The 102,728-nt window shown below is 51.8% G+C and carries 77 protein-coding genes (1 of these 77 cut by a window edge); 46 read left to right on the top strand and 31 right to left on the bottom strand.

All coding sequences use genetic code 11. From position 1 onward, the window contains the following. The first annotated feature begins 318 nt into the window (after positions 1-318). Positions 319-888 carry an immunity 26/phosphotriesterase HocA family protein gene (locus K7P01_RS23025; RefSeq protein WP_267296931.1) on the top strand — a complete coding sequence of 190 codons (570 nt, stop codon included), beginning with the start codon at positions 319-321 and terminating at the stop codon, positions 886-888. A gap of 94 nt (positions 889-982) precedes the next feature. Here K7P01_RS23025 and K7P01_RS23020 read toward each other — a convergent pair whose 3' ends face one another. Beyond that, a complete protein-coding gene (locus K7P01_RS23020; protein WP_267296930.1) occupies positions 983-1,510 on the bottom strand; it encodes a hypothetical protein in 528 nt (175 codons plus the stop codon). A gap of 748 nt (positions 1,511-2,258) precedes the next feature. On the opposite strand from K7P01_RS23020, the gene K7P01_RS23015 reads away from it, so the two are divergent. From K7P01_RS23015 to K7P01_RS23000, 4 genes are all read left to right on the top strand, one after another. Continuing rightward, positions 2,259-3,017, top strand: a complete 759-nt coding sequence (locus tag K7P01_RS23015; protein ID WP_267296929.1) for a hypothetical protein — start codon at positions 2,259-2,261, stop codon at positions 3,015-3,017. Positions 3,018-3,126: 109 nt separating this feature from the next. Beyond that, positions 3,127-3,315: a hypothetical protein gene (locus tag K7P01_RS23010; protein ID WP_267296928.1), complete on the top strand. Its 189-nt coding sequence runs from the start codon at positions 3,127-3,129 to the stop codon at positions 3,313-3,315. A 57-nt stretch (positions 3,316-3,372) separates the two neighbouring features. Next, positions 3,373-4,092, top strand: a complete 720-nt coding sequence (locus tag K7P01_RS23005; protein WP_267296927.1) for an ATP-binding cassette domain-containing protein — start codon at positions 3,373-3,375, stop codon at positions 4,090-4,092. Next, on the top strand, positions 4,089-5,570 hold the full coding sequence (locus K7P01_RS23000) for a glycine betaine ABC transporter substrate-binding protein (RefSeq protein WP_267296926.1): 1,482 nt from the start codon (positions 4,089-4,091) through the stop codon (positions 5,568-5,570). The genes K7P01_RS23005 and K7P01_RS23000 overlap by 4 nt, the downstream gene beginning before the upstream one ends. 16 nt (positions 5,571-5,586) lie before the next feature. Here the strand turns inward: K7P01_RS23000 and K7P01_RS22995 are convergent, their stop codons facing one another. Genes K7P01_RS22995 through egtB form a run of 3 tightly spaced genes read right to left on the bottom strand, consistent with a single transcriptional unit; the run spans position 5,587 to position 8,284 of the window. Continuing rightward, positions 5,587-6,153 carry a hypothetical protein gene (locus K7P01_RS22995; RefSeq protein ID WP_267296925.1) on the bottom strand — a complete coding sequence of 189 codons (567 nt, stop codon included), beginning with the start codon at positions 6,151-6,153 and terminating at the stop codon, positions 5,587-5,589. A gap of 17 nt (positions 6,154-6,170) precedes the next feature. Then, positions 6,171-7,136 (bottom strand): L-histidine N(alpha)-methyltransferase, encoded by a 966-nt coding sequence (locus K7P01_RS22990; protein WP_267296924.1) that lies wholly within the window; start codon positions 7,134-7,136, stop codon positions 6,171-6,173. Then, entirely contained in the window at positions 7,130-8,284 is a 1,155-nt protein-coding gene (egtB, locus tag K7P01_RS22985; protein ID WP_267296923.1) for an ergothioneine biosynthesis protein EgtB, read from the bottom strand. Before egtB ends, K7P01_RS22990 begins: the two co-directional genes overlap by 7 nt. Before the next feature lie 166 nt (positions 8,285-8,450). Between egtB and K7P01_RS22980 the strand changes: the two genes are divergently transcribed. The 7 genes from K7P01_RS22980 to K7P01_RS22950 all read left to right on the top strand — a co-directional run bounded on the left by K7P01_RS22980 (position 8,451) and on the right by K7P01_RS22950 (position 28,023). Then, on the top strand, positions 8,451-9,854 hold the full coding sequence (locus K7P01_RS22980) for an ATP-binding protein (protein WP_267296922.1): 1,404 nt from the start codon (positions 8,451-8,453) through the stop codon (positions 9,852-9,854). Positions 9,855-9,875: 21 nt separating this feature from the next. Then, the gene (locus tag K7P01_RS22975) at positions 9,876-11,537 is read left to right on the top strand and encodes an FAD-dependent oxidoreductase (protein ID WP_267296921.1); all 1,662 of its coding nucleotides are present in this window, start codon (positions 9,876-9,878) and stop codon (positions 11,535-11,537) included. A gap of 1 nt (position 11,538) precedes the next feature. Beyond that, a complete protein-coding gene (locus K7P01_RS22970; RefSeq protein ID WP_267296920.1) occupies positions 11,539-11,814 on the top strand; it encodes a UBP-type zinc finger domain-containing protein in 276 nt (91 codons plus the stop codon). 130 nt (positions 11,815-11,944) lie between these two features. Continuing rightward, positions 11,945-13,537 (top strand): hypothetical protein, encoded by a 1,593-nt coding sequence (locus K7P01_RS22965; RefSeq protein ID WP_267296919.1) that lies wholly within the window; start codon positions 11,945-11,947, stop codon positions 13,535-13,537. A gap of 114 nt (positions 13,538-13,651) precedes the next feature. After that, positions 13,652-14,215 carry a hypothetical protein gene (locus K7P01_RS22960; protein WP_267296918.1) on the top strand — a complete coding sequence of 188 codons (564 nt, stop codon included), beginning with the start codon at positions 13,652-13,654 and terminating at the stop codon, positions 14,213-14,215. Positions 14,216-14,383: 168 nt separating this feature from the next. Further along, positions 14,384-14,698: a hypothetical protein gene (locus K7P01_RS22955; RefSeq protein WP_267296917.1), complete on the top strand. Its 315-nt coding sequence runs from the start codon at positions 14,384-14,386 to the stop codon at positions 14,696-14,698. A 26-nt stretch (positions 14,699-14,724) separates the two neighbouring features. Further along, complete coding sequence (locus K7P01_RS22950) at positions 14,725-28,023, top strand: T9SS type B sorting domain-containing protein (RefSeq protein ID WP_267296916.1); 13,299 nt, start codon at positions 14,725-14,727, stop codon at positions 28,021-28,023. An 80-nt stretch (positions 28,024-28,103) separates the two neighbouring features. Here K7P01_RS22950 and K7P01_RS22945 read toward each other — a convergent pair whose 3' ends face one another. Beyond that, positions 28,104-29,105, bottom strand: a complete 1,002-nt coding sequence (locus tag K7P01_RS22945) for an acyl-CoA reductase (RefSeq protein ID WP_267296915.1) — start codon at positions 29,103-29,105, stop codon at positions 28,104-28,106. A gap of 206 nt (positions 29,106-29,311) precedes the next feature. Here K7P01_RS22945 and K7P01_RS22940 point away from each other — a divergent pair, with 206 nt between their 5' ends. Beyond that, entirely contained in the window at positions 29,312-29,668 is a 357-nt protein-coding gene (locus K7P01_RS22940; protein WP_267296914.1) for a 4Fe-4S binding protein, read from the top strand. Between the two features lie 91 nt (positions 29,669-29,759). Here the strand turns inward: K7P01_RS22940 and K7P01_RS22935 are convergent, their stop codons facing one another. After that, positions 29,760-30,668, bottom strand: coding sequence for a DUF58 domain-containing protein (locus tag K7P01_RS22935; protein WP_267296913.1), 909 nt, complete (start codon positions 30,666-30,668; stop codon positions 29,760-29,762). A gap of 170 nt (positions 30,669-30,838) precedes the next feature. Here K7P01_RS22935 and K7P01_RS22930 point away from each other — a divergent pair, with 170 nt between their 5' ends. The 3 genes from K7P01_RS22930 to cas6 all read left to right on the top strand — a co-directional run bounded on the left by K7P01_RS22930 (position 30,839) and on the right by cas6 (position 33,354). Beyond that, on the top strand, positions 30,839-31,210 hold the full coding sequence (locus tag K7P01_RS22930) for a PUR family DNA/RNA-binding protein (protein ID WP_267296912.1): 372 nt from the start codon (positions 30,839-30,841) through the stop codon (positions 31,208-31,210). A gap of 118 nt (positions 31,211-31,328) precedes the next feature. Continuing rightward, positions 31,329-32,426 (top strand): redox-regulated ATPase YchF, encoded by a 1,098-nt coding sequence (gene ychF, locus K7P01_RS22925; RefSeq protein ID WP_267296911.1) that lies wholly within the window; start codon positions 31,329-31,331, stop codon positions 32,424-32,426. A gap of 127 nt (positions 32,427-32,553) precedes the next feature. After that, a complete protein-coding gene (gene cas6, locus K7P01_RS22920; protein WP_267296910.1) occupies positions 32,554-33,354 on the top strand; it encodes a CRISPR-associated endoribonuclease Cas6 in 801 nt (266 codons plus the stop codon). Here the strand turns inward: cas6 and K7P01_RS22915 are convergent. Beyond that, a complete protein-coding gene (locus K7P01_RS22915; protein ID WP_267296909.1) occupies positions 33,351-34,652 on the bottom strand; it encodes a type IX secretion system plug protein in 1,302 nt (433 codons plus the stop codon). The genes cas6 and K7P01_RS22915 overlap by 4 nt on opposite strands. Before the next feature lie 165 nt (positions 34,653-34,817). On the opposite strand from K7P01_RS22915, the gene K7P01_RS22910 reads away from it, so the two are divergent. Both K7P01_RS22910 and K7P01_RS22905 read left to right on the top strand, forming a co-directional pair. Continuing rightward, positions 34,818-35,375: an RNA polymerase sigma factor gene (locus tag K7P01_RS22910; protein ID WP_267296908.1), complete on the top strand. Its 558-nt coding sequence runs from the start codon at positions 34,818-34,820 to the stop codon at positions 35,373-35,375. Beyond that, entirely contained in the window at positions 35,332-37,539 is a 2,208-nt protein-coding gene (locus K7P01_RS22905; protein WP_267296907.1) for an outer membrane beta-barrel protein, read from the top strand. Before K7P01_RS22910 ends, K7P01_RS22905 begins: the two co-directional genes overlap by 44 nt. Before the next feature lie 404 nt (positions 37,540-37,943). Here K7P01_RS22905 and K7P01_RS22900 read toward each other — a convergent pair whose 3' ends face one another. Next, on the bottom strand, positions 37,944-39,854 hold the full coding sequence (locus tag K7P01_RS22900) for an ABC-F family ATP-binding cassette domain-containing protein (protein WP_267296906.1): 1,911 nt from the start codon (positions 39,852-39,854) through the stop codon (positions 37,944-37,946). A gap of 182 nt (positions 39,855-40,036) precedes the next feature. Between K7P01_RS22900 and K7P01_RS22895 the strand changes: the two genes are divergently transcribed. Continuing rightward, a complete protein-coding gene (locus tag K7P01_RS22895; protein ID WP_267296905.1) occupies positions 40,037-41,245 on the top strand; it encodes a PQQ-dependent sugar dehydrogenase in 1,209 nt (402 codons plus the stop codon). A gap of 25 nt (positions 41,246-41,270) precedes the next feature. Continuing rightward, on the top strand, positions 41,271-42,410 hold the full coding sequence (locus K7P01_RS22890) for a C1 family peptidase (protein WP_267296904.1): 1,140 nt from the start codon (positions 41,271-41,273) through the stop codon (positions 42,408-42,410). Between the two features lie 15 nt (positions 42,411-42,425). On the opposite strand, the gene K7P01_RS22885 is transcribed toward K7P01_RS22890, so the two are convergent. From K7P01_RS22885 to K7P01_RS22870, 4 genes are all read right to left on the bottom strand, one after another. Continuing rightward, positions 42,426-42,851 (bottom strand): META domain-containing protein, encoded by a 426-nt coding sequence (locus tag K7P01_RS22885; RefSeq protein ID WP_267296903.1) that lies wholly within the window; start codon positions 42,849-42,851, stop codon positions 42,426-42,428. Positions 42,852-42,921: 70 nt separating this feature from the next. After that, positions 42,922-43,680 (bottom strand): 3-keto-disaccharide hydrolase, encoded by a 759-nt coding sequence (locus K7P01_RS22880; RefSeq protein ID WP_267296902.1) that lies wholly within the window; start codon positions 43,678-43,680, stop codon positions 42,922-42,924. Between the two features lie 19 nt (positions 43,681-43,699). Then, the gene (locus tag K7P01_RS22875; protein WP_267296901.1) at positions 43,700-44,227 is read right to left on the bottom strand and encodes a hypothetical protein; all 528 of its coding nucleotides are present in this window, start codon (positions 44,225-44,227) and stop codon (positions 43,700-43,702) included. 5 nt (positions 44,228-44,232) lie between these two features. Beyond that, entirely contained in the window at positions 44,233-44,760 is a 528-nt protein-coding gene (locus K7P01_RS22870; protein WP_267296900.1) for a DUF2911 domain-containing protein, read from the bottom strand. 99 nt (positions 44,761-44,859) lie between these two features. On the opposite strand from K7P01_RS22870, the gene K7P01_RS22865 reads away from it, so the two are divergent. Further along, complete coding sequence (locus tag K7P01_RS22865) at positions 44,860-45,342, top strand: deoxycytidylate deaminase (protein WP_254084223.1); 483 nt, start codon at positions 44,860-44,862, stop codon at positions 45,340-45,342. 73 nt (positions 45,343-45,415) lie between these two features. Here the strand turns inward: K7P01_RS22865 and K7P01_RS22860 are convergent, their stop codons facing one another. The 6 genes from K7P01_RS22860 to K7P01_RS22835 all read right to left on the bottom strand — a co-directional run bounded on the left by K7P01_RS22860 (position 45,416) and on the right by K7P01_RS22835 (position 53,091). Then, on the bottom strand, positions 45,416-45,745 hold the full coding sequence (locus K7P01_RS22860) for a hypothetical protein (protein ID WP_267296899.1): 330 nt from the start codon (positions 45,743-45,745) through the stop codon (positions 45,416-45,418). Between the two features lie 508 nt (positions 45,746-46,253). Continuing rightward, positions 46,254-47,267 (bottom strand): UDP-N-acetylmuramate dehydrogenase, encoded by a 1,014-nt coding sequence (gene murB / locus K7P01_RS22855; protein ID WP_317987629.1) that lies wholly within the window; start codon positions 47,265-47,267, stop codon positions 46,254-46,256. A gap of 104 nt (positions 47,268-47,371) precedes the next feature. After that, the gene (locus K7P01_RS22850) at positions 47,372-48,610 is read right to left on the bottom strand and encodes a hypothetical protein (protein WP_267296898.1); all 1,239 of its coding nucleotides are present in this window, start codon (positions 48,608-48,610) and stop codon (positions 47,372-47,374) included. A gap of 8 nt (positions 48,611-48,618) precedes the next feature. Beyond that, positions 48,619-49,524, bottom strand: coding sequence for a PorT family protein (locus K7P01_RS22845; protein ID WP_267296897.1), 906 nt, complete (start codon positions 49,522-49,524; stop codon positions 48,619-48,621). A 33-nt stretch (positions 49,525-49,557) separates the two neighbouring features. Continuing rightward, a complete protein-coding gene (locus K7P01_RS22840; RefSeq protein ID WP_267296896.1) occupies positions 49,558-51,291 on the bottom strand; it encodes a DUF1501 domain-containing protein in 1,734 nt (577 codons plus the stop codon). Positions 51,292-51,303: 12 nt separating this feature from the next. Continuing rightward, a complete protein-coding gene (locus tag K7P01_RS22835) occupies positions 51,304-53,091 on the bottom strand; it encodes a DUF1800 domain-containing protein (RefSeq protein ID WP_267296895.1) in 1,788 nt (595 codons plus the stop codon). A gap of 220 nt (positions 53,092-53,311) precedes the next feature. On the opposite strand from K7P01_RS22835, the gene K7P01_RS22830 reads away from it, so the two are divergent. Continuing rightward, positions 53,312-54,163, top strand: coding sequence for a beta/alpha barrel domain-containing protein (locus K7P01_RS22830; protein WP_267296894.1), 852 nt, complete (start codon positions 53,312-53,314; stop codon positions 54,161-54,163). 65 nt (positions 54,164-54,228) lie between these two features. Next, a complete protein-coding gene (locus tag K7P01_RS22825) occupies positions 54,229-54,852 on the top strand; it encodes a tetratricopeptide repeat protein (RefSeq protein ID WP_267296893.1) in 624 nt (207 codons plus the stop codon). Here the strand turns inward: K7P01_RS22825 and dprA are convergent, their stop codons facing one another. The 5 genes from dprA to K7P01_RS22800 form a co-directional block, all read right to left on the bottom strand. Further along, on the bottom strand, positions 54,853-55,995 hold the full coding sequence (gene dprA, locus K7P01_RS22820) for a DNA-processing protein DprA (RefSeq protein WP_267296892.1): 1,143 nt from the start codon (positions 55,993-55,995) through the stop codon (positions 54,853-54,855). It lies immediately after the preceding gene. Between the two features lie 72 nt (positions 55,996-56,067). Further along, positions 56,068-56,409 carry a MerR family transcriptional regulator gene (locus K7P01_RS22815; RefSeq protein WP_254084132.1) on the bottom strand — a complete coding sequence of 114 codons (342 nt, stop codon included), beginning with the start codon at positions 56,407-56,409 and terminating at the stop codon, positions 56,068-56,070. A 1-nt stretch (position 56,410) separates the two neighbouring features. Continuing rightward, positions 56,411-57,505 carry a CapA family protein gene (locus K7P01_RS22810; protein WP_267296891.1) on the bottom strand — a complete coding sequence of 365 codons (1,095 nt, stop codon included), beginning with the start codon at positions 57,503-57,505 and terminating at the stop codon, positions 56,411-56,413. Between the two features lie 84 nt (positions 57,506-57,589). Then, positions 57,590-58,555 carry a M23 family metallopeptidase gene (locus K7P01_RS22805; protein WP_267296890.1) on the bottom strand — a complete coding sequence of 322 codons (966 nt, stop codon included), beginning with the start codon at positions 58,553-58,555 and terminating at the stop codon, positions 57,590-57,592. Next, a complete protein-coding gene (locus tag K7P01_RS22800; protein ID WP_267296889.1) occupies positions 58,555-59,529 on the bottom strand; it encodes a M23 family metallopeptidase in 975 nt (324 codons plus the stop codon). Before K7P01_RS22800 ends, K7P01_RS22805 begins: the two co-directional genes overlap by 1 nt. A 179-nt stretch (positions 59,530-59,708) precedes the next feature. On the opposite strand from K7P01_RS22800, the gene alaS reads away from it, so the two are divergent. From alaS to K7P01_RS22780, 4 genes are read left to right on the top strand one after another with little or no spacing between them, the layout of a single operon-like run. After that, positions 59,709-62,324, top strand: coding sequence for an alanine--tRNA ligase (gene alaS, locus K7P01_RS22795; RefSeq protein ID WP_267296888.1), 2,616 nt, complete (start codon positions 59,709-59,711; stop codon positions 62,322-62,324). 34 nt (positions 62,325-62,358) lie between these two features. Continuing rightward, positions 62,359-63,819 carry an Asp-tRNA(Asn)/Glu-tRNA(Gln) amidotransferase subunit GatB gene (gene gatB, locus K7P01_RS22790; protein ID WP_267296887.1) on the top strand — a complete coding sequence of 487 codons (1,461 nt, stop codon included), beginning with the start codon at positions 62,359-62,361 and terminating at the stop codon, positions 63,817-63,819. Beyond that, positions 63,816-65,030 carry a peroxiredoxin family protein gene (locus K7P01_RS22785; RefSeq protein ID WP_267296886.1) on the top strand — a complete coding sequence of 405 codons (1,215 nt, stop codon included), beginning with the start codon at positions 63,816-63,818 and terminating at the stop codon, positions 65,028-65,030. The genes gatB and K7P01_RS22785 overlap by 4 nt, the downstream gene beginning before the upstream one ends. A gap of 7 nt (positions 65,031-65,037) precedes the next feature. Beyond that, a complete protein-coding gene (locus K7P01_RS22780; protein WP_267296885.1) occupies positions 65,038-65,808 on the top strand; it encodes a DUF3298 and DUF4163 domain-containing protein in 771 nt (256 codons plus the stop codon). Here K7P01_RS22780 and K7P01_RS22775 read toward each other — a convergent pair. Next, the gene (locus tag K7P01_RS22775; protein ID WP_267296884.1) at positions 65,789-67,117 is read right to left on the bottom strand and encodes an FG-GAP repeat domain-containing protein; all 1,329 of its coding nucleotides are present in this window, start codon (positions 67,115-67,117) and stop codon (positions 65,789-65,791) included. The genes K7P01_RS22780 and K7P01_RS22775 overlap by 20 nt on opposite strands. A 194-nt stretch (positions 67,118-67,311) precedes the next feature. Beyond that, positions 67,312-67,935 (bottom strand): DUF4159 domain-containing protein, encoded by a 624-nt coding sequence (locus K7P01_RS22770; RefSeq protein WP_267296937.1) that lies wholly within the window; start codon positions 67,933-67,935, stop codon positions 67,312-67,314. A 126-nt stretch (positions 67,936-68,061) separates the two neighbouring features. Between K7P01_RS22770 and K7P01_RS22765 the strand changes: the two genes are divergently transcribed. The 15 genes from K7P01_RS22765 (at position 68,062) to K7P01_RS22695 (ending at position 91,664) form a co-directional block, all read left to right on the top strand. Beyond that, positions 68,062-68,940, top strand: coding sequence for a hypothetical protein (locus tag K7P01_RS22765; RefSeq protein WP_267296883.1), 879 nt, complete (start codon positions 68,062-68,064; stop codon positions 68,938-68,940). A 120-nt stretch (positions 68,941-69,060) separates the two neighbouring features. Continuing rightward, positions 69,061-69,855 (top strand): thymidylate synthase, encoded by a 795-nt coding sequence (gene thyA / locus K7P01_RS22760; RefSeq protein ID WP_267296882.1) that lies wholly within the window; start codon positions 69,061-69,063, stop codon positions 69,853-69,855. 105 nt (positions 69,856-69,960) lie between these two features. Next, on the top strand, positions 69,961-70,422 hold the full coding sequence (locus K7P01_RS22755; protein WP_267296881.1) for a hypothetical protein: 462 nt from the start codon (positions 69,961-69,963) through the stop codon (positions 70,420-70,422). Positions 70,423-70,521: 99 nt separating this feature from the next. Continuing rightward, entirely contained in the window at positions 70,522-73,038 is a 2,517-nt protein-coding gene (locus tag K7P01_RS22750) for a PIG-L family deacetylase (RefSeq protein WP_267296880.1), read from the top strand. Positions 73,039-73,172: 134 nt separating this feature from the next. Next, positions 73,173-74,873 (top strand): sodium:solute symporter, encoded by a 1,701-nt coding sequence (locus K7P01_RS22745; protein WP_267296879.1) that lies wholly within the window; start codon positions 73,173-73,175, stop codon positions 74,871-74,873. Between the two features lie 350 nt (positions 74,874-75,223). Continuing rightward, positions 75,224-83,188, top strand: coding sequence for an Ig-like domain-containing protein (locus K7P01_RS22740; protein ID WP_267296878.1), 7,965 nt, complete (start codon positions 75,224-75,226; stop codon positions 83,186-83,188). A 172-nt stretch (positions 83,189-83,360) separates the two neighbouring features. Next, positions 83,361-84,308 (top strand): acetyl-CoA carboxylase carboxyltransferase subunit alpha, encoded by a 948-nt coding sequence (locus K7P01_RS22735; RefSeq protein ID WP_267296877.1) that lies wholly within the window; start codon positions 83,361-83,363, stop codon positions 84,306-84,308. Between the two features lie 6 nt (positions 84,309-84,314). Next, positions 84,315-85,151, top strand: coding sequence for an MBL fold metallo-hydrolase (locus tag K7P01_RS22730; protein ID WP_267296876.1), 837 nt, complete (start codon positions 84,315-84,317; stop codon positions 85,149-85,151). Between the two features lie 12 nt (positions 85,152-85,163). Continuing rightward, the gene (locus K7P01_RS22725; protein ID WP_267296875.1) at positions 85,164-85,931 is read left to right on the top strand and encodes a patatin-like phospholipase family protein; all 768 of its coding nucleotides are present in this window, start codon (positions 85,164-85,166) and stop codon (positions 85,929-85,931) included. After that, a complete protein-coding gene (locus K7P01_RS22720) occupies positions 85,928-87,931 on the top strand; it encodes a urocanate hydratase (protein WP_267296874.1) in 2,004 nt (667 codons plus the stop codon). Before K7P01_RS22725 ends, K7P01_RS22720 begins: the two co-directional genes overlap by 4 nt. A 71-nt stretch (positions 87,932-88,002) precedes the next feature. After that, entirely contained in the window at positions 88,003-88,626 is a 624-nt protein-coding gene (locus K7P01_RS22715; protein ID WP_267296873.1) for a porin family protein, read from the top strand. Positions 88,627-88,631: 5 nt separating this feature from the next. Then, entirely contained in the window at positions 88,632-89,249 is a 618-nt protein-coding gene (locus K7P01_RS22710; RefSeq protein WP_267296872.1) for a porin family protein, read from the top strand. Positions 89,250-89,597: 348 nt separating this feature from the next. Beyond that, a complete protein-coding gene (locus K7P01_RS22705; protein WP_267296871.1) occupies positions 89,598-90,212 on the top strand; it encodes a porin family protein in 615 nt (204 codons plus the stop codon). Between the two features lie 100 nt (positions 90,213-90,312). Then, positions 90,313-90,891: a porin family protein gene (locus tag K7P01_RS22700; protein WP_267296870.1), complete on the top strand. Its 579-nt coding sequence runs from the start codon at positions 90,313-90,315 to the stop codon at positions 90,889-90,891. 176 nt (positions 90,892-91,067) lie between these two features. Next, positions 91,068-91,664 carry a porin family protein gene (locus K7P01_RS22695; RefSeq protein WP_267296869.1) on the top strand — a complete coding sequence of 199 codons (597 nt, stop codon included), beginning with the start codon at positions 91,068-91,070 and terminating at the stop codon, positions 91,662-91,664. Between the two features lie 90 nt (positions 91,665-91,754). Here K7P01_RS22695 and tyrS read toward each other — a convergent pair whose 3' ends face one another. The 4 genes from tyrS to K7P01_RS22675 form a co-directional block, all read right to left on the bottom strand. Further along, positions 91,755-93,044 (bottom strand): tyrosine--tRNA ligase, encoded by a 1,290-nt coding sequence (gene tyrS / locus K7P01_RS22690; protein ID WP_267296868.1) that lies wholly within the window; start codon positions 93,042-93,044, stop codon positions 91,755-91,757. An 89-nt stretch (positions 93,045-93,133) separates the two neighbouring features. Further along, positions 93,134-94,702, bottom strand: coding sequence for a SulP family inorganic anion transporter (locus K7P01_RS22685; protein WP_267296867.1), 1,569 nt, complete (start codon positions 94,700-94,702; stop codon positions 93,134-93,136). A 25-nt stretch (positions 94,703-94,727) separates the two neighbouring features. After that, positions 94,728-95,384, bottom strand: coding sequence for a carbonic anhydrase (locus K7P01_RS22680; protein WP_267296866.1), 657 nt, complete (start codon positions 95,382-95,384; stop codon positions 94,728-94,730). A 175-nt stretch (positions 95,385-95,559) separates the two neighbouring features. Next, complete coding sequence (locus tag K7P01_RS22675) at positions 95,560-95,922, bottom strand: hypothetical protein (protein ID WP_267296865.1); 363 nt, start codon at positions 95,920-95,922, stop codon at positions 95,560-95,562. Between the two features lie 96 nt (positions 95,923-96,018). Here K7P01_RS22675 and K7P01_RS22670 point away from each other — a divergent pair, with 96 nt between their 5' ends. Further along, complete coding sequence (locus K7P01_RS22670; RefSeq protein WP_267296864.1) at positions 96,019-96,495, top strand: nucleoside triphosphate pyrophosphohydrolase family protein; 477 nt, start codon at positions 96,019-96,021, stop codon at positions 96,493-96,495. On the opposite strand, the gene K7P01_RS22665 is transcribed toward K7P01_RS22670, so the two are convergent. Continuing rightward, positions 96,486-96,713 (bottom strand): hypothetical protein, encoded by a 228-nt coding sequence (locus tag K7P01_RS22665; RefSeq protein ID WP_254084103.1) that lies wholly within the window; start codon positions 96,711-96,713, stop codon positions 96,486-96,488. The genes K7P01_RS22670 and K7P01_RS22665 overlap by 10 nt on opposite strands. 12 nt (positions 96,714-96,725) lie before the next feature. After that, positions 96,726-96,968, bottom strand: a complete 243-nt coding sequence (locus K7P01_RS22660; RefSeq protein WP_267296863.1) for a hypothetical protein — start codon at positions 96,966-96,968, stop codon at positions 96,726-96,728. Between the two features lie 349 nt (positions 96,969-97,317). Here K7P01_RS22660 and K7P01_RS22655 point away from each other — a divergent pair, with 349 nt between their 5' ends. The 3 genes from K7P01_RS22655 to K7P01_RS22645 form a co-directional block, all read left to right on the top strand. Continuing rightward, complete coding sequence (locus K7P01_RS22655) at positions 97,318-98,211, top strand: hypothetical protein (RefSeq protein ID WP_267296862.1); 894 nt, start codon at positions 97,318-97,320, stop codon at positions 98,209-98,211. Between the two features lie 72 nt (positions 98,212-98,283). Beyond that, positions 98,284-100,323, top strand: coding sequence for a carboxy terminal-processing peptidase (locus tag K7P01_RS22650; protein WP_267296861.1), 2,040 nt, complete (start codon positions 98,284-98,286; stop codon positions 100,321-100,323). A 119-nt stretch (positions 100,324-100,442) separates the two neighbouring features. Continuing rightward, on the top strand, positions 100,443-102,728 hold the 5' portion of the coding sequence (locus K7P01_RS22645; protein WP_267296860.1) for an ATP-binding cassette domain-containing protein. It continues 804 nt past the right edge of the window; the window shows 2,286 of its 3,090 coding nt (coding positions 1-2,286); it begins with the start codon at positions 100,443-100,445; its stop codon lies beyond the right edge, outside the window.

Genomic DNA, 102,728 nt, shown 5'->3' with positions numbered 1-102,728 from the left:
ATATATATATATAAGATAAATGTTTCATGATTCATTTTTAATTCAAGTGATTGATGATAGTGTAGCAGATTTTATTGATAGGGTTAATGTTAGTGAATTTTTGATTGATAGATACTGTGAATCAAAATTCTAGAGGAGTGTTATGAGTCCTTAAATGTTTTAAAATTCAGTCCGGCATCGTCACCGCTTATCGAAGTAAGTAAGCTCTCAATTGCCATAGAAGAGGCAGTTGGAGCTTGCCAAGCAGTTTACTATGACGGCGGCGGATGAATCCGTCCGGCCCTTCCATAACGCTAAAAATAAAGTCGGGTAAATACAATGAAGCGATTGGTGCAAGGTTCTGTTGTTAGTATACCTCTTTTTGGAAATTTGGGCTATGCTTATGCTAAGTATATTGATTTAAGTAAAATTGATAGTAAAATTTCTGTGCCGGATATCATAAAGGTGTATAATTTCCATTTAAGGGAGGTTGATGTTGATCTGGTGGCTTTAGCTTCATCTAAATATTTACTGTCCCCAATGATAGTTGCAGGTTTGCGACCGACCCTTAGGGAAGGTAAATGGCTTAATATTGGTAATGTTGATGTGGATAATTTTGATTTGGAACTTCCTGATTTTAAAGATGGTAATACGACATACGATGAAATCGCGAAGCAGGAATGGTTTATTGTTAGAGATGCAAGTTTAGTTAAACGTGAGAGGTCTACATATGATAAGGTGAAATATTTGCAGCCCTATGTCGGCCTGGGGACAGGGACTATTGAGATCCGGCTTTCGATGTATGTTATATTGCGGAGAAAAGAGAATGTTGAGGATTATTTTGATCTTAATGATGAACGGTATAAATGGAATTATATGCAAGTAATTGATTCGCCAGCGCTAGTTTAAGATTCATGCTCTCCTGGGGCCACACGCCGTCGGTGCTTCTAAATTGCCATGGGAGAGGCAATTTAGAGGCTTACCAAACAATTTACTTTGGCCGCTAGTCGGCCAGTTTCAGATAGGCTTTTACCGCCGCGTAATTATTCCAGTCGATATCTTTTGCTTTTCTGGCTGCTTCACTGCCCGGGATTAGGACGTATCGGTATTGCAAATTGGGATCGTCGCCACTGCTTGTACTCGCATCGAAGTTGGCTTGCAACGTAATGCCATTTAGAAGTGCCGCATATCGGATGTAGTATAGTTCGTTGTCGTCCTCCAGAAATGGTAAGGGGAAGACTGCCGGTTCGGTGGCTGACGATAGATTTACATAGACCCTAATATCACCTTTCGACAGGATTTCGTTGGTAAGTTCAGGGACTTCAAGGTGGCTGAGATATGAGCCGTCGTCGTAATCAAATTCCACGTTGAGCCAGGGTGAATAGATAACGCCAGCACCATCTTCGCCGGCCGGTCCGGGTTGGCCCGTGTCCCCCTTATCTCCTTTTTTCTCCCGCAGGACCGGTATCGCCATCTTCACCGCAGGACAGATAACGGATTTTTGGAAATTGGTGCCGTTATGTAACGTCATTTCATATTTGAAACAGTGGTTAGTGGGTTGATCGGGTTCCGAGCGCCTGTCCCCGAGAATCCTGAGGCGTTTCCTATCGAACACGCCTACTTTAAGGTCGGCTTGAAAAACATCTGCGGTGTGAAAGTAGCGCGAGTCTGTATAACGTATTGGCCAGATGGTGACGACGGATGAGCCGACCGGAGAAGACCAGTTTGTGGAGTAGGATATAATAGGCAAAGTGAGAGTTTCATACGGAGACGCGACAAGGACGCTTCCGCATATCCGGAACGATTATAGCGATCGGGTTTCAGGCTTGGCAAAGGGAAGAGAGAAAAAATATTGCGACCCTTTTGCTGTTACTAACCACGGGGATTGACGTGTGGCTTTTTGTTCAATTTTTTAATAATGATGAGTTGTTGATTATGCTAATAAGGGCTGGTTTTGTTTGGGTATCCTTTAGTGCGACATACTTGTTGGTCCGTCGAAAAGCGAGAGAGTAGATGTATGATGAAGTAAGTGTTTAAAGGCACCTTTTTCAGCGGTCACATTTTGTGTAAAAGGCAGCGCGCCGGATTCTTTGATGTGTTTATAGCCTTTTCAGATTCATACGATCCGTACGTGATGTTTATAAGTGTATAAGCGATAGTCTACACGTGTAATATTATAGCTTCAAAAGCATATTATTCCGCTATCCGGCATTTTTTAGACTGGTGGAAAAATTCAAAATTGCGTCAATAATTCAACTTTCCAACTTTACCACCTTTCTATGAAAAAAATCAACAAGTTTCTATTGCTGGTGGCTTTTTCTGCAGCGGCATTTTCGTGCTCGAAGGACGATGATGCTACTCCGGAAAAGAGCCTGGAAGACGTAGCCTTTAGTATGTCGGGTTCAAGCAGCGTCGTTACTCCGCCTTCGGCTATGGCGAGCTCGGACGACACGTATGCTATCCAGGCCACTTCCTATGTGAATATGGCCAATGCGATGAGCGGCTACCTGCAGTACTTTAAGCCGCCGCAAGGCTCTGTGAAAAGCTCGACGCCCATTACCGTTGCCAACGGACGCGTCGCTGCAACACAGACTGAGTACCTGGTCTATACCTGGACTGATTCGCAAGGTAGCGGCATGAGCATAGCGTACCAGGTAAGCGAGCAGTCGGACAAATATGTATTTGAGATTTTTATCAAGTACTCTCAGGACGAAGATTGGACGCGGTATGTATACGCTGAAGAGACTAAAGACGGCAGCGAAGGCCTAATGCACATCTACGGCGTCGACGACGTTGTGTTCATTACCTATAGCTGGAAGCATACCGGCGACAATTTTGATTTTGTAATATCGAGCATCGAAGATGAGACTGCGTTTGAAATAAACATTCATGTCAATACAAAAACAAAAGCCGGTTCGGTGGAGTATGTCATGAATGACGAGCTCCTGTACAAAATGGAATGGGATGCAGCCGGTAACGGCACGTGGGCGTACTACGTCGAGGGCGAAGTAGAGGAAAGCGGTAGCTGGGAAGTATAAGCTTTCTCTTGCTGTGAATACAGGCAGCCTGGGCTAATCGCCCGGGCTGTTTTTTTTGGTTGGTAAATCGATCTGAAATGATTATTTTCGGTTAGAAACCAGTTTCACTATGGGAGCAGCACAGATTCGCGAGGAGTTGACTGATCTTATTAATCGCATGGACGAGCGGACGTTGTATATGATCTATGAGGTAGTGATGCATGCTCATGGCGGATTGACGTTGGAGCAGGAGAAAGATTTAGCGGAACGAATAGCCCGTTGTCAAAGTGGTGAGTCAGCACCCTATACGTCGGAATAAGCTCACGACGGAATTAAGCAAAAGATTTGACTATCTTGGCTTCCAAACCTGACACTTTTGACGGAAGCCCCATCGCCCATACAACTTCAGGACGTTTCGTTTGATTATGACACAGCGCCGCTGCTGCGGGGTGTGAGTCATGCCTTTGCTGCATATGCGGTGACGGCTGTGCTAGGGCGCAGTGGGAGCGGCAAGTCTACCATGCTGGAGCTCATCAACGGCATGCTTAGGCCAAAGGCGGGCACGGTGGCAGTGTTTGGAAAGCCGCTGGACTATGCGCAGGTGTATGCGCTGCGGCGCCAGATTGGATATGTGGTGCAGCGCGCAGCGTTGTTTCCGCACATGACGGTGGGGCGTAACATAAGCCTGTCCGGTGTGGTGCAGGGGCAGTCGCAGGAAATGCTGTCGGCGCGGGTTCGTACGCTGCTGGCGATGGCACAGTTGCCGAACGCGTATGCGGACAAGTACCCGCACGAGCTGTCGGGTGGAGAGCAGCAGCGCGTGAGTTTGTGCAGGGCGATGTTTTTGAATCCGCCCATCTTGTTGATGGATGAACCGTTTTCCGCGCTGGACTATGGTACCAAGCAGGCGATCTATGCGCATTTTCAGGCGTGGCAGGCAGCAGAGCCGCGCACGGTGATTTTGGTGACGCACGACTGGGAGGAAGCCAAACAGCTGGCGGATGCTTTTGTGTGGATTGACGACGGACGCATTCGCTCGCATGGCAATAAGGAAGAACTGGATCGTTGGAAGGAAGAATACCTGGCACACCTATGAAGCGTTGTGTGTTCACCGGTCTGTTGTTGTTCGTATGGAGCAGTGTCACGCTGGGCCAGGATGTGCTGCGCGTGGGGGCAAAGCATTTTAACGAAGGGTACATCTTGGGTGAAATGGTAGCGCTGCTCCTGGAGGATGGCGGCTTTACGGTCGAGCGGCGGTTTAATCTGGGCGGCACGGCAGTGACTTTTGAGGCGCTGAAGGGCGGGGCGATTGATGTGTATCCGGAGTACACGGGTACGTTGAGTGCCGAGATTCTGGGCGCACCGGAGTTGACAGGTGTAAAGGCGATCGACTCGGTCTTGCAGCGGCTGGGTTTGCGGATATCGAATTCCTATGGTTTTAATAATACGTATGCTTTGCTGATGCGGCCACGGCAGGCGGATAGCCTGGCTGTGCGAGATATTGCAGACCTGCAGAAGCATGCTAGCCTGCAAATAGGATTAAGCTATGAATTTTTGAAACGCCGCGATGGGTGGGGGCCTTTGGCCTCTGCATACTCCCTGTCGCAGCAGCCGGTGGGATTGGAGCATGGACTGGCGTATCAGGCATTGCGCGAGGGACGGATCGATGTGACGGATGCGTATTCTACGGATGGGGAGATTGGCAAGTATGGTCTTCGATTGCTGACAGATAACAAGCATTTCTTTCCGATGTATGAGGCGGTGTCGTTTTATCGTGCGGGGTTGCCGGCGAAGGCGAAGGAACAACTGCGGAAGCTTACTGGTAAGATTACGGCGGCGGAGATGCAGGCGTTGAATGCGCAGGCGCTGTTTGAAGAGAAGCCCTTTCGTACGATTGCCCACGACTTCTTGCGGGCGAAGCAGCTGATTGGGCCGCAGGCTGACACGCCTGCTTCACGTTGGGCAGATATCACGCGGCATGTGTGGGATCACTTGCTGTTGACGGGCCTGGCGTTGCTGGCGGCGGTTATTGTAGCGCTGCCGTTGGGGGTGGTGCTGTATCGGGTTTCGTATATAGCCAAGGTTGTGTTGTACCTGACGGGGATATTGCAGACCATTCCTTCTATTGCGCTGCTGGCGCTGATGATTCCGTTGTTTGGCATTGGATTGGTGCCGGCGGTGATTGCCTTGTTCCTATATGCCCTGCTGCCGATTCTGCGGAATACGGTGGTTGGATTGATGATAGTAGACCCTGCGTTGAAAAAGGTGGCGGCCGGTATCGGGCTCACGCCGTGGAACCGGCTTTGGTTGGTGGAGCTGCCGTTGGCGATGCCGTCGATTCTAACGGGGATGCGTACGGCGGCGGTCATTAATGTGGGTACGGCTACCTTGGCGGCGTTTATTGGCGCCGGTGGATTAGGAGAGTTTATTGTGACGGGGTTAGCGTTGAATAATACTCAACTGATCTTGCAGGGCGCAGTGCCGGCAGCGGTGTTGGCGGTGGGGATTGAGTTGTTGTTTGAATTACTGGAATGGTGGTTGGTGCCGCGGCATTTGAGGCGGGGGAGGTTGTAGTGGAGTGTCTGGTTTGTCATCCTTGGAGGATGTCGGCTTCAAACAATTTGCGGAGGTCGTTTCGGGATTTGATGCTCTCGAACTTGAAGCCTCCTATGGTTAAGCCATAGCCGAACAAGAACATGCCGATGGGAGCTAATGTCTCAGCATTGGGCGGTATACGCGTGGCAAGAAGGTCGATTATCAATGCAACGGAGTGCGCGCCGAAAGCGAGGAGCCAAAGGCTAATAAAAATGAGGATAGATATAGGAAGCCTCATTTTTACGTGAATCGTTATGCCGTTGGGAGCATTGTCGATGACTCCGGAAATTTTTGGGAGAAAAGAATTGCGGTGCGTGATGACACGCTGAATCTCGAACATATGATCGCCGAAGCGGCCTTTGTAAGGTTTTTCCGGAACGACTCCGAATAGTTCTTGGCGACCAATGGCGCTTGAGAGACGGAAAAGTATTTCGTCGGATGTCAGCGCGGTTTTATAGACGATCTTTTCGAAAGGCAAAAGGAGCATGATCGGGTAGATGTGAGCGCAAAGATATGCAAAAACGATCGTTTCACGAGCGCACATACCGGCATCGTGCAGCATGAACCTCGCCAGGTGCCTTAGGGTTTACGGAAGAGTATATCGCGGAAGTAGTCGCGGCTATCGGCGAAGTGCCGGACGATCTCCAGGTTTGCTTTGCGGGCAAGGGACTCGATCATGGTCAGATCGTATTTGAGCGACACTTCGGTGTGGATGGTTTCCCAGGCGTTGAAGTGGATGATCTGATGTGTTGCTTCGATGTGTACGTCCTGATTGCGGAGACTGACCAGGTAGCTTTTGGCGGCGCCGGTTTCAGGGTCATAGTACGGGGCATGTTCGAATGCGTCTATGTCGAAATTGGCGCCGAGCTCGCGGTTAAGACGTGTGAGCAAGTTCAGATTAAAGGAGCGGGTAATGCCGTGGGGGTCGTCGTAAGCGGCCTGGATTACGCGCGGATCTTTTTTGAGGTCGAAGCCCATGAATAACAGATCACCTGCATGCATGGCTCCGGCCAGGTTGTTGACGAAGGCTTGTGCTTCCAGCAGACTATAGTTGCCAATGTTCGCGCCCAGAAACATAAAGATATGACGGTGCTCATGGTCTTCGGCGACGGTGCGCAGTGCATCTTCGTGGCGGTGGGCGATCGGGCTGCTGGTGAGCGTGGGCAGCGAATGTTCCAGCCGCTCTTGCAGGATGGCCAGTACGTTGGGGGATATATCGGTGGGCCAATACTCAAAGTCTGTGTGCTGGTCGACGAAGTGTTTGAGCAGCAGCTCGGTTTTGAGACCATCACCCGCGCCGAGCTCGACCAGGCGGAACGGTGTGCCGGCGGCGGTGAATTGTTGACGGATGGCTTCCTTTTGTTTCTGGAAGATTTCATACTCGCAGCGCGTGGGGTAGTACTCGGGCATGCGCATGATGGATTGGAAAATGGCATCGCCCTGCTCGTCGTAAAACAGCCAGCTGGGGAGTTGCTTAGGTTTGCGTGTCAGGCCCGCCATGACGGCGGCGGCAACGGGGGCGGTTTTATTTTCGAGTATTACCATGTTTGTTTTTTACAGAGCCTGATGCCAGTAAATTGCCATTGCAGACTTGGGTGGAAAAAATTGCGATAGGTATGGCGGCTGTGGCCGGCCGGTGTTGCCACCGAGGCACCCCGCAGCACCATTTGATTGATCATAAACTTGCCATTGTATTCGCCGATAGCACCCGGCGGCTTCTGGTAGCCAGGGTAGGCCAGGTAGGCACTGTTCGTGTGTTCCCAACGGTGGCCCCAGGCGATCTTGTTGGCGGCGGCTTCCCATTCAAATTCCGTAGGCAAACGCATGCCTTTCCATTCCGCGAAAGCGGCCGCCTCGTAGTAGCTGATGTGGGTAACGGGCTCGTCCATCGGTATTTCCTGTAAGCCCGACAACGCATAACGATGCCAGCGGCCGTCGATGTAGTGCCAATACAGTGGGCTGTTGACGTTGTGCTCTTTCACCCACGCCCAGCCGTCGCTGTGCCACCACTGCGAAGTTTCATAGCCCTTGTCTACCATGAACGCCAGGTAGTCGGCGTTTGTTTCAAGTGTGTTGCTAATGTTATAGGGAAGCAGGAACTGCTCGTGTGCGGCGTGCTCGTTGTCGAACGAGAAGCCGGCGCCGGTATAGCCGATGGCGTAACGGCCTTCGGGCATGTCCGTAAAGCCGGATGTTGCGGCTGCCAGCGCCGGCGTTTCGCGGAAGTTTGGATCGTACGGTGGAAACAGGGGGTTGTGACCGAGAATGTATTTGATGTCGGTATACAGCAGCTCCTGGTGTTGCTGCTCATGGTTGAGGCCGATCTCGATCAGGCCGTGCAGATGGTCAGGCAGGGTTTCCAGAAAGCGTATCATTTGCTTGTCCACGTACTGGCGGTAGTCCAGGATTTCGGCTACCGTGGGCCGCGACATATTGCCGCGGTGCAGACGTAGTACGCGCTCGCCGACACTGTCGTAGTAGCTGTTAAAGAGGAAGGCGTAGCGCGGATGGAAGCGCTTGTAGCCAGGCTGGTGTTTGGCCAGCACAAATTCTTCCCAAAACCAGGTGCTGTGGGCGAGGTGCCACTTGGGCGGACTGACATCCGTGGTAGGTTGTACAACATAGTCTTCGGTTTGAAGTGGCCGACAGATGTCTTCTGTGTGACGCCGGATGGTGGTGAACCTTTGGTGCATGGGTGGTGAAAAAGTAAAAACCGTGAGAAGATCGGAAATGTTCGCGATCTGCCTCGGCAAGGTGTTAAAATAGTGTGCCCGATAATTGTATAAAAGGGAAATTTCAGCATACTTTTATGACCCTCAGGTGATTATAATAAACGATCGGGGAGGCGAAAAAATGGGTATGACAAAAGCAGAAGTTGCTGCGATGCTGAAGGGCCAGGTGCCTGAGCTTGCCGGAGTGCCGCCTGCGCAGTTGGACTGGCTGGCCGAGCAGGGCACGCTGGAAACATATGCCGACGGCGTCAAGAATTTTAGCCGGGGCGAAGAGATTGTCGCACTGACCGTTGTGTTGCAGGGGGGCTTGTCGATTTTTATGCCGCAAGCGGGTGGCGTTAAGCACCTGGGCGTGTTTGAAAAAGGTGAGATCACCGGCCTGTTGCCGTATTCAAGAATGAAAGCGGCAGTGGGCGATGCCTATGCTGCGGGCGACACAGTGCTGCTGCGGCTGCCACGGGAAAAGTTTCCCGAAATGATCGCCAGCCAACCCGAGCTGACGACGGCGCTGGTGCATGTGATGATGGACAGAATCCGTGATTTTACACGGCAACAGCAACAAGACGATAAGATCATGGCGTTGGGTAAGCTCTCCGCGGGCCTGGCGCACGAGCTGAATAATCCTTCGGCGGCGGTGGTGCGCAATGCGCATGAGCTGAAGCGACATTTTTCCATGGGGCCGGAGCGGCTCAAGGCAGTGATTAAAATTTGCGTGTCGGATGAAGTGGTAGACCACGTCAACGGTCTGGTTCTGTTTAAGGCGCGACACGGCAATGCGCACGGGCTGTCGATGATGGCGCGCTCGGAGCGTGAAGATGCCCTCGCGGACTGGCTGGAGCGAAACGGTTTGGACCATTCCGCGGAAGCGGCTGCTACCTTTGCGGATTTTGATTTTATTGAAGAAGATCTCGAATCGCTGCGCAGCTTGTTACGGCCAGCAGACATTCCCCCGGTGATTCAATGGATGAATCAGGTGCTGATCACGGAACGACTAGTGAATGAAATTCAGGAGGCTTCGCGCCGCATCAATACACTGGTATCGTCGATCAAGAGCTATACCCACATGGACCAGGCGCCGGTAAAAGAGCGCGTGGACATTCACGCAGGGATTCAGACAACGCTGACGTTGCTCAACCACAAGATCAAACACAACCAGATACAGCTGAAGCTGGAATTTGAAGAAGGATTGCCGGCAGCCAATATTTTTGTGGGTCCGATGAACCAGGTATGGACAAACCTGATCGACAATGCCATCGACGCCATGGAGGGACGTACGGGGAATATACTCGAGATTCGTACGCAGCGGAGCCGTGAATCCATCCTGGTATATATTATTGATAATGGTCCGGGTATTCCGGCCGACATCCAGGATAAAATATTTGAGCCCTTCTTCACGACCAAACCGGTAGGCAAGGGTACGGGCATGGGCCTGGAGGTGGTGCGACAGATCATCACCCAACATGCGGGCCGGCTGGAAATGAAAAGTGAGCCAGGCCGCACGGAGTTTAGTATATGCTTCCCCATTGGGTAGCGATCAATGATTTAATATAGCATGACAAAGCCAATACTTTTTATTGTTGATGATGACGCACAGGTGTTGCGTACCATCGTGCGTGATGTTCGAAATGTGTATGGCAAAGAGTATCGCATTCTGAGCACGCCCTCGGCGCGCGAAGCGCTGGACTCATTGAACGACTTGCGCAACAAGCGTGAGACGGTGGCAATGTTTTTATCCGACCAGCGTATGCCCGAGATGTTGGGCGTGGAGTTTTTGCGGCAGGCAAAGGATTATTTTCCCGAGGCCAAACGCATTTTGCTGACAGCGTATTCAGACACGGACGCGGCCATTCGTGCGATCAACGAAGTGCAGCTCGATTATTATCTGATGAAGCCCTGGGATCCGCCGGAGGAGCGGTTATACCCGGTACTGAATGATCAACTGGAAGAATGGCAGAGTACGCACGTGCCGCCGTTCAAGGGCATTCGCATTGTCGGATATCAATGGTCTCCGCGTTCGCATGAGATCAAAGACTTCTTTTCGGGTAACTTGATTCCGTATCAATGGCAGGATGTCGAATCGAATCCAGACGCAAAGGAATTGATGTCGCTGAATAATATTGAAACGAAGGACCTGCCCGCGGTATTTTTTGACGACGGCGTGGTATTGCGCAACCCCAGCACACGGGATATCGGCGAGAAGACCGGCATGCGTGCCAAGGGTACCAAGACGATGTACGATGTCACGATCATTGGTGCGGGGCCGGCGGGCTTGGCGGCGGCGGTATACGGAGGATCGGAAGGACTCAGCACCGCGTTGATTGAAAAACGCGCGCCGGGTGGACAGGCCGGTACGAGCTCACGCATCGAAAATTATTTGGGCTTTCCCAACGGGCTGAGTGGAGCAGAGTTGTCACGCCGGGCCCTCTCGCAGGTGACGCGCTTTGGCGTGGAGTTGATCTCGCCGTTGGAGGTGGTGGACATTGCTTTGAAAGATGGTTATAAGATCATCACCCTAAGCGACGGCAGTAAGCTTAATACGCGCAGCATTGTTGTGACCACAGGGGTGGACTATCGTACACTCGAGGCTTCCGACGTAGAGCGGTTTACCGGTGCGGGTGTATATTATGGTTCTGCGACTACCGAAGCCCATGCTTGTAAAGAGCAAGATGTATACGTGGTGGGTGGCGGAAACTCGGCCGGGCAGGCGGCGATGTATTTGTCGACGTTTGCGCGAAAGGTATATATTGTCATTCGCCGGCCGTCGCTGACGGAGTCGATGTCGCATTACCTGATCGAGCAGATCCGGGGGACGCCCAACATCGAGGTGGTGCCCTGTTCGGTCATTACCCGGCTGGGCGGGGGAGAGCGGTTGGAGGAGGTGACATTGCAAGACGTGAAGACGGGCGCGGAACGTACCGAGAAGGCCGTGGCGCTGTTTATCTTTATCGGGGCGCGGCCCGTCACGGACTGGATCCAGGTGGATATCATCAAGGACAACAAGGGGTTTATCGAGACCGGTCGGGATTTGTTTAAATATGACGACTTTAAGAAGTCGTGGAAGCTCGGTCGGGAGCCGTACCTGCTGGAGACGTGTAGCCCGGGCATTTTCGCAGCGGGCGATGTGCGGTCGGGTGCGATGAACCGGGTAGCCTCGGCCGTAGGCGAGGGGGCCATGGCGATTAAATTCATCCACGAATACTTAGCGGAAAACTGATATGGCAAATGAACCGGATTTGTGTGATCATCTGCGCGACTGGACGGACATCAAGACCTCCCAGAAGCATGAATGTGAAGAATGTATGAAGGTGGGTGGGCAATGGCTGCACTTGCGCACCTGCCAGACGTGCGGTGCAACACTTTGCTGCGATTCGTCGCCTGGCCGCCATGCGTCGAAGCATGCTGCCAGTGCCGGGCATCCGGTGGCTATTTCGGCCGAGCCGGGCGAGCGTTGGGCGTGGTGCTACCGGGATGAGATATTCCGGGAGTATTAGTGTCGGGAACACCGAAGTTTGTGTTATTTTTGCTGCACTAACCTGATTGGAGTTTGGTGTGACGGACCTTGCGGTTGCTGCTACGTCGCTCGTTTTAGGTGATTTTGGCCTTTATTGCAGTATTTCGTACTTGAGTAAAATAATTTCTATACTGTTTTTCCTATTTGCGGTAGTCTCGCTACACGCACAGGATAGCCTGCGTCAGGCGAGCCCGGGTGTGGCAGGAAAAGCGCGTGCGTTGCTGCAGCGATCGAAGACAAAGGCCGACTCGGCAACGCACCCAAGACTTGACTCCCTGAAGCCTGGCGTTGCCCTACGTGATTCGCTACCCACCGAACCGGATACGCTGCGATCCATCCAACAGAAGGTTGGCGTTGCATCCGACCGGGTGGCGCATGCCGGGGATACCATAACTCAGAAGATCAGTTCTGTTACGAATAAGCCTGCGGAGGTGCAACAGACCGTGCAGCATAAAGCCGACAGTCTGCAGCAACGGCTAACGCAGCCCGTGACCTCGCTTCAACAAAAGGCGGAGGAGAAGATCCAAAAGGTCGTCGGAAAGGATGTCGGGTTGCCGGGTGATCATACGTTGGGCGTGCCGAACGATGTTTCAATTCCAGGAGTGGAGAACCCTGGGATTCCGGAAGTAGAGATGCCCAATGTTGTGCCCGAAATTGGCAAGGACCTGTCGCCAGACGTAGCGGGGCCGGGCGTAGAGCTGCCAGGTGTTGAGGCGCCAAATGTCGAGGTGCCAGGCCTGGATAAGGTAAAAGGAGAAGTGACTGATGCAGTGCCGGAAATGCCCAGTGAAGTGAAAGAAGTCCAGCAACTGACGGAGAAAACCAAGGAGCTGGATAACACATTGGGTGAGGCCGGTAAATATCAAAAAGATATCGAAGCGGTAAAGGCCGGCGACACAGAATCGCTGTCGAAACAGGCAGAGCAACATGCGCAGGCGATTAAGCCGGTGGGTGCGGCAGGAAAGGAATTGACGAAGGCGACTGCCGAGCAGGCCAAGTATCAGTCATTGATTCAGCGTTACCGCGACGAAAAACTGATTCAAGAAGAGATCAAACGCAAGGCGAAGACGGTGGCTAATGCACAGATCGCAGGCCATGCGGACAAGGTGCAGAAGGCCCAACAGGATTTGATGAACGCGAAGCAAAAGCTGTCGGGTAAGGAACGAGTGAAAGCTTTCTTCGCCAAGCAGTCGACAGAGCTCGAAGGCAAGAAATTTTACCAGCGCCTGGTGCCGGGTGTTACCTGGCAAGTGTATAAACGTGATTATGTGTCGGTGGACCTCGCCCTGCAGACGGGCTATCGGGTGTCGCCACGGCTTACGGCCGGCGTCGGGTTTCTGTACCGGTTTGGTGTTGATAAGGACTTTGACACGTTTGTGCGTGGCTTGAAGACGTATGGCGGACGGGCCTACCTGGATTTTGCTGTCCAGAAGGGGATTTTTGCACATGGTGAGTTCGAGGGATTAAAGGTCGACCCTACGCTGGTCGTACCGGGCACCCCGGAGCCGATCGAAAATCATGCATATGCCAGCTATTTCGGTTTAGGCAAGCGCTTTAACGTAACACGCAATCTGCGCGGCTCCATTCTGGCGCTTTACCGCCTGGAGTACGAGGGCGAGCTACCCGGTGTAAATAAGATCAGTGCCCGTTTTGGCGTGGAGTATGTCTTTCGCCGCGCCCGGAAGAAGCTGCCAGGTTTGTAAGCGTACGACTACGCAGCGATGCACTCCCGGCCGATGGGTCCATGAACGGCGCTTCCTAGGGATACCCCCCTTAACGCTTTAAAAATCGGAATATTTTATTATTTTTGAATTTAAATGAGAGATTTCCAGGTCTGGTTTTATGTCATTCTAGGCATCATCTACGTGGTGACCCGGTTTATGAAAAAGCAGGAGCAACCTCCGACGGACCAGGCTCCCAAGCGTCCGGAGAAGCCGGTGCAGCGCTATGAAGAGCCTGCCAGTAAGCCGGCACCCGGTCCGAAAGCGCTTACATTCGAGGAATTGTTGCGGGAGATTACGGAGAGCAAGACTGTAGAGTCGAAACCTGTTACGGTACCGTCGGTGCCCAAGCCAACATACATTGATTATGACGATAATCTTCCGGAGGAGGAAGAAGACCTGGAGGACGAGGAGTATGACAACCGTAAGCGCGACCAGGTATACAATGTCTACGAGGAGGCTAAGCGCCAGGCGTTCGAACGACCGTCGTTGGAAGAAACGATGAAAGCAGGAGAGACGGTTGGGGTCTATGGCAAGTTCAAGGCATTTCAGGAAGTACCGCAGCGTAATTTGATGGAGGAGTACCTGGGCAATCTGAATGACCCGGAGGGATGGAAGAAAGCGGTCGTTATGAGTGAGATCTTAAATCGGAAATTTTAGTTTCCGGGTACAAATAGTACATGACTAAGGAATATACTTTTTTAGAATAGTTGATTTTTTGACCCTATAGGTGTAACCATGATCTTTAACTTTTAAAGACTTTCTGGTTACTATACTTTTTTAAAGACTATTTATAATAGCATTTTTTGATCATAAATTCATGTTATCATGGTTAAGCTTGTGTTGCTAAGCTTGTTATTTATTGTCAACCTGCCTTCGTCGATGCCTGATTCGACTGGGTGTGACAAGCTTTCTATTAAGACGGAGATAACACCTATCCCGGGGAAACATCAATCAAATGTAAAAATCAAGGTTACTGGTGGGGTAAGTCCGCACCATTGCATTGCCTTTGATAAACAGCATAAACTGGTTTCTGAAGATCTGAATAAACTGGAGTTCGAGCGCCTGGAGCCAGGTTCCTATGATTTTTACGTAAGTGACCATACAGGCTGCACGGAGAAAGTAGTAGTTAAAATAAAGTAAGAATTATTTTTTAAACGAAAGCTTACATGCTTAGAAATCTCTACCTGACAATTCTTCTTTTTCTACTTACGCTGGCTTCGTTCGGGCAGACCTTGCCTTATACCGGCGATGCCGATCCCAGCGACGGCCTTCCGGCGCTGCGGGTAGACGTGACGCTGTCCCATCCGTGTGGCGGGGCGAACAACGGCTATGTTGTTTTCACGGTCATCTCGACGTCCGATGGCGCGCCGGCAAACTTGGTCGCGGTCTTGGGATCCACGCAAAACGAATTTAACAAATTCATCCCGGTAGGGGGAAGCTATACATATTATAACTCAGGCAAAACGCTTGGTCCTTCGAATTTTGGTTTCCTGATTACCAACGGACCGGGTAATGACGTTATCAATACCACCAGCACAGGCAGGCTCGATCTTGTTGCGCTGCCGGCAATCACCATTGCGGACGGCACCAACGATCTGACCAACTCCGACTGTTCGAACCCTGATGGTCAGTTACAGGCGACGATCGGCGGCGGTTCGAAGGTTCTTGCGGGTGGCGGTTCGTTTACCTATACCTGGACAAGCACCAGCACGTTGCCGGGATTCCCGCTGACGGGTACCTTTGACGGTACTGGTACACTGGACCTGGCAAACCTCCTGAGCCGCCCCGGCCTTCCGGGTGGCGACTACACCTTATTAATAGAAGATAATTACTCGGATTGCAGCGCGACCAAGACCTGGACCATTACCGATCCGCAGCCGATTGTTCAGACCATTACCAATGCCGGGCCGTTGGCAGTCTGTACCGGCGAAGACATCGAGATCCAGCTTGGCGGATCGGAAAACGGGGTGACGTACGAAGCCCTTGTCAATGGAACTCCCTCGGGGCACACCGCGCCGGGTACCGGCGGGCCGATCACCATAACGGTGCCGGCGGCATCTTTTACGAATGGACAAACGCTGACCGTCAGGGCCAGCTTTGCGCTTTGTATGCCCCGCATCATGTCGGGCTCCATTGTCATTACGATCAATCCGCTGCCTACCATCACGGGTGTTTCAATCGCTCCGATATGTTTTGGTCAGACTTCCGCTAGCCTGGTGTACACCGGCACGACTGCCTCTCCGAATCAATTCAGCCTGGATTTTGACGCCGCGGCAAATACCGCCGGTTTTACGGACCTCGTCAACCAGGCGCTGACTGCGTCGCCGCTGACCATCGCGGTACCGGCAGGAATGCCAGCCGGCACATACAACGCGATACTCAAGGTGACCAACAGTACGACGACGTGCGAGTCTAATGGACAGGCCGTGAGCATCGTTATCAACGCACTTCCTACCATAACCTTGGGCACGGTTACACCGGTATGTATCAATAGCACCAGTGCAACACTGCCGTATTCTGCTACGACTGGTTCGCCGAACCGCTACAGCATTACGTACAATGCGGCCGCATTGACCGCGGGCTTTGTCAATGTGACGAACGCTACGCTGGCCGCTGCCCCGGGCAACATTACACTGGTCGTTCCTGGCGGTGCCCCAGTGGGTACGTACAACGGTTCGATTACAGTAACAAATCTCACAACGGGTTGCGTGAGCAATCCGGCGGTGCCGTTTACGGTGACTATCATTGCGTTGCCGACGATTACGATCAATCCGGCTGCACTGGCCTGTCAGGGCGATGCCACGGCAGATCTGGTGTATACCAACACTACTGGCGCGCCGGATCAGTACAGCCTGGATTTTGATGCCGCCGCACAAGCTGCCGGTCTGACCGACCTGACCAATGCAACCCTGAATGCGAGCCCGATCCTGATCTCGGTTCCGACCGGTATTGCCGCGGGCACGTACAATGGTGTGCTGCGGGTACGCAACAGCGTGACCGGCTGTGTCAGCGACCCAATCAACTATACGCTTACGGTGCGTCCGCGCCCGACGATTACGTTGAGTACGATTGCCCCTATCTGCTTCAGCACCACGGCGACGTCCGTCTCGCTGCCCTACACGGCGACAACCAATAGCCCGACACTCTATAGTATAGACTTTAACGCCGCGGCGAACACGGCCGGCTTTGTCGATGTAACGGGTGTTACACTTCCGGCCAGCCCGATCACAATACCGGTAGCGGCCAACACGCCGGCCGGTACGTACAGCGGTTCGCTGACGGTGACCAATGGTACGACAACGTGTGAAAGCATCGTATATCCGATCACGATCGTGATCGACGCGCTTCCAACGATTACGGTGGGTACGATCCAGCCGGTATGTATCGGCAGCACGACTGCCAGCATACCGTATAGCGGTACGACCGGTTCGCCGAACCAGTACAGCCTCGACTTCGACGCCGCTGCTAACACAGCGGGTTTTGCTGATGTGACCAACGTCACGCTGACGGCGGGCGCGATTACCGTGACGATTCCCGGTACCGCGGTTGTGGGTAGCTACAACGCTGCGCTGACGGTGCGCAATACTACAACGGGCTGCGTGAGCGCTCCGCCGGTGAACGTGACCATTACGATTATCGGTGTTCCGACAATCACGCTGGGTGCTAATCCGCAGGTGTGTTCCGGTTCGACCTCGGCCAACCTGCCGTACACAAATACGACTGGTGCCCCGGACCAATACAGCATCGACTTCAACGCCGCGGCCCAGACTGCAGGCTTTGCTGATGTGACTAACGTGACGCTGGGCGCTACGCCGATCGTCATCGTTGTGCCTGCGGCCGGTCCGGTTGGAACCTATACAGGCACGCTGACCGTTCGCAACAGTGTTACGGGCTGTACGAGCGCGACTCATACCATTACGGTGAGAATCTTGCCTTTGCCGACCATCACGCTGGGTACGATCGCGCCGATCTGCTTCAGCACCACGGCGACGTCCGTCTCACTGCCTTACACGGCGACAACCAATAGCCCGACACTCTATAGTATAGACTTTAACGCCGCGGCGAACACGGCCGGCTTTGTCGATGTAACGGGTGTTACACTTCCGGCCAGCCCGATCACAATACCGGTAGCGGCCAACACGCCGGCCGGCACATACAGTGGTTCGTTGACGGTGACCAATGGTACGACAACGTGTGAAAGCATCGTATATCCGATCACGATCGTGATCGACGCGCTTCCAACGATTACGGTGGGTACGATCCAGCCGGTGTGTATCGGCAGCACGACTGCCAGCATACCGTATAGCGGTACGACCGGTTCGCCGAACCAGTACAGCCTCGACTTCGACGCCGCGGCTAACACAGCGGGCTTTGCTGATGTGACCAATGTCACGCTGACGGCGGGCGCGATCACCGTGACGATTCCCGGTACCGCGGTTGTGGGCAGCTACAACGCTGCGCTGACAGTGCGCAATACTACAACGGGTTGCGTGAGCGCTCCGCCGGTGAACGTAACCATTACGATCATCAATGTTCCGACGATCACGCTTGGCGTTAATCCGCAGGTGTGTTTCGGCTCAACCTCGGCCAATCTGCCTTATACGAATACAACCGGTGCCCCGGACCAATACAGCATCGACTTCAACGCCGCGGCCCAGACTGCAGGCTTTGCTGATGTGACCAACGCGACGCTGGGCGCTACGCCGATCGTCATTTCCGTGCCTCCGGCCGCCCCGGTCGGAACGTACACTGGCACGCTGACCGTTCGCAACAGTGTCACGGGCTGTACAAGTGCTACGCAAACTATCACGGTAACGATCCTGCCTGCGCCGACCATCACACTGGGTACAATCCAGCCGGTTTGTGCCGGCACGACGAGCGCCAGCCTGCCGTACACCAATACAACGGGTACCCCGGACGAGTATAGCATAGACTTCAACGCCGCGGCGAACACCGCAGGCTTTGCCGACGTGTCAAATGTTGCACTTCCGGTCAGCCCGATCACGATCGCGGTGCCTGCCGGCGCTGCACCCGGTACCTATACGGGCACCATTACAGTGCGCAACGCCGCCGCCGGATGTGTGAGCGCGACGCAGAACATTTCGATCACGATCAACACTGTCCCTACTATTACGCTGACCCCGAACGCCCAGGCCTGCCAGGGCGATGCTGCGGCCAGCCTGCCGTATACCAACACCACCGGTGCTCCGAATCAGTACAGCATCGATTTCGACGCCGCGGCCCAGACTGCCGGCCTGACGGATGTGACCAACGTCAACCTGCCGGCGGGTGCCATGTCTGTTACCCTGCCGACGAACATTGCCGCAGGCACCTACAACGGTGTGCTGACGGTACGTAACAGTACGACGAACTGTACGAGCGCCCCGATCAACGTTACGATCACGGTAAGCCCGCGCCCGACGATCACGTTGGGTACGATCGCTCCGATCTGCTTTAGCACGACGGGTACCACGGTAAACGTGCCGTACAGTGCTACAACCGGTGCCCCGACACAATATAGTATCACTTTCAGCGCGGCGGCTATTACGGCGGGCTTCACCAACATAGTCAACGCTACGTTGCCGGCCAGCCCGATCGGCATTGCCGTGCCGCCGAACACCCCGGCGGGTACATATGCGGCTACCCTGTCGGTACGCAACCTGACAACCACCTGCGCGAGCCAGGTACAGAACATTAATATTGTGATCAATCCATCGGTATCGATCACGCCCGGTACGATCGATCCGGTGTGTTTGGGTGCCACTTCCGCTACGCTGCCCTACAGCGGCGCGACGGGGACTCCCAACCGCTATACCCTGGATTTTGACGCGGCCGCTAATACGGCAGGATTTGCAGACATCACCAATGTTGTATTGCCGGCGGGCTCCATTACGATCGCCATTCCGACCACTGCCACAGCAGGCTCTTATACCGCGACGCTGACCGTGGCGAACAGTACGACAACCTGTCCGAGCGCCCCGATGACCGTAACGGTGACGATCCTGACAGCCCCTTCGATCACCCTGTCGACAACGAACCCGAGTGCCTGCGTTAGCGCCACAGCGGGCTCGACGACATTGCCCTATACGGGCACCAGCGGAAGCCCGGATCGCTACAGCCTGGATTTTAATACCACGGCCAACGCCGCCGGATTTGTCGATATCGTAGATGCCGTGCTGCCCGTCAGCCCGATCACGATCGCGATACCGGCGGGTGTTCCTGCGGGAAGCTATACGGCTACACTCACCGTACGGAATACGACGGTGACTTGCGGCAGTGTGCCGCAGACCATCACGATATCCATCGTGCCACTGCCGACCATTACGCTGGGAACTAATCCCCGCCCGTGTATCGGCGCCACCACGGCGAACCTGCCCTTTACAACGACTACCGGTAACCCGGATCTGTACAGCATTACCTTCAATGCCGCTGCGCAGGCAGCCGGTTTTGTCAATGTTGTAGACGCTACATTGCCCGCTACGCCCGGACCGATCGCGATTCCGATTCCTGGGACTGCGCTTCCGAACGTATTGTACAGTGCGACGCTTACCGTGCGCAGCTCGGTATCGGGCTGTAGGAGCACGAACCGCAACATCAATATTCAGTTGATCGATACGCCTACCATCACGTTGGGGGCGAGCCCGACAGTATGTCGTGGAACAACTACGGTCAATCTACCTTATACGAATCCGACAGGTACTCCGAACCGCTATGATATTGACTTTGATGCTGCGGCGGAGACTGCTGGTTTTGCTGACGTTACGGGCGCGACCCTGGCGTCGGGACGCTTTGTCATTACAGTACCTGGCGGTGCGGCCCTGGGTGTTTACAATGGCACGGTGACAGTGTACCGCACGGGTGCGGAAGCTTGTCCGAGCACGGCGTATCCGTTCACCATTGAGGTGGTGGATAGCCCGACCCTGACGGTGACAACACCCACGACGGTTTGCCTGGGTGCAACGATCGCGCCTTTGTCGTATGTCACGACAGGCTCTCCGGCTACTTTGTATAGCATTACTTTCAGCGCCGCCGCGCAAACAGCAGGATTCACCAACGTGGTGGATGCTACGCTGCCGGCCGGGGGAGCGCCGATTCAAATAACCATACCGACCACGGCGACGGCGACCAATTATACCGCTACCCTTTCTGTGAAAGCGGGGGCAGCGGGTTGTGCCAGCCCGAACCGCAGCTTTACCATCCGTATCAATGCCTTGCCCAATGTGACGCTCGGGACAATCAACCCGGTTTGCCAGGGTAGCTCTTCGGCGATCCTGCCTTACAGCGGCGCGACGGGAACGCCTAATCGCTATAGCATCGACTTCGATGCGGCGGCCCAGGGCCAGGGATTTGTAGATATTACCGACGCGACATTGCCGGCTGCCCAGATTACGATTGTGGTGCCGACGACAGCTGCTGCCGGTACGTATAACGCTACCGTGACAGTGAAGAATGCCACCACGGGCTGCTCCAGTGCGGTGAAGAATATCCAGGTGAGAATACTGGAGAAACCGGCGATCACCATACTCGACGACGCTTCTGTCTGCGTGGGTGGGCCGACCGCGGACCTTCATTATACGGCTACGGGAAGCCCCGATCAATATAGCATTGTATTCAGCGCGGCGGCGAAAGCGGCCGGCTTTACGGATATAACGAACGCCACGCTGACAAACCCGATCGTGATTAACGTGCCGGGTACTGCGGTTGTGGGCAGCTATGCTGCGACGATCGTTGTGCGGAACAGCGTTGCATCCTGCGTCAGCTCACCGCCTGTGCCGTTTAACGTCGACGTGATTACCACCCCGACGGTAACCGTGACGACGGCGCCCGTGATTTGCTTTGGTGACGCAACGGCACGGATTTTCTTTACCGCTACGGGCAGCCCGAACCAATATACACTCGACTTCGATGCGGCGGCACAGGCTGCAGGCTTCACCGACGTGACGAATGGTGGCCTGACCAACCCGATCCTGGTGACGGTTCCTGCAGGTGTGACAATGGGCAGCACGTACAATGCTGTACTGAGTGTGGGCAACAGCGCCGCAGGTTGTACCAGCGCGGGTATACCCGTGACGATCACGGTACAGCCGGCCGTAGACATTGTGTCGATTACCGATCCTGTTACTGTTTGCCAGGGTGCCACGACGGCAACCCTGACTTCAAGCCTGAATGGCAGCCCCGACTTCTACAGTATCGTCTTTGACGCGGCGGCGAAAGCTGAGGGTTTTGTGGACGTGACCAACGCACCGTATAACACCAATATTACGATCAACATCCCGGTAGGTGCAGACGCGGCGACATACAATGCCGTAGTAACCTTCCGCAATAGCACAACAACGTGTTTGGTTGACCATGCTCTCGAAATCGAGATACTACAAACACCGATCATCACACCGGGGCCCGACCCGTCTGCGTGCGTGGGGGCGACATCGGTTAACCTGGCGTATACGACCAACGTACCTGTTCAGAATTACTCGATCAACTTCGACGCTGCTGCCAACACAGCTGGCTTTGCGGACATCGCGAACGTGACAATGCCGGCGTCTGGCCCGATCGTGGTTGCCGTTTCTGCAACCGCAGCGGCAGGCATATACAACGCGACCATCAATGTGACGACTGTGAATGGAGCGGTTAGCTGCACGAGCCCGGATTCGACCTTCACGATTGAGCTGACGACGGCGCCGACCATTACAGTAACGGACGCAAGTCCCGATGTATGTCTGGGGGCAACGACGGCTTCCATCACGTACTCGGGTACCACGGGTACGCCGGATCAATACACGCTTGACTTCGATGCTGCCGCGCAAACTGCTGGCTTTGTCGATGTGGCCTACGTGACACTCCCAGCCAGTCCGATCGCGATAACGATCCCTGGATCGGCTGTTGCCGGCACGTATAATGCTACGCTGAAAGTGCGCCGAAGTACAGGTCTGTGTGAAAGCACCAACTATCCGGTGACTGTAACCATCCTGGCGCTTCCGACGATTACACTGACTACCTCTACCCTGGAGGCCTGCGAAGGTGATGGTTCCGTCGAGATGGCGTACACGGGTACGACCGGCACACCAGCGACCTATAGCATCATCTTCAATGCGGCAGCGAAAGCCGCTGGCTTCGCCGACATTGTTGGTGCTACCATGATGGCTTCGCCTATCGTGATCACTTTCCCTACAACAGTACCGGCTGATTCTTACAATGGTCAACTGACCGTAAGCAATGCTACATGTACAAGTTCACCGGCGACGATCACCATTGAGGTGTTGCCGGAAGCGACCGTCGATGCCGGCGCGGCTGCGGCTATTTGCGCCGATCAGACCGTGACACTGGCGGGTGTGGTAGGCGGCGGTGCAACAGGCGGTACATGGAGCGGGGGCACAGGCACATTTGCCCCGAACAACACGACACTAAATGCTGTCTATACACCGAGCGCTGCCGAAAGAACAGCCGGTACAGTAACGCTGACGTTGACAACAACCGGTCCTTGCGCTGTCAAGACGGATGCGGTAACGATTACCATCAACCCTGCAGCCCTCGTGAGCGCAGGTACTGACCAGCTCATTTGTGCAGGCGATACCGACGTGACGCTGGCCGGTAGCTTCCCGACCAACTCTTCCGCCACCACGGCTACGTGGAGCGGCGGTACGGGCACTTTTGCCCCGGACAATCAGACATTGAATGCAGTATATACGCTGTCCGCGGCGGAAATCACCGCCGGTGGCGTAACGCTGACGTTGACAACGACGGATCCTGACGGTGCAGGCCCGTGTACAGCACTGACTGACCAGGTAGAGATTTCTATCAGCAACGGTGCGACGGTGAATGCCAGTGGCCCGGCCGATGTATGCGCGAATCAGGTGATCGCTGTAACAGCTACGTTCACCGGCACAACCGGTGTGGTGTGGACAACATCCGGCGATGGTACCTTTGATGACGCTACGTTGGCGAATGCTACCTATACTCCGGGGGCAGGCGACATCGCTGCCGCAACGGTAACGCTTACGGCGACCACGGCTGGCCCCTGCGCACCGGTATCGGACAATGTAGTAGTACCCATCAGACCGGCCGCTACTGTCAACGCTGGTCCGGATCAGACGATCTGTTCAGACGTCACAGACGTTAACCTGACGGGAACATTTGGCGGGTCTGCTACGGGTATTCTATGGACAACAGATGGTGATGGTGTATTTGGTAATACGGCGACACCGTTAACCAGTTATAAAATAGGGCTGCAGGATATTGCACGCGATAGCGTTGTGATATACCTGAATGCTGTCGGTACGTGCGTGATGATCGACACGATGGTGGTACGCATCAACGCCGCGCCCATTGTTGACGCGGGATCTCCTCAGACCGTTTGCGCGGGTACAAACACGCAACCGTTGAACGGAACGTTTGGGGGTGGTGCAAGCTCCGCTTCGTGGACGACGCTGACGGGTGATGGTACATTTGACGATGCAACAAAGGCAGACGCGATTTATACGCCCGGCCCGAATGACATAGCGGCTGGCTTTGCCGACTTGATTTACATAACTAACGACCCGGTCGGTCCTTGTGACCGCGCGAGCGAGACCATCCGTATTACGATCCTGAACGGATTGGATGCGACCCTGGCGGTAAGCGCAAATCCGACACCGGTATGTATGAATGGTAGCAGTGATATCTCTGTAGTGAATCCGCAACTTGGCGTGAGCTACCAGCTGATCAATGCCGACAGCAACACGCCGGTTGGCGGTGTGGTGACTGGCACAGGCCCTGGTACCACGATCTTGCTCCCAACCGGAGCGCTGACGGCCACTACGCGGTTTATTGTACGGGCATCGCTGACGGGTTGTGCGACGGTAGACTTCCCCGCTACGCCGCTGGATGTCGTAGTACAAGGTGTGATCAACACGAGCTTTACCGTGACGGCGAGCGGACCGATCTGCGAGACTGGTACTGCCACGATTCGCCTGGGCGGATCGGAGAATGGTGTAACATACCAGCTCCGGAGGAACGCAGACAACAGCCTGGTTGGAACTCCCGTGACTGGAACAGGAGCCCCCATTGACCTGTCTACCGGAACGCTGACACAAACGACCGAATTCAACGTATTGGCGAGCAATGCAACCTGCTCGATCGAGCTTACACAGCGCGCTACTGTTACGGTTGAAAAAAATCCGGATCCGAACCTCAATATCAGCGTGGACAATAACCCGCTGTGCGTAGGAGGAAGTACAGACATTTATATTTTTGCGTCGCAGGCAGGCGTGAGCTATCAGCTTCGTAACGACGCCGATAACAGCAACATCGGTCTTCCCGCAACAGGAAACGGTGGTACGATTACGTTGAACACCGGGCCGCTGACGGTACAAACCACGGTGAACATTCTGGCTACCAGTGGCACGGCATGTCCGGCGGTTGAGCTCTTCACCGTACCGGTGATCGATGTGAAAGGTGTCGTAGACGTTACGCTGCCAATCGCGCCGGCCGACCCTGTTATCTGCGAAGGTGGCAGCACAATGATCGAAATCACGGGTTCGGAGACAAATGTGGAATACCAGTTGCGTCTCGATGCCGACAATAGCCTGGTGGGTACACCGCTGACCGGCAACGGAAGCGTATTGCCACTGCCTACCGGCGCGCTGACGGCAACGACGACCTTTAATGTACTGGCGAAGAATACAGATCCGAGCGCCGAGTGTTCGGTACAGATGAATAACATAGCGACCGTCACGGTTGAGCCGGCGGTAAAAGACCGCATTGTATCCATTGCTGCACCGGCACCTCCGATTTGTGTAGGTGGCAAGGCCAACATACGTGTGGAAAGTTCGCAAGCGGGCATTAGCTATCAGCTTCGTAACGATGCTAATGATGCTCTTGTTGGTTCTGCGGTTACAGGTACAGGTGGCGATATTATACTCGCGACCGATGTCCTGAGCGCGAGTACGACATTCAATGTCTTCGCGAGCGGCACGCAGTGTCCGGGGATCGAGTTGACGACTAAAGTAACGATCAATGTCAGCGGCACGATCAATCTTGCTCTGACAGCCACCGCGGTGCCGGTGCGCATATGCGAAGGCGCGACCTCGACAGTGCAACTGTCCGGTTCGCAATCGGGCGTAAGCTATCAGTTGCAGGTAGGTGGTACGCTGGTGGGTAGTCCGGTGTTGGGTACCGGCAGTCCGTTGGGACTGGTGACTCCAGTACTGACGACCACAACAGTCTACAGTGTGCTTGCCAACAATGGAACTTGTTCTGCGCTGTTGACCGACACGGCGGTAGTGCGCGTGAATGCGCTGCCGATAATGACTACGGTGACACCGAGCGCAACGGCGGTATGTCCAGGCAACAGTGCAACGGTACTGGTTGCTAACTCTGAAGCCGCCGTCACGTATGAGCTGCGCCGCCTGTCCGACAACGCACTGGTAGATTCCAGACCGGGTAACGGGAGCAACATTACACTCAACATCGGTACGATCACGGCGACGACCAATTTTGTGGTCATTGGCATCCGCACAGGTACTTCTTGTAGTCGTCAGTTATCAACGTTCACACTGACATTGCGCAGTGCTTCGGATCCTGCGTGTAACCCGGTTGGTCCGAATTGCTTCGTCTTTACAGTAAGCGTAGACGCTACGTTGACAAAACGTCCTACGTGCGACGACCAGGCGGATGGTGTAATAGTGATCCACTACAGCGGTGATGTTAGTGGACGTTATGGTTTGAGCTTGTCCGGATTGACTACCGGATACCTCCGTCAGGATTCTGAGTTTGCAGGCACTATTACGTATACAGGCTTGTCTCCGGACGACTATAAATTCACCATCGCGGATGTTGCAGGCAATAGCTGCGAACGCTCGATTAGTTTGCCGTTACGACCTACCGTAGACGCGGCCGTATCCAATGTGATCGATGCGGTATGCTTTGGCGAAGAAACGGGTAAGGCTACGTTTACTTTGACAGGTGGTAACTCACCGTACGAATACTCACTGGACGGCGGCGTTACCTGGATAGGTAACTTTGTATCGGGCAATACGATCGACGTGCTGCCGCCGAATGGAACCTACAACATCCTGTTCCGCGACGATGCGTCGGATGTTTGTGTGGCAGAAGTATCCGTAACCATCAACGCTCAACGGCCTCAGCTGCAAGCAACCTATACAGTAGAACCTGCGACCTGCGACGATGGCGGCGCAGTGACCAACATCGCGGCAACGGGCGGTGCAGGCAGTGGTTATAGCTACTCGATGGATGGCGGATCATTCCAACCGGGCAACTCATTTACCGACCTGGTCGGTGGAACGCATACCCTGACCGTGAGCGATGGCACGTGTACACGTGATTTCTCAGTCGATGTAACGTTCCCGGGCTTTGTAGAATTCGATGTCACTGTGAACGATGCCGATTGTTCGAACAACGGGTTGAGTGGTCATTTGGATGTGTCATTCCCGAACTTAGGCGCGTACGAGATTGGTATCACAAAAGATGCCTTCGTGGAGCCCGAGACGTATACTCCTATTACCTCTTCCGGCCCCACCGATCTGCCGTACAAATTTGAGAACCTGATCGTGGGCACGTACTATATCTATGTGAAGACCAGCGATGCGCTTTGCCCGACCCGCCAGGGACCATTCACCATCGGTGGTGCACAGGCAGTTTCGTATGATATACTCACACAGTGTAATGACAATGTTGTTTCGCTGATATTGGACAATCTGAAAGGTGAGCCTGGAACAAGCTTTGACATTCGCATCTTCCGCAAATTCGGCAGTGAAATGGCCTATGCGTCGACGACTGCCAGATCGTTTTCGTTTGATAATCCGATCACTTATCAGTTCATAGCGATACCAGATGAATATGTGATTCGCGTAACGCAAACAAACATGACATGTGGAATCATGGCTGCCGAGGAGAAGGATTATGTAGTACGTGAGCAGCTTGGCGCGCAAGTGGGCAAACGCACAGAATCGTACCCGGATATCTTCAACGGGACCATGGAAGTGGTGAACTTTGTCGGCGGCGAGGTGCCGTATGAAATCCAGATCGAGTTGGATTCCGCGGCGGTGCCAGGGCAATCATACCAGACCAACTGGGAACCAGTAGAGCTCAATAGCAACCAGCGATATCAGAAAGACTACGATCACCTGCCCGCCGGTCGCTACAGCGTAACGATACGGGATGAAGGTGGCTGTGAGTTCGAATTGATCGGCCGCGTGCCGCTGGATACCGATATCTATATTCCGAACATCTTTACACCGAACGAGGATGGTATAAACGATCTGTTCTTTATCCGCAACCTGCCGGCAGACAACGGTGCGAAGCTGGTGATTAGCGATCGTTGGGGTAAACAAGTGTACTCTTCCAACGCTTACCAGAATAACTGGGATGCGAAAGACACATCAGACGGTATTTACTTCTACCGCCTGAAGATTGGCAACGGCGATCCGTTGACCGGTTGGGTGGAAGTGCTTCGTGGTACAAAGCCTTAGTAAATAGTAGATAGTAATTAGTGAAAAAGGAAGGCTGCCCAAAAGGCAGCCTTCTTTGTTTTGATGCTGGTGGTTAACTCCTATAGCGTGGAGAGGAACTGCAGCGTATCGACGCGGTCGGCATAGTCCCATACTTCCGGGAACTGTGCCTGGCCGAACGGCACAGTGGCCCCCGGCGCCCGACCGACAATGCACTGCAGCTTGTCTGAATTTTCTGCCAGGTTTGCGGCGAGTGCTTCCGGGGTTTTATAGTGTTCGTAGTATACAACGGAGATAGGGGAGACCTGCCGGGTGCTCTCGTGTAACATCAGGAATCCGTTATCAAGGAATTTTGTGCTATTGACGAGCATGATCGACTTTTGATAGTCGTAATTGTTGCAATACTTGTGATGGTGAATGATGTCGCGGTGTGCATCCAGCGACGGGTAGAAACGATCGAACGTATAGCCCTCCGGTACCAGCAGCTTGGAGACGTTGCGACAGCCCAGGCCGAAGTAGCTGAAGATGTCGGTGCCGAGCGCGCTAAGCTCGGCTTCGGTTTCATCGCCTTGAAGGATCGCGACGGACGTCCGGTTCTTCCGGATGATGTGTGGGTACTTGCTAAAGTAATAATCAAAGTAGCGTGCGGAATTGTCGCTGCCCGTGGCGATCACAGCCTGAAAGTCTTTTAGCTGCTCGGCGATTTGCACCTGTGCATGGAGCGCAGGCGAGATGACGGCCAGGGTTTCGAGTATAAGCCTCGGCAATGCTGCGTCTTTCGAGCTGAGCTTAACGAGGGCACGGTGGCCGCTGATTAGTACGGCCAGCAAATCGTGAAAACCAACGAGCGGAATGTTGCCGGCCAGGACCAGCGCGACCAGGCGGGAAGTGCCTGGAAACGTGTACGGTGCAATCCATGTACGAAGTTTGCTTTCGTCCAGCATCCGGATGATGCCGTCGAATGCCATGCGTACATTGTCTTGTGTGAACCAGGGATTTTCACGCGATGCACGGTCGGCGATCGACTGAAATTCGTCGTGGGTCAACTCCTGGAGATGGGTGCCCAATGTCGCGAGGGCATGTATTCTTTCTTCGATGTTCATGTTGTGTGTGGCCGCTTACGGAGGGCAAAAGTAGGGAAAGCAGCGCAAAGCAGTGTGTCGGAAATACCATACAAACGTAAGCGAATTGAAAATACGCGCGAATTCCTACTGAAAAAGTGGATATTCCCTAAACTTTTACAGAGGGGTCTCCGTTTTACGAATGAATCGTTTATTTTTGTATTTGTAACGGACCAAAATTAGAAGGCATGGCTATTATTATCACGGACGAATGTATCAACTGCGGTGCATGCGAGCCGGAATGCCCCAACACGGCTATCTATGAAGGCGGCCGCGAGTGGAATTGGGCTGGGGGCACGAAGCTGGAGCAGGTTGAATTAGAAGACGGGTCGGCTGTTGATGCCAAAGACCCGCAGGCACCTGTATCGGAAGAGTTTTATTATATCGTGGCAGGCAAGTGTACTGAGTGCACGGGTTTCCACGAAGAGCCGCAGTGTGCGGCGGTATGTCCGGTCGATTGTTGCGTGCCGGATCCAGACTATGTAGAGACCTCTGAGGAGCTTGTTGCCAAGAAGGCCTGGTTGCACCAGGAGATTGCGGCGTAAGGCAGCATTCAATACCGTATGGAAGATTCGTTAATACCTGCTGCGAGGGCGTAAAGCTATCGCCTGGTGTTAACGAATTTTTCTTTTCGTCTTAGCGCATGTTGGCGCGCTTGATCAGGTACGTCTGTAAAATAAGATTGAAGTCACTCTTAACATCGGCTTCGATAAAGTCGATCTTGTATTGGTTGCAGCGCATCTTGAGCGCTTTATAAAAACGACCTGCTTCGTCCTGATAGGTTTGTTTGACATCGGCTGGGTTGAGCTTTAGTTTTTCACCCGTTTCCAGGTCGACGAACTCCAGCGGCCGGTCTTCAAAACTGAAATACAATTCCGTTTGGTTATCCATCACGTGAAAGACCACCACCTCGTGTTTGTTATGTTTGAGGTGTTGCAAGGCCTTGAATAAATCGTCGGCACTCTCCGCTGAATCAAACATATCGCTGAAGAGAATAACCAGGGAGCGCTTGTGAATTTTCTCGGCTACTTCGTGCAGGACCCGGGCTACGTTTGTATTCGTGGGTGTCTGTGGCTTGTATTGTTCGAGGTCATTGAGCAACCGGAGTACTTTATTCAGGTGCGTGGGAGTAGACTTTACCGGTGTCAGCTCGTGCACGGTGTCGGAAAACAGGCATAAACCGACGGCATCGCGCTGGCGATTTAGCAGGTAGGCCAGGGCAGCCGAAGCATATTTGGTGAATTGAATTTTAGCCTGGGTAGCCGCCGGGTAGAACATGGATGCAGAGACATCAATGGCAATGAGGCAACGCAGGTTAGTTTCCTCCTCGTAGCGTTTGGTAAACAACCGGTCGGTGCGGGCATATACTTTCCAGTCCAGATGACGGGTGCTTTCACCTTCGTTGTAGAGTCGGTGTTCCGCAAACTCGACCGAAAACCCATGGTAGGGGGACTTGTGGAGTCCGGTAATAAACCCTTCTACTAACTGACGGGCAAGCAGTTCGAGACTGGTGTGGGGGTTAATTTTTGTCAGATCTACCTTCACAGTGCTTGGAAAAACGAAATATTGTTCAGTATATTGGACTTGTTATCAAATAAAATTGATGTCCTGACCGGAATCGTTAACGAAATATGATGGGTTAGTTTTGTATTAAAGACCCAAAGTACTAACTTAGTTCGAACCAAACTTAAACCTAACCTTAAATTTGACGGATTGTGGAAGAAAACAAGACAAGCGGTAGAGATGAGATCTACTCAACGAAAGTAAAGGCCGGCAAGAGGACGTATTTTTTTGATGTGAAGTCTACCCGTTCTAATGATTATTACCTGACGATCACAGAGAGCAAGAAGCGTTTTAAGGAAGATGGTTTTTCGTATGAAAAGCATAAGATTTTTCTGTATAAGGAAGACTTCAATAAGTTTCTGGAAGCGTTGACCAACACTGTAAATCACGTAAAGCAAGAGTTAATGCCGGATGTCGATTTCACACAATTCGATCATCCGCACGAGCATGAACATGAGCACGAAGAGACGGCAACGGCGGGTGCGAAACCTTCGTCGCTGGACACTGACCTCAAATGGGATTGACCTTACCTAACCCCGAACCTATAATAACCTGGGAAAGCCCCTGCATACGCAGGGGCTTTTCTTTTTGTGTCGGCGGGCGATTGTTATATTTGCGGCCTTAATTAAGAGAATCAATACCATGGGACTTCAATGTGGGATCGTAGGACTACCAAACGTAGGCAAATCGACGCTTTTTAACGCTATTTCAAACAATAAGGCGGAGGCGGCCAATTTCCCCTTCTGTACGATCGAGCCAAACGTGGGCGTGATTTCCGTACCCGATCTCCGGTTGAAAGTGCTGGAAGAGTTGGTGAAACCGGAACGCGTTGTACCGACGACCATCGAGTTTGTGGATATTGCCGGTCTGGTAAAAGGTGCCAGCAAAGGAGAAGGGCTGGGTAACCAGTTTCTGGCCAACATTCGCGAAGTGGATGCCATTGTACACGTGGTACGCTGCTTTGAGAACGACAACATTGTGCACGTAGACGGCCGGGTAGATCCGGTGGCGGATAAAGAGATCATCGATACCGAGCTGCAATTGAAAGACCTGGAATCGGTGGAGAAGAAAATAGCGCGTGTAGAAAAAGCGGCGAAGGCCGGCGACGCCAAGTTGAAGAAAGAACTGTCGGTGTTGTTGCAGTACAAGGAGACCTTGTTGGAAGGAAAGAATGCACGCGCGCTGCAAATCGACGAAGAAGATAAAAAGGCAGTGGCTGATCTTCAGCTGTTGACAGCCAAGCCAGTGATCTATGTAACAAACGTAGAAGAGGAGTCTATCCATACGGGGAACAAACACGTAGACGCCCTGCGCAAACATATACAAGGGGAGAATGCCGAGGTAGTGATTATCAGTGCGGCGATTGAAGCGCAGATTGCCGAGTTAGAAAGTGAAGAAGACCGGGCTGTTTTTCTGGCTGAATATGGTTTGAAAGAGTCGGGTTTGAACAAGTTATTGCAGGCTTCATACCATTTGCTAAACCTGGCCACCTACTTCACAGCGGGTGTAAAAGAAGTGCGGGCATGGCCTATAAAGAAAGGCTGGAAAGCACCCCAGGCAGCCGGTGTTATTCACACCGATTTTGAGAAGGGATTTATTCGTGCAGAGGTTATAAAATTCGCTGATTATCAACACTATAAAACGGAGCAAGCCTGCAAGGAGGCCGGCAAGATGTCGGTGGAAGGGAAAGAGTATGTAGTAGGCGACGGCGACGTGATGCATTTCCGGTTTAACGTGTAAAGTTTTCTTTGCTGAAAGCAGTGAAAGCTTCCTGTTTTTTCTTAGCTTTATAAACCGCTCACCCTCAGTATAGAGCGCGTTTTTTAAATTGGTTAATTTTTTAACCCCCAGGCTAAATTTTTGGGTTTTGAGAACCAGGATTATTTTTTCACTGAAGAATAGGGGAGCCTATGTGCCGTTCCACCATCAGTATCTTTTGGCACAGGTTATTAAAGGGCTGCTGATTTTCGGCCCTGAAAAGAATTACCTGGATTTTACGCACTACAACTTTTCAGGCCTCAAAGGTCAGACGAAGGTCAGTCGGAAAGGGCTGCATTACTTCTCGTCCAAAGTGACCCTGGTATTTGCCTGCTCAGACAAAGGCTTCATGGACTATTTCCTGGCCCGTTTGTTTGAACAGAAAGAAGTAATTGTCGGTAACCTGCACCTGGTGCCCGATGCCGTAGAGCAGGAAGAGCCGGTAACGATCGGCGATGAGGCGCGCTTCCTGTGTATCTCACCGGTAGTCGTAATTCCGGCGGCCTTTAATGACGAAAGCGGTAAGAAGTTCGTCTCTCCGGAGAGCGATGAGTTCTCTGACTTGTTATACGACTCTACAATTGCCCGCATGGAGGCTTATGCGCGGTATACTGCCGAACAGTTGACATCGTTCTATAAATTCCAGATTGTTCCCGACCACGATTATATTCAGCGTATTCAGGCATCGCATAAAAAGTTTGCACGCATTTATCCCTTGTACGACAACGATGTGAAGTTCGAGGTACGGGGCTATACTTTTCCCTTCACGCTGTATGCGGCTAAGGAAGTGCAGCAATTTGTATATGAAAATGGCCTGGGCCACTTCACACACAAAGGCTTCGGCATGCTGGACGTCGCGAACAACGACTCTATACAACGGGCGCCCCACCAGGAAATGGTCTACGCTTAGCGCCGCGGGTTCGTGTCGATCCGTTCATAGCCGACAAGCAGGTCGGCCTGAGGCTGGTACGGGCGATAGTACACGAAGATCTCGTAGAAGTTTTCTGTCTCAAAGTGACTTCCCTCGAACATATAGGAAGGGCGGTTAGGCGCTTTGACTACGTATTGATAGTTATACCAGCCTTGCTTGAGTAACATCCTGGCGGTATAGGCATTCTGCACGGTGTCGTACTTCATTTTGTTAGCGACACCGAGATTCCAGTAGTTGAACGCACCGGCAACATACACATCGCCATTGGCGACGGGTGGTACGGCCAGCGTGAAGTTGACGTTTACGTAGTTGGCATACGCCATGTCGCGGTAGTCATAGTTGTCGAGGTTGAAGTTACCGTTGATGTCTGGAATCTGCGGTTGGGAATAAGCTTCGTTCTCGCGGCTTTTGTCTTTTTGAATATAGGCTTCGAAAGGCTTAGCCGTTTTGTTGATGCGGTCCACGTTCTGGCCCGGATAGTTAAGCGAGCGCAGGTCGAAGAACCGGAACTCGTTTCCTCCACGGAACATTTTCGCATCATCAAAATAGCGGTATTCGATTTCCTTTTCGATCTCGCGCACAAAGCTGGGGCGAACATCGCTAACGATGTTATCCCAGCGCTGGTTTTGACGCATGTTAACATGTAGGTCCGTCATGGCATTCATGATGTTGACGTTCTGATAATTGATGGTGAAGTTGAGCTGCTGGCTGATGTCGGCCGCGTTACCGGGGCCGATCAGGTTGCCATCGCGCTTGAAGGTCACCTGGTTTTGGTACACCATAAAGCGGCGACTCAGAATGATGTCATCTTTGTTCGACTCACGATAAACAACCAGGACATAATTGCCGGGAAGCTTAACACCGGGTACATTGAACGTATAGTGCACAAAAGGAACGTGCGTGTCGACCGAGAACGCGAATGTGTTGATGGGAAACTCGTTGTAGCCCGTCATGAAATCGAGGTCTTTTAAATTTGACGGTGTCCAGTCGTAGTTACAGTGTACGATCCTGGCGTAGTAGTTGTCGTTGTGGTCGCGCAGGTCGTCGAATTCCAGCACGAGGTTCCATTGGCCCAGACGGGTGACGGCGGGGTCCAGGGGCTGGGCGTTGGGATGGAGCTGGATAGTTTTGATGACCGATTCGTAGGCCCGGTCGATGAGCTGCAGGGTTTTGACTTTTCCGCCGGGAGTAGACGTGGCGGCAGGCTGGTTAATCGGAACGCACGCAGATAATGCGGCTAAAGATATAATAATGAGGGAATTAAGCGTTATGTTCATGCGTTTTACCAAGGGGTGCCCACCTTACAGGCCATTTGTTTTTGTTTCTAAAGAAACGTTTTCGATAGGGAATGGCCAAGGTTTTGTGGGAAATATCCGCCAAACGATTCCAACTTTAGGGTACAAGATGGTGTCTAACATGCAAAACGGCGACAATACGGACTAATGCTCAGCGAAAACGAGCTTATTGAAGGATGCCGAAAAGGCGACCGGGGTGCACAACGCGCTCTGTATGACTTCTATTGCCGAAAAATGATGGTCGTCTGCCTGCGTTATTCGAAAGCTACCCCCGAAGCTGAGGACATCTTACAAGAAGGATTTGTCAAGGTATTCCAAGCGATCGGCAATTTCCGGGGAGAGTCTAAGCTGGAGACCTGGATCACCCGCATTATGGTGAACACTGCACTGAACGCTAAACGCAAAAAGCTTTACCTGTTCCCTATGGTCGATATTGAAGAGACCAATCTTCCGGAGGAGGAGATGAGCATATCGGGAATTCACTTCACCCAGTTGCTGGAAATGATACAGGCGCTGCCGCAAGGATGTCAGATCGTATTCAACCTGTTCGCTATAGAAGGCTTTAGTCACAAGGAAATTGCTGAGCAGCTCGGCATTTCCGAAGGAACGTCGAAGTCGCAGTTCGCGCGGGCGAAGAGCCTGTTACAACAGCGGCTGTTAAATGAATCAACGTATTATGAACGATATGGAGAGTCGAAAGTTTGAAGATGCTTTCAAGCGGGCTTTTGATGAAGCCAGCGTGAGTCCATCGGATAACGTATGGGCGAATATCGAACGTATTATGGACGATACGGAGAGTCGCAAGGTAGAAGGTGCCTTTCGGCAGACTTTTGATGGAGCCGGCGTGAGTCCATCGGAAAACGTATGGACAAACATCGAGCTGGACTTGATGAAAGCCGAAAGAGGCAAGATGAAGCGCCGCCTGGTATTCTATCAGTTGCTGGCCGCAGCATCGATCGCGTTTGCATTGAGCGTTGCCGGTATGGGCTATTATTTGCTGAAGGACCAGGAATTAACGGGCGCAGTCGGGCAACTGGCGTATCAGGAAGTGCCCGCTGGAGCGAACAACAACACTACAACGCCGACGATTGCAGCGGATACGCAGCAAGAATCGTCGCAAGGAGCAGCAGCAACCTCGGGTGTAAGCACTGATGGTCAGCAAATGCAAGACGCGGTGACCGATATAACACACCCGAACAAGACCACGCAAGAGAGCGATAGACAGACTCAAACCACCCTGACGGAAAATTCGCAGACTCCTTTGACGCAAAATGCAACGGCGCAACGTAACAGCACGACGACACAGCAGGCTGTGGCACGTGAGGAAGCTCGGCATAGCCGGATGCATACAATGGATGGCCAGAACACCGAGCCATTGAAAGCCGACGGTAGCCGATCCCACCAGGGGCAGACGAGCGCGGGTCAACAGACACTGGCCGCTACAAATAATACTGATGCAGGCTCGGGTGATGCGCAGCAGCAATACGCACGGGTAACAACGGAACAGGCGAATACTGCCCACGTGCGCGCATCGACACCAGGACGAAATGGTATTGCGGGTAATACTCCGATCACATCGGAAAATGGACAGCCACAAACAGTGGTGACGCAGCAGCGTTCGGGAGCGACATCGCGTCGTCGGGTAGGGGATGCGACGACCGATGAAACAACAGTGGCGGGCGAAACCAATCTCCCGGGGCAATCGCACAACGGTAGCGATAAGCAAAACATATTATCTGACCGTATCGGTCAGGACAACGTTCGCCTGGCACAGGCCAATGAAACAGCTGCAGCGCGTCGCGAGACGGTAGTGGCAAATGGCAGTCAGCGTACAAAGAGCAAGAACGCTCTGACTACGGATGGTGCAACGGCAACGACGATTACAACGACACCTCCTGCTGGTCAGCAAACGGAATATATGCTGGCCTATTCACCCGTACCTTCCGAAGCTACTCCGGTAGTGACATCGCTTGGGACGCGTGTTCAAAAACCGGCCAGCATGAAAGTGGAGCCTGCTTCGACAGTTGACCCGCTGATGGCATTGCTGGCTCGCCTGGATGAGCAGGAGAAGGATGCGAACGCAAAAGAGAAAAAGGACAAACACAATGACGACGAATTTGGCTCCGAGAAACTGTGGACGTCTGTAGGATTTGCCGCCGGCTCGTTTAACAATATTAACTCCAGTGTATCGAATTCGGGTGGTAGCCTGATGATGGCAGATGCCCGCTCGAGCGCGGTCAGCAAGGTGGCTGATCAACAAGCAAAGGCCTCCGGAAGCTCGTATTCCGTAGGGATAAGCATGGGGACGCGAATCTCTTCGCGTTGGGTGCTGCAGGGAGGATTAAATTACATGACCCAGGCGTCTGACTATACGGCTAGCGCGGTAGGGACGGCAGACTACGAAAACTTCTCGGCGCCGTCAGTTAATTCCATTATGTCGGCCGACAAACAGTCATCAGAGTCTATGATGTCGACGGTGGTGCCGACGGCTCCTTATAATGTCAATAACAGCCTGCAGTTTGTTAGTGTACCGCTGCAGGCGGGATACCTGCTGGTAAATCGCAAGGTGGGCGTACAGCTGAACGGTGGTCTGTCAACAGATCTCTTTATTCAGAACACAATTACGCCGGAGGGCGACAACGTTGAAAAGACTACAGAAGGCAGTGGTTCAGGCTCACCCTATCGCACAGTGAACTTTAGCGGCCTGGTGGGAACAGAGCTCAGTTACCGGTTTAGCAAACACTATCGTTTGGCGTTGAACCCGGGCCTGCGCTACCCGCTGAACTCGATTTACAAATCAGATCAGCCTGTAACGGCAGCGCCGCTGACATTCGATATCGGATTAAGATTTCGTTATATTTTTCATTAAACCATTCCAACCTTTTACTACCAAGGGGTGTCTAAGTAGTTAAATAACCGAAAAAGCCCTTCGTTTGTATGGATAGTACTTTGGAAAGCAGATTACAGAAGCGGATACACGTATCCTTGTATGCTCTACTGTTTCTTACGGCGCTTTTAGGAATCAGCATCGTGATGGAAGGTTGTTCGGATTCCTCGCAGGGGTCGGTTCATGATCAGACACATGGACCTGTTTACGCACCTGTCGTGCAGGTAGTGGTGAAAAAGAACGTTCAATCCTGGGGAAACCACTACTATAGTGGCAAGAAAAGAATTGCGTTGTCTCATCATACATCTTTAAAATGAGCTCCAGCCATCACTCCGGGGAACGGCTCTGGCCCCGGAGTTGGCCGGCTCAGATATACACGTAGACTATTATCCAAGTCCGTCGATCTCAGTAGCTAATGCTTCCCATTTTTTATTGGCCTCGGCCAACGCTGCTCCCGTCTTCTCGAAGGCAGCTTGTACTTCTTTTAACTTCGCGGGCTTGCCAAAGACCTCCGGACTTGCCAGTTCGATTTCGAGCTTGCTTTTGGTCTCTTCGAGTCGTGTAACTTCTTCCTCTGCTTTACGCAAATCTTTTTCCAGCTGTTTCCGACGCGCTTCTTGGCTTGGAGTATTGGCGGGTTTCGGAGCGACAGGCTCAGCTTTTTTGGCAGGCTTCGCCGGCTCTGCCTTTACCTGCTGTGCTTCATTCTTTTTGCGCCAGTATTCGTACTCGTCGTACGTGCCCGGGTATTCTTTGATCTTCTTGTCTTCGATGTACCAAATCTTGTTGGCGATATGGCTTACAAAGTGACGATTGTGCGATACAACAATAAAGCTTCCGGCGTATTGCTGCAGTGCCTGGATCAGGATGTTTTCCGAGATAAAGTCCAGGTGGTTGGTCGGCTCATCGAGCAACAAAAAGTTGGCTTCTGAAATAAGGGTTTTCGCCAGGGCTACACGCGATTTCTCACCACCGGACAATACCTTGATCTTTTTGAAGACGTCTTCGTCCGAGAACAAGAAGCATCCCAGCACATTTCGCAGCTCTTGCTCGGGTTTGCCGGAGCCGGCTTGTAGCATCTCTTCGAGGATTTCATTATCCACGCGAAGCGACTCGAGTTGGTGCTGTGCGTAGAAGGCTTTGATGACATTGAAGCCCAGCGTGCGTTCGCCCTCTACAGGCTCTTCCCCCGCGACAATACGGAGGAGGGTAGACTTTCCTTTTCCGTTGGCGCCAATCAGCGCAATCTTGTCACCGCGCTCAATGTTTATGCTGGTGTCTTTCAGGATTTCCAGCGCGCCATAGGCCTTTGATACATGGTCGAGGGTGACAATGTACCGGCCAGGCTGCTGGTTGAACTTAAACCGGAAGTTCACGGCAGCAGTATCGTCTACAACCTCTTCGATCATATCCATTCTTTCCAGCGACTTGACACGCGACTGCACCTGGCGAGCTTTGGTGGCCTTTGCTTTGAAGCGCTCGATGAAACGCTCCGTCTGGCGTATCTTCTGTTGCTGGTTTTCATACGCGCCTTGTTGAATTTCCTGGCGCAGCTCTTTCTCCTCCAGATAAAAGGAAAAATTGCCCTCGTAGGTCACCAGTTGCTGTTGGGTGACATCGACGGTTTTTGTGATGACGTTATCGAGGAAGGTACGGTCGTGCGATACAACAATAACGGCACCTTCGTAATTGCGTAAGTAATTTTCCACCCACTCGATGGAAGGAAGGTCCAAGTGGTTGGTAGGCTCATCGAGCATGAGCAGCGACGGCTTTTCGAGGAGGAGTTTGGCCAGCATCACCCGCATGCGCCAGCCGCCGGAGAATTGTTTGAGGGGCCGGTGCAGGTCAGCGGAGGTAAAACCGATACCTTCCAACACTTCTTCAGCCTTAGACTCAATGGTGTAACCATCCAGGTGATCAAAACGCTCCTGTAGTTTGGCCAGTTTTTCTACCAGCTCGTCAGAATATTCGGTTTCGAGTTTTTTGATGGTGTCTTCCAGCTGACGCTCAATCTCCACGACCTCTTTAAACGCGCCCATAGCCACGGTTAGAATAGAGTCCTCGGTCTGATAGGAGAGGAGGTCCTGGTTCAGGAAGCCAATGGTGCATTCGTTGCTTTTACTGACGGAGCCACTGTCGATCTTAAGATCGCCATTGATAATTTTCAACAGGGTGGATTTTCCGCGGCCGTTTAGTCCAATCAGTCCGATCTTGTCTTTCGGCTTGATGAACATGTTTGCATTTTCGTACAGCGGGCGGCCCCCGATGTAGTAAGAGAGATTAGTAATAGAGATCATGATTCCGACGCACTCAATTCAAATACAAAAATACTTACTATTTGTAGCATTTCCGCCAGGTATGGAATGACCTTGCAATTCTGATTTCAAAAACACGTATTTTCCAGTATTAAAACTATTGCCGGGCATGTACGGGGACTTCGTATCTTGCATTAGGCGCCACTCAACCCATTGCAGTTTTTATGAAGCTTACATCTTTTCCGGTCATTACCCTCCTTTTACTGGTGGCCTGCAGCCACACCAGCTCGCACAACGACCAACCGGCTTTGGCAGAAGATACCACAAACGTCCCGCAGCAGCCGATTGCGCCGGCGGATGGCAGTCAGCCCGCCCTGACCAAATATGCCAAAACGTTGCCACTCGACAAGATCAAGATGCCGGCGGGTTTTTCCATTGACGTGTTTGCGGAAGTGGACAATGCACGCTCACTGGCACTGAGCCCCTCGGGCGTCTTGTACGTGGGCAATCGTAATGGTGACAAAGTATACGCCGTAAAGGATTCAGACGGCGATTTTAAAGCCGACAAGAAATGGGTGGTTGCTTCGGGCCTGAACATGCCTAACGGTGTGGCCTTCCGCGACGGCAACTTGTATGTGGCCGAAGTAAGCCGTATTCTGAAATACCCCAAAATCGAATCGTCCCTGCAAGCCCCGCCGAAGCCGGTGGTGATCAAGGATGACTACCCCACGGAGACACACCATGGGTGGAAATACATCGCCTTTGGACCGGATGGGAAACTTTACGTGCCCGTGGGCGCGCCGTGTAACATCTGTGAGCCTGAGAAAGAAATCTACGCTTCTATTACGCGACTGAATGCCGATGGCTCCGGGCTGGAGGTTTACGCCCACGGCGTACGCAACACGGTAGGTTTTACCTGGCACCCCGAGACGAAAGAGCTGTGGTTTACCGACAACGGCCGCGATATGCTGGGCGACGAAAAACCGGCGTGCGAGTTGAACGTCGCCCCGAAGGCAGGCATGCACTTTGGGTATCCATATTGCCACGCTGGCTCGATCACAGATCCTGAGTTTGGAAGTAAACGCCCCTGCAGCGACTTCACAGCACCGGCCGACAAACTTGGGCCGCATGTGGCCCCGCTGGGTTTGAAGTTTTATACCGGGGCGCTCTTCCCGGCGTCCTATAAGAACAAACTGTTTGTTGCAGAGCACGGTTCGTGGAACCGCAGCAAAAAGAGTGGTTATAACGTCACGCTGGTCGAGCTGGCAGGACGCAGTGCGAAACGCCACGAAGTGTTTGCCAGCGGGTGGCTCGATGAAGCTACGCAAAAGGAATGGGGAAGGCCGGTAGACGTACTCGTGCTGCCGGATGGCTCACTGTTGGTGTCAGACGATAAAGCCAACGTAGTCTATCGCATCTCCTACAAAGGATAAGCATACACCTACAACCTGATCTACCATGAAGAAATTACACCTGCCTGTGGCCGCGGTCTGCTGTGGCATTGTTTGGGGAATTGTGAGCGAAGCATGCGCACAAGGACAATCGACGCCTCCCGCTGGATTCTCCCGTGTGTACGAAATACCCGCCACCGCTGTGAAGAGTCAGGACAACACCGGCACGTGCTGGAGCTTTTCGACAACGTCCCTGGTGGAGTCGCAGACGATGAAACAAGGATATGGCGAGTTCGATATTTCTGAAATGTTTACCGTGCGGAATATATACCTGGAGAAGGCCAGGAACTACATATTACGGCAAGGAGCTGCGCAATTTGGCCCGGGGGGGCTGGGCCACGATGTGATCCGGGCTATGGCCACCTACGGCATTGTACCGGAAACGGCTTATCCGGGCTTGGTGCTCGGACAAAAACAACACGACCATGGCAGGCTTGATACCCGGCTGAAAACGTACCTCGATAGCTTGCTTAAGATACGCCCCGTACCTGCCGACTGGCAGCGTGGGTTTGAAATAATCCTGGACGACCACCTGGGGAAAGCACCAACGACGTTTATGTACCAGGAGAAATCCTACACACCCATGACGTTCGCGTCAGAGGTAGTGCATTTCTCTGCGTCGGACTATGTTAATATCACCTCGTTCTCGCATCATCCATTCTATACGTCGTTTATTCTGGAAGCTCCCGATAATTTCCTGAATGGTTCTTACTACAACCTGCCGGTCAATGAAATGATCACGTTAACCGAGCGTGCGCTGGCAGGCGGCTATTCGATTATGTGGGATGCTGACGTCAGCAACAGCTGTTTCCGTCAGAAAGACGGGTATGCCATGCGCAGGAAAGACTGCAGCGCGCCGCAGACAATCAATGCCGACGATACCGAACTGCCCTACGATCAGACGATCCGTCAGAGCTTGTATGAAAATCTGACGACGCAGGACGATCACCTCATGCACCTGGTAGGATTGGATAAAACAAAAGGTGGTAAGAAATTCTTTTTAGTGAAGAACTCCTGGGGAAAGATCGGACCCTTTAACGGATACATTCGCGTGTCCGAAAGCTACTTCGCCATCAATACCGTTAGTTTGGTAGTGCCGAAGGCGGCATTGGACAATGCACTTCGACAGAAGCTTGGCCTGCGATAATATCGCTACGCACAATTAGTGCAAATAAACAGACTCGAATTTGGCAAGGAAAGTATTGCCTTCGAAAAGTTCGAGGGTTTCGCCTGTGATTTTGTAGTGGTCTGCTTCTGATAGCACTTTCGTCAAAAAGTTCTCGACGTCCATACGTGACTCGCAGAACATCTTCGTGCTGATGGTCGTGAATTTTATCTTATCGCCCGCTAGCGTATAACTGCCACCAAGGCCATTGCAGCCGCCAAAGCCGCGTAATTGCTTTTCGCCGTCGGCCGAAGCCAGGACAATGTGTACTTCTTTTGCATCGGCCGGCGTGATGACGGGCATGCCATTCATTTCCGACAGCTTCCAATAGGTATTTTCCAGGTGCGCAACGCTGCCAGTCTTTTCTGTGGGCTTACAGCAGATCAGAAATACGATAATGAGGGGAACGAATAATGTTTTCATGTCGATATATTGGAAAAATCTATGCCAGGAAAAAGAAAGCCGGGAGATTGTCCCGGCTTGTTGATAATGATTAAAGGTCGCGGATCCAGATGTTACGGAAACTCACGGGATTGCCGTGATCTTGCAAACGGATGGGGCCTTTTTCATAAGGTTTGTATACCGGCAACCCGATGTACTCCGTCGGTCCCCACACAGCCACATGGTTTTGCGTCAATACACCATTGTGGATCAACGTTACATAGGCGGGAGAAATCACCCGCCCTTCTTTGTTAAAGCGGGGTGCGGTAAAGAAAATGTCATACGCCTGCCACTCGCCAGGTTTTCGACTGACATTTACCAGGGGGATGTGTTGCTTATAGATGGAGCCGGCCTGGCCATTGGCGTAGGTCTTGTTATTATAACTATCCAATACCTGTACTTCATAGCGTTCTTGCAGGAAGATACCGCTGTTACCGCGACCCTGGCCGGTTTGCTTCGGATCTACCGTTGCGGGTGAGCGCCACTCGATGTGCAGTTGAAAGTCCCCAAATTCTTTTTTGGTGCGGATGTCTTTGCCGCCGGGCAGTACCGTTACAGCGCCTTCTTTTATGGGCCATTTGGCCGGCGTATCGTCGATGCTCACCCATTGGTCAAGCGACTTGCCATCAAACAGCACGGTGGCATCAGAAGGCATATCACCGGGTTTTTCGCCGGGCGTAATGATGTGAGGCTCCGGCGCCCACAGCTCGCTGGATTCGGGTGTTTTCTTGTCGGGTTGATCTTGTGCCTGAACGGCGTTGTAGGCGCCGAGTAAGGATAATAAGCAGAGTGATGAAATCGTTTTTTTCATTATGGATTGATCTGGTTATTTAAAAATCATTAGCGATGTCGTTGACTTTCTTATTCTTGTCGTCTTTCATACGGGCAAAGAGTGGCGGTGAAAGGTAAGTGAGCTCCAGGTGATGTTTGCCCGTGGCCTGAAACTTCAGGATGATGCTGTCGCTTTTCCAAAAATAGATCTGATTCTTGATGTCGTACTCGGCTTTTCCATAAAGAGATTCGAGTGCCTTCATTAGCCGCGGATCTTTATCGGTCGTCACGCTGATCTCGTAGATCATGTCGCGGTATGACTTCAGGAAGATCTCTTTGACCTTTACTTCGCCAATCCGTTCATAGTCGGGATGGCTGACCTCGTAGAGCTTGGCCGGGTATTGGTCTTTTTCTTTGAATTCCTTTTTCATTTTGACTCCGTTGACTGAGTCTGCCGGTGCGCCAAGTTGAATGTCTTTGAATCCGTTTCTTTTTTCAAGCTCGGCGATGGATTGTGCCGCCGCGCCGAAGCTTCCCATCACAATTGCCAACACGGGCAGGAGGTAGGAGAGTAGGTGTCTGGTCATGAGAATTATAATATAAACTTAAGCGGGATAGAAACGCTTGTCCTATCCCATAATATCAAAAGGTCTGCCACATCGTTTCGCTGGTTGAATTTTAATGTGAGTGGCTCGTAGGTCATATCGGTTATCGGCGCCACAGGCACGTCGAATCGCATGACATCTTGTTTCTGATTGTAGTTATACGAGCCCCACAGACCAATGTCGCGGTTAATGATGATCGTCCACTTGTCTTTTTCCGGAATCGTAAAAATCGAATAGGTGCCGGCTTTGAGAAGCGTCCCTTTTAGTACGACATCGCGCGTCGCTGTAATTTCGGTCGCTTCATTCGCGCCGGTGCGCCATACCTTGCCATACGGTACGATGCCGCCAAAGATCTCGCGGCCACGCTTTTGTGGCCGTGAGTAAGTGATCTTGACATAAGTATCCTTATAGCGTATGGTCGCCAGCGCAAGGGGGCTGGGGCGTGACTCAATCGCTTCCTGCGCGAAGACGCTTGTCTGAATCAGCAGGCAGAGGGTGAGGATCGCATTTCTCATAGGGCGAAGATAGTCTTTTTTGGTCTGACGCAGCTCCACGAGTGGTCTTCTGCAACAATGCGCATCATGAAGTTTATGACTTTTCGTTACTTTTGCACCATGTCCCGTCCTGCTTTTGACGATATCTATATGGAGCTGGCTGTAAACCTGGCCCGTCGCTCACACTGCCTCAAGCGCCATGTAGGCGCAGTGCTAACCAAGGACACGCGCATTATTTCTATCGGTTATAATGGTCCGCCCCCGGGCACACACAACTGCGATGAGGAGTGGCCCGAAGTAGGATGCCCACGCGATTCCAAAGGCGGCTGTTCGCTGGCCATACATGCGGAGCAGAATGCCATTTTGTATGCCGTCAAGAATAAGACCTCGGTGGAGGGAGCTACGTTGTATTGCACGTTGTCGCCATGCCTGGCTTGCGCACGCATTATCTTTTCCATGGGTATCCGCCGGGTGATCTACTACAAGTCGTATGCCGAACACAAGGGAATAGCCACCGACGAAGGCGTTGATTTTCTGGTGAAGTTTGGCGTAGCGGTGGAGAAATACGCCGGGCAGCTGTCAAACGCTACACAAATGATCTGATGCAGTCAGCGCAGAAGCTGCGTGCAATAGTGAGTTAGTGGTAATAATGGTTAGGTTGGTGGGCTACGCTAACTTACGCCGAAGTGTTGAGCGCACCTTCGAGGTCGGTAATCATCTTCGCCGTCACACCTTTTGTCTTTTTTGACTTCTCCGCCTGAAAGACAGTAAGTGTGCGGGCTGCCACCTCGTACAGGCCGGAAGGATTCAGATCATTCCGGTAGCTTCCCAGACACCACTCGATATCCGATTGTAGTTGTTGTTCAATGCCCAGCTCCTGGAGCTTTTTTAATGATTCGACGCAAACTTTCTCGATTTGGTCAGATGCACTTGTACTGACTTTGGCGGTGGAGGTGGCCCGCTTAGTAGCAGTTTTCTTTACCGGTTTAGCAGTTTCTTTTGCCATGATTGTATGGATTGTTGTTGTTGACAGGTAAGTTAAGGTGGTTACAGGGCGAAGACAAGTAGATATTTTATAAAATTTCTGCAACCGAGTGAAAACTTTTGTACTTCAAGCATAAGTTGAAGTATGGACCCGCATCACTACTACAATCAGTAGTACATCGATGGTGGCAATGGCGCCTTAGTATGACTTCATAGCAACAGGAACGTTATAAAAAACAAAAGGGAAGTAAATCCGATTTACTTCCCTTCGCAAAGTTTCTTAGGTTTGAAGCCTAATTACTTCTTCTTTTTAGCAGCTTTCTTAGCAGTTTTTTTAACTGCTTTCTTAGCTACCTTTTTCGCTGATTTTGCCATAGCGTTTTTAATTTTATGTTTAAACTATACGAAAAGTAATAACAAAAAATTTATTCACAAAAATTTTCACGCAATTATTTTTAAGAGCGATTTTTTTTACAAGTACTCTCGCGATGATTTAAACGTGAATACAAAAAAAAATCACCGGATGTCGGTTACACTACGTTCACTTCGGGATGAATATCGATGTTGAATTTCTCTTTCACGCTGTGTTGTATCTGCAGCGCAAGTTGCCAGAGGTCGTTGCCTTTACCTCCACCATAATTGACGAGCACCAATGCTTGATGCTGATGTACGCCGATATTGCCGGTGCGTTTTCCTTTCCATCCGCATTGCTCAATCAACCAACCAGCCGGAACTTTTACCATGCCTTCTTCCGCGGGATAACCCGGCGCAGAAGGATAGTGCTGTTGCAACGCTGCATAGTGCGCAGCAGGTATGGTCGGATTCTTAAAGAAGCTCCCGGCGTTGCCAATCACGGCCGGATCGGGCAGTTTGCTTCGACGAATGTGAATCACTGCATCGCTGATGGCTTTCACGGAAGGCTCTGCATAACCCAGGGCAGTGATTGTTTCGCGCACAGCGCCATAGCTGATATTCAACGCATGATCACGCTTGGTGAGTGCTAATGTGATCGCTGTAATGATGTAAAGCCCTTTGGCCTGTTGTTTAAAAATACTGTCGCGGTAACCGAAAGCGCACGCTTCATTCGAGAAAGTGTGCACGTTGGCCGTGCGGATCTCGACAGCTTCCACTTCAACAATCACATCTTTCATCTCCGTACCGTACGCGCCAATGTTCTGCATCGGCGCAGCACCGGCCGTACCCGGTATGAGCGATAAATTTTCGACGCCCCCCCAACCGCGCTCGACGCAGTACAGCACCAGGGCATGCCAATTTTCGCCCGCGCCAACCTTTAATACGACCTGATCGTCTGTCTCTCGGACAATTTCCTTGCCCATGATCTCAATCTTGACAACCAGACCATCGAAGTCTTGCGTCAACAGCAGGTTGCTGCCACCGCCCAGCAACAATACTTTTTGTTGTATAAAAGCCGGGCTTTGTATCAGGGCTTGTACTTCCGATACGGAGTGAACCGTCGTAAATGCTTTTGCCGATGCCTGAATACCGAAGGTGTTATAAGGGGAGAGGTCGATGTTTTGCTGCACGTGTATGGGGTTTGTTCCGATGGGTAGACGGTAAAAAAACTTGTGCCTGAAACCGACCACGATGCAGGATGTCATCGCAGTGTTTTCAGGCACAAGTCTACGTACTACTTTACGTTCTCGGAAATTTCTCCCTTGGAAAGTTTGAAGAGGCAGATGCGGGAGAAGCGCCCAGCCACATAGGTAGTGCCGCACACGGCAAGCCCGCCATCTTTAGTAGGCGTGAGGCTGGCAACCTCATACGGATTGGAGAAGCCCAGGTAACGGCTGCTCATGAATGCGCCCGTGCTGGCGTCGTAGAAATAAAGTCCTATTTGTCGTGACTGTGTTGTACTGGCGTAGATGACAACGTCCTTTTCGTTGATCGTGGTACGCAGAATCTTCACGTGTGCTTCGGGTGTCAGCTCGGGCAGTGAAAAGCCGTTGGGATTCAATTCTGTGATATTGGTTTGCACGCTGGGTACGAGCTCTTGGCGGGGCAGGAAAAAATTGTCGCCAAAATTAAACGACGCCAACGCAACTTGATTGTTTCCCAGGGGAGCCAACGCACTCACACCACCCTTATATTGCTGCCCCAGGACTACACCAGACGGAGGAGCATCCTGTACAAAACTTGTAAAGCAGAGCGAAAGACTGTAATTGTAAAAGCCATTAAAGTAGTAGGGGCCATTTGGAATGCGTCCTGCTAAGAACGGCAGGCGTCTTCCTTTTTTGGTGAAGTGGTCTATAATCGCCGCTTCTACTTCTTTGTCGCCCCCCGGGCCAATGTCAAAGCTGGCACTTTGTAGTTGCGCCCCGGCAGTAGACAGTGTTTTGATGACAGTCTTCCGATCAACATTGTCATAGCCCATCATAATAATACTGCTCTCTGAGCTGGAGGCTGCCGCTGGATACGTAACGCCTACGTCGGACGCATTCGCCAGGTTACCCTGCTGATTGATGGTGATCATTTTTGCCTGGAAGGTCTGGACGTCGCGGCAAAAGAAATAAAAAGTGGTGTCGACTTGCACGAGATCACCCACCGGGCTTACATAATTAGATTCCAACTCATTCTCACGAATGAAATTTCCGTTTTTATCCGCCCGTATAATGTACGTATAGTAGAAGTTGGGATTGTTGGAGTTCGCATCCGGCGCGATAATTTCCTTAGCCGCCAATATAATGTATCCACCGTCGGCCGTTTGCTTGACGTCAATCGGAAAGTAGATCGCATTGAGCTGGTTGTTGTCGTAGATGCTGACAAACTTTTCGGCTTCGGTCCGGGGATCCGGTTCCTCACCGCACATCGTCAGCAGCGGGGCAATCAATAAAAGTAGGAGAGAGGTTCGTATAGTAGACTGTTGCATGCGGGAGATCATTTTTTGCGGTCGGCAGACTTAAAACTGTTTTCCAGGAAGCGCAGCGGGAAAAGACACCCCAGCGACACCGTGATGTTGTCGAGCAAAAGGTCGTCCATCGAGTCGCCAACACCAGAAAGTCGGTCGTTGTCATAGCGATTCTTGGCAGACGTAATGTTGCTCATGCCTGACTTGTACATCATGTCGAGGTTCAGCCGCACGTTGCCGAGCTTGTAGTACAAACCAGCGCCGCCAATCAATCCCCAATGGTTTTTGGCAAACAAATCTTTCGCACCGACAATGATGGGTTCGTTCTCAAATTGGCTTAGCCCACCGCTGGCGTTGTCGTTACCGGAAATGGTAACCTCTTTGGTGGCGTTCAACAGAACACCCTGATAGAACCCGGCCTGCAGATACGGACGCAGGCGGTTGCCAGCGACCTCATATTTGATCAGGATCGGAAACTGCAGGTGATCGACCTTCTGCAATTGTTCATACTCCAGCTGAACAAGCTGCCCGGCGTTTGTGCCACCTTGCCAGATATACGTATTGCTGTAGGAAAATGCAGTGTGCTGGTAAGTAGGTTGGAAGCTGAATGAAAAGCGCCGATAATAAAACGATATTTCGAACGTCACCTGGCTGCCTACCTGTTTGAACTTGTCATACTTCTTCGCAATCAGCGAAGGGTCATAGTTCGTCGGAGCCATAATGAAGTATTCCTTTTCAACACGGGGCTGGGAGAGGTTTATACCTCCCTTGGGTCCAAGCCACCATTGCTTCTCCAGGAATTTTTCAATCTCCTTACTCTGTTTGTTGTAAGCTGCTGCTGTCTTCTTTCGCTTCTTACTGCTGTTGTTGCTCTGCGCATATGCCAGGTTCATGGCCAGTAACCCGCATAGCAGCACGAGGTAAAGTCTTTTCATGTTGGTCGGTAGGTGTTAATCGGGGGTCAAGGGTTACTTTGTGATGACAAGTTTCTTCGCTTCTTTAAAGAAGCCACTTTTCAACTCATAAATATAAGTGCCTGCCGGTAAACCTGTTAAATCTACAGCTATTTTATGTTCTCCAACTGGATATAACCCGTTTACGAGGCTCTTCACTTTTTCACCCTTCTGCGTATACAGGTCTACGGTAACGTTATAGGCACTGTTTACATGGAAGACAATGGTGGTGGTGTCCTTGGCCGGGTTCGGGTAGCAATCTTCGAGGCGGAAGCGATCGCTGATAAAACCTTCCGAACTGGTGATGGTGCGTTGTGCGAGCGGCAACGTTTGGAAAGGTTGCCCTTCCACACCTTTGTGAATGCCGTTGGTGACCAGGCCCGGAAAGATGACTTCTAGCTGGGCGTCACTTACCAGCATCCAGTCGCGCATAATACTGCCGAATACCTCGCGGTAATCGTATTGCATTTCGACTGTGCGTTTAGTCAGATCAGGGTTCGTCCCCACAACGCCGGCCTGCACGCCACGACCAAAGATAAACAACGGCGCGCCTGTGCCGTGATCGGTACCGTAGCTGGCATTGGAGGCGACCTGCCGACCGAACTCGGAAGTGGTCACTGTTAATACTTCATTCTCATAGCCGCGGGCGCGTAAGTCCTGCTGGAACGCGTTCATAGCCGTAGAGATATGGTACATAAGCGCGGCATGCGAGCCCATGGTCGGGTTATAGGTCTCTACCTGGTCGGCGTGTGTATCAAAGCCACCTACTTTTACCAGGAATATTTTTGTTTGACAACCACCGGAGAGCAGGTTGGCAATGACTTTTAATTGACGTGACAGGGGATTGTCCTGACTACCTTCCGGCGCGTTGAACGGATATTTTTGCGGGTATACAATGCCGGCGTCGGAATTCTTGCCGTTTAAGTATTGCTGAGAAAGGCGTTTGGCGTATGACTTGGTCTTGTCTTCCAGGCCCAGAATCCATTTTAATTCTTTATAGTACGGCGAGCCGTTCAGGTATTCTGGAGGAATGCCACGCGGGTCGACAGTAGCCGGTATATCGTCAAAACCTTCAAGGCCGTCGATAAATTCACCAAATCCTTCCGGATCTGTGGGGATGGCAATGGACGTCGGGATGTTTCCATCCTGGTGGAAAATGAGCGATACGTCCGTGCCCATTTCGATGGCCAACGGGTCGGGCATCGTAGGGTTAGGGAAATCTTTCGGATATTCCATACCTAGGGGCGCATAGAGACCTTCCAGGTAGCGGCCGACCCAGCCCGATTGGAAGTAGTCATTATACGAGCCCCCCATATACCAGATATCTCGCCCGCGGAAGTGTGATCCATTGTTGTTTTTATACGAGACACCTTGCACAAGTGCCATACGGCCTTGATCATACAACGCCTTCATAGCCTGCATATCGGGATGCAAGCCGACTTGTGCATCGGACGGCAATGTGCTGTCGAGAGGAATATACCCCCGCGCATTGTTTTTAGACGGAATGGCGATGTTGGGACGTATGCTATAGTACTGATCGTATTTCTCTACGGGAATAACACAATTGAGGCCATCGTTACCACCATGCATCTGCAGGATGATAAGCCGTCTGTTCTCGCCGGCGGCAGCAGCCATTTGCGTCAATGTATTTTCTTCACCGAGTACGCGTACAGGTATGTTTGACAATGCAAAGGGAATGCTGGCAGCTACCGGTAATTTCTTTATAAAGTTTCTTCTGGATTGATTCATGGTCGGACGGAATTAAGAAAGTTGATACTCGGGTGTTTGCAACATGGCGTTTAGCAAATTCTGCAACGCACGGCGTATGTCGGCGTATTCGTCGGGGCGATTATTCCAATAATCAGCCCATTCGGCTTCGCTTAATATGCCGTCAAACATTTTGGCCAGGAACCAATTGAGGCGCTGGGAGGAGAGTGAAGAGTTGACGTCGTCGTCAGCGTCTTCAAACGTCAGGTTCTTGCTGAAAGGCAGCAGGTACTCAGCAAGGGTGCGAATCAGCAGCGGGGCGTCAGCAGCAACAGTACTGAAGTGCGTTTGAACAAACTGCCGTGCATCGAGCAGGTTAAAGACGTCGTCTTCCATGTTGTCAATGCCATTGATCACGCCGCGGACAAAATCGTAACGGTGGCCTAAGGTGTTGGGCGTGATCCACGCACGATGGTAGATTGGATATTGATGATACGCTTCGTAGCCGGCCACGTCAAAAGGTTCGAAGAAGCTCATGCCTTGACGATCCTTACCAATCACCGTGATGATACGGCTCGTCCGGCGATAAAATTCTGCGGGATCGGTTTCCATCGCAGGAATCGTGATGTCAAAGAATTTTAATGTACCGAGCGTCAGATCGATGGGTGACTTGATAATGGCGCCGAAATTAGCGTCATCCACAGGGTCAGCATCGATGGCCTCGTAAAAGTGTTTGCTCTGCAGCAGTTGTTTGATAACGGGTATCAGTTTGTAGTTATTTGCCTTAAAGGTGGCGACCATGTCGTCAATGACTGTCTCGATGGCTTGTGCTTCGGCATCGGTATGCGCCGCCCACACAAAGAAGCGGTAAATACGACGACAGATATTGCGTGCCGTTTCGGGCTGTGCATAAATGATATCGATTAACTGCGTGATTTCATCGATCGCACTTTCCTCGGTAGGGTTACCGCTGGGCATGAGGGTGGCGTCGGGAGTCACTTGCATGCCACCCAGGCGGTCTGAGAAGGTCTTCACGGTATTATCGTGTTGAGAGGCATTCTCGGCGCTGCCTTTTACTTTACCCCGGGGCAATAAGGTGTCGGGATCAAAACCGAAGGTGGTCTGTTCGGTAGCCAACGGGTCGAACACACCTTCCAGCGGCATGGCAGTTTCCCAGCCGGATAATGTGTATGCTGCCTGCCGTATATCGGACTCTTTGTATACCACGTAGTCACCTTGTTCCAGACCAGGCGGTAGCGGAGTGCCTTCCAGACCACGGCCGATGCTGTAAAGTTCGAACAGCTCACGCGCATAGTTTTCATTCACGCCGTTTACGCCTCCCTTTACATTGGTATCACCGTCCAGCAAACGGATCATGGCGTTGTCGATACTAACTTTTACTGTCAGGCTTTTGAAGTCCAGCGAAATGCCGTTCGGCAGTACGCTATTATTGGTGGCAAACAGCCGGTACAGCTGATTCTGAAAATAGAGTGAGCGAACATTATTCACCTTCGACTCAATCGTCGTAAAGTGTGTATGTAAAAAATACACCACCCGTTCGCGCGCCGCATGGGCAAGGGCGGTGTTAATATCCGTGATGCCGGGGCTCATCATTTGCCCCAGGAACCACTGCAGAAATTGATCGACCAGCACAAAGGTGTTGCTATTCACACCATCTTGAAAACCAGAATACACCCACTCCGTACCCGTCTTGAGGTCGATAGGCGGTGCCGGTTGGGGAAGAACTGTGTCGAACAACATGTCAACCGCCGAACTGGAGTTCATGTTGCCCACGGCATCAATTTGAGTCTTGCTGCCTCCAAAAGTCGCTCTTCTCAGCAAATGAGCGGCCCGTTTTGGGGTCAATGTTTCATTTAAGGGATCTAATGGCATGGAGTATGTTTGGTTTTGGACCGCTATATATCATGAGAATTGTACAAAAGTATTTAAATCGGTGACCAACTGCATTAGGCCACGACGACTGAAAGTTTTTTCCTATGGTTCATTGCTTACCAATTTCTTTACTTTTAAACTGCGTTGTATCACAGCATGTTATCGGCATATGAAAATCATTGAATGTCCACGCGACGCCATGCAAGGGCTGCCGGATTTTATTCCGACACCGTTAAAGTTACAATACCTGCAACAGCTGCTCACAGTAGGGTTTGATACCATCGACTTTGGTAGCTTTGTTTCACCGGCGGCAATACCGCAGATGCGCGACACGGCTGAGGTACTGGCCGGCCTGGATCTGAGCAACACGCGGTCGAAATTATTGGCCATTGTTGCCAATACTCGCGGAGCGACCGACGCCGCGCGCTTTGAGCAGATCACATACTTGGGATTCCCGCTCTCTATTTCGGAAACCTTCCAACGTCGGAATACCAACAAAACGATTGCTGAAGCGCTCCATACCTTGAACGAGATCCAGGATATTTGTAGAAAGAGCAATAAAACACTCGTAACCTACATCAGTATGGGTTTCGGAAACCCCTACGGTGATCCTTACGACACCGCGCTGGTGATACAGTTTGCCGAGCTGCTGATTGCCCGTGGCATTTCGATCATCTCGCTGGCCGATACAGTGGGCGTTGCAGAAGCGACCAGCGTGCGCACCTTGTTCCAATCACTGGCGCAGAAATATCCGGCAATAGAGTTTGGAGTACACTTACATGCCACGCCGGCTACTGCTATGACAAAGATCGCTGCGGCGTTCCAGGCAGGATGTAAACGCTTTGACGGTGCTATACGCGGTTATGGTGGTTGCCCAATGGCCAACGATGACCTGGTGGGTAACCTTCCGACCGAAACAATTTTTTCGTATTTGCAGACCCAGGGTGTAGTGTTTGACCTGGACCGTCACGCGTTTGAAAGGTCGCTAAAACTGGCGGATGAAATATTTCCAAAGCATTGAAAATATTACTTCGTACCCTGCAACGGGGATTAATCCTGTATTTTTGTTTAAATTAGATAATGATTATGAGGGCCGTCGTACCTTTTATATGTTTCGTGTTGATTTCAGGAGGGTTGATTGCGCAAGATCCTAAGGACGCTAAGGGATATACGCAAAAGGGGCGCGAACTGTACGAGAAACACGAGTTCATGGAAGCGCTGCTGAACATAAATAAAGCCATAGAGCTTGACAAAAACTTTGCAGCAGCGTACTACCTGCGGGGTAACATCAAAGATAACTTTGATGATCGCCATGGCGCTATGAAGGACTATAATTCAGCCATCGAGAAGAATGCCAAGTTTGCCGACGCATTCTTTGCGCGCGGTAATGTCAAAATGAAGTTACAGGATTATTACGGCGCCATTGCCGACTATACTTCCGCCATTACCATCAACGAAAACTATATCGAGGCATACTTTAATCGCGGCAAGGCCAAGCAATACCTGGAAGCGTACGAAGATGCTATTAACGATTGCTCGAAGATTATCGAGATCAACCCCAAGAATGTTGACGCGTTTTATATGCGCGGCATCCTGCGTATCAATTTCGGTGATCTAAAGAATGGTTGTCTCGACCTGAGCAAAGCCGGCGAGCTCGGCGACCTCAAAGCCTACGAGGCAATCAAAGAAAAGTGTAATCAGAAGGACTAATTAAGCCACAGCCATCGCTGCCGATTTACCGTGAGCCAGCATATTGATGCGGTAAGCGCTACCGGGCATTGGGGCGACTATTCCTTTTAGCTCCAGCGTCAATAGAATGCTGGCCAGTTGGCCAGGCGGAAGCCCTGATCGTCCGCTCAAAGCATCGATCATCAGCGGTGCAGCACTTTCCCACAACGTTCGTAGCACAGCTTGTTCTTCCGGCTCGTAGTCGCTGTATGCCGGCTCGGCATTCACCGCGGCCACAGGCCGTGGCGTCTCCCAGTTCATGATATACTCCAGGTCTTTTACGGACGTGAGTAGATTGGCCTTATGGGCTTTGATAAGTTGGTTGCAGCCGTTAGAGTATTGTTGGTGGATGCTCCCTGGGTACGCAAATACATCTTTGAAATAGCCATTGGCCAGGTCTGCTGTAATTAGCGCGCCTCCTTTATCGGCGGCTTCTACAACGACAAGGGCATCGCAGAGGCCCGCAATGATTCGGTTACGAGCAGGGAAATTATGGGCATCGGGTTTTGTGCCAAAGGGATTCTCGGTCACCAGGCCGCCATGCTGTAACATCTTGCGTGCAGTGTCACTGTGCGTAGCGGGGTAGATCACGTCGATACCGCTTCCGAGCACGCCTACTGTGGACAGGCCGTGTTTAAGGGCCAACCGGTGCGCCTGTATATCAATGCCATAGGCCAGTCCGCTCAGTACCAGAGCATCGTGTGCCGCCAGTCCTTCAAGAAATGACTCTAGGCAGGCCTTACCATACTCGGTGGATCTGCGGGTGCCAACAACGGCAACAATTTTTTTGTGTTCCAGGTTGAGATTGCCTTGTAGGTATAGCAGCGAAGGAGCATCTTCGATAGCCCGCAAGCGCGAGGGGTACTGCGGGTCGGTATAAAGCACCATAGAGACGCCTGCCTTTCGGGCGCGCGTTAGTTCTTCTTCGGCATGCTTCCACGGCGGCCCCTGACGGATGGCGTCAGCAGTGACCGGACCGACGCCCGGTATCTGCAGAAGCGTAGTGCGCGAAGCGCGGAAAACATCTTGAGCCGAGCCACAGTATGTTACCAGCTGCCGCAACGTGCGACTGCCAATGCCCGGAATAAAATGAAGTGCAATGCTGGAAAGCCTGTTTTGATCCATAAGAATAACACACAATAGATCCCCTAATATATTCGCCCAACACCGTCTTTCAAACGGCCCGCAAAGAATATTTTATCCCTGCAACTTATCGCGCATTTCCACCAGGAAGCTTCTCACGCGTTTCAGCGATTCGATCATTTCCATCTTGTCGCGCACAGCCTGCGTATCGTTACGCAGCATCTCTTTGGCCCCCTGCAATGTAAAACCTTTCTCTTTTACCAGGTGGTAAATGGTCCGTACATTGTCGATGTCTTCCTTGGTAAACTGGCGATTGCCTTTCCGATTCTTTTTAGGCTTGATAAGGTCGAATTCAGACTCCCAAAAACGGATGAGGGACGGAGCAACGGTGAACATTTCAGCTACTTCCCCAATCGAGAAATATAGCTTTTCGATTTCCTTTTCTTTATACGCCATGTTACTGAGCAAGGTAAGTAATTAAACCTTCTTCGTCAATTCGTATTCTCGTTTCCGGAAAATCTTTTTTAGTCAATTCCTGGATTCTTTTTAGAACTTGTTGCTGCGGATCGACGCGCACACCGGTGCCATAGGTTTGGTATGTCGAAGTGATATGTCCCTGGAGAAATTTACCGGTTCGGTCTGTATAGACCTTTACAATAGGGGCCATTCCGTTGACGCCCGTCACACTAATGCCGCGGTAGGTACAAAAGTTACCCATGCTATAGGCGATGAAACGGTCTTTATAGACCTCGACAGCGCGCGTAACATGTGGACCGTGTCCGAAGATGATGTCGGCTCCGGCATCGATCAGCGTATGCGAAAACTTGTAAACATCGCCGCGGTCCTCGCCATGAAATAATTCATGTGTGCGGGGTACATTTTGATACTGCGCGCCTTCCGCGCCACCGTGAAACGACACTATAACGATATCCACGAGAGAGTCGAGATGCTTTACCAGAGCCCTGGCACCTTCCAGGTCGTTCAGCGGCACGCAATTGCTGTTGGGAGCGAAAGCCACCAGACCATAGCGCACACTGTCCTTTGTAAAAATGGTAGTCTTCTGGTTCATCTGGCCGGCATGGAGAATGCCCGCGGCCGTCAGGGTCTTCATGCTGCTACTGCGGCCCGCCTCCCCAAAGTCTCCAGCGTGGTTGTTCGCCAGGCTCATGATGTCAAAGCCCGCGCTGACCAGGTTTTTAACATAACGCGTTGGCGTGCGAAAGACATAGCACACTTTCGGATCTTTACAGGTCTTGGGAGTGCCCCCGGAATCAAGCAACGTGCCCTCCAGGTTGCCAAACGTAACGTCGGCATCGCGCAGAATCGGTTCAACCTCCTTCATCAGAAAACCGCCGTCGGCAGAAGGGAGTTTATCCTCCGGATAGGAGGTACCCATCATGATATCACCCACGCCCACAATGGTGAGGGTATCTTTCCGGACAAATGCCACGGTGTCGCCGGAGGCCGCGGGGCGCACGGTGGAATCGGGCGTTACCTGGGCCAGACAAAGGGTGGAGAAATTAAATAAGCTGACCAGTAATAAGATGCGCATCATCAACGATTTATGTGAGCGCAAAGAAACAGAGAATTGGTAACGAGTCAAAGCCTTGCACGCAAGTTTTGACCCTGAAAAACATCAGTCGAGCGGACGGTCTTGGCGGCTGCCGATCTCGATCAATTTTTGGTACTCCTTGTTGCTCAGGTCGCGTTGAAAGAAATTGATCGGATTTACGTGTTCCCCCTTGAATAACACTTCATAGTGTAAGTGTGCCGCTACGGAGTTTCCGGTGCTGCCCACATATCCAATCACCTGCCCACGTTTTACCACGTCGCCTTCCTTAACAGCAAAAGCTGACATATGTGCATACCGTGTTTCAAAACTGTAGTGATGGTTGATATACACGACGTTTCCGTATGAGCTTGATGTATAGGCCATTGTCACCTTACCGTCGCCCGTAGCGTATATCGGCGTGCCGGAAGGCGCCGAGAAATCGAGGCCTTTGTGATCCATGTATTTGTGAAAGATCGGGTGGAACCGCGAGCCGTAGGTCAGGTGCAGTTGGTCGAGTTGTTTGTTGCTGATGGGCTGAATGGCGGGGCGTGAAGACCAGGCTTCGAGCTTTTCGTTCACCATCGCCTTCAGTTTGTCGTACGACTGTACTTCGACATCCAGTTGGTGCCGGAGGTTTTGGACGGAAGTATAACTGTTAAGTACTACCGGGAAATCGCCCAGGGCCTCCGTGTCTATTTTGATGCTACCACCAACACCGGCCTGACGCTCGCTGGGTTGAAGCGGTTCGGCGTCGAGGATCACACGGTAGTTATGATCGTCTTTTTCAATCAGCTGTTGTAGCTCGGCCGTGGCTTTGCGCGTACGGTTTTCGAGTACCTGCCATTGTACCTTCAGTGTGTGGTTTCTTTCTTGAAGAATGATTTCATCGATCGACCCCACATGGAGTACGTAGCCGTAGTAAGCAGCCAGCGCCACTGTCAGCGATGCGCAGAAATAGGTGGCGTACCGTTTCCAACGGGCTTTGCCCTTCAGCCGCCAAGGCTCGTACCGGCACGTCTCTGCGTTATATTGATATTGAATGCGTGCCATTAATCGAGCGACTGGTTTTGTTTCTTGCTGCGTTCAAGCAGTTGGTTATGTTGCTTGGTCGTCATATTCTCGATAAAATATAAGACCGGGTCGACGTGCTCGCCATCGCGTATCACTTCATAATGCAGGTGTGGGGCGATGGAGCCACCGCTGTCACCAACGGTACCGATAGCGGTACCTTTTGAAACCTGCTGTCCGGTCTTTACGTGAATTTCTTCTAAGTGGGCGTAGCGGGTGGACAAGCCGTTACCGTGATCGATCACGATCGAGTTACCATAACCTGCCCGCAATTCGCTCTTGTTAATGCCGCTGACGTGCCCGCCCGCTGTGGCGCGTACTGCTGTGCCGCGCGGAGCCACTAAGTCTACACCGGGGTGCAGGTAGAGGCCCTTGTGAAATGGATTAACGCGCTTGCCAAAGCCAGAGACCAGCACGTCCGGATTAGTTTCATCCAATGGCTGGATGGAAGGCAGCGATGTAAGCAACGCAACGTCGTTAGGTTCTACGTGGATGCTTTCACCAAAGGCACGATTGGTCCCGGCCGACTTGGCCGACAATTCAACGGAACGATCGCTGATCACTTTCAGCAATGAACGAAATCCGGAAGCATCGGCTACCAGCACATCTTCCTTGTGCACCGACGGCAACGCCGTGCTGGTTTCCGGAGGGGCAGTATTAAAAAGCTTGGTATACAGATCCTTCTCCTGCGTGCGCAGGGTGGCAAGTGTTGTTTCAATAGCCTCCAGGTTCTCTTCTAACAGAGGTTTATTCTCTCTTAAGATCTTATTCTCAGCGCGTAGCGCGTGTTCATAGTCGGTCTCGACAAAGCGGTTGTGTAAAAATACGATCGCCGTCAGGAGCAAGGCTGACAACGACAAGATACTGAATACAGCCCCCAGAGCACCTTGCCACGTCACGCGTGCGCGCTCGTACTGACAGGTCTTCGGGTTATAGATGTACTTCGGATGCTTCATGTGATTCGAGGAGAGGTCCTTGTCAGCAAGTCGTCGAAAGCCAGAAAAAATTCTCCGATACCTGCTTAATCTCTGTCATCTGCGGTTAATTTTGTGATTTTCCGTTCCGAATTTTGTCGGATCAACGGGCTAATATAGTAAAAAACGCATAGTAGCAAGCTTAAACAACGCATCAGGTAATGGATTCGGGTTCGATCAGACGTAAGTTTCTGGAGTTTTTTGAGAAAAAAGGCCACACAATCGTGCCTTCAGCACCCCTGGTACTGAAGAACGATCCCACACTTTTGTTTACAAATTCAGGCATGGTCCAGTTTAAGGACTACTTCCTGGGCAACGCCCAGCCGAAAAATCGCCGCGTGGCCGATACCCAGAAGTGTCTGCGTGTCAGCGGTAAACACAACGACCTGGAAGAGGTAGGCATTGACACCTATCACCATACCATGTTCGAGATGCTGGGCAATTGGTCATTTGGTGACTATTTTAAGAAAGATGCCATTGCCTGGGCTTGGGAGTTGCTTACAGAAGAGTACAAACTCCCCAAAGATCGCCTCTATGTGACTGTATTCGAAGGCGATGCAAAAGAAAACCTTCCCTTTGACCAGGATGCCTACGACTTCTGGAAAGAACACATAGCCGAAGACCGCATCTTACGCGGGAATAAAAAGGATAACTTCTGGGAAATGGGTGAAACCGGTCCATGCGGTCCTTGCTCAGAAATTCACGTCGACCTGCGTTCGGAAGAAGAGGTAAAGAGACTGCCTGGTAAAGAGCTTGTTAATCAAAGCCACCCCCAGGTCATTGAGATCTGGAACAACGTGTTTATGGAGTTCAACCGAAAGGCTGACAAGTCGTTGGAGAAACTCCCGGCGCAACACGTCGACACCGGCATGGGCTTCGAACGCTTGTGCATGGCCATTCAGAAAAAGACGTCAAATTACGACACCGATGTGTTTACGCCACTGCTGAGCTTCATCGGCCAGGCCGCAGGTGTAGCGTACAAAAATAATGAGAAGACCGACATTGCCATGCGGGTTATTGCTGACCACGTGCGGGCAGTGGCCTTTGCCATTGCTGACGGTCAGCTGCCTTCCAATACAGGAGCGGGATATGTTATTCGACGCATCTTGCGCCGCGCCGTGCGTTATGGCTTTACATTCCTGAATTTTAAGGAACCGTTCATTTATAAATTGGTGCCCGTATTAGGCAACCAGTTGAAAGAGGTATTCCCGGAGCTGGAATCGCAAAAAGAGTATGTTGGCAAAGTGATCTTCGAAGAAGAGACCTCGTTCCTGCGTACGTTGGAAAAAGGTTTGAAACGCCTCGATATAATTCAGGCTGAATTGAAAGGCCAGGTGATCTCCGGCACGTTAGCATTTGAATTGTACGATACATTCGGCTTTCCAATCGATTTGACGTCACTCATTGCCCGTGAGCGGGGTCTATCGGTAGATGAAGACAGCTTCAAAGCCGAGATGGAAAAGCAAAAGTCGCGCTCCAAAGCCGATGCGGCAAAAGAGACGGGAGACTGGATTACCGTCGGTGCAGAGGTAAAGCCCGAATTTATAGGTTATGACCACCTGGAAGCGGACATACGCATCTTGCGCTACCGCAAGATCAAACAAAAGAATAAAGAGCTATTCCAACTGGTATTTGATCGCACACCGTTCTATGCGGAAAGCGGTGGACAGGTAGGGGATACCGGCTACATCGAAAGTGTCAACGAAAAGATATATATACAGGATACCCGTAAGGAAAACGAGCTCATCGTGCATTTCACCGAGGTGTTGCCGGAAAACCTACAGGCATCTTTCCATGCGCAGATAGACAAACAGAAGCGCCAGTTGAGCATGGACAACCACTCGGCTACACACTTGCTGCACGCGGCGCTACGCCAGGTGCTCGGCAAACACGTAGAGCAGAAAGGCTCGTTGGTAAACGATCGCATGCTGCGCTTTGACTTCTCACACTTCTCGGCGATGACAGCCGGGGAGATTCAGAAGGTAGAGCATATTGTGAATCAAAAGATTCGCGAGAACATTGCACTGGATGAGAGACGCAACGTACCCATCGAGGACGCTAAGAAACTTGGTGCGATGGCATTGTTCGGCGAGAAATATGGCGACCATGTACGCGTCATCACCTTCGATCCGAAGTTTTCCGTCGAGCTTTGCGGCGGTACGCATGTGCGGGCTACAGGCCAGATCGGCTTGTTCAAGATCGTATCCGAAAGCTCCGTGGCCGCTGGCGTACGACGCATCGAAGCGATCACAGCCGATGAAGCCGAGCGCTACGTAAGCGAATCGCTCGGACTGCTTGACCAGGTCCGCGATCTGTTCAAAAATCCAAAAGACCTCTTGGCGTCGACCCAGGGACTGTTGGAGGAAAAACATGCCTTGGAGAAAAAGCTCGAAGCTTTTCAGCAGGAGCAAGCCAATCAGTTAAAAGATCAACTGGCGTCGCGTGCTCAGAAGGTTAACGGCTACCACCTCATTCTCGAGAAAGTCACTGTTTCCAGTGCCGACGCCCTGAAAAACATAGCCTATGGCTTGCGCAACCAGTTTGACGACTTATTGTTAATACTGGCCGCCGACGTCGAAGGCAAACCCCAGGTGGCCGTCATGTTGGGCGATAAGCTCGCCGAAACCAACCGTTATCATGCCGGCAACATGGTGAAGGAGCTCGCCAGGGAAATCGGCGGCGGTGGCGGCGGACAGCCCTTTTTTGCTACCGCTGGTGGAAAGAACCTCGATGGGTTGAGTGCTGTGCTGGAAAAAGCACGTAAATTGATCCAGTAAGTGCCAATACACTTAATACTACAGAGTTTAAGACATGAATAAGTCCAACCGCGAAAAATACACCCTGGTCATTGGCCTGGAAGTACACGCCCAGCTGTTAACCAAGAGTAAAATATACAACACCGATTCGACCGAATACGGGAGTATGCCCAATACCAACGTGGGCGTGATCACGCTCGCGCACCCCGGCACATTGCCGAGGCTGAACAAACGCGTAGCTGAATATGCTATAAAGATGGGCCTGGCCTGTCACTCGAGCATCACCCGGTTTAACATCTTTGACCGTAAAAATTACTTTTATCCCGACCTTCCGAAAGGTTACCAGATCACACAAGACCGGACGCCGATTTGTAAGGGAGGAAATGTTACCATCACGATCAAGGACGAAGGTGACAAGGTGGTCCGTCTGAACCGCATTCACATCGAAGAAGATGCTGGCAAGTCCATGCACCTGGCCGCGGAGACAGACACCCTGGTGGACTTTAACCGCGCCGGTGTACCACTGATTGAGATCGTAAGCGAGCCCGACATGCGTACCTCCGACGAAGCCTATGCCTTCCTCACAGAAGTGCGGAAGCTGGTGCGTTACCTCGACATTTGCGACGGTAACATGGAAGAAGGCTCACTGCGCTGCGATGCTAACATCTCCGTGATGTTGAAAGGCTCAGATGTGTATGGAAAAAAGGTGGAGGTAAAAAACATGAACTCCATCCGTAACGTACAACGCGCCATCGAGCACGAATTCGATCGTCAGATCGACATGATTGAACGGGGGGAGACAATTATATCAGAGACCCGTACGTTCGATGCGGGCGATGGTAAGACCTATGGCATGCGTACGAAGGAAGAACTGAATGACTACCGGTACTTTCCAGACCCTGACTTGAGCCCGATGCAGATATCCGATCGCTGGCTTGAGGAGATTCAGGCGTCCATGCCGGCGCTTCCCCGCGAGCTATATCAAAAATACGTAACGACCTACGGCCTGTCGAGCTACGATGCGCATGTATTGACCGACACGAAAGAAGTTGCGTTGTATTTTGAGGAGGTATGCAAGCTGTCCAAAAACTACAAAGCAGCATCCAACTGGGTAATGGGCCCGGTAAAATCTTATCTCAACGAGCTTACGCTGTCCGCCGACGAGTTTCCGTTGTCTCCCAAGATCATTGCCGAGATAATTACGTTAATAGACGAAGGGAAGATCAACTTTGCGACAGCTTCGCAACGCGTGTTCCCCGAATTGTTAAAGAATCCGGGAAAAACAGCACTTGAAGTTGCCCAACAGCTAAACGTCATTCAGGACAGTAATCAGGACTCGATCCTGCCTATTGTCGAACAGGTGATTAAAGAGTTTCCGCTGAAAGTGGAAGAATATAAAAACGGCAAGAAGGGGATCATCTCCATGTTTATGGGAGAAGTCATGAAGCGAAGCAAAGGCAAAGCCGACCCGAAAGTTGCGACCCAATTGTTAACTAAGAAACTGGAAGAAATATGAACGTAGCACATCGATACCTCACATCAGGCAACCCGTTACGAAGCTTCTGGAGCCGGCTCAATACGCTCGGCTTTATGATGCTGGTGCTGGGCTTCTCCTGTTCATCAACAAGCAAAGAAGAGTCGGCAGCCGACGAAGCCGTTGTCGAAGGTTGGACCGTTGTCGTCAGTGGCAAGGTGGGCTACCCCCAGGCCGGTGGAAAGATCACCATCCAGGAGTTAAATGCCTCCGGTGCGCCAGGATGGCAAGACACAATTCAGTTGAAGAGCAACTATACATACTCTAAAACCGTCAAACTGTCCGCTCCTGGTTACTATAAATTGACATTTTTCGACCGTCAACAGGTAGATTTTATACTTTTTAAGAGCAACATACAAATTAACGTAGACGGCAACGACGCGCGCGGTTTTGTGGAGATCAAGGGCTCGCCCGAGATCGATATCATTCGTCAGGCCCAGAGCATCATGGCGGAAGCTGAGCGCTCGCCGACGATTGCAAAACTGAACGAAGATTTCACAGCAGCCGTGCAGGCGAAAGATGACGCGAAGATCGCGCAGATACAGACTACCTATCAGCAAGAGATTGCCAAGACACACGAAAAGCTGGCCGAGTACCTTCGCAGTCAACCGGCGTCACTGGGCACCATCAATTTGCTGCAAAGCAACGTGCTGGACAAAGATCAGTATATGTCGACCTATGTTGCAGTAGCCGAAAAGCTGAAGAAAGAGTGGCCGCAGTATGCCGTGGCAAAAGAATTTGCCAGCATGGTAGACCGCATGAAGGTGTTGTCGATCGGTCAGGTAGCGCCGGAAATTTCACTGCCCGATACAACGGGTAACGTGGTGAAATTGTCCTCCCTCAAAGGTAAATATGTACTTGTCGACTTTTGGGCAAAATGGTGCGGCCCTTGCCGCCAGGAAAACCCCAACGTCGTACGTGCCTTCCAAAAATATAAGGACAAAGGCTTCACCGTATTTGGCGTGTCGCTGGATCGCAATAAGAAAGATTGGGTACAGGCGATCAAACAGGACGGCCTGGCGTGGACACACGTGTCTGACCTGAAGTACTGGCAGTCCGAAGCAGCGAAGACCTATAATATCACGGGTATACCATTCTCGCTGTTACTCGATCCCGAGGGCAAGATCATCGCCAAAAACTTGCGTGGCGCTGCGCTGGACAATAAACTGAACGAGATCTTTGCAAAAAAATAAAATGAGCATGACCCGCAGGTTGCTGGTGCTCGCTGTAGGTATCGTGGTCGTTGCATCCTGTACGATGCGCGAAAAGAAAGAGGAGAAAGTCCCCATCGCATACACCATGACATCCTTCCGGCTCGAATCGGCAGGTGGCTGTGCGACCGACTCGACGGCGTGTGCCTCGTATGAAGTAGACTATCCCGTATTTACGGGGTTAGACTCGATGGTAAACGTCATCATCTCCAAACGCATTCTTCTAACCGCCGACATGGGTAACCCCGAACAACGCGGTAAGACCATGGAGGAGGTCGCCCACGATTTTATTCAAGACTTCGAGAAATTCACAAAAGAATTCCCCGATCCTTCGGGGGGATGGTATTATGGCGCCACCGTATCGGTCGTGCTGCTAAACGATACCTTATTGACACTCGCCACGCAGGATGAATACTTCACTGGCGGTGCCCACGGGGGTGGCGGTAAATATTTCATCAATATCGATCCACGCAACGGTCGCGATATTACACTTGATGATTTCTTTAAGCCTGGCTATGAGGCTGCGCTGACGTCACAAGGCGAGCAGGCCTTCCGCAAGGCACGGGAAATGGCCGACACGACTTCGCTTCAACAGCAGGCCTTCGAGTTTCCCGACAACAAGTTTCAGCTAAACAAAAACTACGGGTTTACACAAGACGGCATTACGTTTTATTACAATAGCTACGAGGTGGCCTCCTACGCTGCTGGGCCCACGGAGATTCATATACCGTATGCAGCACTCACGGCCTGGCGGAAGTAGAAGCCAGGCCCGCGGTATTCTTGAGCACCAGCAACGACGTTTTTCCGGAAGCCCATTGTTGAATTAATGGTCGGGGTACACCCGTATCAAAGTCCAATGCACCGATCAACAGATCCGGGTAATGATCATGGTTTAGATCAGTTGTTTCCATTGTAATCCATCGCCCCCCGGCAGCGAGGGGAGTGGTATAGGCATGAAAGATCCCATCTGTATTTTCATAATACACAAATCCTTGCTCGGCGTGCTCCCGGAAGTCAGGAAAAAAAGAAATGGCAGCGATGTCCAGGTCGCCGTCGCGATCAAAGTCCTGGGTACTGGTTTGAAACGCTCCATGAAGTGGTAAAAAGAAAGATTCTGTAAACCGGTTAGTGCCGTCATTCAGAAATAGGCGCACACCGTGATAAGGTTTGAGAATAGGGGAGTAGTCGGCATTGTCACCATTGCTGTATACAATATCGGGATGTTGATCGTGATTAAAATCAATCAGCTCGAAGAAACTGCTGCCATATACCGGCGGAAAACGAAGCAGCGTTGTTACGCGAAACTTAAACTGGCCATAATTAAGCAAGAGTATAACGCGTTCGTCTCCTTGCGTAAGCAACGCCGCGATGTCGGGTAATCCGTTATTGTCGAAGTCATGTAGAATAGTCTTCCGCGCACCGGCGCCAGTAGCCAATACGTGTTTTTTAAAAGTACCATCGGCCTGGCCTTCATACGCGAGCAAGGAGCCCGTGTGGTTTCCAAAAGCACACACCAGGTAATCCCGGTGCCCGTCAGCATTCAAATCTGTCTGCTGAAAATGTACCGGGCGCTGCAATGAATCGATCAGACCAAACGCAGTGCCGGTGTCAGGCTGAACCCAAACCTGCCCGCGCGTAGCGTCGTTAGGATCCATAATGCCCATGGAAAGAAATATACGTTGATGATCACCTACGATCATGGCTGAAGGTGGACCTGGTAATGTGAGCGAGTCCTTTTCAACCAGATTTTCGGTCATGGTATATACCTTGGACAGGCGCGTGCCCACGAAAAGCTGACGATGGAGTGTGTCCGCCTGAATCATCGTAATAAGCGGTGGCGTCGGTAGGTAATAAGGCATCGCATCAAACTGATGTAACGGCTGTGTCACCAGGGCGGTAGGTAGTGTAAGTGTATCGGGAGCGTGCCGTTGATAATATGCTTTGATATGCTCGAATTCTTCCTCTGAAAGCATAGGTTTGTCGGGCAAAATGCGCATCAGGGCGTTCCGCTCATCTTCATCCATTTGAACGAGCTGATCCATACCTTCGAAGCCCATTCGTAGGGCCATGGCAGGCATGATACGCGCCGCCCAAAACGCTTTTGGTAATAGCCCGGGTTCAGGATAAGCGTGGCAACTCCCGCAGTACTGGCGTGCCAGTCGCTCGTCCCGGTGGTCGGTCGTTTCGCAACTCAGGGGTAGCAAACCACACCCTATGACGATCACAGCGGCGGGTAGGAATCGGGTGATAAAACGCAAGGACACTAGCGCGCGCTGGTAAAACTATAGGCGATCAGGTTGGCGCCCATACGCAGAGCCTGTTGCCGCTTTTCTTCAGGATCGTTATGAATTCGACGGTCTTCCCAACCGTTGCCCAAATCACACTCGTACGAATAAAACACGACCAACCGGCCTTCGTAGATTAAGCCAAAGCCTTGTGCTGGCTTTGCGTCGTGCTCATGGATCTTCGGCAACCCCCGGGGAAAATCAAACTTCTGATGATAGATGGCATGATCAAAGGGAAGCTCTATCAATTCCAGTTCGGGAAACACTTTTTTTAGTTCGAGCCGTATAAACTTATCGAGCCCATAATTGTCATCGATGTGCAGAAACCCACCGCCCGTAAGATATTTACGTAGGTTGGCAGCGTCGGCGTCCGAAAAAACCACATTGCCGTGCCCCGTCATGTAGACGTATGGATACAAAAAAATATCACGACTGCCCGCTTCTACCACATCTTCCTCCGGCGCCAGACTCGTGCCTAATTCCTGATTACAGAATTTAATGAGGTTGGGCAAGGCCGTTTTATTGGCATACCAGTCACCGCCACCAGGATATTTCAGCTTGGCTATCTTTACCAAAAGCTGACTGCTGGCATTCAACGGCATCGCCAGCAGGAAATACAAAAAAACACTATATCTTACACTACGTTTTATCATGGGTACGCTTTTCGTATACCTGTTCCCAGGTTACTTTTTACCTTTCAAGCGTTTAAAACTAAGCAACTACGCGATATGACCAAAAGACCCTTCAAGATTCATCAATTTTTTCTGGTCTGTAGCCTTCTGACCGGTGCCAGCTTTCTCGAAGCTTGTAAAGACGAAATAGTAGGTCGGGCCGATCTCGAAGCCGTACCAGAAGAGGCCCTAACCGAATCTTTCTACCAGGATTTGGACGACCTCAGCAACGTAGCCCTGCAGGAGCCTACCGACAACCAGTATGCCGGCGGCCGCACGGCTGCAACCATCACCGTCGACGACGATCGGTTTGACTGCAACAATGTCGTTGTCACGGTACAACCCGCCACGGGCTCGACCTTACAAAACCCGCAAGGCGTTATCACCATCGATTTTGGCACAACCGGCTGTGCCGACCCGCGCAACGTCCTCCGGCAGGGGAAATTGCACATAGCCTATTCCGGTCGCCGGTTCATGCCCAACTCCCGCATCATCATCACCCCAGAGAATTATTCTGTCAGCGCCGTGAAGATCGAAGGCGTCCGCACGTCTGTAAATGTTTCGACCAGTACAGAAGCCGCGCCGTCCTTCCACGTCACCCTGACCAACGGCCGTGCCACATTCCCAGACGGCACCACCATGACCCGCACGTCCGACATCACCTGGACCTGGAAACGCAACGAAAACCCCCTGAATGACGAACGTATCGTCTCCGCCGGTAGCACCGCCAGCGGCACCACCCGCACGGGCATAGCCTATTCCGTATCAGTCGATGAAGACCTGGTATACCAACGCACCTGCCTGATCGCAGTAGACGGCGTAAAAGATTACATAATCAACAACACCAAAGACATATCCGTCGACTACGGCTACGAAGACTGCCAACACGTAAGCATCACCGCCAATCGCGTAACCAAGGGCGTGAAAGTTTACTAGTCATAAAAGCCCAATTAACGCGACCATACATACTAACACCCATTCCCGAAATTTGCCCGTCTGGACTTTCTCCCGCATGCACGCGGTCGTATATTGCGCCATCTTGACAAGACAATTCCCATGAAGCAATACCTCGACCTGATGCGCGATATTTTGGAAAATGGCGCGAAGAAGACAGATAGAACGGGCACAGGCACATTATCAGTATTTGGCCGACAACTGCGGTTTGACCTTTCAGAGGGATTTCCATTGGTAACGACCAAAAAGCTCCACCTCCGCTCCATCATCCACGAACTGTTGTGGTTTTTGAAGGGCGAGACCAACATCAAGTACCTGAACGACAACAAAGTAACCATCTGGGATGAGTGGGCCGATGAAAACGGCGAGCTTGGTCCTGTCTATGGTCAACAATGGCGCAGCTGGCCGGCGCCCGACGGCCGTCGAATCGACCAGATTTCACTGCTCATGCAGCAGCTTAAGCAAAAACCCGATTCACGCCGGCACATCGTAAGTGCCTGGAACCCTGCCGAGGTCGACCAAATGGCCTTGCCGCCCTGCCACGCCCTTTTTCAGTTCTACGTAGCCGACGGCAAGCTCTCCTGCCAACTGTACCAGCGCAGTGCTGACTTCTTCCTGGGCGTACCCTTTAACATCGCCTCTTATGCGTTGCTCACCGAAATGATTGCCCAGCAGTGCGACCTGCTGCCGGGCGACTTTGTTTGGACTGGCGGTGACGTACACTTATACACCAACCACCTGGAACAGGCTCAGTTGCAGCTCACACGCACGCCACTGCCGCTGCCCAAACTAAAGATCGCCCGCAAACCGGCATCGATTTTCGACTACGTCTTCGAAGATTTCGAGATCGTCGACTACCAGGCGCACCCTGCCATCAAGGCCCCAGTAGCCGTGTAAGGCATTTGATGTCCTTACCTTACATCGGATGTAAATCCAGAAATTAATCCGAACCTTTTTGTTCGCATCCCACGTTATAGACTGTAACCGGAAACGATTGCGGAAATGAAGTGGCTATGCATTGCCCTGCTCGTATTTTTAACACCTGAGGACGCACCCTACAGGGCCGGCGATGATTTTGAAGCCAGGTTAAAGTTCGAGCTCAAACCGCGTCACGCGGCGCCGGTCGCCCAGGGCTACAGCAGCCTTCGACCTGATATCCACCAGACACCGCCGTTATTGCCTTTCTTAACAATAGACTTTAAAGTACTCCGGCTCTATCCCGGCGAAGTACGCGTACGCATAGAAGATGGCATGGGCGAGACCGTCTTGTCGCGCAAAGTAACAGAAGGGATGGCACTACCACTGACATTGGGATTTACCGATGATCTAAAAGGCCACCCTGAGGGCTATGCTTATTCAATCTACTTCATGACCCAGGATCGCGAAGTCACCAGTCGGGTTGTTATCTTCTTCGAAGAGAATGGCATTTTTCGGATTAACGGCGAGCCCCGGGGTAAAATATAACCGCTTCTATAAATAACATTTCATTAACAACGCTTCCGCGTGGATCGTAGCATCTTGCTTTCGTATTTTTGAGCTTTTGGTCCAATCATATTCCACCGAATGAAGCGACTCATAGTTATCTTTTTCCTCGTACCGGTCTACGTATTCTCCCAACAACAGCCCGATGCATCCCGCATACACCAGCGTCTTAAAAAACTGGGCGTGCTCACATCCGTGTTGTACATGGCAGCACACCCCGACGACGAAAACACCCGCGTAATTACCTACTTCGCCAACGACCGCCTGGCCACCACGGCGTATCTTTCACTGACACGCGGTGATGGCGGGCAAAACCTGATCGGTTCCGAAATACGCGACCAGTTGGGTGTATTGCGTACGCAGGAATTATTAGCCGCACGTCGCATAGACGGTGGGCAGCAATTCTTTACACGTGCCAACGACTTCGGTTTTTCCAAGTCGCCCAAAGAGACCTTTAAAATCTGGGGCGAGGAAGAGATTCTTTCGGACGTAGTAACGATCATCCGGCAATATCAGCCCGACGTCATCATCACTCGTTTCCCACCCGACGAACGTGCCGGCCACGGCCACCATACTGCTTCGGCCATGCTTGCCGAGAAAGGTTTTGAAGCAGCTGCCCGTGCGGATCAATACCCAGACCAGGCACGTGAGCTCGGCCCCTGGCAAGTAAAACGGTTATATACCAATACCGGCCGTTGGTGGAATACATCCATAAACGAAAATACACCCGGCGTGGTCACGCTCCCGGTAGGGGGGTATAGTCCGCTCCTGGGCATGTCGTATACCGAGATCGCGGCCATCAGCCGCAGCCAACACCGCAGCCAGGGCTTCGGCTCCGCCGGTACCCGCGGCGACCAACCCGAGTTCCTGGAATACGTGCGGGGCCAACGCGCCGAGAAAGATTTGTTCGAAGGAATTAATACTACCTGGACTCGCCTGCAAGGAGGAGAACGCATTCAACCGTTGGTCGATAAAGCCATTGCAAGCTTCCGTCACGAAGCACCGGCCGAGAGTGTCCCAGCCCTGTTGCAGATCCGTCAGGAAATGCTCAAGCTGTCGCCCAGCGTATGGCGAGACCGTAAGTTAGACGAAGTGGAACAGCTTGTGCAGGACTGCCTCGGTCTCTATGTCGAAGCGACCGCCAATACCTATCAATCAGCTGCCGGCCAATCCGTGCGCACGACGTTGGAATTAGTAAATCGTTCCTCGACGACAGTATCGATCGTACGCATCGTGGCGCGTGGCCTCGGCTTTGACTCCACGTGTTCGGTCCCGCTAAAGAACAATATACTGGTGAACATCAAAACAACAAAGACCATAAAAACGCGCGAGTTCTCGTCGCCATACTGGTTGTCCGAGCCGCACGGCATCGGCAGGTTTACCGTGCAGGATCCGCGTCTGATCGGGCAAGCCGAAAATCCGCCGGCTATCAGCGTGTCCGTCTTATACAATGTTGGTGGACAGGTGATCACGATCACACGTCCGCTGATCTACAAGTGGACCGACCCCTCGCGGGGTGAGCTATCACGTCCATTCCAGGTCGTACCACCGGTAGTTGTAACGTTGAGTAGCTCCGTGCTGATCTTTCCCGACACAACATCGCGTACTGTAAATGTCACGCTGGTAGCAACGGGTAACGGCGCGGTACAAGGTGGCCTACGCCTGGAGGCACCCACCGGTTGGAAGATCACGCCCAATAGCATTCCTTTTAAGCTCACCTTCCGTGGTGAAGAGCAGGTAGTATCATTCCGCGTATCGCCGTCATCCGTCGAAGAAACACAAACGCTGAAAGCCTTTGCCGTAGTTGACAAAGCAGGTACGTTTGATCGCAGCATGCAAACAATCCAGTACGATCATATCCCAACACAAACACTACTGCCACGCGCAGAGGCCCGCCTGGTGCGCGTAGCGTTAAAGAAAAGTGGATCGGTCGTAGGTTATATCAAAGGCGCGGGCGACGACATACCGACAGCCTTGCGCGTTATGGGCTACGATGTGCTTGAGCTAAAACACGAAGAGATCACGCCCGACAACCTGCGTCGCCTGGATGCCGTAGTCCTGGGCATTCGAGCGTGGAACACACAAGAACGCATCAAGTTCTACATGCCCATACTCTTACAGTACGTAGAGCAGGGAGGAGCCTTGATCACGCAATACAATACGCCGGGTGATGTAGACGCCAGCTTACTGGCACCCTATCCACTGACGATCTCGCGCGACCGCGTAACCGAAGAAGATGCCGCGGTCACCATCCTCAAACCTGACCATCGCGTGATGCAGACACCCAACAAGATCACCCAGGCGGACTTTGCCGGATGGGTGCAGGAGCGGGGCCTGTACTTCCCCAACCCGTGGGATCCGCGTTATGAAGCAATTCTGTCCATGAACGATACCGGCGAGTCACCCGCGAAAAACGGCAGCCTGCTCGTGGCGCAGTATGGTAGCGGTTATTTTGTCTATACCGGCCTGTCGTTCTTTCGCGAGCTGCCCGAGGGAGTGCCCGGTGCATACCGCTTGTTTGCCAACCTGGTCTCAATGGGAAAGAGGCCTGCGGCCCCCGTGGCCCGCAAAGGCTCTAAACGGAAAAAGCAAAAATAACCTGGTACTATCATGAGCTCCACCACGCCCGATAGACCGCCGGTATTTAAACACTGGCGAACCTGGTACTGGCTTGTACTGGGTGTACTGGCCGTACAGATTCTGCTATATTCCTGGTTAACCCGGCTATTCCTATGAATACACTTGACTGGTGCATCCTGTTCGGCACGCTGGTATTCATTGTGCTCTATGGCACCTGGAAGACCCGGGGTAATAAAAACATCGAGGGATACCTGAAGGGTGACAACAGCATGCGCTGGTGGATGATGGGTGTGTCCATCATGGCCACGCAAGCCAGCGCCGTTACGTTCCTGTCCACCCCGGGGCAGGCCATCGAAGATGGCATGCGCTTTCTCCAGTTCTACTTTGGATTGCCCATTGCCATGGTGATCATTTCCGTCACCATGGTGCCGATCTACTACAAGCTAAAAGTATTCACAGCCTACGAGTATCTCGAAAGCCGGTTTGATCTAAAGACACGCCTGCTTGCAGCCATCCTGTTTTTGATCTTACGCGGACTCTCCGCAGGCATCACGTTATTCGCCCCGGCATTGGTCCTGTCGACCATTCTCGGATGGTCCACACCGGTCACAACAATCCTGATCGGCGGATTTGTGATCATTTACGTAACCGTCGGCGGCACAAAAGCCGTCAGCCTGACCCAGCGTCAACAGATGGCGGTAATTATGGGCGGCATGATTCTCGCGGGCATCCTCGCATATACCATGCTGCCAAAAAACGTCTCTTTTACCGACACCGTAAAACTGGCTGGCTCGTTGGGACGAATGAATATCATCAATACAGAGTTCAACTTAAACGATCGCTACAACATCTGGTCTGGTCTCATTGCCGGCACCTTTTTGTTCCTTTCGTACTTCGGTACAGACCAGTCACAAGTATCGCGGTACCTGACCGGAACCTCCATCACCGAAAGCCGCCTGGGGTTGATCTTTAACGGCCTGCTAAAAATCCCCATGCAGTTCATGATTCTCTTTATCGGTGTATTGGTATTCGTATTTTATCTCTTTAACCAGCCGCCCGTATTTCACAACGTGGTATTAAAAGAGCGGGCACAACAGACACCCCAAGGTCAGCAGCTACGCGCCTACGAGCAACAATACGATGCGCTCTTTTTGGAAAAACGTCAATCAGTCGACCGCCTGGTAGATGCGATCCAACACGACGATGCCACGCAGGTGAATGTGCTCAAAGAAGAAGTCAAAGGACTTGAAGCGCGCGAGCGCGTACTGCGCGATTCGGTGCGCGCTACTATAGCAACCGCGGTGCCCGGCGCCAAGGTGCAAGACCGCGACTACATCTTTCTAAACTTTGTGTTGCAACATCTGCCCAACGGCATCATCGGCCTTTTGCTTGCGGTCATCTTTTCAGCAGCCATGTCTTCCATGGCCGGCGAGCTAAACGCGCTGGCATCAACAACGACGGTCGATATTTATAAACGATCATTTAAGGCCGAAGCCAGCGAGAAACACTACCTGCGCGCATCGCAGGGCTTTACCGTATTGTGGGCACTCCTGGCCATGGTTTTTGCCATGCTGGCAACCTTTGCGGAAAACCTGATCCAGTTTGTGAACATCGTCGGGTCATTATTCTACGGTACCATCCTGGGAATCTTCCTCACAGCATTCTATTTAAAACGCGTGCAGTCCAATGCAGTCTTTTGGGCGGCGATCATTGCCGAGGCCGTGGTATTGTTCTGTTATTATAGCTTCCGCGAAGACATTGCCTTTCTATTATACAATGTGATCGGCTGCGGCGTCGTGATCATTCTTGCCCTTATTTTTCAGGTATTCACCAAACGTACACATTCGGCTTAGTAGCCGGGTGTGTAGGTTGTGTGTAATGTGAATTCTCTATAAATGTATACTGTACCCGATCGGATACCTGAAAAGTAAGGTTTCTGTAGAACCACTTGTATAGTTTTCAAACGCATACGTGTAGAATCGAAAAATAAGTGCCGCGTTGTGCGGGATATATAGTTTATTTTTTATTACTTCACGAACGTGATTTGATCGTTAAGGTAACCACCAGCTGTAATTAGATCTTCTTGAATCACAACACACCGGTCTTTATTAAGATGTGTCAGGGAATGTGCGGCGAGATCAGAGAGTCCGAAGGGACCGGTCTGGAGTAGACTTTATTGTATAACTCTAAATAACCTATCTCGATGAAGCACATGTACGCTTTTCATTATCGATCTGTATGGCTATACATGATCGTGTTAGGGTTGGTATTCTTTTCCAACCTTTCCGTCCTGGCCCAGCAAGGGGCCGCTGTTGAAACAGGTGTACTCCGTATTAAAGTCACGGAAGACCTGGCACAAGCGCTGGAACGAGCGCAGATTCGAAAGAGCTCCGCAAATGTAGTAATTACAGGTATTCAGTCGCTTGACCGCGCGGCCCTGCAATTCCGGGCAACCGGCATCAAGCGTGTATTCCGTGCTGCCGGTAAATTCGAAGCCAAGCACCGTCGCTATGGCCTGCACCGCTGGTACGAAGTACAACTTGACAAAACAGTGCCCGTACAAACCGCAATAGCGGCGTATCGGGGCATCGAGAAGATTGAGTACGCGGAAGCAGTACACAAGAAGCAGATCATCGGTTCTGACAAACCGAACTTCGGTCCGGTGCGGGTAGACCCCAATACATTGGCGCGTGCTACACTTCCGGGGCCTTCTAACGACCCATTACTGGCCAGCCAATGGCATTACAATAATACAGGCCAGGCAGGAGGAACGCCAGGCGCTGATATCAGCTTGTTCGAAGCCTGGGGCATTGAAACCGGCTCGAGCAATGTAATCGTAGCCGTGACAGACGGCGGTGCACAAGTAAACCACCCCGACCTGGCGGCAAACATGTGGGTAAACGCAGACGAAGTCCCAGGCAACGGTCTCGATGATGACAATAACGGTTACGTAGACGACATCAATGGCTATGGCTTTGGAGATAATACAGGAACAATAGCCCCAAGCGATCACGGTACCCATACCAGCGGTACGATTGCAGCGGTAACAAATAACGGCGTTGGTGTGGCAGGTGTTGCCGGTGGTAGTGGTACAGGCGATGGTGTACGCATCATGAGCCTGGCGGCGTTTGGTGCCAACGGCACCGGTGGTTTCGAAGATACCTACGTATACGGTGCCGACAACGGCGCAGTGATCTCTCAAAATAGCTGGGGGTATACTCAGCCCAATGCGTTTGACCAAGTAGTGCTCGACGGCATCGACTATTTTATAGCAGAAGCCGGCAAAGACGAAAACGGCAACCAGGTAGGCCCGATGAACGGCGGTATCGTAATCTTTGCTGCCGGTAACGACAACCAAAACCAAAACTGGTATCCCGGCTTCTATGCACCGACACTGGCCGTCTCCGGCTTGAATAATCAGGATAAAAAATCCTGGTATACCAATTTCGGCGCATGGGTAGACATTGCCGCCCCGGGTGGTGAGACGTTTGTCGACAACGACCCCAAAGGTGTATTGAGTACCATATCAGGAGGTGGCTATGCCTTCTTCCAGGGTACATCCATGGCCTGTCCGCACGTAGCGGGTGTGGCAGCGTTGCTGGTATCAAAATTTGGCGGGCCCGGCTTTACGCCGCAGATCGTACGCGATCGGCTCACACAATTTGTCGACCCCATCGATCAACTCAATCCCAACTTCGCCGGCTTGCTCGGCTCCGGCCGCCTCAACGCGCTGTTGGCGTTGCAGTTCAGTGATGACGTGGCACCCGAAGCTATCGACGACCTGGCAGTACAGTCCACGGCCATCACCAGCATAACATTAACATGGACGGCCCCGGCCGACTCCGGAAATCATTCCGCTACACTGTATGATATCCGTTACTCCACAGCACCTATCACAGAAGCAAACTTCGATGCCGCCACGGCCGTCTCCAATCCGCCGACGCCGGCACTGACCGATAGTACTGAAGTCTTTACCGTAACAGGCCTGCAGCCGGGCACACACTATTACTTTGCCATCAAATCAGAAGACTTCTTTGGTAACACCTCACCGCTCTCCAATGTGGTGGAGGGCACGACCAATCTGCCGCCGGATATATTTGTTGCCTCGACAGCAATCACGGTTGATCTGCAAACCGCCGGCACCGCGGAACGAACCCTTGTCGTCTTCAACCAGGGATCTGGCCCGCTGGAATTTACGATAGCACTGCCCGACGCCCCGGGATTTGCATCAGCGTCGCCGCTGGCAGGCTCCGTCGCACCGGGTGATAGCACATTTGTTACCGTAGGATTTAACGCAGCAAACCTGCTGACCGGCACCTACCAGGAGTCGCTGCTGGTATTGAGCAACGACCCCGATGAAGATACCGTCACGGTATCGCTTACACTGAATGTCACAAACAACGGTGCGCCCATCGCGGCCGTGGAGCCTGACAGTGTGGACTTTGGCCAGGTGTTCGAAACTGGCTCCGCCCAGCGTACAGTAGAGATTACCAATGCTGGTTCTGAGCCGTTGATCATCACATCGATCACGTCGAGCAATCCTGACTTCACCGTATCGGCCGGCGACTCCGTCATCGTGCCGCCGTTCCGTTCGTATACCGTCACCATCACCTATGAGCCCAGTGGCTTGGGCCCTGCAGCGGGCGAATTGACGATCGTCACAAATGACCCGGCACATGCAACATTTACCGTGTGGTTATTCGGTGAAGGCGTAGAGGCCCCCGGCATTGCCGTAGCGCCTACATCCCTGAGCGAAACACTTAATACAGATAAAACGTCGACACAAACACTGACCGTGACCAACACCGGCGCCAGCGATCTGATCTTCGCGATCGAAGTCACTGGGTCAGCACCGGACACGGCACGGACTGTGAAGACCATTATGCTGCCTGCAAAATCAGCAAGCCGGTCGTCTGCCGCTCAAAAGCAGCGTGCCACGACACCCGGTAAATATTCACAACAGGTAACCCTGCGATCACGCGCCATACAGCCACTCGCCGTATCAAAGAGCGTGTTGATCGTTACACCCGATCTGGATGTTACAGACATCGAAACGTTGTTTGACAATTTCCCGGGTGTAGAAGCAGATGTATATCCTGCTGCAGACCTGGCATCAATTACACTGGCCGACCTGCAAGGCTACGATGTAGTGTTCACAACCAACAACACACAGTGGCTCGCCGCCGGTGGGGTAGAACCTTCCGTCATTGGTGACCTGTTGGCCGACTATGTCGACGGTGGTGGTCACGTGATCGTAAACCAATTCGCCTATTCCTATGACGCATGGCAAATGACAGGTCGGTTCATTACCGAAAACTACGGACCGTTCACACCGTCAACAACCGACGCAGTCCTGGATGTATCGTTAGGCGACATCGCTGCGCCGGGCCATCCGCTGCTGGCAGGAGTCAGCACGCTGGACTATACCGGCTATGTACAAAACGTTGGCCTGACGCCGGGCGCAACCGCCGTTGCCTACTGGGACAATGGCGATCTGCTCGTAGCAGCGAACGACAACGTCGTAGCGCTGAACATGCTCCCGACCTATGGCGACGGCAGTGGTATCAGCTGGTCTGGTGACCTCCCGACACTCTATCAGAACGCTATCACGTACCTGGCGGGTCCTACGTTCGTAGACATAACACCCAAGCAAGGTACTGTAGCCCCGGGTGCGCAACTCAACCTGCAAGTTGAATTTGATGCTACCGATCTGGAAGCCGGTGTATATACCGCTTCGATCAACATTCATACAAATGTACCCGGCCGGGAACTTGTGGCCGTTCCGGTGACATTGACATCGACTGGTCCCGAGTTTACCGTGGACCCGACCTCACTGGAAGAAGAATTGGAACGTGAGCAGACCGTTACACGCACGCTCACGCTGAAGAACAACGGCCCCGACAACCATACCTTCCGGGTAAGTGTCTCCGGCCTCAGTGCTTCGACAGAAGTAGTTGTACAAAAATCCGAACAGCCGGCAGCGGCAGTCGCCAGGGCAGAAGGCCAGGGCAAAGCCGACAAGCTCAAGCAAGCATCGGTCTCAAAACAAAAGCCCGATCGTACAGGAACGCAGGCGTTGACAGTGGCTGGTGCCGTAGCAGCGCGTTCGGCTGCGGTGGGACTGGCTTCCGAACAAGTATATGCTACCGACTTTGAAAGCTTCACAGTAGGAGATATACACAACCAGCAAGGCTGGCGCGCCCAGTTTGGAAACTGGACCGTCGAAGAAGCAAATCCCTTCAGCGGTGCGAAACACCTCCGTGGTCTGGCCGATGGCTTAGGACAGTCACTGTCCATCAGCCCGAACGCAGGCATCGGAATCGAAGAGAAATCGACCGTAGCCGCGAGAATAAGCATCGACGGCGTGGGTACCTCCTGGCAGATCATTCCGCAGTCGCCGACCGCGGCCCTGGTAAACACCCGCGTAGAGTTTAGCGCCGATGGGGCGATCTATGCCCTGACAACCAGTGGCTACGTGCAAGCCGCACCGTCGTACCCGACAGGCTACTTCGATGTGACCATCCAGGTAGACCGCGACTCTGCATACTTCGATCTGTACATCAACGACGAGAAGATCTTTACTGGCCAGGGCTTCACCGGCAACGCCGAAGAAGTAGCGATCCTGTCCTTCATGGAAACTGCCGGCCCGGTATTGGACGTAGACGATCTACAGATCTTCGATGGTGAGAAAGTAGACGCTCCCACCTTTATCACAGTATCGCCGGTATCGGGTGTCATTCCCGCCGGTGGCACAGCAACCATCAACGTAACCTTCGCGTCTGACAACCTGCCGTATGGCGAACATACGGCCAGCATTACTATTGCTGCCGGTGAATCACGCCTGGTGGTGCCCGCTACACTGACCATAGTCGGCGATCCGGCCATCGAGGTAGATCCGACTGTGCTGCAAGCAGTAGTAGACTATCGTGGAGACACAACGCAGTACATACACATTGCCAACACGGGCGGTAATCCGCTCGAATACGGACTGCAAGTGATCGGTGCTGTGGTAGAAGACGATAAGGCGCCAGTCGCAACAAAAGCAACCCGGTTTAAAGATCGCGATACCGACAAACGTATCGTCGACAAAACCGCGCGCGATAAACAAGCCTCTCGCGTCGAAGTAAAACAACAACGTAATGATATCACGTTGCTGGCGGGTACAGCGCTCCTGGAAGAACACTTCGAGGGTGCCAGCTTCCCACCGTCTGGCTGGACGGTAGTGGACAACGCCGGTACGGATGTAGTCTGGAAGTTTGCCGCCGACTATGGTGAAGGCAACTATGCGGGCACTGGCGAGGCCGCCACAGTCAGCAGTGATGCTGCCGGCTTTGCTGAGTTCGATACGGAACTACTCACGCCGACCATTACTGTCCCTGGCTATAAAGACATTGCCGTACAATACAATGTCAACTATCAGAACTTCCTGAACCTCGATTTCCTCGACCTCGATATACAAGTCGACGGTGGAGCATGGACAAACGTTCTGCACTGGAACGAAGATCACGGCACACTGCTCGACCTGCCCGGTGAATTTGTAACGGTGTTGCTGCAAGACTACCTGCAAAATGCGTCTACCTTCCGTCTGCGTTGGCACTACTATGACCCCAACACCGACGACTTCGACTGGTATGCACAAATAGACGACGTCGTCATCTTACGCGACTCTCGTCCTTGGCTCACCGTAGCCCCTGCCGCTGGAACCATTCCGGTAGGCGAGGCTGTTGACGTAGCCGCACACTTCGATGGCACGGCCGTCGGACCTGGCTTCTATGTTGCCGGTATCCTGGTAACAAGCAACGCACCATCCGACCCGCTGACAGGCATTGTCGCCTCGTTGACCGTACGTGAACCGGCCGAGATTTCGGTAACACCCGATTCGCTCGTCGAAGAACTGTATGTCGGGGAACAAGCCACGCAAACACTCACGATCAGCAACAGTGGCGCCAGCACCTTGCGTTACGCCTTCGGTAATACACCGCTGCCGGCCCGTGCACCCGCTGCCGTGAAAGCAATCACGACAGGCAAAGAAGCACTGCAGTCCCTGACAGCGTCAGCCGCCGACCTGCGCGCACTATCACAAGGTGGCCCCGCAACAAAAGCATCGATCATTCAATACAGCACCGGCTTTGAAGACTTCAACATCGGTACCGTAAATGGTCAACAGGGCTGGTTCTCACAACGCGACGTATGGAATGTAGGTACGGGCAATGCCTATGAAGGCACCAACCACATCCATGCTGAGGCAGACGGCAATGGTCAGGTATTGGCCTTTACGCCGGAAGTGGCGATAGGTTCCGATCCGATCTCATCGACGTCCGTTCAGTTGAACTTTGACAATAGCGCCGGCACAACATGGGAAGTGATCCCGCAATCGCCGACCGCTGAATTTGTGAACACACGCTTCCGCGTATTGTCCGATGGTAGCGTCTACGCCCTCATAAACGACGGTGCAGGCAACGGATCCTTCCAGCCGATCGCCACAACGCTTCCGGCAGGATACTTTGAGCTGCGCATCGACGTAGAACGTGCGACCGACAACTTCACTATCTACATTGACGGTACCGCGATATTCTCCGGACTGGGCTTTGCCGGCGACATCGAGCAGGTAGTATTGCTCTCGCTCGCCGAGACAACCGGTACATCGTGGGATGTCGACGACATCGCGATCTTCGACGGCCCGGCTGAAACGCCCTGGCTCACAACGTCACCGACTTCGGGCTCAGTACCTCCCGGTAGCAGCGCTACCGTAACGGTAACGTTTAATGCGGAAGACCTGACTGCCGGTATATACCGCGATAGCCTGCGACTGGCCAGCAACGACCCTGACAACTCACTGATCTTTATACCGGTTGAGCTGACGGTAATCCAAAATGTACCGCCCGTACTGGCGCCGATCGACACCGCCGTGGTAGCCACGCTGACATCAAAAGACGTGACCTTCACAGCAACCGATGCTGACGACTCTGTGGTAACAGTGCAGCTGCTCGATGCTCCTTCCTTCGTAACGTTGAAGAGCTCAGGTAACGGCACCGCTACCTATACCATCAGCCCGGCCGTAGGGCAGGAGGGTGAGTATAGCCTGTGGGTACTGGCTACCGATGCCCGTGGCGCAAGCGACTCCGCCATCTTCCACCTGTCGGTGGTAGCGTATGGTGTGCAAAGCTTTAGTGTAATCAACACCCGTACCGGTCAGGTTGTAACGACCTTTACCGATAGCCTGTGGCTGGACGCATCGCGACCGGAGTTCAAGCTCTACGCCCTGCGTGCCAACACCAACCCGGCGACAGTAGGCAGTGTGCGCTTCTGGGACAACGATGTCACCAACCAATACAAGTTGGACAACACCGCACCGTATGACCTCTATCCGCTGATCTTCTACCTCGACGGCCAGGAGCACAGCATCAAGGCGCGGGCGTACGCGCGCAGCGGTGGCCGTGGCTATGCCAGCCCGGTGAAGGAAGTGTTCCTGCATCTGCACAACCCCACCAACGTGACCAGCTTCGACGTGGTGAAGAACAACGGCCCCAAGGTATCTAATCTGGTCGAAGGTGGCGTGATCGACATCAACAGACAGCAGTATAAAGGGATCAACATCCGTGCGAACTTCAGCGGTCCACTGCCACGCAGTATTGTGTTTACCTTGAACGGCGCATTCTTCCGCGTAGACAATGCAGAAGCGTTCGTCCTGAATGGTAACTACAATGGCAACGGAATTGACGTACCGTGGCCAGCAACACCAGGATCCTATACCCTGACTGCAACGCCTTACACCAACTGGAATGGCCTGGGCGTAGACGGCGAGCCTTTAACAGTGAATTTCACCGTCGTCAACGGTGCAGCGCCGGCGGCGGCTAGTGCACGCGGTGCATCACCGGAAACCCTGGCGATTGTTGAAGAGACAAGCGCTGCAGGTAAATGGTCTGTATATCCGGTACCAGTAGAAGATGTATTGAACATTCGCCTGTCGGCGGAGATTGAAGGACCTGTAGGACTTTCGATCCTCGATCCGCGCGGTGTAGCGCAATTCCACGAACAAGGTGGTGCCGACAAATTCCGCGACTACAGCATCAGCACCAATAAGCTGGGCCTCACAACAGGAGTATACTTTGTACAGATCCAGTATGGTGTTGGAAAACGCGAGATCCGGAAATTCATTAAACAATAACCGATAACCGCAATAACCGTTAGCTTATTAAAGGTGGAAGCAGCTCAGCCAGGAGCGCTTCCACTTTTCTTTTCCCCCAGACGGCACCTTTTTTGATAAATCCGCACTTTTCCGGAGATTCATTACCGATATTTCACAATCCTTTTAACTTTGTGCCGACAAAAACCACTATATGCTATTGGATTTTGAAAAGCCGATCGCTGCCTTGGAGGCGAAATTAGGAGATATGCAGAGCTTGGCCAGCGACAGCGACAAGGAAGTACAAGCAGCTGTGAAAGCACTCGAAAAGAAAATTCTCGACCTGAAGAAAGAGACCTTTCAAAATTTGACAGGTTGGCAACGGGTACAGCTTTCCAGGCATCCAGACCGCCCGTACACCTTGGATTACATCTACGAGATCACATCTGATTTTATAGAAATTCACGGCGACCGTACGGTTGCGGACGACAAGGCCATGGTAGGCGGCTTCGGCACCATTGAAGGGCAAACCTTTATGCTGATTGGTCAGCAAAAGGGCCGCAACACCAAGCAACGCCAGCTCCGTAACTTCGGCATGGCAAATCCGGAAGGTTACCGCAAGGCACTCCGGCTCATGAAAATGGCCGAGAAGTTCAACAAGCCCATCGTCACCTTCATCGATACCCCAGGTGCCTTTCCCGGCCTGGAGGCAGAAGAGCGTGGCCAGGGTGAAGCCATTGCCCGCAACCTGAAGGAGATGTTTGGTCTGAAAGTGCCCGTGATCTGTATCGTGATCGGTGAGGGTGCTTCCGGCGGCGCGCTGGGTATCGGCATCGGCGACCGTGTATTGATGCTTGAAAACTCCTGGTATTCAGTGATTTCACCCGAAAATTGCTCCACCATCCTGTGGCGCAGCTGGGACTATAAAGAACAGGCTGCCGAGCTCCTGAAGCTCACCGCTAAAGACATGTCGACGCTCAAGCTGGTAGATGGCATCATCCGCGAGCCCCTGGGCGGTGCCCATACCGATGTGAAATGGATGGCCCACGAAGTAAAGCGGGTAATCCTTGAAACAACGGCCGAGCTGCAGAAGATTAACCCTGAAACACTCATCGAGCAACGCATTGATAAGTTCTGTTCTATGGGCGTTGTGCGCGAATAGCCAGGCATGAGGCTCCACGTAATCAATACCGGTTTATTTAAACTCGACGGCGGCGCCATGTTTGGCGTCGTACCCAAGAGCCTCTGGCAAAAGACCAACCCTGCAGACGAAAGTAATCTCTGCACCTGGGCCATGCGTTGCCTGCTGATCGAAGACGGCAACAAGCTGATCCTGATTGACAACGGCATAGGCACCAAACAAGACGAAAAATTCTTTAGCCATTACCACCTGCATGGCGGCGACTCGCTCATCGGGTCGCTGCAAAAAGCGGGCTTCTCGGAAGGTGATGTAACCGATATGTTCCTGACGCACCTGCACTTCGACCACTGCGGCGGTGGTGTGCGGTATGAAAACGCCAAATTGGAGCTGACGTTCAAAAACGCGACGTATTGGTCAAACGCCGACCATTGGACGTGGGCCACACGGCCCAACCCGCGCGAGAAAGCAAGCTTTATTCGCGAGAATATTGAACCGATGCAGCAAAGTGGCCACCTGAAGTTTGTGGAGCCAGTGGCCGCGACCTTTCCGCAGTTCGACATCTTGTCAGTCTCCGGCCATACCGAAAAAATGATGATTCCCAAGATCCGGTATAAAGGCAAGACATTGGTATACATGGCAGACCTGTTGCCATCCATTGGCCACATACCATTACCGTATGTGATGGGCTACGATACACGGCCACTCCTGACATTGGAGGAAAAAGAGGCGTTTCTCAACGAAGCCGCCGACCAGGGCTATATACTTTTTTTTGAGCACGACCCTGTGCATGAATGTTGTACAGTAAAACGTACCGAGAAGGGTGTGCGGGTAGATCAAACATTTTCGCTAGCGGACATCCGCTAAAATAATTTCAGCATGAAAATCGGAGTTGTTCTTTCCGGGGGAGGCGCCAGAGGCATTTCTCACATCGGCGTATTAAAGGCATTGGAAGAAATGGGGGTCGAGGTCAGCTGTATGGCCGGTACGAGCGCAGGGTCGATCGTCGGCGCGCTCTATGCGTACGGTTATTCACCCGATAAGATTCTCGAAGCAATATTGGCAACGAGCTTCTTCCGTTCGATACGGCCGGCCTGGGCCATGACGGGGCTACTAAACCTCGAAGGGTTAAGCAGCGTGCTGGCAAAATTTATACCGGAGAACTCGTTCGAAGCGCTAAAGATCCCGCTCGTCATTGCCGCGACCGACATTCGCCGCGGCAGCGCCGACTACTTCCGCTCCGGCGAGCTGATCCCTGCCATTATTGCATCATGTTGTGTACCGGCTGTCTTCAACCCCGTACACGTAAACGGTAAGACCTACGTCGATGGCGGCCTCGCGGACAACATGCCCGCCGCGCAGATCCGCAAGGAATGCGACCTCTTGATCGGCTCGCACTGTAATCACATCGGAACAGAATTCGATGTGAAGAATTTCAAAAACGTGATCGAGCGAAGCTTACTCATTGCAATCAACGGCAATACAACCGAAAGCAAAGGACTTTGTGATATACTGATCGAGCCGCCCGAAGTGGGGAAGGTGAGTGGTTTTGAGTTGGGACGGGCGCGCGAGCTGTTTACCATTGGGTACGAGTTTACCAGGGAACACTTCACAGCAGCCGACTTCCAACAGAAAAAAGCAATATGACCACACGTTCCTTCCAGGAGCAGATACGCGAAGGCATTCCCGATGTACTGCCACCGGCAAAAGCGTATGACCCTACCGTGAGCCACGCGCCCCGGCGGAAAGACATACTCACACCCGCGGAGAAAAAGCTGGCGGTACAAAACGCGTTGCGTTACTTCCATCCGCAGCACCATGCCGTGCTCGCGCCGGAATTTTACCAGGAGCTGATCACCCATGGACGGATCTATATGCACCGCTTCCGGCCCGACTATGCCATGCATGCCCGACCGCTGCACGAATACCCCGCGCAGTCCCCGCAGGCCGCCGCAATCATGCTCATGATCCAGAACAATCTGGATCCTGCCGTTGCCCAACACGCCCACGAGTTGATTACCTACGGTGGCAACGGTGCAGTATTTCAGAACTGGGCCCAATACCGGCTTACCATGCAATACTTGTCGAGGATCACCAACGACCAAACGCTACATATGTACTCGGGGCACCCCATGGGGTTATTTCCGTCGTCGCCCGAAGCACCGCGTGTAGTGGTCACCAACGGCATGATGATCCCCAACTATTCAAAGCAAGATGATTGGGAGCGATTCAATGCGCTCGGCGTAACACAATACGGACAGATGACCGCAGGGTCGTACATGTACATCGGCCCGCAAGGCATAGTACACGGCACAACCATCACGATACTTAATGCCGGCCGTATGATCAGTCGGGCAGGAGAGGGCCTCGCAGGCAAGCTGTTTGTTACATCAGGCCTCGGCGGCATGAGCGGCGCACAACCCAAGGCCGGCAATATCGCCGGATGTATATCGGTAGTCGCAGACGTAAACCGCCAGGCTACCGAAAAACGGCATGCCCAGGGCTGGGTAGACGAGATCACAGACGATCTGGATAAACTATGCGTGCGCGTACGCGCGGCGCAAGCAAAGAAAGAGGTTGTATCAATTGCCTACCAGGGCAATATCGTAGATGTATGGGAGAAGTTCGACCAGGAGCAGCTATACATTGATCTGGGCTCTGACCAGACCTCGTTGCACAACCCATGGGCCGGTGGTTATTATCCTGCGGGCATGAGCTTTGACGATGCCAACAAGCTCATGGCCGAAGATCCCGCAGCATTTCGTGATCAGGTGCAGGAATCCTTACGCCGACACGCCCGAGCGATCCATAAGCACACGACACGTGGCACCTATTTCTTCGACTACGGCAATGCATTCCTGCTCGAGGCCTCCCGCGCCGGCGCCGACGTTATGGCCGCCGACGGTATCAACTTCCGATATCCTTCCTATGTACAAGACATCATGGGACCGCTATGTTTTGACTACGGTTTTGGCCCCTTCCGCTGGGTATGTACCTCCGGTAAAGACGAAGACCTGGCCGTCACGGACAGGCTGGCCGCAGAAGTGTTGGAGTCGATGCTACGCGAGGCGCCTCCGGAGATACATCCGCAACTCCAGGATAACATCCAATGGATTCGCCAGGCCCAACAGAATAAGCTGGTGGTAGGATCCAAAGCGCGTATACTCTATGCCGATGCCGCCGGCCGTATTGCCCTGGCACTGGCCCTCAACAATGCTATTCGCGTGGGGCGCGTCGGTGCAATAGTATTGGGGCGCGATCATCATGACGTCTCCGGCACGGACAGTCCATACCGCGAAACTTCCAATATTTACGACGGCTCACGTTTCACTGCCGACATGGCCGTACATAACGTCATTGGCGACTCTTTCCGGGGCGCCACCTGGGTGTCGATCCACAATGGTGGCGGTGTGGGGTGGGGCGAAGTGATCAACGGCGGCTTTGGCATGTTGCTGGACGGCAGCATAGAAGCCGAACGCCGCTTGCGGTCTATGCTATTTTTTGATGTCAATAATGGCATTGCCCGAAGAGCATGGGCGGGTAATGAACACGCTATATTTTCCATTAATCGGGTGAAGCAAAGTAGCGCAATGCAAGTCACGCTTCCCCATGCCGTTGATCCCGAGTTGCTCCGATTTTTGCAATAAATGTTTTTGGCACGGTTTTTCGAGTTAGGCAGTATATCTATACTATAACTATCTAACCAGAAAAAACACGTATGAAAAAACTTTTAGCACTTTGCGCGCTGGCGCTGACCGTGGGATATGTACAAGCACAGACCAATGCGGGAGGAATGATGTTCGGCGGTAATATTGGGTATCAGTCTCAAAAAAGTAATTGGGGGGTAGATCGCGAAATAGAGTCGAAAACACTTACCATCAATCCGCAGTTCGGTTATTTTGTTGCGGACAACCTGGGTATTGGACTTTCGGTGAATTATACCCATCAAAAAAATAGCGATAATATCCCGTATAATGTCGACGATGAAGCTACATCGAGTGAAACAATCCTGGCGCCGTTTGTCCGCTACTATGTGTTCACACCAAACGAAAAGTTTGCCTTTTATGCAGAGGCCTCGGTAGGCATAGGCTTTTCCAGGACTGATCCCTATTACAGCGACGAGGATATTAAGGGTAAAAGCTTCAATACGCGCTTATCGCCGGGCTTCAATTACTTCTTTAACGAGAAATGGGCGCTTGACCTGCAGTTGAGTGGTATAGCCTACTCCTCGAATGATCCAAATACAGATGATGACGCGGAAAACGATAAAAGCTCGTCTTTCAAATTCGGCGCATCGTCACTGAATCCTTCTTTAGGTTTTCGCTACTTTATCGGTAAGTAGTGGTTATGAGAAAGCTTTTAGCATTTTGCGCACTGGCGCTCATGGCGGGGTATGTACAGGCACAGGTAACAGCCGGCAAGATGATGATCGGCGGTAATGTTGGATATTCAACGCAGACGAGCGAGTCTGTGTATGGGGAGTCAAAGCATAAGACGTTCAATGCCAATCAGCAATTCGGTTATTTCGTGGTCGACAATCTGGCGGTTGGGTTGGAGACGAACTTCTCACAAATCAAGTCCAACTTTGATTACCTGGATGCGATCGATACAGATGCAAAAAATACCAATACAACCATAGCGCCATTCGTCCGCTACTACATGTTTACTTCGAACGCAAAATTTGCATTCAATGCTGAAGCCGCGGTGGGTTTTGGTGTTGCAAAGTTCAGAGGTACAAATGATGACGAATTTAAAACGAATATCTTCACGGCGCGTCTTTCACCCGGTTTTAGTTATTTCCTTAGTGATAAATGGGCACTGGATTTGCAGTTGAGCGGCATTTCCTATTCCTCCAGTGATCAGCGGACAGATGCTGATGCAGGAAACGGCAAAACCTCCAGTTTCATGTTTGGCGTATCGTCGCTAAATCCTTACCTGGGTTTTCGCCATTTTATTGGTAAATAACGGGTAGCCCCATTGTTATGGGGTATCAATTCACAACGGTATCGTTGAGCGAAATCAACGGATCAACGGCGGTGTCAGATTATTGCAGAATAGCAATGTCGAAGCCCGCCGTTGTTGCTTTTATGTTAATTTTTTTACATAAATAAGGTATAAGCTGGGGGAGGTGGGAAGATAATAAACATACAATATTCTCGATTAACAGCCGGCAAGAGAAGACGAACCGACTATACATGATGCTTCCTGATGAAGCGAGATGCAGGTTTATCGAATTATATAAGTAACCAATACGATTGTTTTCCGTATAGTTGATGTAATAAATTAAACACATCTAAACAACAAACAACACGTATGAAAAAACTTCTCTCGATTTGCGTGCTCGCTGTAGGCGTTGCGGGCTATGCCCAGGCACAAACAACAGCCGGTAACATGTTACTGGGTGGTGGCATCGGGTACACTTCTCAGAAACAAGAGACGGCAGGCGACGATGCAACAAACAACACATTCTCTTTTACCCCGTCCTTTGGTTATTTTGTTGCCGATAATTTTGCCGTCGGCCTTAACCTGGACTTCGCTAGCAGCAACCGCGAGAATTGGGACGAATTCAATGGCGAATATAAAGTAACAGATTTTTTGTTCGAGCCCTTCGCACGCTACTATATGTTCACCCCCAACGACAAGTTTGCTTTCTTTGTAGAAGGTGCTCTTGGTTTTGGCTCCCGGAAAGTAGATCCGGAGGATTTCGACGAAACGAAATCAGGCATGTTCCGCTTCCGCGCATCTCCTGGATTCGCATATTTCATCAGCGATAAATGGTCGTTGGACTTCGAATTAAGTGGAATATCCTACACATCTGTCGACCCCGACAAAGATTCTGACTCGGACGATGACAAGCAATCTGAGTTCGTTTTCGGCGTGGATTCGTTCAACCCGACCCTCGGCTTCCGCTATATCATTGGTAACTAACGAATTATTAAACAATTAGAAGACCTCTCCCCACCGGGAGAGGTTTTTTAGTGTATAAGGCACTATCTTTGTTGTGAGAGACTTGTTTAAACAACTGATTATGAAAAAAATCATTATTACCTCATTTTTCCTGCTGGCCACAATGTACACTTTTGCACAAGCCCAGCTGGCCATCGGTATTAAAGCCGGTCCCAACTTTGCAAAACTCGACGGTACCAGCGCAGAGGGAACGTTCGAGAATCGTACCGGCTATCACTTCGGCGCCTTTGGCTTGATCAAACTGACCAAGATCGGTATACAACCCGAGATCCTCTTTTCACAGCAAGGCAGCAAGATCAAAACAAACACTGGCGATTTTGATGCGAACTTCAGTTACATCAACATTCCCATCATTATTAAATTATATACAATCGCTGGTATCAACCTCCAAGCAGGCCCTCAGTTCGGGTTCCTCTCGCGTGCTGAGATTGAAGATCAGGATGTTAAAGATGCAGTGAAAAGCTCCGATATTAGCCTGGCGATGGGTGCCGGTTGGGATCTTCCCTTTGGCTTGACGCTTGACGCTCGCTACAATCTGGGCTTGAGCAAGATCGATGAAGATGACCCTACATTGAGCAAAATTAAGAACCAGGTATGGCAGATTTCCGTGGGCTATAAACTTATCAAGTTAGGCAAGTAGTCTATAAATAATATCGGCATTAAAGGGCCTTTCCGGTTATACGGGAAGGCCTTTTTGTTTCCAGTTTAGTAGTTGTACGAACAAGAATGTACGTTAAATTGATGTTCAAACGTTTGCATTAATGCGAGGTTCTATAGAACTTCGTTCATTATTTTTTAAACCATAAAACTCCCTTTATGAAAAAACTATTCTTAACGGTTGCGGCAGTGGCTTTGTGCACTGCGACACTTTTTGCTCAGATCAGCATTGGTGCAAAGGCCGGTGTAAACCTGGCCAATGTAAACGGCGATGATGTAGATGAAGCAGACATGCGCATAGGCTTCCACGTAGGCGGGTACTTGAATGTCGCGTTCTCCGACGCACTCTCCCTGCAGCCTGAACTGCTGTTCAACTCCGTAGGCTACAAGACCTCCGAAGAGATTGCCGGCGATGATTATGATGTTACAACCAATTTGAATTACCTGTCCATCCCGGTAAACCTGATGTACTCCTTCGGAGCATTTAACGTTCATGCAGGCCCGCAACTCGGTCTGCTCATGAGCGCCAAGCTTAAATCATCCGATGTAGACGAGTTGGACGGCGAGGATGTAAAAGACTTCTACAAAAGCTCTGATCTTGGCTTCAACGTAGGCATTGGTGGCAACTTCGGAAAACTGAATGCCACAGCCCGCTATACCCTTGGTCTGTCAAACATTGCCGACGATGATGATGCGGATGTCAAGAACGGTGTCATCCAGATCTCACTGGGCTATAAGATCTTCGGCGGCGACTAATACTAACGTCTTTCGGAGGATTAAAAAGGATTAATAAAAAAGACCGTCTCTCAAGAGGCGGTCTTTCTATTATCAACGTTACAGGAGTGGCTATTGTATAGTAATCAGATAATAATTCTTCTTACCCTTTTGCGCAATCAGGTACTTGTTCTGTAACAGATCGAACGAGGGATTCTGGTTGGGATCGGTCAGCTTCACTTTGTTGATACTCACGCCACCCGCTTGGATCATCTTACGGGCCTCACCTTTGGAGGGAAACACCAGGCAACCCGTGGCAACCGAAAGCAGATCGGTAACAGTAGCAGTGGCGTTGTAATCGGCGCGGCTGATGCTCGTCTGCTCTACGCCCTCAAGAGCCGAAAGTAGCGTGCCTTCGTCCAGGCTTTGTAAGTCTTCCTTCGTAGAGTTACCAAACAACACGTTAGACGCCTGAATGGCTTTTATATATTCCTCTTCCGAGTGTACCCGGATCGTGATGTCCTGTGCTAACGCCTTCTGCAGCTTGCGTTCTTGCGGCGCCAAAGCATGCTCAGCAATCAAAGCCTCAATCTCTTGCTGCTCTTTTAAGGTAAAAATGCGAATGAAGTTCTTGGCATCTTCATCCGATACGTTAAGCCAGTACTGGTAGAACTTATACGGCGAAGTCTTCGCCGGATCAAGCCACACGTTACCACCTTCGCTCTTACCAAATTTAGTGCCGTCAGCCTTTGTGATCAGCTTGGTCGTCATGGCAAACGCATTGCCATCCGACTTCCGACGGATCAATTCTGTACCCGTCACAATATTGCCCCACTGATCGGAGCCACCCATCTGGATCTTGCAATTCTTATTCTCGTATAGCCACAGGAAATCGTACCCCTGCACCAGCTGGTACGTAAATTCCGTAAACGACAGCCCGTTTTCACCCTCCAGGCGTTTCCGCACAGAGTCCTTAGCCATCATGTAGTTCACTGTAATGTGTTTACCGACGTCACGGATAAAATCCAGGAAGCGGAATTCCTTAAACCAGTCGTAGTTATTGACCATTTCGGCACCACTGGCACCACCGGTAAAATCCAGGAACTTCTCCAGCTGTTTGCGTACGCACGCCACGTTGTGACGCAACACGTCTTCCGAAAGGAGGTTACGCTCGGCAGATTTGCCGGAGGGGTCGCCCACCATACCAGTAGCGCCACCAACCAGGGCAACAGGCTTATGCCCGCACCGTTGGAAGTGCACCAGCGTCATGATCTGCACCAGATGCCCGATGTGAAGGGAATCTGCCGTGGGGTCAAAGCCGATATACCCCGCTGTAACTTCTTTGTTAAGCTGCTCTTCCGTACCCGGCATCACGTCGTGTACCATGCCGCGCCAGCGAAGCTCTTCTACAAAATTCTTCATCGCCAAATTTTGGGGCGAAGATAGGGAAAAGAAAAGAATCCAGGGGCGGCCCAGGCGGCCAGCCCCCGAATTCAACTCCAAAGTTTAGGTTAATGGCTCGATAGTTCGACGTCGCGGATGCCGATGGTCTCCACCTTGATGTTTCGGTTCGGGGCCGTCTGCATCTTAAAGTCCTGAATAATCTCCAGCACGTCGTGGTCGATAGCCACGGAATGAGACCCGTCAATGATCACTTTTGAGTTCTCCGGCAGGTCGTCCAGGCTTAGCTGGATACTGGCCTTATTCAAAAACGTCACCTCTTCCGACAGGCGGATCTTGATGACATCGCCGTCATGGTTCTTCTCCTTGACGTAGTGATAGGCGTGCCGGTAGTTCTTGCGCAGAATGAAGAAGATCGCAAAGACCATCCCGATCGCAATACCCTTCAGCAGGTCAGTGGCCAGAATGGCAACAACCGTAATGAAGAAGGGGAGGAACTGCTCCCAACCCAGCCTATACATGGTACGGTATAGCGATATTTTAGAAAGCTTGTACCCCACCATCAGCAGGATGGCTGCCAGCGACGCCAGCGGAATGAGATTCAGGAACCGCGGAATGAAGATCGCGGACAGCAGGAGGATAACCCCGTGCAGCATCGCCGACAGTTTCGATCGGCCACCCGCATTGATGTTGGCCGAGCTGCGCACGATCACCTGGGTAATCGGCAAACCGCCAATCATTCCTGAGATCATATTGCCAATGCCTTGCGCTTTCAGCTCACGGTTCGTGGGCGTATTGCGTTTGTACGGATCGAGCTTGTCAGTCGCATCGACGCACAGCAGCGTCTCCACGCTGGCGACAATAGCCAGGGTTAACGCTGTGACATATACCTGTGGATTGCTCAACGCGCTAAAGTCCGGTAGCCTGAAAAAGCTGATGAACTCGCTCGCATTCGACGCCATCGGTAATTGCACCAGGTGGTCATCTCGAAGGATCCATGCCGGATTGATGGTCGACATCGTGGCGTTTAGCAGAATGCCCGTCAGTACGACAAACAATGCACCCGGCAGAAACCGGAAGAGTCCCACTTTGCGCATAAACGGCCGTTCAAACAGGATCAGCAGCGCCAGCGAAACGATACTAATTAGGATAGCGCCCGGGGCATTGAATCGGATTGCGTAATAGATTTCACTAAAGGTATTGTGGCTATCCGCCTGCGTGAAGGCAAAGTCGCCGACAAAGTCTTTGTCGTATCCCAGCGCATGGGGAATTTCTTTCAGGATCAGGGTCAGGCCGATTGCCGCCAACATGCCCTTGATAACTGACGAAGGAAAATAATAGGCGATGATCCCCGCCCGGAGAAAACCCGCCAGAAGTTGTAGTGCACCGGCCAGGACCACCGCCATCAGCAGCGCCTCAAAGCTGCCCAGCAATTTAATGGCACCCAGCACAATCACGACAAGCCCGGCGGCAGGCCCGGAAACACCCAGGGATGAGCCGCTTAGGCCGCCTACAATAATGCCTCCTACTATACCGGCAATAATGCCTGAGAAAACGAGATCTGTCCGGCCTGTGGAAGCTAACCCCAGCCCCAGACAAAGGGGCAGGGCTACTAAAAAGACCACCAGGCTGGCGGACATATCGTACTTGAGATTCTGAAAAGAAAATTCTGATTTCATGTGTCGCAGACGTTCTAAAATCGGTTTATGCTTCCTGACCTGTAACTACTTTTCCGTCCATGCGGAAGACAGGGGAATGATAAGTCCGGCCATCCATGGTGATGTCCAGGTCCTTGATCAATCCCGTCTTCAGCTCGTACACCCAACCGTGTACAAAAGGAAGGCTCCGTTCTTTCCAGGCATTTTGAATAATGGAGGTTTTCGCGACGTGCTGAACTTGTTCAATCACATTCAGCTCGACGAGCCGGTTGACGCGGGCCTCCGGGTCTTTGATATCGGTTAATTCTTGCGCATGCGTACCGCGCACGTCCTTGATGTGACGCAGCCAGTTGTCCACCAGGCCGTATTGCTCTTCGCCCATAGCGGCTTTTACACCACCGCAACCGTAGTGGCCGCAGACGATGACGTGTCGTACTTTCAAAATGTTGACCGAATAGTCGAGCACACTCAGCATGTTCATATCGGAATGGACCACCATGTTCGCAATATTGCGGTGAACAAAGATGTCGCCTGGCTGTGTGCGCGTAATTTCGTTCGCAGGTACGCGGCTGTCAGAACAGCCGATCCATAGTACCTGCGGGCTTTGACCTTGTGCCAGGCGTGTGAAGAATTCTGAATCCTCGTCAAGCTTCTCTTGTACCCACTGACGGTTGCCTTCCAATAATGACTTATATATGTCCATACGTTGATTGCGTTAAAAAAAATAAAACTGTTAATGAATATACCTTCCTGCCGGCCGCACAAAGCATAACAATAGCTTGTGCCAGCGTACAGTAGACGGTAAGTTAGTACGTTACTTAAATGTTGTGGCGATACGGCGGTGAATGCGGTATCTGTAAAATATAGGAGTGTGCGTGTTAGGCCTCGGGAGGTTGTATCACGGTATTGCGCGTACCCGCTAATGTCTTTTGGCCATGGCTGGCCATGTACGTGAGTTGTTGAGGCAGAACGGTATAATCGCTGAGAGGTGTTCTGTGGTGGAGAAGGAGGTCTAATTCGGTAACGCCTTTTAAATCTTCGCTGCCGCTGCCTCCAAATGCATCTTTCTCTTCTTCCGAAGCGGCCCCCGCGACAAGCTTGGCGATGTTCTCAACCATTTTTTTGTTTTGCGTAAGCTTCAGGGCAGATACTTCAGCTAAAAAGAAGCTCATGTTCAAAAACAGAACACCCGTGACCAGGGTTGTTAGCGTAAGGACGACTCTGTTTCTAAAAACCTTCATTACCCCAAAGGTACGTGTTTTTTTTAAAATTGTTTTCCTTTCGCTTTATTGGAACATTAAATCGACATTAAAACGATCTGAATCCACACTTTTTTTATGAAACAACCTGACGCCCTGACGCTTGTAGCAGAATTCCACAACACCTTTAAGCACCCCGTCCTGGAAAAACCGACCATCCCTTCAGAAGACCGCTGCAAACTGCGTGTAGCCCTGTTGGCCGAAGAATTAAAAGAATTAGAGGTCGCTATCCTGGAAAAGGACATCGTGGAAGTAGCCGACGCGCTGTGCGACTTGCAATATGTATTGGCCGGTGCCATTCTCGAGTTTGGTCTGGGCGACAAGTTCAAAGCCCTCTTCGAAGAAGTGCAGCGCTCTAACATGAGCAAAGCCTGCCGCTCAGAAGACGAAGCAAAAGCCACCGTAGAGCACTATAAAAAGAAAGATGGTACAGAATGTTATTATACCGAAGAGAACGGCAAGTGGTTAGTATACCGTAAATCGGATAACAAAACGATCAAATCAATCGAATATAGCCCAGCCAATCTCGCGGGCATCGTAGAATCTCACGTATAAAACTCGAACTGAAACACCGTATCCTGCCCGCCCAGCTGTAACGGATTGATGGCCAGGATTTGCGACTCATTATATGCTTTTATGAACTCCTGCCGGCTGATGCGCAGCTTGCTGAAGCCCGGCTTGATGCGATGGTACTGCATACGGCCTGAGCCGTTCGCCGTGGCACTAAAAATATAGCTGTATTGCAGCGGAATAGGGGACGGAATATACCGCATAATGCGTCATGGCTAAAGATCTCTGAAATCAACGTGCGACATATTGTTCTGGCATGCATTGTATTGTGCCAGCAATGTGAAGGCACCGTGCGGCACATAGTGGAACCGCGACTCGAGCTCATCGATCTTCAGACAAAGCTCGTGTACATAGAACCGGATCTGATCCAGATTCCTGCAGGACGTGGGGCTTTCAAAGTTCCGGCGCGTAAAAAGCTCGAACTCTTGGTCGATCTGGGTACGGAGATGCTCGCTCATGAATTTTGTGCATTATTACACAATGTTACGAAAAAAGAGCACTAGTGGATACGTTTTGTGTGTAAAAATGCACAATTCTTTCAGTGCCCCAAACAGGCCCACCGGCTGGATAAAGAACGTGGAGGTGTATTTAAGTGTTTGATTGTCACTTAATTATAAGTAATCTGGAGATGTGCAGGCGGGCGGGGGTGATTGGCGAGGCAAAGCTCTCCAGCTACCTCCGTCCATAAGCATGCTCGTTATACCAGCTGCATGCGAACATGACCGTTGCCGAAATAATGAGCAGCAACAAACGTTTGACAGATAGCAATTCGTTTAAATCAGTATATTTAAAACACTAACAACCTCTATGGAATCTACTGCTAATCCCTTTCTTGATATTTGGCACTCCTCGATGATAACGGGCGCGATACTCATGATCATTGCCGGGATCATCATCTATCTCTTACACAAGCTGCGTGTCTCCACCATCAAGGACTACAAAGCCAAATACGATTACATCAACAAGAAAGAGATTCGGAACTATAAGAAAATGTTTGTCTGCTTTGCTGTGGCGGCGACCATGTTCATTAACCTCTATGGTATGGGCAAGCTCAACACGGTGGAGATATGGTTCTTTGTACGGTTGTTTATGTCCATTGCCGGCGGTACGCTGGTAGCGTACGTGGCGTTCCTGGTACTCGACTACTATTACCCCACCGTCCTGAATAAAAAACTGCGCAAATGGCGGTACATGCCCCGCATCAGCAAAGATGGCAACACCATGCGTCTGCTGAGCGAGGAAGAGGAAGACGTACACCTGGAAGAAGGCATGCAGGCAGAGGAGAATGTGTTCTCAATTGACTACGATGTGTGGATGGATGAGAAATCAGGTGAGGTAAAAGTCGACAAATATCCTGGCCACCTGCAAGCCCTTCGCTGCAACAGCTGTGGGTTTTACACAATGAAAATCGTCAAAGAAGAGATCACCCGTCATCCCAGCAAAGACGCCGCGGGCGAATTAATTAAACATTTTCAGTGTTCCTATTGCAAATCCGTGCGCGCAACGGCGTACAACATCTCCACCAAAGAGGCAGATGACTACCGCAAGGCAGGCATGCACACCTTTAAGCGTAATAAGAACATCGACATGGTTCGGATCGAGATCCACTCCAGCATTTCAGGAAAGAAATTTTTTGAATTCCAGAACATGGAGCAGGCACAAAAGTTTTTGGACGAATATGACGCCGAAAAAGGATCATAAATCTGACTTTTTACGTTAAAGAAATCGGGGCATGGGATTTGCCCCTTTGTATTACCAAAAATTTAGGGAGTGATGATGAAGAAAATGATTTTTGCGGGATTGGCAAGCATGGCTTTGTTTGCAACGACCCTGGCCGCGACGGTGGCGGACACAACCCGCCTAAAGCCCAAACCGGTATACGGAAAAGAAGCCAAGGTAATCACCTACATCCTGGACAACAATCACTATCGTAAGCTGTCGCTCAACGATTCCATGTCCTCGGTCATCCTGGATGAGTTTATTAAGAGCCTTGACAATAATAAGACGTACTTCACACAGTCCGATCTGAAGAGCTTCGAAGCCTTTCGTTATAAGATCGACGATCTGACCCGCGCCGAAAATGTAGACCTGGCGTACGATATCTACGCCGTGTTCCGGAAGCGGTTCAACACGCGTATGGACTATATTTTCAAAACACTGCTCAAACAGCAGTTCACGTACACATCCGACGAGTATTATGAATCCGATCGTGACAAAGAGCCGTGGGCCAGAGATGAACAAGAGCTCAACGAAGTGTGGCGTAAGATTGTCAAAAGCCAGGCGCTCAGCCTGAAACTGGCCGGCAAAACCCCCGAAGACATAGAGCGCATGTTGCGTGAGCGTTACGAGCGCTTTAGCAAATCCATTCTTCAATTCAATTCGGAAGACGTGTTCAGTATGTACATGAACAGCATCACCGAGTCATACGATCCCCACACGAACTATTTTTCGCCGCGTGCCGCCGACCTATTCAAACAACAGATGAGTCTGTCGCTGGAAGGTATCGGTGCCAAACTGCAAACCGAGAACGACTATACCAAGATTGCCGAGGTTATTCCCGGTGGCCCGGCTGACAAGAGCAAGCTCGTACACAACAACGACCGCATCATCGGCGTAGCCCAGGGTGACGGCGAAATGGTAGACGTGATCGGATGGCGCATTGATGACGTCGTAAAACTTATCAAAGGCCCCAAAGGCACCACGGTACGTCTGCAGATATTACCCGCGGAAACCGGGTTGAATGGCGCGCCCAAAATAATCCAGATTGTACGTGATAAGATCAAGCTGGAAGACCAACAGGCCAAAAAAAGTATCATCCATTACCAGAAGGATGGTAAAGACATGAGCCTGGGCGTCATCACCCTGCCGAGCTTCTACATGGACTTTGAAGCCTATCAAAAAGGCGATCCCAACTATACCAGCACAACCCGCGATGTACAGCGTCTCATTAAAGAGCTACAGGCCGAGAACATCAGTGGTCTGGCGCTTGACTTACGCAACAACGGTGGTGGCTCGCTCACAGAAGCGATCGACCTGACCGGCCTGTTTATTAAAAATGGTCCGGTTGTGCAGGTGCGAAACACCGTCAACAAGACCGAAGTCATGACGGATAACAACCCGGCCATCGGTTACAACGGGCCGCTCGTAGTGCTGACCAACCGCTTCAGTGCTTCGGCATCGGAGATCTTCGCCGGTGCGATTCAGGATTACCACCGCGGCGTAGTAGTGGGAGAGTCGACCTTTGGAAAAGGCACTGTACAAACCGTAATCGACCTGAATCGTTTCATCAACGACCCGGCTAACCAGGTAGGCGAGTTGAAGCTGACGTTCCAAAAATTCTACCGCGTAACCGGTAGCAGCACCCAGAACAAGGGTGTAACACCCGACGTCTTGTTGCCGACCCCGCTGGATCCTGAACAATTTGGCGAAAGCGCCAGCCCCAGCGCCATGCCGTGGGACGAGATCAACGGAACACTCTTCCAGAAGACACCCGTGATCAACGAGAAGGTGCTGAGCAACATCAACAAAGCTTACCAGGAACGTCTGAAAACCGATAAGTCGTTGAGCCAGTTTGTAATAGAGACCAATGAGATCCGAAAGAGCTACCGAGACACCCGCGTGTCCTTGAACGAGGTCGTGCGGAAAAAAGAGATGGACGATGCTGAACAGAAAAAAGCTTCAAACACCAAGTTGCAAGGACACATTCCGTCTAAGGAAATACCGGAGCCGAAGACCCTCGACGACCTGGACGACGAGTACCTGCGCGAAGGCCTGTTTGTACTGAGCGACCTGATCACCACCAAGATCGGCTAAGCCCGAACATCCCGATAAAACCAGAAGAGCGGAATTTCCGCTCTTTTTGTTTTTGCAAGCCCTCCAAACTGCATGCTTTTACATTTTAATTGCTATTTTGGACGACCTAGACTTTTTCTATGAGTGAAGAATTACTCAAGGCGATTATTCAACTTTTTGCCATTGTTGTACGCGAGCGCATTACGGAAGACGAGCGGAACAAGATAAAGGAGTTCCTGGGCCTTCACCTCAACCGGGAGGCCACCAACTACTATCTTAAGCTCTTTGATGAATTCTGCCAGGCAAACCAGATCAATGCCCGCCAGGAGCTCGATAACCTCGATGCCGATACCCAGCAGTTTGTGGACGACTGGTCCAAGATCATGCACATCATCAAACAGGTGAACCAGGCCCTCACCATGCAGCAAAAGCTTGTCATGGTGGTCAAGATCATCGAGTTAGTCTACATCGACCGTACCTCGATCTCCGACCGTCAGGAGAACCTGATCTTCTACATCGGCCAGGCCCTCAGAATACCCCAGGGCGATGTCCACGCCCTGCAGCAATTTATCATTGGTCAGGACATAGACGAGCTGTCGTCCAAACAGGTACTGGTCATCGATGAAGGCTCCGGCCACTACGACGGCCCCCGCATTATCGAGAAAGACCTGACTGGCCTCATCGCCATTCTTCGGCTGCCCGATGCGGAAACGTATTTCATCAAATACCTCGGCATCACCACGCTGTACCTCAATAGTATTTTGCTGAAAAGCCGGAAGATAGACGTCTTTCCGACAGGCAGTACGATTCGCGGTGACAAGGTAGGGCCCATTTATTATAGCGACATCATCGGTAAATTTTTGACCGGGGATAGTCGTACCGGTATAACATTCACGGCCGACCACATCTTTTACCACTTTAAGAGTGGTCGTGCCGGCATCCAAAACCTCAACCTGGCCGAACAGGGCGGCAAGCTCATCGGCATCATGGGCGCCAGTGGCTCGGGCAAGTCTACGCTCCTCAACGTACTGAACGGCTCTGAAAAACCATCCAGCGGTCGCGTACTCGTCAACGGGATCGACATACACGAAAATTCCGACCAGGTAAACGGCATCATTGGCTATGTACCCCAGGATGACCTGCTGATAGACGAGCTGACGGTATTTCAAAATCTGTATTACGCCGCCAAGCTGTGCTTCAATCACTACGCCGATAAACAGATCATCGACCTCGTCATGCGTACGCTGATCAACCTGGGCCTGACCGAGATTCGTGACCTAAAGGTAGGCTCACCGTTGAACAAGACCATCAGCGGAGGCCAACGCAAACGGCTGAACATTGCGTTGGAGCTGCTGCGCGAACCGACCATCCTGTTTGTCGATGAACCTACATCGGGCCTTTCGTCGCGCGATTCCGAAAACATCATGGACTTGCTCAAGGAATTGTCGTTGCGGGGCAAGATGGTATTTGTGGTTATCCACCAACCCTCGTCCGACATCTTCAAGATGTTTGATACGCTCATCATCATGGACGTCGGGGGCTTCCAGATATACTATGGCAACCCCGTGGAAGCCGTCATCTATTTCCGTGATATCATCAATGCCGCCAACAAAATGCAGGGGGCCTGCCCGGAATGCGGTAATATCAACCCCGAACAGATCTTCAGCATCATCGAGACCAAGGTCGTAAACGAATATGGCCGCCTGACCAATACCCGCAAAGTATCGCCGGGGCAATGGTACCAATACTTTAAGCAAAAGATCAAAATCCCGCGGCTCGAACATTTACGCAACGAGCTGCCGGTGGTACAGGAAATACCCCATTGGTTCAAACAATGGAAAGTATTTATTACCCGCGATGTCCTGTCGAAGCTGGCCAACCGCCAGTACATGCTCATCAACGTGCTGGAGGCGCCCGTGCTGGCATTCTTTATCGCGTTTATGGTCAAGTACCACAACGTACTCGACGGTGAGGCGGACTATAGCTTCTACAACAACTACAACGTGCCCGTATACTTCTTTATGAGTGTGGTCGTGGCGTTGTTCCTCGGCCTGACCATGAGCGCAGAGGAAATCTTTCGCGACCGGATTATACTGAAACGCGAGCAATTTTTACACTTGAGCCGCAGCAGCTACCTCGTGTCGAAGGTGGCCGTCATGTTTGCCTCTTCCGCGATCCAAACCCTGCTCTTCACCCTGATCGGTAATTTGATCCTGGAAATACCGCTCACGGAAGTTCGCTACTGGGTAATCCTGTTCAGCTGCTCATGTTTTGCCAACATGCTCGGGCTCAATATTTCAGCATCGTTTAACTCCGCGGTAACGATCTATATCCTGATCCCGGTACTGGTCATACCGCAATTGTTGCTGAGCGGTGTGGTAATCAGCTTTGATAAATTCAATCCCCGGGTAGGCAAGCCCGTAGGC

It is taken from the genome of Parachryseolinea silvisoli (assembly GCF_021190955.1).
GTDB classification, from domain to species: Bacteria; Bacteroidota; Bacteroidia; order Cytophagales; family Cyclobacteriaceae; genus Ohtaekwangia; species Ohtaekwangia silvisoli.
This window is presented reverse-complemented; position numbering and strand designations above follow the sequence as displayed.

What these genes read in the sequence shown, in the direction of transcription:
- K7P01_RS22850 (WP_267296898.1), bottom strand. Translation starts at nt 48,610, where the DNA reads ATGCAACAGTCTACTATACGAACCTCTCTCCTACTTTTATTGATTGCC.
- K7P01_RS22945 (WP_267296915.1), bottom strand. Translation starts at nt 29,105, where the DNA reads ATGAACATCGAAGAAAGAATACATGCCCTCGCGACATTGGGCACCCAT.
- K7P01_RS22890 (WP_267296904.1), top strand. Translation starts at nt 41,271, where the DNA reads ATGAAGAAATTACACCTGCCTGTGGCCGCGGTCTGCTGTGGCATTGTT.
- alaS (WP_267296888.1), top strand. Translation starts at nt 59,709, where the DNA reads ATGGATTCGGGTTCGATCAGACGTAAGTTTCTGGAGTTTTTTGAGAAA.
- K7P01_RS22960 (WP_267296918.1), top strand. Translation starts at nt 13,652, where the DNA reads ATGAGAGATTTCCAGGTCTGGTTTTATGTCATTCTAGGCATCATCTAC.
- K7P01_RS22720 (WP_267296874.1), top strand. Translation starts at nt 85,928, where the DNA reads ATGACCACACGTTCCTTCCAGGAGCAGATACGCGAAGGCATTCCCGAT.
- K7P01_RS22810 (WP_267296891.1), bottom strand. Translation starts at nt 57,505, where the DNA reads ATGCGCATCTTATTACTGGTCAGCTTATTTAATTTCTCCACCCTTTGT.
- egtB (WP_267296923.1), bottom strand. Translation starts at nt 8,284, where the DNA reads ATGCACCAAAGGTTCACCACCATCCGGCGTCACACAGAAGACATCTGT.
- K7P01_RS22660 (WP_267296863.1), bottom strand. Translation starts at nt 96,968, where the DNA reads ATGAGCGAGCATCTCCGTACCCAGATCGACCAAGAGTTCGAGCTTTTT.
- K7P01_RS22745 (WP_267296879.1), top strand. Translation starts at nt 73,173, where the DNA reads ATGAATACACTTGACTGGTGCATCCTGTTCGGCACGCTGGTATTCATT.
- K7P01_RS22860 (WP_267296899.1), bottom strand. Translation starts at nt 45,745, where the DNA reads ATGGCAAAAGAAACTGCTAAACCGGTAAAGAAAACTGCTACTAAGCGG.
- K7P01_RS22680 (WP_267296866.1), bottom strand. Translation starts at nt 95,384, where the DNA reads ATGGACATATATAAGTCATTATTGGAAGGCAACCGTCAGTGGGTACAA.
- K7P01_RS22710 (WP_267296872.1), top strand. Translation starts at nt 88,632, where the DNA reads ATGAGAAAGCTTTTAGCATTTTGCGCACTGGCGCTCATGGCGGGGTAT.
- K7P01_RS22830 (WP_267296894.1), top strand. Translation starts at nt 53,312, where the DNA reads ATGAAAATCATTGAATGTCCACGCGACGCCATGCAAGGGCTGCCGGAT.
- K7P01_RS22825 (WP_267296893.1), top strand. Translation starts at nt 54,229, where the DNA reads ATGAGGGCCGTCGTACCTTTTATATGTTTCGTGTTGATTTCAGGAGGG.
- K7P01_RS22740 (WP_267296878.1), top strand. Translation starts at nt 75,224, where the DNA reads ATGAAGCACATGTACGCTTTTCATTATCGATCTGTATGGCTATACATG.
- K7P01_RS22650 (WP_267296861.1), top strand. Translation starts at nt 98,284, where the DNA reads ATGATGAAGAAAATGATTTTTGCGGGATTGGCAAGCATGGCTTTGTTT.
- K7P01_RS22670 (WP_267296864.1), top strand. Translation starts at nt 96,019, where the DNA reads ATGAAACAACCTGACGCCCTGACGCTTGTAGCAGAATTCCACAACACC.
- K7P01_RS22695 (WP_267296869.1), top strand. Translation starts at nt 91,068, where the DNA reads ATGAAAAAACTATTCTTAACGGTTGCGGCAGTGGCTTTGTGCACTGCG.
- K7P01_RS23025 (WP_267296931.1), top strand. Translation starts at nt 319, where the DNA reads ATGAAGCGATTGGTGCAAGGTTCTGTTGTTAGTATACCTCTTTTTGGA.
- ychF (WP_267296911.1), top strand. Translation starts at nt 31,329, where the DNA reads ATGGGACTTCAATGTGGGATCGTAGGACTACCAAACGTAGGCAAATCG.
- K7P01_RS22805 (WP_267296890.1), bottom strand. Translation starts at nt 58,555, where the DNA reads ATGGCACGCATTCAATATCAATATAACGCAGAGACGTGCCGGTACGAG.
- K7P01_RS22865 (WP_254084223.1), top strand. Translation starts at nt 44,860, where the DNA reads ATGTCCCGTCCTGCTTTTGACGATATCTATATGGAGCTGGCTGTAAAC.
- K7P01_RS22905 (WP_267296907.1), top strand. Translation starts at nt 35,332, where the DNA reads ATGAATCAACGTATTATGAACGATATGGAGAGTCGAAAGTTTGAAGAT.
- K7P01_RS22990 (WP_267296924.1), bottom strand. Translation starts at nt 7,136, where the DNA reads ATGGTAATACTCGAAAATAAAACCGCCCCCGTTGCCGCCGCCGTCATG.
- K7P01_RS22665 (WP_254084103.1), bottom strand. Translation starts at nt 96,713, where the DNA reads ATGCGGTATATTCCGTCCCCTATTCCGCTGCAATACAGCTATATTTTT.
- K7P01_RS22655 (WP_267296862.1), top strand. Translation starts at nt 97,318, where the DNA reads ATGGAATCTACTGCTAATCCCTTTCTTGATATTTGGCACTCCTCGATG.
- K7P01_RS22995 (WP_267296925.1), bottom strand. Translation starts at nt 6,153, where the DNA reads ATGCTGCACGATGCCGGTATGTGCGCTCGTGAAACGATCGTTTTTGCA.
- K7P01_RS22765 (WP_267296883.1), top strand. Translation starts at nt 68,062, where the DNA reads ATGACCAAAAGACCCTTCAAGATTCATCAATTTTTTCTGGTCTGTAGC.
- K7P01_RS22885 (WP_267296903.1), bottom strand. Translation starts at nt 42,851, where the DNA reads ATGAAAACATTATTCGTTCCCCTCATTATCGTATTTCTGATCTGCTGT.
- K7P01_RS22755 (WP_267296881.1), top strand. Translation starts at nt 69,961, where the DNA reads ATGAAGTGGCTATGCATTGCCCTGCTCGTATTTTTAACACCTGAGGAC.
- K7P01_RS22770 (WP_267296937.1), bottom strand. Translation starts at nt 67,935, where the DNA reads ATGCCGTTGAATGCCAGCAGTCAGCTTTTGGTAAAGATAGCCAAGCTG.
- K7P01_RS22705 (WP_267296871.1), top strand. Translation starts at nt 89,598, where the DNA reads ATGAAAAAACTTCTCTCGATTTGCGTGCTCGCTGTAGGCGTTGCGGGC.
- K7P01_RS22970 (WP_267296920.1), top strand. Translation starts at nt 11,539, where the DNA reads ATGGCAAATGAACCGGATTTGTGTGATCATCTGCGCGACTGGACGGAC.
- K7P01_RS22915 (WP_267296909.1), bottom strand. Translation starts at nt 34,652, where the DNA reads ATGAACATAACGCTTAATTCCCTCATTATTATATCTTTAGCCGCATTA.
- K7P01_RS22800 (WP_267296889.1), bottom strand. Translation starts at nt 59,529, where the DNA reads ATGAAGCATCCGAAGTACATCTATAACCCGAAGACCTGTCAGTACGAG.
- K7P01_RS22715 (WP_267296873.1), top strand. Translation starts at nt 88,003, where the DNA reads ATGAAAAAACTTTTAGCACTTTGCGCGCTGGCGCTGACCGTGGGATAT.
- K7P01_RS23015 (WP_267296929.1), top strand. Translation starts at nt 2,259, where the DNA reads ATGAAAAAAATCAACAAGTTTCTATTGCTGGTGGCTTTTTCTGCAGCG.
- K7P01_RS23020 (WP_267296930.1), bottom strand. Translation starts at nt 1,510, where the DNA reads ATGACGTTACATAACGGCACCAATTTCCAAAAATCCGTTATCTGTCCT.
- K7P01_RS22775 (WP_267296884.1), bottom strand. Translation starts at nt 67,117, where the DNA reads ATGGCCCTACGAATGGGCTTCGAAGGTATGGATCAGCTCGTTCAAATG.
- K7P01_RS22950 (WP_267296916.1), top strand. Translation starts at nt 14,725, where the DNA reads ATGCTTAGAAATCTCTACCTGACAATTCTTCTTTTTCTACTTACGCTG.
- K7P01_RS22750 (WP_267296880.1), top strand. Translation starts at nt 70,522, where the DNA reads ATGAAGCGACTCATAGTTATCTTTTTCCTCGTACCGGTCTACGTATTC.
- K7P01_RS22870 (WP_267296900.1), bottom strand. Translation starts at nt 44,760, where the DNA reads ATGAGAAATGCGATCCTCACCCTCTGCCTGCTGATTCAGACAAGCGTC.
- K7P01_RS22730 (WP_267296876.1), top strand. Translation starts at nt 84,315, where the DNA reads ATGAGGCTCCACGTAATCAATACCGGTTTATTTAAACTCGACGGCGGC.
- K7P01_RS22725 (WP_267296875.1), top strand. Translation starts at nt 85,164, where the DNA reads ATGAAAATCGGAGTTGTTCTTTCCGGGGGAGGCGCCAGAGGCATTTCT.
- K7P01_RS22675 (WP_267296865.1), bottom strand. Translation starts at nt 95,922, where the DNA reads ATGAAGGTTTTTAGAAACAGAGTCGTCCTTACGCTAACAACCCTGGTC.
- K7P01_RS22685 (WP_267296867.1), bottom strand. Translation starts at nt 94,702, where the DNA reads ATGAAATCAGAATTTTCTTTTCAGAATCTCAAGTACGATATGTCCGCC.
- gatB (WP_267296887.1), top strand. Translation starts at nt 62,359, where the DNA reads ATGAATAAGTCCAACCGCGAAAAATACACCCTGGTCATTGGCCTGGAA.
- K7P01_RS22735 (WP_267296877.1), top strand. Translation starts at nt 83,361, where the DNA reads ATGCTATTGGATTTTGAAAAGCCGATCGCTGCCTTGGAGGCGAAATTA.
- tyrS (WP_267296868.1), bottom strand. Translation starts at nt 93,044, where the DNA reads ATGAAGAATTTTGTAGAAGAGCTTCGCTGGCGCGGCATGGTACACGAC.
- K7P01_RS23010 (WP_267296928.1), top strand. Translation starts at nt 3,127, where the DNA reads ATGGGAGCAGCACAGATTCGCGAGGAGTTGACTGATCTTATTAATCGC.
- K7P01_RS22975 (WP_267296921.1), top strand. Translation starts at nt 9,876, where the DNA reads ATGACAAAGCCAATACTTTTTATTGTTGATGATGACGCACAGGTGTTG.
- K7P01_RS23000 (WP_267296926.1), top strand. Translation starts at nt 4,089, where the DNA reads ATGAAGCGTTGTGTGTTCACCGGTCTGTTGTTGTTCGTATGGAGCAGT.
- K7P01_RS22910 (WP_267296908.1), top strand. Translation starts at nt 34,818, where the DNA reads ATGCTCAGCGAAAACGAGCTTATTGAAGGATGCCGAAAAGGCGACCGG.
- dprA (WP_267296892.1), bottom strand. Translation starts at nt 55,995, where the DNA reads ATGGATCAAAACAGGCTTTCCAGCATTGCACTTCATTTTATTCCGGGC.
- K7P01_RS22895 (WP_267296905.1), top strand. Translation starts at nt 40,037, where the DNA reads ATGAAGCTTACATCTTTTCCGGTCATTACCCTCCTTTTACTGGTGGCC.
- K7P01_RS22940 (WP_267296914.1), top strand. Translation starts at nt 29,312, where the DNA reads ATGGCTATTATTATCACGGACGAATGTATCAACTGCGGTGCATGCGAG.
- K7P01_RS22880 (WP_267296902.1), bottom strand. Translation starts at nt 43,680, where the DNA reads ATGAAAAAAACGATTTCATCACTCTGCTTATTATCCTTACTCGGCGCC.
- K7P01_RS22955 (WP_267296917.1), top strand. Translation starts at nt 14,384, where the DNA reads ATGGTTAAGCTTGTGTTGCTAAGCTTGTTATTTATTGTCAACCTGCCT.
- K7P01_RS22780 (WP_267296885.1), top strand. Translation starts at nt 65,038, where the DNA reads ATGACCCGCAGGTTGCTGGTGCTCGCTGTAGGTATCGTGGTCGTTGCA.
- K7P01_RS22840 (WP_267296896.1), bottom strand. Translation starts at nt 51,291, where the DNA reads ATGAATCAATCCAGAAGAAACTTTATAAAGAAATTACCGGTAGCTGCC.
- K7P01_RS22845 (WP_267296897.1), bottom strand. Translation starts at nt 49,524, where the DNA reads ATGAAAAGACTTTACCTCGTGCTGCTATGCGGGTTACTGGCCATGAAC.
- K7P01_RS22875 (WP_267296901.1), bottom strand. Translation starts at nt 44,227, where the DNA reads ATGACCAGACACCTACTCTCCTACCTCCTGCCCGTGTTGGCAATTGTG.
- K7P01_RS22980 (WP_267296922.1), top strand. Translation starts at nt 8,451, where the DNA reads ATGACAAAAGCAGAAGTTGCTGCGATGCTGAAGGGCCAGGTGCCTGAG.
- K7P01_RS22815 (WP_254084132.1), bottom strand. Translation starts at nt 56,409, where the DNA reads ATGGCGTATAAAGAAAAGGAAATCGAAAAGCTATATTTCTCGATTGGG.
- thyA (WP_267296882.1), top strand. Translation starts at nt 69,061, where the DNA reads ATGAAGCAATACCTCGACCTGATGCGCGATATTTTGGAAAATGGCGCG.
- K7P01_RS22900 (WP_267296906.1), bottom strand. Translation starts at nt 39,854, where the DNA reads ATGATCTCTATTACTAATCTCTCTTACTACATCGGGGGCCGCCCGCTG.
- K7P01_RS22700 (WP_267296870.1), top strand. Translation starts at nt 90,313, where the DNA reads ATGAAAAAAATCATTATTACCTCATTTTTCCTGCTGGCCACAATGTAC.
- K7P01_RS22785 (WP_267296886.1), top strand. Translation starts at nt 63,816, where the DNA reads ATGAACGTAGCACATCGATACCTCACATCAGGCAACCCGTTACGAAGC.